Below are 114184 nucleotides of genomic sequence, written 5' to 3'. Positions count from 1 at the left end.
GTAGTAGACGCGCGAACGACCTTCCAGCAGGCCTGGCAGGATGTCGTCCAGATCGTCGATCGGGTACGCATCGTCCATCCCGTACTGCGCCACCGCACCTTCCTGGCCGGCGCGGCTGCCATCCCAGGCCTCGCGTTCGGCATCTCGCTCGCGGCAGAACAGGATGGCCTCGCCGTGGCGGCGGCCCGGAATCAGCACCAGCACCGCCTCCGGTTCCGGGAAGCCGCTCAGGTACTGGAAGTCCGAATCCTGCCGGAACGGGTAATGGGTATCGAGGCTGCGCACCTTCTCGGCGGCGGCGGGAAGCACCAGGATCGCGTCTTCGCCGGCCATGTCCATCAGCTGGCGGCGGCGACGCTTGTATTCGCCGGCCGCGATGCCGGTGCGCTGCTTGATGTCCATCAGTTCAGGCGCTGCCGATGGCGCGAGGCCAGCACCACGTCACCGTGCAGCAGCAGTACCGCCACGCGGATGAATTCCTCGATCTCCGACAGGGCTTCGTCGTCATCGTCACCACCGGCCTCGAAATCCTCGCTGGAGGCACGCGCCAGGCTGGCCATGTCGGTCAGCGCTTCTTCGCCCTCTTCGGACAGGGTCGGGCGGCGGCCGCCGCTGCCCAGGCCGAAGCCGCCCAGGAAGGAACGGGTCCAGCTGAACATGGCATCGGCCTGCGCGGACACGTCGTCGCCGTCGGTCAGCAGCAGTTCGAAGGCGAAATCGCGGTCTTCCAGTTGCTTGATGGTGACCTGCAGCAGCTGCCCCAGCACGCTGTCGGCGGCCACCGGCGGCAGGTTGTCGTCGGCCAGCACACGCGCCGGCCAATCATTGCCGGGGGCACCGCCGGCGGCCAGCCAGCCGCACAGTGCGCCGTGCAGCTCGGCAGCGGTGGCGCCCAGGCCCAGTTCCTGGCTGGCGCGGGTAACGTCGTCGACGGAGGGAAGTTCGGTCATCGTGCGGCTCGTTCGGAAAGGAAACCCGGGGCGCGCGCACGCGCGCCCGTGAGACCCGGTAGTGTAGCAACCCGACGGCATCCTCTCTGCGACCGTCAGGCCTTGCTGCGACAACGCTTGACCGCCCTTACCCGGCTTGCCTATCGTGCCCGCATGGAACCCGCCGATCCCCTTGCCCAGCTGCAGGACTTCGCTGCCCGCGTGGAAGCGTTGCTTGAACGCAACCAGCGCCTGGCCGAGGAGAACCGCAGCCTGCGCCACCAGCAGGAACAGCTGGTGGCCGAGCGTTCCACGCTGCTGGCCAAGAACGAGCAGGCACGCTCGCGGGTGGAAGCAATGATCAGCCGGCTCAAATCCCTGGAGCAGCACACATGAGCGCCGAACCGGTCAGTGTCCGCATCCTTGATCGTGAATACACCGTGGGTGTCGGCGGCGATGAACGCGACAGCCTGATGGCGGCCGCGCGCCTGCTCGATGCGCGCATGCGCGAAATCCGCGGCAGCAACCGCATGGCCGCGGTCGACCGCGTCGCCGTGCTGGCGGCGTTGAACCTGGCCCACGAACTGCAGTTGCTGCGCGATGAGAACGCCCGCCAGGCGGTGGCGCTGCAGCAGACGCTGGCCGACCTGAACCGGCGCCTGGACCGCGCGATCGACGGCACCCCGTAGAAGAGGGGACGGAGGGAATCAAGGCGCATTCGCCCCTTCCGTGCTGGAAACGTCTTAATCCCCTCCGTCCCCTTTTCTCATATCTGAATTGGCACGGACTGTTGCCGACGAACGGCCTATCCAGATCCTGCGTGCTGGCTATAATGGCCACGCGTTCTCTGCGGTACTCGACGGCATGTGCAAACATTCGCCTTGTCCCTTAAGAACGACACCGGGAGCGCGACAGCGCCGGGAGTGCAGGTCCGCCTTGTAGCGGGAAGCCCGATGGTTCTCCAGCGTTCCCACTTGAGCCCCCGGGTTCAAGGTCGTTTCGCATGCATCGACATTGCGGAGAATGCAATATTCCAGCAAGGGCGGCGTCTTCGGGCGTCGCCCTTGTTCTTTCCGGCACAATGACGGCTGATCCTTGCCGCACGCTGCCATGACCGACCCGCGCCAGGCCCTGCGCCACGACCTGCGGCAACGCCGCCGCGACCTTTCCGCCGCTGAGCGCATCGCCGCCGCTGAATCGCTTGCCGATGCCCTGCTGGCCCTCCCATTCGCCCCGCACGAAGGCGCCGTGGCCGGCTACTGGGCGCTGGATGGCGAAATCGCCCTGCACCGCTGGCAGCTGCAACTGCCCGAAGGACTCACCTACTGCCTGCCAGTGCTGGCCGGCGAGGTGCTGCGCTTTGCGCCGTGGCGGCCCGGGCAGCCACTGACCAGCAACCGCTATGGCATTCCCGAGCCGGACGTGGCCGTGGAAGACACCCTGGAACCGGCGCAGATGGCGTTGGTCGTGACCCCGCTGGTGGGCTTCGACGCACAGTGCCGGCGGCTGGGCATGGGGGGCGGCTGGTATGATCGCAGCTTCGCCTTCCGCCACGACCGGCCGGCGCCGCCCTGGCTGGTCGGTGCTGCATTCGCGGTGCAGCAGGTCGAGTCCTTGCCGGTGGCGTCGTGGGACGTACCGGTGGATGCGATCTGCACCGAAGACGGCACCCTGCTCCCCTCCGCTGCCCCCGTGAACGCATGACCGCCCGCAAGCGCTACTGGCTGATGAAGTCCGAACCGGACGCCTTCTCCATCGATGACCTGGCCAAGGTCAAGGTCGAACCCTGGAACGGGGTGCGCAACTACCAGGCGCGCAATTTCATGCGCGATGGCATGCAGGTGGGCGACGGCATCCTGTTCTACCACTCCAATACCAAGGTGCCCGGCATCGTCGGCCTGGCCACGGTGGCCAGCCCGGCCTATCCGGACGACACCCAGTTCGACCCGAAATCCGACTACCACGACCCCAAGAGCACGCGCGAGAACCCGCGCTGGATGCTGGTGGACGTGGCCTTCGACCGCAAGCTCAAGCAGGTGATCGCGCTGGACGAGATCAAGCTGCACGCCGAAGAACTCGGCGAGGGCTTCCCGCTGGTTGCCAAGGGCAACCGCCTGTCGGTGTTCCCGGTGACGGCTGCGCAGTGGAAGCTGCTGCTGTCGCTGGAAAAGAAATCCTGATTCCCTGCCTGAGAGTTCTCCCATGTCCGAAGCCAAGCGCCTGGCCGCCGAGAAAGCCATCGAGTACGTTGAAGACGGCATGATCGTCGGTGTCGGCACCGGTTCCACCGTGGCCTATTTCATCGATGCCCTGGCCCGCATCCAGCACCGCATCAAGGGTGCCGTGTCCAGCTCCGAGCAGAGCACCGCGCGCCTGAAGCAGCACGGCATCGATGTGATCGAGCTGAACCACAGCGGCAACCTGTCGCTGTACGTGGACGGCGCCGATGAGTGCGACGCCAACAAGTGTCTGATCAAGGGCGGCGGCGCCGCGCTGACCCGCGAGAAGATCATCGCCGAGGCCAGCGAGCGCTTCATCTGCATCGTCGACCCGAGCAAGCAGGTGCCGGTGCTGGGCAAGTTCCCGCTGCCGGTGGAGGTGATCCCGATGGCGCGCAGCCTGGTCGCCCGCCAGATCCGCGACATGACCGGCGGCCAGCCGACCTGGCGCGAAGGCGTGGTCACCGACAACGGCAACCAGATCCTGGACATCCACAACCTGCAGATCACCGATCCGGAAAAGCTGGAGCGCGAGCTCAACCAGCTGCCGGGCGTGGTCTGCGTCGGCCTGTTCGCGCGCCGTCGCGCCGATGTGGTGATCGTCGGCGGCGAGCCGCCGGTCGTGCTCTGACCCTTTCGAAGGATGCTGACGATGTCGCTGTTGCGTTCGCTGCTGATGCTTCCGCTGCTGGCCCTGACCGGCTGCGCCACCGACGCGGCCCGCCATTGGGTCGAGCTGGATGGCGCCCGCTACCAGGTCGAGCTGGCCACCAACGATGAAACCCGCGCGCGCGGGCTGATGTTCCGCGACCAGATGTCGGCCGACCACGGCATGCTGTTCATCCACGACCGCGAAGAAATGCAGGCGTACTGGATGAAGAACACCAAGATCGCACTGGACATCCTGTACTTCGACAGCCAGCGCAAGCTGGTCAGCCAGCAGCGCGATGTGCCGCCGTGCTCGGCCGGCGACATGTGCCCGCCCTACCCCAGCGGCGGCCCGGCGCGCTATGTGCTGGAGCTCAACGCCGGCCAGGCCGAGAAGCTCAAGCTGAAGGACGGGACCCAGCTGACCTTCGGCCCGGGCATCGAGAAGTAAACGATGCGACCGGCCAGCGGCCGGCACCCGCGGTAGTGCCGGCCGCTGGCCGGCAACCCTGCAGGGGTCAGATCCCTTTCGCACGCGAAAGGGATCTGACCCCTGAATTTTTCACGCGGCACCGCTTGAAACCGCCTGCGAATGACGCCAGTCTGTGGTCATGCAGGACCAGATCTCACTCCCCGACTGGGATGCACTGGCCGACCTCGAAGACGAGGCGCTGCCACTGTTGCCGACCGCGCTGCTGATCGCGCGCGATGAATACCCCGATCTGCAGCCGTCCACCTACGACGCGCTGATCCAGAGCCATGTCGACCACCTCCGTTCGGAAGTGGACAGCATCGACAACAGCCCCTTGAAGATGGCGGCGATCAACCGCCACCTGTTCGACGAGCTGGGCTACAGCGGCGACCACGACGAGTACTACGACCCGCGCAACAGCTACCTCAACCAGGTATTCGAGCGCCGCCTGGGCAACCCGATCTCGCTGGCACTGGTGCAGATGGAAGTCGCGCGCCGGCTGGGCATTCCGCTCGACGGCGTGTCCTTCCCCGGCCACTTCCTGGTGCGCCTGCCGGTGGACGACGGCGTGCTGGTGATGGACCCGTTCAATGGCGGCCGCCCGCTGGACGTGGACGAACTGCGCGAGCGGGCCAAGTCACACCTGGGCGGGCAGATGCCCGACGACCAGGTGCTGGCGCAGATCCTCGACCCGGCGCCAGCGCGCGCGATCCTGATGCGCATGCTGCGCAACCTGCACGGCGTGTATGCCGAAGCAGGCGAATGGGACCGCGCTGCACGCAGTGCCGACCGCCTGCTGAAACTGGCCCCGGAGCAGGACGACGCGCTGCGCGACCGCGGCCTGGCCTACCTGCAGCTGGAGTACCTGGCCGGCGCCCGCCACGACCTGGGGCAGTACCTGAAGCGCAATCCCGAGGCCAGCGATGCGCAGTGGCTGCGCGAGAAGCTGATCGACCTTGGTGGGCCGGTGCCGCGGCTGCATTGAGGGTGGCTGGTGTGCGGACCAACGGTCCGCACCCTCAGGATGGGCCGGGTGGCCCGCCGGTCAGTCGACCTCGACCATCTCGAAATCGGCCTTGGTCACCCCGCAATCCGGGCAGGTCCAGGTCTCGGGGATCTCCTCCCAGCGCGTCCCCGGCGCGATGCCCTCCTCCGGCAAGCCTTCCGCTTCGCTGTAAAGGAAGCCGCAGACCACGCACATCCAGGTGCGCAAGGTGGTGGGGGTGGCATCGCTCATCGGATAATCAGGGCTGGATTCACGGGCCGCCATTGTCCCATCGCGGTCCACTCACCGGTAGCCATCGATGACTTCTGCTTCCCCGGCGCCCCGCGGCGTCTACCTGATCACCCCGGACGAGCCCGATACCGCACGCCTGCTGGCCCGCACCGCGCCGCTGCTGGCCGCGGGCGCCACCTGGCTGCAGTACCGCAACAAGACCGCCAGCGGCGCGCTGCGGCGGGAGCAGGCCACCGCCCTGCAGGCGCTGTGCGAGGAACACGGCGTGCCGCTGATCGTCAACGACGACCCGGCGCTGGCCAAGGCGGTCGGCGCCGCCGGCGTGCATCTGGGCGGCACCGACGGTGACATCCCCAGCGCGCGCGCGCTGCTTGGTGCCGAGGCCATCATCGGCGCCTCCTGCTACGACCAGCTGGCCAATGCCGAGCAGGCCGTGGCCGCAGGCGCCAGCTACGTGGCCTTCGGCGCGTTCTTCCCGACCACCACCAAGATCACCAACAGCCGCGCCCATACCGACCTGCTGCGGCAAAGCGCCGCACTGGGCGTGCCGCGGGTGGCGATCGGCGGCCTGACGCCGGACAATGTCGGTCCCATCATCGACGCCGGCGCCGATCTGGTCGCCGTGGTCAGCAGCGTGTTCGCCGCCGAAGACCCGGTTGCGGTCCAGCGCGCCTTCCTCGCCCAGTTCGCGTAATGCCCAGGAAATCCGCATGAACCACGACCAGTCCCACGCCCTGTTCTCCCGCGCCCAGCAGCTGCTGCCGGGCGGCGTCAATTCGCCGGTACGCGCGTTCAAGTCGGTCGGTGGCGAACCGTTCTTCGTCGAGCGTGCCGACGGCGTCTACCTGTACGACGTCGACGGCAACCGCTACATCGACTATGTCGGTTCCTGGGGCCCGATGATCGTCGGCCACAACCATCCGGCCGTGCGCCAGGCGGTGAAGAAGGCGATCGACAACGGCCTGTCCTTCGGTGCGCCGTGCGCGGCCGAAGTGACCATGGCCGAGACCATCACCCGACTGGTGCCGTCATGCGAGATGGTGCGCATGGTCAACTCCGGCACCGAAGCCACGCTGTCGGCGATCCGGCTGGCGCGCGGCGCCACCGGCCGCAACCGCATCGTCAAGTTCGAAGGCTGCTACCACGGCCACGGTGACTCGTTCCTGGTCAAGGCCGGCAGCGGCATGCTGACCCTGGGCGTGCCGACCTCGCCGGGCGTCCCGGCCGGCCTGAGCGAACTGACCCTGACCCTGCCCTACAACGACTTCGAAGCGGCCACTGCCCTGTTCGAGCAGCAGGGCGATGACATCGCCGGCCTGATCATCGAGCCGGTGGTCGGCAACGCCAACTGCATTCCGCCACGCGAAGGCTACCTGCAGCACCTGCGCGACCTGTGCACGAAGCATGGCGCGCTGCTGATCTTCGACGAAGTGATGACCGGCTTCCGCGTTGCCCTTGGCGGTGCACAGGCGCACTACGGCATCACCCCGGACCTGACCACCTTCGGCAAGATCATCGGCGGTGGCATGCCGGTGGGCGCCTACGGCGGCCGTCGCGAGCTGATGCAGCAGATCGCACCAGCCGGCCCGATCTACCAGGCCGGTACGCTGAGCGGCAACCCGGTGGCGATGGCCGCTGGCCTGGCGATGCTGGAGCTGATCCAGCAACCGGGTTTCCACGCCGACCTGGCCGAGCGCACCGCGCGCCTGTGTACCGGCCTGGAAGCGGCCGCCGCCGAAGCCGGCGTGGCAGTGACCACCACCCGCGTGGGCGCGATGTTCGGGCTGTTCTTCACCAGTGAGAAGGTGGAGACCTATGCGCAGGCCACCGCCTGTGACATTCCGGCGTTCAATCGCTTCTTCCACGCGATGCTGGAGCAGGGCGTGTTCCTGGCACCGTCGGCGTACGAAGCCGGCTTCCTGTCCAGCGCGCACGACGATGCGGTGATCGAGGCCACACTGGCCGCCGCACGCGTGGCGTTCAAGGCCGCCAAGGGCTGATCCCGCTCTGGTGGGTGCCAACCTTGGTTGGCACTGTTGCATCTGGTAGGTGCCAACCTTGGTTGGCACGGAGCAGTCGAGCATGGCTCGACTCTACAGGCGGCATCAACCGAAGACGAATTTGCCCTTCATCATCGCGAAGTGGCCGGGGAACGAGCAGAAGAAGGTGTAGTCGCCACCCTTCTGCAGGCCCTGGGTGGAGAAGCGCACGCGCGTGGTCTCGCCGCCGCCGATCACCTTGGTGTGCGCCAGCACGCGCTTGTCGGCCTTCGGCAGGTAGCTGTCGGCCAGGGTCATGCGCATGCCGGCCATCGCTACCGGCTGGTAATCAGCGCTGCGGGTCAGTACCCAGTTGTGGCCCATCGCGGTAGTGGCCAGCTTGCCGGTATGGCGCAGGGTCAGATCCACGGCGGTGCAGTCGGCCGCCACCTTGATCTCGCGGCTGCTGAAGCTCATCTGGTCGGTGCTGTCGATGCTGACCGCACATACCCGCGCCATCGCCGACGGCGCAAGCATCAGCGCGCCCAGTCCCACTGCCACCATCCAAGCCTTCATCGTTGCATCTCCTGCGGATCTAGGCGCCATTCTAGGCAGGCCCCTGCGGCGCCGTCTGCGACCGTCTGTCGCATGCCCACTCCAGGGTTTCCCGCGCACTCACTGCAATGGCATGCTCGGCCGATGCGGATCGACCTGTTACTGCTGGATGTGGATGGCGTTCTGGTGCAGTACCAGCGCGCGCAGCGCGTACTGCACCTTGCGGAGGCGCTGGATGTCGCGCCGGAAACCGTGCAGGCCGCGCTGTACGACAGCGGGCTGGAAGCGGCGCATGACAATGGCACGCTGGATGGCCCGGCCTATCTGGCGCAGCTGAGCAAACAGCTGGGCCGCACCGTTGATGTGCACACCTGGATCGCGGCGCGACAGGCCGCCAGCCATCCACAGCCGGCCGTGCTGCAGCGGCTGCAGACACTGCAGCTGCCGATGGCGGTGCTGACCAACAATGGCGCACTGATGCAGCAGGCCTTGCCCACCCTGCTACCGGAACTGCTCCCTGCCCTGCAGGGCCGCGTGTTCTGCAGCGCGGATTTCGGTCTGCGCAAACCGGCGCCTGCGGTATTCCTGCGTACGCTGGAAGCGCTCGGCGTGGCACCTGCGCGCACGCTGTTCGTCGATGACCTGTTCGCCAACGTGCGCGGCGCACGCACCGCCGGCCTGCACGCGGAAACCGTGCGCGATGGCCGGGGATTGGGCAAGGTGTTGAAGCGTTACGCGGTGAGCTGATCGGGGTCAGAGCCCTCTCCGCAGGAGAGGGATCCGACCCCAGCGCCGGGGCTTCAGCGCGCGGCGATGAACGCGGCAATCGCCGCGCGCAGGCGCTTCAGGCCTTCGGCCACTTCTTCGTCGGTGATGTTCAGCGACGGCACGAAGCGCAGTACATCCGGGCCGGCCTGCAGGGTCAGCAGGCCCTGCTCGGCGGCGTGGTCGAGGATCGCCCCGGCCTGGCCGGCGAAGTCCTTGCTCAGCACCGCGCCCAGCATCAGGCCACGGCCGCGCACGTCGCTGAACACGCCGAACTCGTCGTTGATGCGGGCAAAGCCATCGCGCAGTGCCTTTGACTGGCGGCTGACATTGGCGGCGATCTCCGCCGAGGCCAGCTTGCGCAGTGCCACGCGGGCCACCGCAGCAGCCAGCGGGTTGCCGCCAAAGGTGGTGCCATGCGCACCGAACTGCATGGTCTCGGCCACCTTCGGGCCGGCCAGCATCGCGCCGATCGGGAAGCCACCACCCAGTGCCTTGGCCAGGGTGACCATGTCCGGCACCACGTCGTCCTGCCAGTGCGCGAACAGCGTACCGGTACGGCCCATGCCGGCCTGGATCTCGTCCAGCACCAGCAGCGCGTTGTGCTGGTCGCACAGCTCGCGCACGCGCTTGAGGAAACCGGATTTGGCCGGCATCACGCCGCCCTCGCCCTGGATCGGCTCCAGCATCACTGCAGCCACGTCGCCGGCAGCCATCGCGGTTTCCAGCTGCACCTCATCGTTGAAATCGATGTAGCGGAAGCCACCGGGCAGCGGCTCGTAGCCTTCCTGGTACTTCGGCTGAGCGGTGGCGGTCACCGCGCCCATGGTGCGGCCGTGGAAGCTGCCGCGGAAGGTGATGATCACCCGCTTGTCGGCCGGACGCCCCTGGCTGGAGGCCCACTTGCGGACCATCTTGATCGCCACTTCATTGGCTTCGGCGCCGGAATTGCACAGGAACACGCGCTCGGCGAAGCGGCTGGCCTTCACCAGCTCCTCGGCCAGGTGCAGCGGCGGCGCGCTGTAGAACACGTTGCTGGTGTGCCAGAGCTTGCCGGCCTGCTCGACCAGCGCGGCCACCAGGTCCGGATCGTTGTGGCCCAGGCCGCACACGGCGATGCCGGCAGCCAGGTCGATGAACTCACGGCCCTGGCTGTCCCACACGCGGGCGCCCTGGCCTCGCTCCAGTACCACCTGGCGGGGCTTGTAGACCGGCAGGTAATAGTGCGAAAGGGAGATCAGCGGATCGGTAGCGGCGGTCATGGCAGTCGACAGGGTTCAGGAATCCCCATTCTCGCGCCGGAACCCCTGCGGCACAATGCGCCCATGCGACCGTTTTCCGCCCCCCAGCTGAACCCCGCCACCGAGACCGGCTGGCGCCGTCGGTGGTTCGACATCATCTACCGCCATGACTCGCGGCCCTCGCGCAATTTCGACCTGATCCTGGTGGTGGCGATCATCGCCAGCATCCTGGTGGTGATGATCGACAGCGTGCAGCACCTGCATGCCGAATGGTCCACCGGCCTGTACATCCTGGAATGGGGCTTCACGATCATCTTCACCGCCGAGTACCTGCTGCGGCTGGCGGTGGTCAAGCGCCCGCTGCGTTACGCGGTGAGCATCTGGGGCATCATCGACCTGCTGTCGATCCTGCCCGCCTACCTGTCGATGTTCATCCCCGGCGCGCAGAGCCTGCTGGTGGTGCGCGCGCTGCGCATCCTGCGCGTGTTCCGCATCCTCAAGCTGACCCGCTACATCGAGGAAAGCGGCGTGTTGATGACGTCGCTGTGGCGCAGCCGGCGCAAGGTGCTGGTGTTCCTGTTCACGGTGATCACCATCACCATCATCGCCGGCGCACTGATGTACGTGATCGAGGGCCCCGAACACGGCTTCACCAACATCCCGGCCAGCATGTACTGGGCGGTGGTGACCATGGCCACGGTCGGCTTTGGCGACATCGTGCCGCAGACCGTGCTCGGCCGCTTCGTCACCTCGGTACTGATCCTGATCGGCTACAGCATCATCGCCGTGCCCACCGGCATCTACACCGCCGAACTGGCCAGCACCATGCGCGAAGCCGAGCTGGCCGCGCGTCGTGATGCACGTGGCTGCCCGGAGTGTGGACTGGAAGGGCACGAGCCGGATGCGCGCCATTGCCGCAAGTGTGGTGGCCAGCTGCCGGATGCGTTCAGTCATTGATGCGGGCGCCGGCGATGTACACCGGCGCTCGCTGATCACGCCATGAGCGGGAGCGCTACTGGCGGTTGCTCTGGAAAACGAGCGTGTTGTATTCCTGCATCAGCTTGTTGGCAGAGCCACGCGGCGCCATCGACGGCGAATCAAGCATGCGTCGTTCGAAATCGGTGTAAGGCTTCTTCTCGCTGACGCGCTGCAGCCGCTCCTTGCCTTCGCGCCGGAAATTCTCGGCCCCTCGTTCGAAGCCTTCCCAGTCCGACTTGCCCGGTTCCTGGTCGGCAACCTTGGCGTGCGCTTCATCGGAAATGCGGTTGAAGGCATCCAGGCGTTCGCGGGCCTTGGCCTGATCGAAATCATCCTCGCTCATCAGATCCATGATGGCCTTGGCTTCCAGCATCATCGCCAGACGGTAGTACTCGCGCGTGCGCCCCTCGGCCTGCTCCAGAACCTTGAGCTGCTCGCGTTGGGCAGCATCGTTCTGGCGCTCCAGCTCGGCATTGAACGTTTCGCTGGCAGCCACGAAATCCTTGAAAGCGGCCATCAAGGGCGCGTGCAGCTGCTTGCCCTTGGCGAACTGGTCGTCTTCGTAGTCCTGGCGATCGTAGTAGTCATGCGCGTCCTTGCTGAGCGGCACCAGCGCCTTCAGCGCCTGCTGGTAATGGCCTGCAGCGGCATCCAGATCGGCCAGCGCCGGCTTGGCAGCAATCGCCTCGGTCACCGGAGCGTCGCACTGCTTCATGTCGTAGCCGCTGATCTCGAACGGGCCGTACACGTGCGTCTCGCGTCCGGTCGGGCCAGCGTCGACATCCTTGATCCAGCGCGTGTAGGACTGGATGCTGCCGTGGGTTTTCGAATCCAGCGCGTTGAAGCAGCCGATGTAGGCGTTGAGCTTGGCGGTCAACTGCTGCTGTGTATCGGACGGGGCCGCGCTGGCCTCCGGCGTGCCGGAGGCAGCGGCGCCGCCTGCAGCTGCGGGGGCCTTGCCACCGCAGGCGGTCAGGATCAACGACAGCGAAGCGGCCAGCGCCGCGACGGAAAGAGTGCGTGACATGTGCTCACATCCTTGTTGAAAACGATTACAGCCACGCATTCTAGCGCAGCAGGCCGAGGGTCGCAGCACTCGGCCTCTTCCGGCGACGCGCGGTCAATCCAGGAACAGATCCGGCAACAACGCGCGCGACGGATCCACTGCATAGCCGGAAAGATCGGTGACACCGGCCTGCGCCAGCACTTCATCGTCGATCAGGAACTGACCGTGGAAACCGGCAGCTTCGCGCACCAGCACCGCATGGGCGGCATCGGCCATGATCTGTGGCGTGCGGCAGCCGGCCGCATCCACGCCCGGAATCATGTTGATCGCATCAGTGGCGATCACCGTGCGCGGCCACAGCGCATTCACCGCCACGCCCTGCGGACCGAATTCCGCGGCCAGGCCCAGGGTGACGAAGCTCATGCCCATCTTCGCCAGCGTGTAGCCGGTGTGCGGTGCCCACCACTTCGGCGCCAGGCTCGGCGGCGGCGCCAGGGTGAGGATGTGAGGGTTCGGCGCCTGCAGCAGGTACGGCAGGCAGGCCTGCGCGCACAGGAAGCTGCCGCGTGAGTTGACCTGCTGCATCAGGTCGAAACGCTTCATCGGCGTATCCAGCGTGCCGCGCAACCAGATCGCGCTGGCGTTGTTGATCAGGATGTCGATGCCACCAAAGGTATCGACCGTGGCCGCCACCGCCGCCTGCACCTGCTCTTCCTCGCGGATGTCGCACTTCAGGGCCAGGCCCTGGCCGCCGGCTGCCGTTACCGCTTCGGCCGCGCTATGGATGGTGCCCGGCAGCTTCGGATTCGGCACCGACGACTTGGCCGCGATGGCCACGTTGGCGCCGTCGCGCGCGGCGCGCAGTGCGATGGCCAGGCCGATGCCACGCGAGGCACCGGTGATGAAAAGGGTTTTGCCCTGCAGACTGCCCACGTTCCACACTCCAGCGTATGCAATGAGCCGCTAGTATGCCGCGCCGACGCGGAGTTCACCCGGCCTTGACGATACTCAGGTCTCCAGACAACGCACGAGGTCCACGCCATGCGCCGTTCCCGCCTGTTGCTGCCTGCCCTGGGGCTTGCCCTGCTGACTGCCTGCCAGGGCCGTTCGCCGGAACCCGGCAAGGAGCCACCCGCCGGTGACGCGCCCAGCGCGGAGAAGGCTGCCGCTGACGGCAAGATGCGCTGGAGCGAGGCGGTGGTCTGGGATGGCGACCTCAACGCCTGCCGCCAGGGCGAGAATGCCGCGACCCGTGATTGCCTGCGCGATGCGATGCGCGCGGGTGGCGCAAGTGCCGATGCCGTTACCGCGGCCGAGCAGTTGTCCAGCGGCGGTGAGCTGGCCTATGTGACCGCCTGGCACGAGAACGAAGGGCTGGGCATTGCCACGATTGAGTATCCCTTCCGCGCCAATACCAATGAGGGCACGCGACTGGTCGATGCCAGCGGCAAGCGCATCGACGTGGATGCCGTGCAGTTGGACGACACCCTGCGTGCCGACCCGACCGTGCAGGAACTGCTGAAAGCCAACCCGCAGGCCACGCCGTTCGCGCCGGCACAGTCGGCCGGCGCTTCGCCATTGGATAACGGCGGCATCCGCCTGCTGTACCGTACGCCGCTGCGCGACTGCCACGCCTGCCCGGACGTGGGGCAGCTGCAGATCGCCTATGACTTCGATGCCAAGCGCAACTTCATTGGCCAACAGGTGGTGCCGGCGGCACCGTAAGGCCACCGACCTTTGTAGAGCCGAGCCATGCTCGGCTCATTGAATGCAGCCGAGCATGGCTCGGCTCTACAACGCGATTCTGCCCGGCGCTTCCACGCATGGCGTGGATCTACCGGTACAACCGCACCTGCTTCTCCAGCAGATGCGGCACGATCAGCCGATGCACGGGTGCGACCGGCAGCATGTACACACGCCCGAACGTGTTGTGCGTATGCACCACCGTCGTCACTTCCAACAGGTCACCCTGCCATTGCAGCGCCAACTGCACACGCAGGTGGCGGTCGTCGTCTTCCAGCACGATGGCATCGTCGTCCAGCGACTGCAGGGTGAAGATGCCCAGCCGCTGGCCGGGTTGAGGATCCACAACAACCTGCACCGCACGCAACGAGCCCAGATGCTTCATGCCGAGCAGGCGCATGCCGCGATTGCGCAGTGCCATCAGCCCATCGAACCAGCCGGGAATGGTCGCCGCCATATCGCGATAGGCCTGCAAGGCCGAGCGCCCATCGCGACGGGTCGCCGCCTGGCAGGCGTGCACGAAGTCGGCGCCAGCCAACTGTGGGCGCAGGACGCTGCCCGCACTCGGCGGGCCGGTCACCACCTGCGCACGGCTCACGGCTTCGGCCCCTGCCCTTCGTTGTCTTCCCAATGCAGGATGCGGCGGGTGACGAAGCGGTAGACCGGCTTGCCGGTGGCGAACCACAGTTCGCGCACCCACGAGGTGCGCTTGAGCAACCGCTTCTCCACTGGGGTGAGCGACTCGCGGCAATACATGCGCTTGTGCTTGAGCAGGTGGCGCAGGTCCTCGCGGGCCAGCAGCCGCATCCAGCGCGAGCGCGGGTTGCCGATCACCGCCAGCTGGAAGTCGATCAGCGCCGGACGACCGTCTTCGGTGACCAGCCAGTTGGCTTCCTTGGCCAGATCGTTGTGGGCCACGCCATTGCGGTGCAGCTGCTGCAGCAACCGACGCGCCGAGCGGAACCAGGCCAGATCGCCACGCGGCGGGCGCTGGTACATGGCATCGCCGGCCATGAAGCTGCGGTCGAGGTGACGGCCATCCCACGCCAGCAGCTGCGGCACATCGGCCATGCCGTGGATGTGCTGCAACGCACGTGCCTCGCGGCGGGCCAGCCACCAGGCCGGCAGCCGCAGCCACAGCGGCGTGGCGCCCAGATCACGGCGCACGAAGGGGCCATCGGGCCCTTTCACAAGAAGGATCTGGCCGAAGCTGTCGGCCTTCAAAGCATGCGGTGGAGCGTCTGGCGAATGCGGCATGGGCTCATTCTAGGCGATGGCGACGGTTGCAAACGGTCACGAAGCGGCTGGGAACCAGTCACCTTCACGCCCCTATAATCGGGCAATGGACTCTTCATGGATCGACGCCACGCTCGCGTGGATTGCCGCTCACCCCGTGCTGGCGGGTGCCGTTATCTTCCTCATCGCCTTCTGCGATGCGGTGATCATTCTTGGCGCCATCGTGCCGGCGCTGCCGCTGCTGTTCGCGGTGGGCGTGTTCATCGGCCTGGGCCAGATCTCCGGGCCGTACGCGGTGGCGGCTGCAGCCCTGGGCGCCTTTGCCGGCGACGGTATCAGTTACTGGATCGGCCGCCGCTGGGGTGACCGCCTGCGCGGCGTGTGGCCGTTCAGCCGCTACCCGCAGCTGCTCGACCGCGGTGAGAACCTGTTCCGCCGCAATGCCTTCAAGAGCATCCTGATCGCGCGCTACGTCGGCGCGATCCGACCGTTCGTGCCGGCCATCGCCGGCATGATGAAGATGCCCGCCAGCCGTTACGTGCAGGCCAGCGGCATCGCCAGCATCTCCTGGGCGGTGCTGTTCCTGGCGCCGGGCTGGATTCTTGGCGAAGCCTACGACGCAGTCGCGGCGGTGGCCGGGCGTCTGGTGGTGGTGGTCGGCCTGCTGGCGGTCATCCTCGGCCTGGTCTGGGCCATCGTGCTGTACGGCTATCGCTGGTCGGCCGCGCGCATGGACAACTGGCTGGCGCGCCTGCTGGACTGGTCCAACCGTCACCCGACGCTGGGCCGCTACACCGTCGGCGTGCTTGATCCCAAGCGCCGCGAATCGGTGCCGCTGGCGATGCTGGCGTTGATGCTGCTGGTACTGGGCTGGGGCTGGTTCGCGCTGCTGACCGTGGTGGTCGCACACGGCGAGCCGCTGGCGATCGACCTGCTGGTACACCAGGCCATGCTGGCGCTGCGCAATCCGCTGGCCGACTACCCGATGGCCGCACTGGCGTCGCTGGGGGCCTGGCAGGTACTGCTGCCGGCCACCGCAGCCGCCATGGGTTACCTGATCTGGCGCCGACGCTGGATGGCCGCCGCGCACTGGCTGGCCGCGCTTGCCTTCGGCCTGGCGCTGACCATGCTGCTCGGTGCCACCGTGGATGTGGTGCGCCCGGTCGACGCCAGCAGCGGCTTCGGCTTCCCGTCGGTGTCGGTGACCATGGCCACCATCACCTTCGGTTTCTTCGCAGTGCTGATCGCCCGCGAGATGCCCGGCCGCACCCGCGTCTGGCCGTACCTGGTGTCGGGCATCGTGGTCAGCCTGATCGGCTTCTCGCGCCTGTACCTGGGCGCGCATTGGCTGAGCGATGTGATCGGCGGCATGCTGTTCGGCACGTTCTGGCTGCTGGTGCTGGGCATCGCCTACCGCCGCCGCTTCAACCGCTCGTTCTGGGTGAAGCCGGTGGCCTGGCTGTTCTACGGCGTCTTCGCCGTGGCGGCGATGTGGTACGCACCGCGCCATATTCCGGTGAAGCTGGAACGCTTCGAGCCGACCCTGCCGGCACCGCAGGCGATGGACATGCAGGCGTGGTGGCAGCACGACTGGGCCACGCTGCCGGCGCGCCGCAACGAGTTCGACGACGACCAGCGCTGGCCGCTGGACGTGCAGGTGGCGGGCCCGCTGGCGCCGCTGCAGGCGCAGCTGGAAGCCCGTGGCTGGAAGCGGCAGGAGCAGGCCGGCTGGCAGCAGGCGCTGCTGATGCTGGACAAGAACACCGGCGCCGACGAGCTGCCGGTGTTGCCGGCAACGCTGGACACCCGCGTGGAAGCCCTGCTGATGGTGCGCCAGGGCGCGCAGCCGGATGAGCGCTACGTGCTGCGCCTGTGGCCGGCGCCTGCGCAGCTGCAGCCGGGCAACACGCCGTTGTGGCTGGGCAGCGCACAGACCCTGCGTTACGAGCGCCACTTCGAATGGATCGGCATGTGGCACCCGCTGCGTGGCGTCGACCCGGCCATGAATGCCGTGAAGGAAGCCGTACAGGGCCTGCCGCAGCACGAGGATGTGCACAGCGAAACCGGATTGCCGGTGCTGCGGTTGAAGACCACGCCGTGATCGAGCCGGTGCTTCTCTGGTAGTCGCCAACCTTGGTTGGCGCTTCGGGTGAAGGCTGCCAACCAAGGTTGGCATCTACCGGTTCCGGCGCGCTCTGGCCGTCGCCCCCCTGGTTGGCGTTTCCCGGTTCCGCTGCGCTCTGGTAGTGGCCAACCTTGGTTGGCGTTTGCCGGCTATGGCATCCAGCCCAGCAACTGCTGCAGGCGTTGGTGCGGGTCGTCCATCTGCAGCAGCTGCAGGCGCTGCTGCTCGCTCAGTGGCAGCAGTTCGGCCAACCGCCAGCCGACCCAGCTGGCCTGGTCCAGCAGTGCCGGGTTGGCCGGCGCATAGGCCTCGCCAGCCTGTTCGATGATGTGCCCCAGCAGCGTGGCCAGCAGCGCGTGCTGCGGCCGCAGTTCATCGTCCGGGTCTTCCTCGCACCAGCGCACGTCGGCCACCACCAGGCCGTTGTCGCGCACGCGGGTGCGCTCGACGTGGAAGCGGCGGGTGCCGCGCAGGCGCAATTGCAGCACGCCGTCGGCGCCGACATCGAAGTCTTCGATACGCACCTGCACGCCATAGGCGGCCGGCGTCGCTGGTGCACCGACCTCCTGGCCATCGAGGATCAGGCAGACGCCAAACCCCTCACCACTGCGGCCGCTATCGCGGACCAGGTCCAGGTAGCGGCGCTCGAATACGCGCAGGCCCACCGCCGCACCCGGTACCAGCGTGGTGTGCAGCGGAAACAGCGGCAGCGAATCGTCGACGCTCATCGGGCCTGCAGGGCGGCGAGGAAGCGACGCGGCGCGCCGTCGAAGCCACCGTTGGACATGAACACCACGTGGTCGCCGCTGCGCGCGCTGGCCTGCAGTTGCGCCAGCAACGCGTCGGTATCCGGTACCGCGTGTGCTTCGCCGCGCACCGCGGCGATCACCGCAGCGGCATCCCAGACCAGTTCCGGGCGATGCAGGAACACCACTTCATCGGCCAGCGCCAGCGAGGGTGCCAGGGCCTGCGCATGTGCGCCCAGTCGCATCGAGTTGCTGCGCGGTTCCATCGCGACCACGATGCGCGCATCGCCGACCTTGGCACGCAGGCCTTCCAGCGTGGTGGCGATCGCGGTCGGGTGATGGGCGAAGTCGTCGTAGACGGTGATGCCGTCATGGCTGCCGATCACTTCCATGCGGCGCTTGACGCTGCGGAAGCGCGCCAGTGCCGGAATCACGTCGGCCGGTGCCACGCCCACCGCATGCGCGGCGGCCAGCGCGGCCAGGCCGTTGAGCACGTTGTGGCGGCCCAGCAGCGACCACTGCACATCACCCAGTGCCTGGCCGCGATGGTGCACGCGGAAGGCACTGCCATCGGCGGCCAGCAGTTCGGCGTGCCATTCCAGCGACGGATCGAATCCGAAGCGCTCGACCGGGGTCCAGCAGCCCATCGCCAGCACTTCGGCCAGATGCGGGTCCTCGCCGTTGACGATCAGTCGGCCACGCGCCGGCACCGTGCGCACCAGATGGTGGAACTGGCGCTGGATCGCGGCTACGTCCGGGAAGATATCGGCGTGGTCGTATTCAAGGTTGTTGAGGATGGCCACCAGCGGCCGGTAGTGCACGAACTTGCTGCGCTTGTCGAAGAACGCGGTGTCGTACTCGTCGGCCTCGACCACGAACTCGCGGCCCTGGCCCAGGCGGGCGGAGACGCCGAAATCTTCGGCGACGCCGCCGATCAGGAAGCCCGGCGATCGCCCGGCGCTTTCCAGCAGCCAGGTGAGGATGGTGGTGGTAGTGGTCTTGCCGTGGGTGCCGGCCACGGCCAGCGTGTCGCGGCCCGGCAGCACCTGCTCGGACAGCCACTGCGCGCCCGAAATGTAACGCTGGCCAGCATCGAGCACGGCTTCCACGGCTGCGTTGCCGCGCGAGAGCGCGTTGCCGATCACCACTTCGTCCGTCCCGGCCGGCACGCTGTCGGCGCGGTAGCCCTGGTCCAGGGTGATGCCCAGCTGCTCGAGCTGGGTCGACATCGGCGGATAGATGGCCTGGTCGCTGCCGCTGACCGAATGGCCCAGTTCCCGCGCCAGGGCGGCCACGCCGCCCATGAAGGTGCCGGCGATTGCAAGGATATGTACGCTGCTCATGACCGAGGATTGTGACCGATGACGGCTGTATAGGGCCAATGTCCGCTCCCGGGTAAGACAAGTCCTACACGGGATGTGAGAAAACTCCAATCTTCTGTCAGGGAATTCCCGATAGCGATGTTCTGTGAACCCGGACACAATTCGAACTGCCAGCCGCAGTACCCGAACCGGTCCTACTCCCCAAGAGGCCATCCCCAAGGGAGCTCATGCTGCGGGGCCCTGAGCAAGCCCTCTGCTGGCGCCTATCAAACGACACAGGCCTGATCCTCGCGGACCAGGCCTGTGTTTTTTTGTGCCCGAGGGGCCGGCAGTTCGCGCCGGCCCGGCCGGATCAGGCCTTGATCGCCGCCAGGATGCGGGCTTCGATCTCGTCCAGCTCACCGACGCCGTCGACGCGGGCCAGGGTGCCACGGCCGGCGTAGAAGTCGACCACCGGAGCGGTCTGGTCGTTGTAGACCTGCAGGCGCTGACGCACCGCTTCCGGATTGTCATCGGCGCGACCCTGCTCCTTGGCACGACCGGCAATACGGTCGACCAGCAGCTCGGTGGCCACGTCCAGCTGCACCACGGCATCCAGCGGCTGGCCGATCTTGGCCAGCAGGCCGTCCATCGCATTGGCCTGGGCCACATTGCGCGGGTAGCCATCGAGGATGAAGCCCTTGGCGACATCAGCCTGGGTCAGGCGCGACTCCAGCATGCCCAGCAGGATGTCGTCCGACACCAGGTTGCCGGCATCCATCACCGTCTTGGCCTGCTTGCCCAGGTCCGTGCCGGCGGCGATTTCCGCGCGCAGCATGTCACCGGTCGAAATGTGGGCGATCCCCAGCTTTTCCTTCAGGCGCGTCGCCTGTGTCCCCTTGCCCGAACCGGGCGGTCCCAACAGAACCAATCGCATTGACCTGACTCCAACGTGTTGAAAACAAAGAAGGTTCGCGTCCCGGACGGACCGGTATCGCTGCACCGCAATAGCGCCACTTTACCGCATCCGGGTAATGTCCCTGCAATGTCCCCTCCCCCGAGCAGGTAGAAGCATGCGCAACGGTACTCTCCTCTACGCCCAGTCCGGCGGCGTCACCGCCGTCATCAACGCCACGGCGGCAGCGGTGATCGAGCAGGCCCGGGCCAAGGGCATCAAGGTCCTGGCCGCCCGCAACGGCATCCTCGGCGCGCTGCGCGAGGAACTGATCGACACCAGCAAGGAGAGCGCTGCGGCCATCCGCGCGCTGGCCCATACCCCGGGCGGCGCCTTCGGCTCGTGCCGGGTCAAGCTGAAATCGCTGGACGCCGACCGTGCCCGCTACGACCGCCTGCTGGAGGTCCTGCAGGCCCACGACGTGCGCTGGTTCCTCTACAACGGCGGCAACGACTCGGCCGATACCGCGCTGAAAGTCTCGCAGCTGGCCAAGGCGTCCGGCTACGACCTGACCTGCATCGGCGTGCCCAAGACCATCGACAACGACCTGGCGGTGACCGACACCTGCCCCGGCTTCGGCTCGGCCGCCAAGTACACCGCGGTGTCGGTGCGCGAAGCGGCGCTGGACGTGGCGGCGATGGCCGAGACCTCCACCCGCGTCTTCATCTACGAGGCGATGGGCCGCCACGCCGGCTGGCTGGCCGCGGCCGCCGGTCTGGCCGGCAACGGTGATGACGAAGCGCCGCACATCATCCTGCTGCCCGAGCGCGCCTACGACGAGGCCGCGTTCCTGGCCAAGGTGAAGGCCGTGGTCGAGCGCGTCGGCTACTGCGTGGTGGTGGCCTCGGAAGGTATCGCGACCGCCGATGGCCGCTTCGTCGCCGACGCTGGTGGCGGCAAGGACTCGTTCGGTCATTCGCAGCTGGGTGGCGTGGCGGCCCACCTTGCGGGACGGGTCAAGGACCAGCTCGGCCTGAAGGTGCATTGGGCGCTGCCCGATTACCTGCAGCGCTCGGCCCGCCACCTGGCCAGCAGGACCGACTGGGAGCAGGCGCAGGCGGTGGGCAAGGCCGCCGTGCAGCTGGCACTGAAGGGACAGAACGGCGTGATGCCGGTGATCGTGCGCAGCAGCGATGCGCCGTACCGCTGGAAGATCGAAGCCGCGCCGCTGTCGAAGATCGCCAACCACGAGAAGAAGATGCCGGCAGGCTTCATCCGCCGCGATGGCTTCGGCATCACCGCCAAGGCACGCGCCTACCTGTCGCCGCTGATCAAGGGCGAAGCACCACTGCCGTACGGCAGCGACGGCCTGCCGAAGTACGTCACCCTGAAGAACGTGGCGGTGAAGCAGAAGCTGCCGACCTTCGAGGGCTGAGCCGAAAAAGGGGACGGAGGGGATTAAGTCGCATCTGCCCCTCCGTCATCTCCTACAGCGTCAGCAGTGGGTCGGATACGACTTAATCCCCTCCGTCCCCTTTTTAGTGGAGGCACACCTTGGCACTGCGAGTTGTTCGACTGGGTACGCCGCGCGCTCCCGGCGAGGGCCTGCGTATCGGTACCGTGCGACGACCACCGCGCGGCGTGCCACGCAGCGAATTCGCGACACAGGACTGGTACGACGTCTGGTTCCCGACCCTGTCACCCAGCGCGGAACTGGTGAAGCAGGCGCACGAGGCAAAAGCCGCGGCCGACTGGAATGCGTTCTTCCGCCACTACAGGGCCGAGATGAAGGCGCCCGATGCGGCCCACGCGCTGGACCTGCTGGCCGCGATGTCACAACACAGCGACATCAGCGTGGGGTGCTACTGCGAGGATGAAGCGCATTGCCATCGCAGGGCCCTGCGCGAGCTGCTGGTGGCGCGCGGGGCGACGCTGGCGGAGTGAAGATCGCAGGGTTGCCGGCCAGCGGCCGGCACTATGCGTGGATGACCGCGTGGGTACACCGCCCACGCAATTTCAATTGCAGGCCTTGCCTTCCATCTGCAGCTGCGCGGCGAACATCGTCACCTGCGGAATCTGGCCGGCGGCGGCCTGCTTCTTGGCCTCTTCCAGATAGATGCGCGACTGGCCCTGCCCGTCCAGCTCGACCTTGTTGCTCGACGGCAGGCGCCATACCCGCACCACGGCCTGCTGTGCCGGGCAGGCGGCGCTGGGAACGCGGATCACATCATTGAGCTTCCAGCCCTTGTCGGCGCTTGGCTGCGCCTTGGCGTAGTCGACGAAGCGCGCGCGCGGCTGGCACTGCTCGCTGGTACGCACGGCGGAGAAGCGATACGGCTCGGCCGCCTGACCGGTGAAGGCACCTTCCAGGCGCGCGCAGGCCTCGGGAATCTGCCGCAGGGTGTGCACCGCGCCCACGGCCTGGGGGGCACCCACGGCGCGCTGCAGCTCCGGGGTTTCCGCGGCGAGTGCCGGTACGGCCGGGACCAGGGCGGCAAGCATCAACAGGGACAGGCGCATGGGGGATCTCCTTCAGGACTCCGCGCAGGCTTGCAGAGGCTGGCTTAACGGGGTGCAAAGGCCTGCAGCTTTCGAATCATGCCCATGGACTGGCGGCATGCGCCGCGGTTCGCAGGAGCCAGTCGAGCACGGCTCGACTCTACAGTGCGCGGCACGCATACTGCGGGCACCAGGGAATGCTGAACACCGCCATACGTCGGACGACCACCAAGGTCGGTACGGGTTGGTTCCAGGCTGCAGCCCGTCGTCCCCCTCGTGGTGCCGTTCATCGCCACTGGATGCCTACATCCATTCTGCGGAGGGGTCTAATGCTGGAACGTCACGGGCTGTCATTGGCGCTGGGCTGCGCCATTCTCGCGATCCTGTTCGGAATCGTCTCGGCGCGCTGGATCCTGCGCCAACCCACCGGCAATGAACGCATGATCGCGATCGCCACCGCGATCCAGGAAGGTGCGCGTGCCTACCTCAACCGCCAGTACCTGACCATCGGCGTCGCCGGCGTGGTGCTGTTCGTGCTGGTCGGCATCTTCCTCAGCTGGTACACCGCGATTGGTTTCGCGGTCGGCGCGGTGCTGTCCGGCGCCGCCGGCTACATCGGCATGAACGTGTCGGTACGCGCCAACGTGCGCACTGCCGAAGCTGCACGCCACGGCATCAGCGCCGCAATGGACGTCGCCTTCCGCGGCGGTGCGATCACCGGCATGCTGGTGGTCGGACTCGGCCTGCTGGGCGTGGCCGGCTACTACGCACTGCTGCTGCGCATGGGCCTGCCGATGGAACAGGCGCTGCATGCCCTGGTCGGCCTGGCCTTCGGCTCCTCGCTGATCTCGATCTTCGCGCGCCTGGGCGGCGGCATCTTCACCAAGGGCGCGGACGTCGGTGCCGACCTGGTCGGCAAGGTCGAAGCCGGGATTCCCGAGGATGACCCGCGCAACCCGGCGGTGATCGCCGACAACGTCGGTGACAACGTCGGCGACTGCGCCGGCATGGCCGCCGACCTGTTCGAGACCTACGCGGTGACCGTGATCGCCACCATGCTGCTGGGCAGCCTGATGCTGGCCGAGGCAGGCGCCAATGCGGTGCTGTATCCGCTGGTGCTGGGCGGCGTGTCGATCATCGCCTCGATCATCGGCGCGCTGTTCGTCAAGGTGAAGCCGGGCGGTTCGATCATGGGCGCACTGTACAAGGGCGTGATCGTCTCCGGCGTACTGGCCGCCATCGCCTTCTACCCGATCACCACCGGGTTGATGAGTGACAACGTGCATGGGCCGATGGCGCTGTATGGCTGCGCATTGATCGGGCTGGTGCTGACCGGCCTGATCGTGTGGATCACCGAGTACTACACCGGCACCCAGTACAAGCCGGTGCAGCACGTGGCGCAGGCCTCGACCACCGGGCATGGCACCAACATCATCGCCGGCCTTGGCATTTCGATGAAGTCCACCGCGCTGCCGGTGGTGGCGGTGTGTGCGGCGATCTGGGGCGCGTTCGCGCTGGGCGGCCTGTACGGCATCGCCATCGCCGCCACCGCGATGCTGTCGATGGCCGGCATGATCGTCGCCCTCGACGCCTATGGACCGATCACCGACAACGCCGGCGGCATCGCCGAAATGGCCGAGCTGCCCTCGGAGATCCGCGACATCACCGATCCGCTGGATGCGGTTGGCAACACCACCAAGGCGGTGACCAAGGGCTACGCGATCGGATCGGCGGCGCTGGCGGCACTGGTGCTGTTCGCCGACTACACCCACAACCTGCAGGCCGCGCATCCCGGGCAGGAATTCCGCTTCGACCTCAGCGACCACACGGTGATCATCGGCCTGCTGATCGGCGGCCTGATTCCCTACCTGTTCGGTGCGATGGCGATGGAAGCGGTCGGCCGCGCCGCCGGTGCGGTGGTGGAAGAGGTTCGCCGCCAGTTCCGCGAGATCCCGGGCATCATGCAGGGCACCGGCAAGCCGCAGTACGACAAGGCGGTGGACATGCTGACCCGCTCGGCGATCCGCGAAATGATCGTGCCCTCGCTGCTGCCGGTGGCGGTGCCGGTGGTGGTCGGCCTGCTGCTGGGGCCACGCGCCCTGGGCGGCCTGCTGATCGGCACGATCGTGACCGGCCTGTTCGTGGCCATCTCGATGACCACCGGCGGCGGTGCCTGGGACAACGCCAAGAAGTACATCGAGGACGGCCACTTCGGCGGCAAGGGCAGCGAAGCGCACAAGGCCGCGGTGACCGGCGATACCGTCGGTGACCCGTACAAGGACACGGCCGGCCCGGCAATCAATCCGCTGATCAAGATCATCAACATCGTGGCATTGCTGCTGGTGCCGCTGCTGTAGATCCACGCCATGCGTGGATGATCAGCCCGACGGGGTCGGAGCCCTTTCCTGCGGAAAGGGCTCCGACCCCATCGTCAATCACCGCCCGCGCAGGAAGAACGACACCGGCACCATCACTTCCACCGGGTCGCCGGCCACTTCGGCCGGCGGCGCCGGTACCGGGCTGGCGCGCTGCACGGTGTCCAGCGTCTCCTGGTCAAGCAGCGCAAAGCCACTGCTGCGGCCCAGTTTCAACCCCGAGACCGCGCCATCGCGGGCCACGGCAAAGCGCACGTAGACCACGCCCTGCTGGCGCATCCGCTCGGCCTGGCGCGGATAGCGCCGATGCCTCTGCAGATGCCCGAGCAGGCGCCCTTCCCAGCTTGCCTCGGCACGACTGCGTTCGCCGGCCGTGGTCTGCGGCGCGGTGTAGCGTGCGGCCGCGTCGGCCGCCACCTGCGGCGGTGCGCTGCTCTGCGCGACGTTGGCGTCAGCGGTGTCCGGCGACGGCGTCGGCTGCGGTGCACGCGGCGGTGGCAGGTCGCCCTGCGGCTGCACCGGCGCCTTCGGTTGCTCACGCAGGGCCGGCCTTGGCACCTGCCGCTGCTGTTGCTGCTGCAACGGCCCGGTCGCGACCTCGCGCGGCGGCACCGGCGGTGCCTGCGCCATCGGCGCCAGTTCCAGCATCAGCGCCGCAGGCGGAACCGCAGCCGTCAGCGCTGGCGCACGGGCCGCCCACCAGCAGGCCGCGCCGATCAACAGCGCATGCACCAGCAGCACGATCGCCAGGCTGGTCGCCCAGCGCCGCAGTCCACTCATCGTGCGCCCTGCTCCAGGCCGACCAGCGCCACCTTCAGGTAGCCGGCCGCTCGCAGCGCATCCAGCGTGGCCATCAGTTCGCCATAGGGCACGCGGGTATCGGCACGCAGGAAGATGCGCTGCGTGGTGTCACTGTGAGTGGCCGCCTGCAATGCGGCCGCCAGGCCGTCGCGCGCCACAGCCTGTTCGCCAACGCGCAGCGACAGATCGGCCTGCACGGTCACGTACACCGGTGCCTGTTCCGGCGGCGTGGCGCTGGCACTGCTGGCCGGCAGCTGCACCGGCACCGACACGGTGGCCAGCGGTGCGGCCACCATGAAGATGATCAGCAGCACCAGCATCACGTCGATGAAGGGCGTGACATTGATCTCATGCGCTTCTTCAAGGGCATCGTCGCGGTCGGATGCGGTCCTGATCGCCATCGCCGCGCCTCAGTGCACCGCACGCAGCGGCGCCGCTGCGGTACGCGGAACGGCACGATCGAGATCGCGCGAGACCAGTTGCTGCACGGCCGCCGACAGATCGCCGAGCAGACCCCGCAGGCCGGCCAGTACACGGCTGAAGTGGTTGTAGACCAGCACGGCGGGAATCGCTGCGACCAGACCCAGCGCGGTCGCCAGCAGGGCCTCGGCGATGCCGGGCGCAACCACCGCCAGGTTGGTGGTGTTGCTGTGCGCGATGCCGATGAAACTGTTCATGATGCCCCACACCGTGCCGAACAGGCCGACGAACGGCGCCACCGCGCCGATGCTGGCGAGCACGCCGATGCCACGTCGCTGCACGCGCGCGGTTTCCAGTTCAATGCGGTCCAGGCGCGACGCGACGCGTTCCTTGATGCCGTCGCGGCTGTCCAGTTCCTGCGACAGGCGCAGCTCGGTGCGGACAGCGTCCAGCATGGCGAGTGCGGTGCCCTGCTGCAGGCAGGCCTCGGCGCTCTCGCCGGACAGGCTCGGCGCCTGCAGCAACAGCGCGCGCGCTGCGCGCAGCTGCCGGCCCTGGCGAGCCAGCTCCCAGCCCTTGGCCAGCAGCACGGTCCAGGTGGCCAGCGACGCCAGTGCCAGCGCGATCATCACCGTCTTCACCACCACGTCGGCGGCCAGGTACATGCCCCACGGGGTCAATGCGGGGGCGGCCACGGGGGCCAGGTCAGCAGGCAGCATCGTCTCGGTTTCCATCAGCATCAGGTGTCGCTGCGCGGCGGCGGGCCGCGCGCGGATCATTGGCGTCGTCCACTTCCACTACCGGATTGGGCTCCAGCCGCGGTGCGGGCCGACTGAGCACGTAGCCGGCGCTGACCGCGAAGAACAGGCCTACACCCAGCAGCAGGCGCCAGGACGGGTGCGCACCCCAGCAGAACAGTGCGAAGCCCACCGCCATGCCGGCGCTGGCGAACGCCTTGCCCTTGCGTGACACCGCGCCCTGCTCGCGCCACAGCCGCAATGACGGGCCGTAGCGCGGATGCGCCAGCAGGCGCTGCTCGAACTTTGGTGAACTGCGCGCGAAGCAGCCCACGGCCAGGATCAGGAAGATGGTGGTCGGCATCACCGGCAGCAGCGCGCCGATCACTCCGAGGCCGACCATCAGCCAGCCCAGCGCGAACCAGAGCCAGCGCATCAGCGTTGCGCCGATAGGCGGGAGGCGTGCATCAGGCGAATTCCACTTCAACGTGGCCGTGCACGCTGCGGAACGCAGCATCGGCCGCATCGATCACCTGCTGCTCCTGCTCGGCGCTCAGCGGCACCGCGTCCAGCGCAGCAGTGAATTCACGCCAGTGGCGCGCAGCGCCATCCGGATGCGCAGCCAGGTGGCGGGCACCGAAATCGCGGTCCAGGCCCAGCTTGGCGGCCATCTTGTACAGCACGGTGCCGCCCAGGTTGGAGCCCTCGGCCACATACAGCCACCCCAACGCAGCGGGCAATTCCAGATCAGACGGCAACGCGGCGATATCGGCCCCCGGCAGGGTCTGCTCCAGATCCTGCAGGTCGCGCGCGACCTGGGTCAGGCGACGGCGCTCGCCCAGGTCCGGCAGCAGTGCGTCCAGCGCAGGATTGGCATACAACGCATCGATGCTGCGGTGGAAGCGGTACTGCACGCGCAGGAAACGGGCGAAGTTGCTGCGGTCGGCGAAGATGTCGCCGGCCATGATGCGCTTGTCCAGCGCGCCATGGCTGTCGCGGGTGGCGGCCTTGAGCCGCAGGCTGCGGCTGTCTTCAGGGGCGATGTGTGCGTTCATGGGGGATGCCAAGGGGGTCGTCCTGCTGTAGACGTTCGCCACGGGGCTTTCCCCAAGGCCATGTACACCGATAATGGCGTATCCCTTCTTCCCGCAGGAACCGACGATGATCACCACCGAACCGCGCATGACCAACCTGTTCCTGCAGCTGGGCCTGGATGCCAGCGCCGAGGGCATCGCCCGCTTCATCCGCGAACACCAGCTGGCCACCGATGTGGAAGTGGTCGAAGCGCCGTACTGGAACGATGCCCAGCGCCAGTTCCTGTCCGAGTCGCTGCAGGCCGATGCGGCATGGAGCACGGTGGTGGATGAGCTGAACGAGTCGCTGCATGAAGATGCGGTGAAGGCTTCGAGCGGGCTGTAAATAGACGCCGGGCATGGCCCGGCGCTGTCGATTGCTCGGCAGAAGCGGTGCGGACCAAGGTCCGCACCCACCGAGGGCGGTTGGGGCTCGCGGGAGTCGGAGCCCTTTCCGCAGGAAAGGGATCCGACCCCACCGCTCATCCGCGACCGATCAGTACTTCCAGGTCAACGCCAGCCGCGCGGTGCGGCCCGGGGCCGGCATCACGCCCAGGGCAAGCGGGTCCAGGTAGTAGCGGTCGGTCAGGTTGTCCACGCCGGCTTCCACCGACAGCTGGTCGTTGAAGCTCCAGCTGGCGAACAGATCCACCAGGGTGGTCGGCCGGTACAGCTGCTGGATCGCCGACAGGCCCACGTTCCAGTCCTTGTCCAGCTTGCTGATCGGGCCGGCGTTGTGGACCACGCGGGTACCGAAGGTCAGGCGCTCGTCGAACAGGCGCGAGCCCAGGGTCAGGTTGACCATGTAGCGCGGCGGGTTCTGGGTATTGGTGTACGAGCCCTCGAAGCCGCCGTCCACGCAGTTCGGCGTGTTGGCCAGCTCATCGTTCCTGCGCTGTGCACCATAGGCGCGGCGCTCGGCAGCGATATCCGGCGCGCAGGTCTTGGCCTTGAAGTAATAGTGCGCGGACAGATCGGCAAATACCTTGCCGCTGTCATAGCTGGACTGGAACTCCATGCCCGAGACCTTGAACTGGTCGACGTTGCGGATCAGGCCGGCCGAGAGCGTGCGGTAGTCACGGGTGATCAGGTCGTCGATGCGGGTATCGAAGTACGCCAGCTTCAGCGCCAGGCGGTCGCCGGCGGTGAACAGGTCATAGCGGATGGTGCTGGCACCTATCTCCCAGCTACGCGCACGCTCCGGCTTCAGCTCGCCCACCGGCTTGGCGGCGGTGAACAGGCCCAGCGTGGTCTCGAACAGGCTCGGCAGCTTGGTGCCTTCGGCGTACTTCACGTAGACCATGGTGTCTTCGCTGAAGCGGTAGGCCACGCTGGCGGTCGGCGAGAACGCGGTGTCGCGGCGACGGATCGGCTGCGACCAGGTCCAGCTGACCGGCACTTCCAGGTCCTGCGCCTTGCCGGCGTCGTAGAAGTTCCAGCCACCGATGTCGCCCACCGTGCCCTTCTTGTACGGCGAAGCCAGCAGCGATTCCTGGGTGAAATTGCCGTTGGCGTCCGGATACCAGTTCAGCAGCGCGATGCGCTTGGCCCGCCACGACGGCAGCGCCGGGTTGCCATTGAGCAGCTCGGTGTAGCGGTACTGGCCCTGCACCTCGTAGGCATCGGGCGTGGCCAGGCGGTTGCGGTCGTGCACGTCCACGCGGTTCCAGCGGCCGCCGGCCAGCAGTTCCCAGTGCTCATCGGGCTGCCACTTCAGCGAGGCCACGGCGCTGTATTCCTTGCGCTCGGCGTTGCGCAGGAAGCGGTTGTTGATCAGGTCATCGTGCATGACCGGCCCCGAGCTGCCCGGTGCGATGTCCTCATCGCTGTAGGACAGGCCGTAGTCGAGGGTGAATGCACCGGCGCGGGTATCGAACTTCGAGGTATTGCTGGCATCCAGGCCGAAGCGCTTCTGCCGCAGCGGATTGCGGTAGGCATCCTTGTAACCGGGGTCGCCACTGAAGCTGGGCGCGTCGTACCACTCGGTACGACGATCGAAATACCACGGGGTGATGCCGGTCAGGCTGTTGTACATCACGCTGTCGGTGTCGGTGTACGCGGCATTTACGCGCAGGTCGACCAGCTCGCTGTCCGGGTTGAAGCGATAGCGCAGGGTGTAGCTGTCCATGTCGACGTGGCCCGGATCCCATTGCGGAATGCGGTCGCGATCGACGCGGATGATCTGCGAGGCCATGATCTCGCCGGCGGTGCCCTCGTAGCGGCGGTAGCCCGCTTCCAGGGTCTGTGCATCGTCGATGCGCCAGGTGCCCTTGAGCAGCGCCGACTTCGAGCGGGCCGAGGTATTGAAGACCTCGGTACGCGGCGGGTTCAGCGGCGCCAGCGTGCGCCGGGTCTGCGGGAAGTCGTCGTAGCCGTGCTTGCCGGAGAAGTAGTTGCCATTGTCGCGGTAGGCGTAGGCGGCGACCAGATCGAAGCGATCCCAGTGTCCCGCAGCGGCGACGTTGAAGAACTGGCTGCCGGTGGCGCTGCGATCGTTGCGCGGCGCGGCACTGTAGGAAGGCAGGTTGTTGGCGCTGTTGTTGGCCAGGCCGCCACGCACGCGCACGCCGAAGTCCCGGCCTTCGCGCAGCACGTCGCCGATCTTCAGCGTCTCCATCTCGACCACGCCGCCGATGCCACCGGAGGCGTTGGCCTGCAGGCTCGGGCCTTTGGTGATGGTCAGGCTGGAGATCAGGTCCGGGTCGAGGTAGGTGCGCTGCGACTGGCCGGCATAACCACGGTAGGTATCGATGCTGGACTGGCCACCGTCGATGATCACCGGCACGCGGCCCTGGCCCTGGATGCCACGGATGTTGACGTCGAAGCCGTTGCCCACGCGCGGATCACCGGCGGTGACGCCAGCCACGCCCTTGACGATGTCGCCGTTGGACGTACCGCGGAATCGCTCCAGGTGCGTGCGGTTGAGCGTGGTGGTGGAGCCGACGCTGCGATAGCCGTCGAGCAGCCGCGCCTCGTCGCTGGTTGCGCCGCTGTCGATACGGTCGCCGGCCACGCTCAGCGTATCGGTGACGATCACACCGCTGTCGGCCTGCGCCGATGCTGCTGCTTCCAGGGTCACCGCATCGGCACTGACCCGGCGCACCGCCAAGCCACTGCCCTGCAGCAGGTGCTGCAAAGCCTCGCTGGCCGACAGGCTGCCGCTGACCGCACGCGAGGTCACACCCCGGGCCAGAATGGCCGGGTACACGACCTGCACGCCGGACTGGCGCATGTAGCTGCGCAGCGCCTCGTCCAGTGGCTGCGCGGGGATATCGAAGCGCTGCACGGCAGCGTGGTCACCGCTGGCATCCTGCGCGAGTACGGACGGCGCGGCGCTGGCCAGGCCGGCCGCCAGCAGGGCGATGCACAGGCGGGACGGGCGCGGCATGCGGCCCGGACGATGGAAATCGAACATGGGGGAACCTGTCAGGTAATCGGTGCCGCGGGCGCGGCGACATCCGCAACACGGGCGGACACGGCGACGTACTGGCGGCGGCGGGTACGTTCGCGGAGTAAGACGGATGACAGCGTGGCAACCCCAAGAGCGATTTGCGGCCGCAGCAGGTGCCGACCGCTGGGCGGCACAGGGACGGTCATCCACGCATGGCGTGGATCTACTGCACGATGGCGACGCCGAATGGCAGACGAGTAACCCGAAGACCTGCTGTTGCCGCCAACGCATCCAGCGCCTGCTCCGGGCGATCAATACGCAACGCCGCACTGACAGCCGGCAGCTGCGACAGATCGCCACGCACGAAGGTCGGGCCAGCGCGATAGCGCCCGACCCACTGCACGGCGTCGGCGACGCTGGCCTGCTCCAGCAGCAGTTCGCCCTGCCGCCACGCGCCGACACTGTCGGCCACCACATCCTGCAGACGCGTCACGCCACTGCGCTCGCCATAGACCGCACGCTGTCCCACCTGCAGATAGGTCCAGCCACCGTCGACCGGGCTGGCCACACGCACCCTGCCCTGCCCGACCTGGGTTTCCACCCGGCCATCGCTGCGTGCCACGCTGAAGGCAGTGGAGATGTCTTCGACCAGGCCATTGCCAGCGCGCACGCTGAAACGTCGCTGCGCATCCGGGCTGACCTCGAACCAGGCCCGCCCGCGCAGCAGCTCGATCTCGCGCGCATGTGCATCGAAACGCACGGCAATCGCACTGTCCGCATCCAGCACGGCGCGACTGCCATCGGGCAGTTGCACGTTCTGTACGACATGCGTACTGCGATGGTCGGCCTGCAGCCGCAACCAGGCCTCCGGCCATGCCACCAGCATCGCCAACGCAGCTGCAGCGGCCATTGCCCAGCGCATTCGATGCGGGCGCCGGCGTTCGACGGGCTGGGCCTGCGGGCGTGGTCCCACGCTGCGCCACAGCGCGCGCTCGTGCTCGAAGGCGCGGCGGTGCCCCGGTTGTTCCAGCCAGTGCTCGAACTCGTGCATGCGCCCCTCGCCGATGTCACCCGAGGCCAGCCACGCGATCCAGCTCCGGGCCTGTTCGGCCAGGGCATCGTCATTGGCGGCGGGCAGCGTGTTCGGCGGGCTCATCGGCTGGCGGACAGGCGCATTCAAGCGCGGGCGGAGGAACTAGACCGCATCCACGGTCCAGTGATCAAGACGTTTCAGCGAGGGCCAGCCCCAAGCCGGGGCGTTCATCGGCCGCTGCGCGCCCAGGCCAGGCGTTGCAGCGCGGTGCGCACATGGTTCTCGACGGTAGTCACCGACACACCCAGACGGCGTGCGATCTCGGCCTGGGTCAGGCCCTGCAGGCGGTTGAGCCGGAAGATGGTGCGGGTCGGCTCCGGCAGGTGTCCCGCCGCGTCGAGCACCCGCTGCAGCTCGTCCTGTGCCATCGCCTGCTCCTCGGTCGAGATCACCTCGTCCGGCCCCCACAGGTAGTGGTCGGCCAGCAGACGGTTGCGCCGGGTCGATTCGCGGCCATGGTCGGTGGCCAGGTTGGCGGCCAGCCGGTACAGATAGGCGCGCGGGTTGTCGATGGCCTGGCTGTCGTCGACCCCGCGCGCCTTGAACCACACCGCCTGGATCACGTCTTCGGCGCCGTTGTCGCCCCCCAGGATGCGTTGCACCCGGCGCAGCAGCGCGGGCCGCTCGCGGATCAGCAGTTCGGTGAGGGAGGCGGCATTGGAGGACATGCGCGGAACCGGGACGACAGACGGAAGGCGCCGCGCATGCTACTCCGTTAATGAGAATCAGTCACGTTCGCATCAATGGATGCACCCGGTCAGTCCGTCATAGACGCTCTGCGAGGTCCCCGGCAGCGGGTCATGCAGGGGATTGCGCGCGACCAGCGCGGCATGGAAGGCCTCCACCGGGGTTCCCGCCACCAGCGGCAGGCGGCACAGCCAGGTCGGTTGCCGGGCCACGATCGCGCCATCGTTGCGGGACACCTCCAGATCGCTGGCGGCGAATGCCCACAGGCACTCATGGATGGTTCCCCGCACCGCATCCACCGAACAGCGCAGGCGCAGCGCCCGGATGTCGCTGTATTCGCCCTCGCAGAAGGTGTCGCCACAGATCGCGTCGAAGCCATGCTGCAAACGGCCTTCCAGAGCAAAAAAGCGGTCCCAGTTGGCCTCCTGGTGCGGGTAGTCGATCAGGTCGACATAGGGGAATGCCTGTACCGGCGGCGCCATCAGCAGCGCGCAGGTCAGGCCGATCGGCAGGGCAGATGCTTTCATGCGGGAGCTCCTTGGGATGAGGGTTCCAGCCTGCACCCGGCGCCCCGACGTCCCCATCGGGCAACCCCACCAGCACGTGTGGGCGGCCGCCGTGCCGTACTGTCGGCACCCGCCCCTGCACAGCGCCCGGCAAAGGCATAAAATGGGGGGCTATCCGTCTATATCCCCCACCTGGAGCACAACCATGGGTCTGGAACTCGTCTCGCCCGGCAAGAACCCGCCGGAAGAAATCAACGTCATCATCGAGATCCCGAAGGACTCGGAGCCGGTGAAGTACGAAGTGGACAAGGAAACCGGCGCGATCTTCGTCGACCGCATCCTGTCCACCCCGATGCGCTACCCCTGCAACTACGGCTACGTGCCGAGCACCCTGTGCGGCGACGGCGATCCGGCCGACGTGCTGGTGGTGCTGCCGCTGCCGCTGGTGCCGGGCTCGGTCGTGCGCTGCCGTCCGGTCGGCGTGCTGAAGATGAGCGATGAGGCAGGCAGCGACGAGAAGATCCTGGCCGTGCCGGTCTCGAAGATCTTCAGTGGCTATGCCCACGTCGAAGACATCGCCCAGGTGTCCAGCCACTGGCTGGAGCGCATCGGCCACTTCTTCGAGCACTACAAGGACCTGGAGAAGGGCAAGTGGGTCAAGCTGGACGGTTGGGGCGGCGCCGCTGAGGCCAAGCAGATCCTGATCGAGGCGCACCAGCGCCATCTCGACAGCAAGGCCTGAGCCTGAACCGGATTGCTCCGGCAGGCCCTGCCGGAGCGATGCGGGTCACGTTTCACGACGACGGCACATCACACGTGCCGCCGTATTAGGTAAATTGCGTCACTTCACACGTCATCGACATCCATCGTCGAGACAGCCAGGGGAATGTGTCGTGCGTATTCTGCTTGTTGGGGATGCAGCCAGCCTGCCGGCCGAGCTGACCGAATTCATTGCCGATCTTGGGGAAGACTGGCAGCCGCTGACCGCCACTGATGGCCAGACCGCGATGACCGCGGTGGCTACGCAGGGTGTGGATGCGGTGATCGTCTGCCCGCAGCTGCCGGACCTCAATGCCACCACGCTGCTGGGCCAGATCCGGACCTTGCGCCCGGAAACCATCCGCATTGCGCTGGTGGATGCCCAGCATGGCAACCGGCCGCCGCCGGCACGCCTGATCGGTGTCGCTCACCGTTTCCTGCCGTTGCCACTGGCACCGGAAGTGCTGCTGGAGGCACTGACCAGCCTGGAAGAGCTGCGCGAAGTACTGGACAGCCCACGCCTGCGCGATGCCATCGGCCGTATCGAGAAACTGCCTTCGCCGCCGCACCTGTACCTGAGCCTGACCCAGGCGCTGGAGCATGACGACGACGCCGACAGCGCCGACGTGGCCAAGCTGGTGGCGGCCGATCCGGCCATTGCCGCCAAGGTGCTGCAGCTGTCGAACTCGGCGTTCTTCAGCCAGGGACGCACCATCGCTGACCTGCGCACGGCAGTGACCCGCCTGGGCCTGTCGACGCTGCGCGACCTGGTGCTGGCCAGCGAGGTGTTTTCCGCACCCACGCTGTCCACCGCCGAACGCAATTCGCTGCAGCAGCGCGCCCTGCTCGCTTCGCGCCTGGCCGCGCGCCTGCTGCCCGAATCCAGTGCCGAACTGGGCGCAACCGCCGCACTGCTGGCCGACATCGGCCTGCTGCTGCCCGGCGTACGCAACGAACGCAGCGAGCCGACGCTGGCCGGTGACACGCGCCCGGGCCACGCGGAAGCCGGCGCTTATCTTCTCGGCCTGTGGGGCCTGCCGATGCCGATCATCGAAGCGGTGGCGTTCCACCTGCAGCCGCAACGCGCCAATACGCGCAGCTTCTGGGTGACCGGTGCGGTGCATGTGGCGCTGGCGCTGGTCAACGGCGATCCGGTGGATGAGGACTACCTGCAACGCGCGGGTGTACTCAACAGGCTGCCGCAGTGGCGGGAGCATGCCAATGCGTTGATGGGACTGGTACCCAGCGACGCCTGAGCCCCCTGCATGCCAGGAAGACTCAAGGGGCGCGCCTGACGGCGCGCCCTTTTTTGCATCAGCGCGCGCCGCAGGCGTCCTGCACGCAGTGACGATACTGCAGATCGCACAGAACCTTCGACTTGCCTGCGGCCAGGCATTCCTGACGCAGCTCCTCGCAGTACAGCCCGCCCCCACAGACGCCCCCGGTCTGGGCAAACACTGCACCGACCAGCGTCGCATAGATCAGTGCAGCGGCAGACAGCTTGTGCAACAGCGTGCTCTTCATCTCTCTCTCCATGTGCAGGCGTCCGTGAGTGGACCCGTCAACTGTGTCGAATACGACACGACAGGAATGAGACTCCACTCACCTTCCAACATGTTTCGGAATTTCCCTACAAAAAAAGAGGGCGGACCTTGCGGTCCGCCCTCCCGGTACTGCTATCGCACTTCGAACGATCAGAAGCGCTGGGTGTACTTCATGTACAGGAAGCGACCGACGTCGAAGCCGCCGTAGTAGGCGAAGCTCGAGTTCGGGGCCGAGTACATCAGCGGACCCTTGTGCGCGAACACGTTGTTGGCACCCAGGGCGATCGTGGCATCCCACGGCGCCTTCCAGCTGACCTGCAGGTCGTGGAAGGTGTTGGAACCGGTACGACGCACCGGCGCCTTTTCGCCATAAGCGTAACGATCCGGATCGGTGCAGCCGATCGAGATGCACGACTCACGCAGGCCCGAGTAGTAGCGCGCGGTGTAGTTCACACCGAAATCGCCGTACTGCCAGTTGATGCCCAGGTTCGAACGGACACGGAACACGGTGGTGTCGCCGGACTCACCGACGCGACCCATCATGATGTTGTCGCCGGCGCTGTTCTGTGCCTGCTCATCGTACTTGGCGGTGTAGCTGGTCTGCCAGTCGATGTTGAACTGGCCGATGGCCAGTTCCGGCAGGCGGTACTTGACGCCGATGTCGTAACCTTCGGTCTTCATCTTGCCGAGGTTGGCAGTGCCGTAGGTGATGCCGCTGATGTGGCCATCGGCCGCACGGGTCACGCTGCCGCAACGGGCGGAGTTACCCAGCACGTAGCAGTCACGCAGGATGCGGTCGACGCTGTCAGCGATGATCATGTCGCTGATTTCGTACTTGTACCAATCCAGCGACAGGTCCAGGCCCTGCACCCAGCGCGGGCTCCACACCACACCGAAGGTGGTGCTCTTGGAGGTTTCCGGCTTCAGGTTCGGGTTGGCACCGGAGACGAACTGGTCGCCCGACTGGCACGGCAGGGTGGCGCACGGCACGTTGCCCTGGCCCAGCTGCACGTAGTTGGCCGGAGCGCCGCCGGCCAGGCAGGCCGCGTTGCCAGCAACACTGCCCGGGGCACCCACGGCGCACGGATCGATGTAACGCTCGAAGCTCGAGCTCAGGCCACCGTACAGATCGTTGATGGTCGGAGCGCGGAAGCCCTGGGCGTAGGTGCCGCGGACCAGCAGTTCATCCAGCGGACGCCAGGTCAGGCCGAACTTGCTGTTGGTGGTGCCACCGAAGTTGCTGTAGTCCGAATAACGGCTGGCAACGTTCAGGGTCAGTTCCTTGGCGAACGGCTTGTCCGCCAGGATCGGCACGTTCAGTTCCAGGAAGACTTCGTTCAGGTCGTACTGACCCTTGGTCGGCTTCTGGCCCAGGCCGGTGGACATGCCCGACTGCGCGAAGGCGTCCGGCACGTAGTTGCCTTCTTCCTTGCGGTGCTCGACACCCAGGGCAAAGCCCAGGTCGCCGGCCGGCAGGGTCACGATCGAACCGGCCAGGTTGGCGTTGAAGCTGGTGGTCTTGGTCTCACCACGGGTGGTGTAGGTCGGGAACAGGAAGTCCTGCAGCTCCTGGTTCGCCAGCGAGCCCGGGCCATTGACACCGTACGGCAGCAGCGGATTCCACGGGCGGCAATCGCCCAGGATCGGCTTGGCCGCAGTGCCGCAACGGGCAACACCACCGGCATCGATGAACGAGGTGCCCATCGCCTGTTCGGCGCTGATCAGGCTCATGTCACCACGGTTGCGCTTGATGGTCTCGTTGCGGTTCCACAGTGCGCCGACATCCCAGTCGAAGGTCTTGCCGCCCAGCTCGAAGAAGCCGCTGATGGTCGGCGCGAAGCGCAGGGTCTTCATCTGGCTGTCGGTGGTGCGCGGCACTTCCCACAGACGACGGCGGACATTCACGTCCTGGCCGACCGGGTTGAACGCGCTGTCACCGGACAACGGCTGTTCCCAGGCGCTGGACTGGAACGGATAGCCTGCGATCTGCTGGAACGTCTGGCGCTCGTTGTAGAGCACGTCGGTGTTCAGGCTGATCGAATCGGTGAAGTCGTAGGTACCGTTGATGTACAGCGACTTGCGCTTGACACCGGTCAGCAGGGTCATCTGCTCGTTGGAGTTTGCATACTCCGCCGGGGTCATGACGTGGTAGTCATTCGGGTTCTTCGGATCGCCACCCGGGTTCAGGGTCTTCCACACGGCGGTCTTGGAGTCGGAGCAATCGACCTGGGTCGGGTTGCACCAGCTGCCGAACTGGCTGATCGGGCTGCCGTCGGCGGCGACCGAGTTCGGGCCCTTGGCGCCATCACGGCTGTACCAACGGTCCTTGGCCCACACCGGGTCCATCTTCGAGTACTCGGCCGACAGGGTCAGGCTGCCGCGCTCGCCGCGCGCGCCCAGGGTCATCGAGTACTGCTGGTTGTCACCGTCGCCATCGCTGTACTGGCCGACGTACACGTTGGCTTCGCCACCGTCGAAGTTCTTGCGGGTGATCACGTTGACCACGGCAGCAATCGCGTCCGAACCGTAGATCGAAGACGCACCGTCCTTCAGGACTTCAATGCGCTCCACAGCCGACATCGGGATCTGGCTCAGGTCCTGCAGGCCCGACGTGGTCGCGCCCAGGCGCTTGCCGTTCATCAGCACCAGGGTGCGCGAAGCGCCCAGGTTGCGGATGTCGACGTAGTAGCCGCCCACGTTCTCGCCGGAGGCCAGCGATTCGGAACGGGAGATGGCCGGGGAGCCAGCCGAGGTCAGGTTGCCCAGCACGTCGGCGACGCTCGAGAAGCCCTGCTTTTCCAGGGATTCACGGGTCATCGTCAGGATCGGCTGCTGCGTTTCCATGTTGGCGCCACGGATACGCGAGCCGGTGACCGAAATGCGGTCCAGGTCGGTGGTGCCCTTTGCTTCCTGAGCCGAAGCAAAGGCCGGCGCCAGCGCCAGCGCGATGCCGGCCGGCAGCAAGCCGAACCGCACTGCGGGATTACGAACGTTCATCAATCTCTCCAAGGTACGTGTTAGCAGCGTGTTAAAACACCCCAGCACGTTACGATTGCGTTGCAGCGCTGTATTTGCGCGAACCAACCGGAGACTTTGCAGATTGTGGCGGCAGCAAGCCGCCGTTCTCCCTGAAGCGCGAGGCCGACTGGCCGTAGCGGGCACGGAACGCACGCGCGAAGCTGCAGCAGTTGTCGAAACCACTGGCCGCAGCGACCTCGCCGACCATCATGTCGGTGTCACGCAGCAGGTCGGCGGCGCGCTCAAGGCGCAGGCGTGCGGAGAGCGACTGCGGGCTTTCTTCGTAGAGGCTCTGGAAGGTCTTGGAGAGATACCAGCTGGAGAAATTGGTCAGCTCGGCCAGTTCACCGATGCGCACCACGCGGTGGCTGTTGCCTTCCAGGTACAGGCGGGCACGCTGCATGCGGCCGAACACCTGGCGCTTGCGGCTGCGCGAACGGCCCGGGCAACGCTGTACGTTGTCGGCCAGCCCACGCTGCAGGCCTGCCAGGTGCAACAGCAACGGCCGCAGGGCCTGTGCCGGCTGCCCGCTGGCCAGCGCGTCGCGCCACAGGCGCAACGCAACGCGGGCATCGCCACGGTTCATGCGGCCACGACCTGCATACAGGCCACAGTCGGCCATCTCGGCCAGCACGCGCAGCGCTTCGGCGTTCAGGTTCAGGCCGACGCACAGCCCGTTTCGGCCGGCCTGCACCAGCGGCCGCGATTCCTTCTCGAAGGCGATCCACTCGCCCTGGCGCAAGCGGAAGCGTCCTTCCTTGGCTTCCACCCAGGAGCTTCCACGCACCTGCATCCAGACAGTGAAGCTGCTGCCGGCGGTCTGCAGGCTGCCCAGCCGGGCCACGCCCAGGCAAGTCGGCGCAGCATCATCGAGCGACCGGTCCAGAGAGACGGATTGGCCGCGATCGGCCAGCGAGAGTTGACGCATGGGGGCACCACGGATTTGCCTAGTACAGGACTCCGTTTTGCCAAATCAGGCGGCACCGCGTCAGGAAAGTCAGACGAGATCGCCACGAATTCGCGACGAGGTCCAGACGAAAAACTTACGAAGGCCCATTTCCTTTGAACAACAACAACTTGGAGAATGCCGGCAGCAGCGCTGGCGAGCGTTCGGGCAAGCGCATCACACCAATGTCGGCACCGTCGCTGACCGCCATCGCGACAAACAGCGAGCGCCCATCGGCGCTGGCGCTCAGCCCATTGCCAGCGCTGAGCCGTTCCGCGTCCAGGCAGCGTTCCGGCTCCTCGCGCCCGGCCTGGATCCGCACCAGCGTGGTGCCACAGGTGGTGGACGTGCCGAGGTAACCAATCGCGCTGTTGCCGGCCACGGTCCAGGCCCGGTACCGCCAACGGCTGGGTCGATCATCACTGATCTGCTGCACGCTGTCCGCGGCCAACCCTGCGTCCACCGACCACAGTCCTCCGGCCGCCAACCGCGTGAACAGGACCCGTCCGCTGCTGCGGTCGAACCGGGCCTGCGACACGCCATCGATGCTGGCCAGCCGACGCCACGGCTGAACGCTGCGATCGAACAGGCTCAGCCGGGTCTGTTGCTGGTCATCGCGTTCGACCACCAGCAACTGGTCGGGCGTTGCTCCGTACAGCGCCTGCAGGGGCTGCTCCGAAGGCACGGGCAGTGGCTGCAGGCGTTCATCACGCGGCGCGATCTCGTAGACCACCGTGCGCCCATGCTCGTCGCGCCCCACCACCAGCAATCGCCGGCTGTCGGCTGACCAGTCCGGGGCCTGGCGCGCCTCCGGCCGCAATCCCTCGATCGGTCGCAGCGAGTCGGGACGATCCATGTCCGCCCACCACAGCGCGAAGCTGCCTGAACGATCAGACGTGAACACCAGTTGCCGCCCATCCGGCGCCGCCATGGGTTGACCATCGCGGCCACTGGAAGCGAACAGGCGGACGGGCGGCGAGTGGCCCTCCACCGGTACCTTGAAGATGCCGAACTGCGCGCGCCGGTGGACGAACGCCAACATGCCACCGCGACGCGATGTCGCCGGCCATTGCGCGTCGTCCAGCCCTGCGTCGCGCAGCGTGCGGCTTTCAACATCCAGGTAGTAGAGACGCACTTCACTGTCGACACGCCGCCCGAACACGATCGTGCGGCCATCATGCAGCCAGGCCCAACCGCGCAACTCCGCCGCCTCGTTGGTCAACTGCTCGGGCGTTCCCCCCGTGGCCGGCATGCGCCACAGGTCGCCCAGCTGTGGGTTGCGTACGAACACCAGCCAGTTGCCATCGGGCGAGTAGCGGGGCGCATAGTCGAAGTCATCCGCATCGACAGCGTAGTCCAGTGCCTGCCATTGGCCGCTGGCCAGATCAAGCGTCCGGATCCCGCGATGGGCATAGCGGCCCACCATGCTGCCGAACACCAGGCCGCGACCATCCGGCGTCCAGTCGAAACTGAGCAGTTCGGTGCCATCGCAACGCGTGGCCTGGCGCAGTGCGCCGCCGGTCGCGCTGGCAATCAGCACCTGGCAGCTGCCATTGTCACCGAAGCGTGCAAAAGCAATCTCGCGTCCATCCGGCGACCAGCTCGGGAAGCGATCAACCGAACCCGCTGGCGGAGCCAGCAATTGCCGCGCCGGCGCATTGCCGGAAGTCTGCACCTTGATGGCACCGCCCCCCAACCCATCCTCGTTGGCACCTTCATAGGCCACCAGCGAACCATCGGGCGAGAGCGTGGGATAGGTTTCGAAACCGCTGGTCGCAGTGATCAGTCGATAGGGACGCTGCGGACTGCCGATCACACGCGTGCCGTTCTCAACGGCCGCATCCACGGGCGAGCTGCCAGCCGGTGCCCGGCGCAGCAACAGCGCGGCCAGCACCACCACGGTAGCGAGGAGCAGCACGCCCACTGCCAGCAGCGCACGCCGGCGAACATGGCGCCAACGGTGGCGTGAGGGCTGCCCAGGCACTGCGGGTGCCACTCCGACGGCCAGCGCGGGTTGCACATCCACAGCGTGGTCGTCGGACGATCCTGTCGGTGTCGACTCGACATCGTCCAGCACCTGTACCGGTACCAGCAGGCGATAGCCGGTCTTGGCGATGGTCTCGATGTAGGCCTGGCCGTTGTCATCGTCGTTGCTGAACGCCTTGCGCAGCTGGGTGACGGCCTGGGTCAACACATCATTGGTCGGCAGCGTGTCCGGCCAGACTTCCGCGAACAGTTCGTCGCGGGTGACAACACGCCCCGGCTGGCGCAGCAGTACACGCAGCACGCCCAGCGCCTTCGGCGTCAGCCGACGCGGGCGACGCGCACCGACGACCTCGACTTCGCGCGAGGACAGAGTGACAGTGCACTCTCCTATCCGGATCCGATCGAATCCGGGGGGCTGGTTTTCACTGCTGTTCATTTTCCGCTACACAGTAGAGACAGGTCCGGGGCAGCGTTTGCCTTCGATACCCTCCCGTCCTGGGAACAGCAAAAAGCCAGACTCCGCACAAAGCATCGGCGCATACCGCAAAAACAATGAAGCGGGCGAATACTAGCCTATGCGGGTTACCTCGCCTATCGCGTGGTCGACATCCAGGCTCTCTCTCGCCGACGAATTCACATAATCTGCAGCACCATTCGCGCCCTTCGGGGCGCGAAATTTTTATCTGGCGTTCATTTTCACATGCGCCTCAACATGGTCAGTCCGACCAGTCGCGAAACCACCAAAGCTACGTACATCACGCCGGAAAATTGCTCCAGCATGACCAGTGCACGCGCCTGCGGATGCAGTGGTACAACGTCGCTCAATCCCACCCCGGACAGCAAGCTGAAGCTCAGATAAAGCAGCTCCATCCAGCTGCGCTGATCGCCACCGCCGGTGCCGTGGAAACTGCCCGGATACCACTGCTGGCACACGGCGAACGCAAATGCGAACGCCCAGGCCAGCAATGTGAAGGTCGCGCCCGCAGCGAACAATTCGTCGCGGGTGACCTTATGGTCCTGCAGCATGTAGGCGATCAACGCCCCCGCCGTATAGAAATACAGCAGGCTCTCCAGCAGCTGCGCCGTGGTGAGCAGGCCGGTGCGGTCCAACAGCGCGCCGGCCAGCGAGAACACCACCGAGGGGATGGCCAGCAGCAGCGCCAGCCACGTACCCAGCGGACTGCGCTGGACCACCCACAGCGCCAGGCCGAGCACCGCCATGCCGAACATGCCCAGCGCCGCACGGCCGCCAGCGGTGTCATCGAGTGCGGGATACAGCAGCACCGCGATCAACTGGGCCGCGAGCAGCCAGGCCGAAGGATGGCGGCGGGCGATGGCCAGCCAACGGGTGGTCATGGCAACGGGCATGGCGTCCTTTCCCCTGGGCAATGGGCGGAGCATAGCCGGGCGCGGCGTGATGAGCGGTAGTGCCGGCCGCTGGCCGGCACCCCCGTTTCCGCATCATCCCTGGTGGTAGACCTCGGCCCCCGCAGCGCGGAACTCCTCCGACTTCTCCTTCATGCCGGCCTCGGCGTAGTCGCGCACGTCCTGGGTGATCTTCATCGAACAGAAATGCGGGCCGCACATCGAACAGAAGTGCGCCAGCTTGTGCGCATCCTTCGGCAAGGTCTCGTCATGGAACTCCTTGGCCTTCTCCGGATCCAGGCCAAGGTGGAACTGGTCTTCCCAGCGGAACTCGAAGCGCGCCTTGCTCAGCGCGTTGTCGCGGACCTGCGCACCCGGGTGGCCCTTGGCCAGGTCGGCCGCATGCGCAGCGATGCGGTAGGCCATGATGCCGTCGCGCACGTCCTGGCGGTTGGGCAGGCCGAGGTGCTCCTTCGGCGTCACATAGCAGAGCATGGCCGTACCGAACCAACCGATCATCGCCGCACCGATTGCACTGGTGATGTGGTCGTAGCCCGGTGCGATGTCGGTGGTCAGCGGCCCCAGCGTATAGAACGGCGCTTCGCCGCACTCGCGCAACTGCTTGGCCATGTTTTCCTTGATCAGCTGCATCGGCACGTGGCCAGGGCCTTCGATCATGGTCTGCACATCGTGTTTCCAGGCGATCTTCGTCAGTTCACCCAGCGTTTCCAGCTCACCGAACTGCGCCGCGTCGTTGGCATCGGCGATGCAGCCCGGGCGCAGGCCGTCACCCAGCGAGAAGGTCACGTCGTAGGCCTTCATGATCTCGCAGATCTCTTCGAAGTGCGTGTAGAGGAAATTCTCCTTGTGGTGCGCCAGGCACCACTTGGCCATGATCGAGCCACCGCGGCTGACGATGCCGGTGACCCGCTTGGCGGTGAGCGGCACATAGCGCAGCAGCACGCCGGCGTGGATGGTGAAGTAGTCCACGCCCTGTTCGGCCTGCTCGATCAGCGTGTCGCGGAAGATCTCCCAGGTGAGTGCTTCGGCACGGCCATCGACCTTCTCCAGCGCCTGGTAGATCGGCACGGTACCGATCGCCACCGGCGAATTGCGGATGATCCACTCGCGGGTTTCGTGGATGTGCTTGCCGGTGGACAGGTCCATCACCGTGTCACCGCCCCAGCGGATCGCCCACACCAGCTTCTCCACTTCCTCGGCAATACCCGAAGACACGGCGCTGTTGCCGATGTTGGCGTTGATCTTGGTCAGGAAGTTGCGGCCGATGATCATCGGCTCGCTTTCCGGATGGTTGATGTTGTTGGGCAGCACCGCGCGGCCGCGCGCGATCTCCTCACGCACGAACTCCGGTGTGATGATCTTCTGGATCGAAGCCCCGAACGCCTCGCCCGGGTGCTGCTGCAGCAGGCCGGCATCGCGGATCGCTTCCAGCCGCTGGTTCTCACGGATGGCGACGAATTCCATTTCCGGCGTGATGATGCCGCGGCGCGCGTAGTGCATCTGGGTGACGTTGGCGCCTGTACGTGCACGGCGCGGCAGGCTGCGCGCAGGGAAACGCACGGCATCGAGCTTCGGATCATGCTCGCGGTCGCGGCCGAACGACGAACTCAGGCCGTCGAGTTGTTCGGTATCGCCGCGCTCCTCCACCCAGCCGCGACGCAGCGCCGGCAGGCCCGCCGACAGATCGATACGCACGTCCGGATCGGTGTAGGGGCCCGACGTGTCGTAGACCGTGACCGGCGCATTCTCTTCGCCGCCGAACAGCGTCGGCGTGCGGGTCAGCGCGATCTCGCGCATCGGCACCTGAAGATCCGGGCGTGAACCGGGCACATGGATCTTGCGCGAACCGGGTATCGGCCGGGTCACGGATTCGGAGAGTTGCTGGGCCTGTTGCTGCAGGGCGGAGAGCTGTGCGTTCATCGGGCATCGTCCAGGAAGGTCAGGGACGAAGCGGCGGCGCACTGCGACCGCGCACGAACGGTCCTTGGGCGGAGTCCGGGCACGGCTGCATTGCAAAGCTTCCCTACGCCGGTATGAGCCGGATCAGGTTCCAAGGGACTGTCTCAACCGTGGCCACATGGCCGCGGTACCCCCGCTTCTTGGCGTGCATTAGAGCATAGAAAGCACTGCAGCTCATGGCCGTTCATCCATGCATGGCGTGGCGCTGCTCCATCGGCATTAACAGAACCGTGACATCGCGTTCAGTAACGTGCACGCGCATCGTGCCGCTGCGGCCGGTGTTTTCCTCGCCGCCTTCGCGGCCCCTGCCCGGTCTGTGCTGCATGTCGCCGGCCCCTCGCAGCAAGCTCTGCTCGCTCCCCTCAATCCCTTGATCGGAGAAGCTCCTTCATGGTGTTTCGCGTTTCCATCGCACTGGTTCTGCTTCTGGTGCTGCTTGCCGGTGTTGCACCGGGCCCCTTCAATGCCGTGGTGCAGAGCATCCTCGGTGAACTCATCCGCGGCATCGGCTGGCTGTACCTGCTGGTCGTGTTCCTCGCGCTGGTGTTCCTGATGTATCTGGCCTTCGGTCGTTTCGGCAACCTGCGCATCGGTGGCGAAGACGCTGAACCGGAATTCTCGCGCGCCAGCTGGATGTCGATGCTGTTCGCCGCCGGCATGGGCATCGGCCTGGTGTTCTGGGGTGCCGCCGAACCCATCTCGCACTTCAGCAAGCCACCGGAAGGGCTGGCACCTGAAAGCATGGATGCCGCGCGCGCCTCAATGCGCTATGCGTTCTTCCACTGGGGCCTGCACCCGTGGGCCATCTATGCGCTGATCGGCCTGGCAATGGCCTGGTTCCAGTTCAACCGCAACGGCCGCGGCCTGGTCAGCGACATGCTGCAGCCGATCATCGGCCGCCATCACCGCGGCTGGATCGGGCGCGTGGTCAACATCGCCGCCGTCGTCGCCACCGCGATTGGCGTTGCCACCACGCTGGGCTTCGGCACCATCCAGATCGCGGCCGGCATGGAGCGTGTGTTCGGCCTGCACGCAGGCGTTCCGCTGCAACTGACCGTCATCGCAGTCGCGTTCGTGCTGTACATGGCCTCCACGCTCAGTGGTGTCGAGCGTGGCGTGAAGTGGCTGTCGAATTTCAACCTGGCGCTGGCCGCTCTGCTGCTGGCGCTGGTGCTGGTGCTGGGCCCCACCGGCGCGATCTTCAACACCTTTACCACCACGCTGGGCTCGTATCTGAACCAGCTGGTGACGATGAGCCTGCGCATGTCACCGTTCTCGTCCAGCACCTGGGTGGCCGACTGGACGATCTTCTACTGGGCCTGGTGGATTTCCTGGGCACCGTTCGTCGGTTCGTTCATCGCCCGCATCTCGCGCGGGCGCAGCGTGCGCGAGTTCGTCATCGGCGTGGTGCTGGCACCAACGCTGCTCGGCTTCTTCTGGTTCTCGGTGTTCGGCGGCACGGCGATCTGGATGCAGATCTTCGGCCAGGCCGATCTACTGCCGGCACTGGGTAATGGCTATGAAACGGTGCTGTTCACCATGTTCGACAGCATGCCGCTGCCGTTGCTGCTGTCGTGCATCGCGCTGGTGCTTCTGATGATTTTCTTCGTGACCTCGGCTGATTCCGCAGTGTTGGTACTGGCGAGCATGTCCACCGATGAAGCCGGCGATCCGCCGCCCAAGCGCAAGCTGGCCTGGGGCGTGGGGGTTGCGTTGATCGCCGGTGCGCTGCTGCTGGCCGGTGGCCTGGACGCGCTGCAGGGGGTCATCACCATCGCGGCGTTGCCATTCGCGCTGCTGATGGTGCTGGTGATGGTGTCGCTGTACCGGGTGCTGGACCAGGAGTACACGCGCGAGCGGCGGCAAGCGCAGCGCCAGCGGCACATGATCGATGCGTGGATCGCACGCGAGATGGCGGCACAGGAGGAGACCCAGGCGGAGGCGGCGCGCGCGCACGATCAGGATTGAGGGAGTTTTGCAGCCTGCGGCTGCACTGCTTTTCTTTCAAGCAAGAGCACGTTCAAAAGCCAGAGCGGCTCTGGGTTGCTGCTTGCTTGGCGGGGAGGGGGCCGATGGCGGGACACGCCGCAAGTACGTCCCTGTAGGCTCGTCCACGGCATCCATGCCGTGGACGGTCCCGCCATCGGCCCCCTCCCCGCCTCCGAGAATTTCCCGGTGACGGCAGTAGATCCACGCCATGCGTGGATGAGGTGTATCGGAAAACAAGAAGGGGTCGGATCCGCTTTCCTGTGGAAAACGGATCCGACCCCAACCCACAGCACGCGGCTGTTGCTGTTGCTGTTGCCTTTGCTCTTGCTCTTCTTTTTTCTTTTCCTGCGGCGATGGGCACGGAAACTGTCAGGGGCCGGGCGGGTGGGCTGGGCGGGGGTGTCCGCGGCATGGATGCCGCGGCCAAGCCTCCAGGGACGGATTCACGGCGTCCCCCGACCAGCCCACCCGCCCGGCCCAATCACATGATCCCGCTTCCACGAACCATCACCGCAGAGGGGGCTGCGCCCGGTGGCCGGGAAACCTCAATACCCCGCCGCCTGCCCATCCTTGCGGCTCTCCGACGCACCGTAATACACCCCGGTCTCGGGATCACGCATGATCGCCTGGTACCCACCATACGGACCATCGGCGAACACGATGCGATGCCCCTTGCGCATCAACGCACGCACCGTTTCATACGGGAAGCCGGTTTCCAGATTCACTTCGCCGCCATCGGTCATCGCCGTGGCCTGACCCGTCGGTTCAGTCGACCCTTCGTGCTGGATGCGCGGCGCATCACCGGCCTCCTGCAGGTTCATCCCGAAATCCACCAGGTTCATCACGATCTGCGCGTGGCCCTGCGGCTGCATCGCGCCACCCATCACGCCGAAGCTGGCATACGGCTTGCCGCCCTTGGTGATGAACGCCGGGATGATCGTCTGGAACGGACGCTTGCCCGGTGCATAGCCGTTGGGATGGTTCTTCTGCAGCACGAACATCTCGCCACGATCCTGCAGGATGAAGCCCAGCCCCGGCGGTGCCATGCCGCTGCCCATGCCGCGGTAGTTGGACTGGATCAGCGACACCATCATGCCGTCGGCGTCGGCCACGGTCATGTAGATCGTGTCGCCCTCCTCCAGCTGCTTCGGCGTGCCCGGCTGCACTTCCTTCAACGCCTTGTCCATCGAGATCAGTGCACGGCGCTGCGCGGCGTACTCCTTGGAAATCAGCTTCTGCACCGGCGCCGGCTGGAACGCCATGTCGGCATAGAAGCGCGCGCGATCGGCGAAAGCCAGCTTCTTTGCTTCAACGAACAGATGCACATGCTCCGGTGAACCGAACGGAATCTTCGAGAAGTCGTAGCCTTCCAGCACATTGAGGATCTGCAATGCAGCGATACCCTGGCTGTTCGGCGGCAGCTCCCACACGTCGTAGCCGCGATAGTTGCTGCTGACCGGTTCAACCCACTCACCGTGGTGGTCGGCCATGTCCTGGTAGCTCAGGTAGCCACCGTTGGCCTTGAAGTAGTCGCCGATGGTATGGGCGATGGCGCCCTTGTAGAAGGCATCGCGCCCGCCATCGGCAATCTGCTGCAGGGTGTTGGCCAGGTTCGGGTTCTTCCACATCTCGCCCTTGCGCGGGGCGTGGCCGTTGATCGTGAACTGTTCCTTGAAGCCCGGGTACTGCGACAGCTTGGGCACCGAACGGTCCCAGTAATAGGCGATCACCTCGGCCACCGGATGGCCCTCGCGGGCGTAACGGATCGCCGGCGCCAGGTTGTCGGCCATCGGCTTGCGGCCGAAGCGGTCGTGCAGCGCGAACCAGCCATCGACCGCGCCGGGTACCGAGACCGGCAGCGGGCCGGTGGCCGGGATGTCCTTCAGGCCACGACGCTGGAATTCGGCCAGGGTCAGCGACTTCGGCGAACGGCCCGAACCGTTGTAGCCATAGAGCTTCTGCGTCTTCGGGTCCCAGACGATGGCGAACAGGTCGCCGCCGATGCCGTTGCCGGTCGGCTCCATCAAGCCAAGCGCGGCGTTGGCGGCGATCGCCGCGTCCACCGCCGAGCCACCGCCCTTCATCACGTCCAGCGCGATCTGGGTGGCCAGTGGCTGCGAGGTGGCGGCCATCGCATGCGGGGCGATCACCTCCGAACGGGTAGCGAAGGCGTGGCCGGTGATGCGGTCGGCGGCAAAGGACAGCGCGGGCACGGCAGCCAGCACGGCGGCAGCGAGCAGGGAACGGGCAAGGCGTCGGGACACGGTCGGGTTCCGATGGAAGGGTGGTCCCCGATCTTCGCCGCTGCGGCCTTCACGCGGTATCGGGCAGAGGTCATGGACGTTGATCCTGGGGTGGGTGCGGAGGTCCGCACCCAACAAGGCGAAAATCCGCTGAATTCCGCGCAGAAGCCGACCTGAAAGGAGTGAATTCGGGTTCACCGAAACACTTTCAGCGGCAACCATCCTTGTGCCACAAGCGATTGCGCTGGATGCAGCGGAAACCGATAAAAATTCCGTCGCGAGGGTTGACATCGCCGAAACGGTTGTGTTCCTCTCGATCACATGTTGCATCACAACACGCCACCGCGAACCCACATCGAAGCCGCCGACACCGGCGCCGCCTCGCTGCGTTCGATTCTTGTGCTCGTACTTATTACCCAACCAACAGGTGCGGGACGAGCCAGCGTGTAAGCAACAAACACACCGGAACTCTTCAAGAACCCGCACCCGCCCCGGTGCGGGTTTTTTCATTTCAGGACCTGGTTTCAGACGCAACCACCATGACCAACGCCGATCGCACAACCCGGACCTGCACCACCGCGACGCCTCGTGGTGGCTGTGCCTGTGCGATGCGCGGCGCCTCCTCCACCGCTTTCCCCTGACCGGCCGGCACGTCACCTCGACGACCGGCCGTTCTTTTTTCTTCCCACCGCAAGGAACCTCCCCCATGAGCACCAACGACCTGCCCCAGACCAAGATCGCCGTCATCGGCTACGGCAGCCAGGGCCGCGCCCACGCACTGAACCTGCGCGAATCCGGCTTCGACGTGGTGGTAGGCCTGCGTCCGGGCGGCCCGACCGAAGCCAAGGCCCAGGCCGATGGCTTCACCGTGATCGCGCCCGCCGATGCGGTGAAGGATGCCGACCTGGTCGCCGTGCTGACCCCGGACATGGTGCAGAAGAAGCTCTACAACGACGTGCTGGCGCCGAACATGAAGCAGGGCGCCTGCCTGCTGTTCGCGCATGGCCTGAACGTGCACTACGGCATGATCGAGCCGCGCGCCGACCTGGACGTGGTGCTGGTTGCGCCGAAGGGCCCGGGTGCGCTGGTGCGTCGTGAGTACGAGATCGGGCGCGGCGTACCGTGCATCTGGGCGGTCTACCAGGATGTCAGCGGCAAGGGCGCGCAGCACGCGCAGGCCTACGCGGCCGGCCTCGGCGGCGCCCGCGCCAACCTGATCCAGACCACCTTCAAGGAAGAGACCGAGACCGACCTGTTCGGCGAACAGGCGGTGCTGTGCGGTGGCGCCTCGGCGCTGGTGCAGGCCGGTTTCGAGACCCTGGTCGAAGCCGGTTACCAGCCGGAGATCGCCTATTACGAAGTGCTGCACGAACTGAAGCTGATCGTGGACCTGTTCTACGAAGGCGGCATCTCGCGCATGCTGGAGTTCATCTCCGAGACCGCGCAGTACGGCGACTACGTCAGCGGCCCGCGGGTGATCGACGCCGGCACCAAGGCACGCATGAAGGAAGTGCTGAAGGACATCCAGGACGGCACCTTCACCAAGAACTGGGTGGCCGAGTACGAAGCGGGCCTGCCGAACTACAACAGGTTCAAGCAGGCCGACCTGGAGCACCCGATCGAAAAGGTGGGCAAGGAACTGCGCGCCAAGATGGTCTGGTTGCAAGGACAGGCCGCGTAACCGCGCGGCCTCCCCCACCCGCTTTGCAAGGTTCCCCCATGAACTCTTCCACACATCGCAGCGCGCCGCCCAACGGCGCGCGCTGGCTGACCCAGGCGCTGGAGGCCGAGGGCGTCCACACGCTGTTCGGCTATCCCGGCGGCACCATCATGCCGTTCTACGACGCGCTGGTGGATTCGTCGCTGAAGCACGTCCTGGTGCGCCATGAGCAGGGCGCGGCACTGGCCGCCAACGGCTTCGCCCGCGCCAGCAACCAGGTGGGCGTCTGCGTGGCCACCTCCGGCCCGGGCGCCTCCAACCTGGTCACCGGCATCGCCGACGCGATGCTGGATTCGGTGCCGATGGTCTGCATCACCGGCCAGGTCGCCACGCCGCTGCTGGGCACCGACGCCTTCCAGGAACTGGATGTGTTCGGCCTGACCCTGCCGATCGTCAAGCACAGCTGGCTGGTGCGCAGCGTCGATGACCTGCCGCGCGTGGTCGCCGATGCGTTCCGCATCGCCCGCGAAGGCCGGCCCGGCCCGGTGCTGATCGACCTGCCCAAGGACGTGCAGCTGGCCGATGCCAGTCATCTGCCGGCGCACGTGCCAAGCAGCGTCGAGCCGCCGCCTGCGCCGGCCGAAGCCGCCATCGCCGAGGCCATCGCCGCACTGGCAGCCGCCGAAAAGCCGGTGGTCTACGCCGGTGGCGGCATCGCGCTGGGCGATGCGGTGCAGGACCTGCGCGACTTCGTCGAGGCCAGTGCCATCCCCACCGTGATGACCCTGCGTGGGCTGGGCGCGCTGCCGGCCAACCATCCGCAGTCGCTGGGCATGCTGGGCATGCACGGCACCCGCGCGGCCAACATGGCGGTGCAGGAAAGCGACCTGCTGCTGGTGCTGGGTGCACGCTTCGACGACCGTGCCACCGGCAAGCTGGCCGAGTTCGCACCGTTCGCCCGTGTCGTCCACATCGATGCCGACGCCTACGAGATCTCCAAGCTGCGCAGCGCCGATGTCGCCGTGCCCGGCAATGTCGGCCATGCCATCCGCTCCCTGCATGCGGCCTTCCCCTCCCCCAAGGCCCACCAGGACGCATGGCGCAGGCGCTGTGCACAGCATCGCGATCGTTTCGCAGCACGCTACGACGCACCGGGCCAGCACATCTACGCCCCGGCGCTGCTGAAGCGCCTGAGCGAACTGGCACCGGCCGATGCGGTGATCGCCTGCGATGTCGGCCAGCACCAGATGTGGGTGGCACAGCACTGCCGCTTCAACCACCCGCGCAACCACCTGACCAGTGGCGCGCTGGGCACCATGGGCTTCGGCCTGCCGGCCGCGATGGGTGCGCAGTTCGCCTGCCCCGATCGCACCGTGGTGCTGGTGTCCGGCGACGGCAGCTTCATGATGAACGTGCAGGAGCTGGCGACCATCGCGCGTTGCCGCCTGCCGGTGAAAATCGTGCTGCTGGACAACAGTTCGCTGGGCATGGTTCGGCAGTGGCAGGAGCTGTTCTTCGCCGAGCGTTACAGCGAGATCGACCTGTCCGACAACCCGGACTTCGTGGCGCTGGCGCAGGTGTTCGGCATCGCCGCGACCCGCATCGACGCACGTGATGACGTCGAAGGCGGGCTGGCCGCGCTGCTGGCCGAACCGGGACCGGCACTGCTGCACGTGGCCATCGATGCGCGCGCCAACGTGTGGCCGCTGGTGCCGCCGAACACCGCCAACAGCACGATGCTGGAAAGCAATCCCGCCCACGCCCGCCAGGAGACCCCCAATGCAATACCGGCTTGACCTGGTGCTGCACCCGGCCGAAGGCGCGCTGCTGCGCGTGATCGGCATGGCCGAACGCCGTGGCTTCGCACCGCGTGCGATCAGCGGTGCGCCGGTGGCCGCCGACGATGGCCGCTGGCACCTGCAGCTGGTGGTGGATGGCCAGCGCCCGGCGGAAACGCTGTGCCGGCAGATCGAGAAGATCTACGACTGCGTGTCCGTGCAGGTCATCGCCGTGGAAGGAGCATCCGTATGAACACCCGTACCGTAGTGACCACGGTGCCGGTACGGAGGCGTCTTCTTCGCCGCCCGTGCCCGCATGCGGCGGTCGCCTGCACCCCGCTGGTGGCCCATGCCGGCCGCTGACACCAGCCAGGAAAGCGATGTCGGCGACGTAAGCGTCGCCGACGTACTGGCGGCGCAGGCCCGACTGCGCCGCTTCCTGCCGCCCACCCCGCTGCACCATGCCGAGCGCTTCGGCACCTGGCTGAAGCTGGAGAACCTGCAGCGCACCGGCTCCTACAAGGTGCGCGGCGCGTTGAACGCGCTGCTGGCCGGCCGCGAGCGCGGCGATACCCGGCCGGTGATCTGCGCCTCGGCCGGCAACCATGCCCAGGGCGTGGCGTGGGCGGCTTACCGCCTGGACGTGCCGGCCATCACCGTGATGCCGCACGGCGCACCGGCCACCAAGATCGCTGGCGTCGCCCACTGGGGCGCGACCGTGCGCCAGCACGGCACCAGCTATGACGAGGCCTACGCCTTCGCGGTCGAACTGGCACAACGCCACGGCTACCGCTTCCTGTCCGCGTTCGACGATGCCGACGTGATCGCCGGCCAGGGCACGGTCGGCATCGAGCTGGCCGCGCACGCGCCGGACGTGGTGATCGTGCCGATCGGTGGCGGCGGCCTGGCCTCCGGCGTTGCGTTGGCGCTGAAATCGCAGGGCGTCCGCGTCGTTGGCGCGCAGGTGGAAGGTGTCGATTCGATGGCGCGTGCGATCCGTGGCGACGTGCGCGGGATTGCCCCCGTTGCCTCGCTGGCCGACGGCGTGCGGGTGAAGATTCCCGGCTTCCTGACCCGCCGCCTGTGCGCCTCGCTGCTGGACGATGTAGTGATCGTGCGCGAGGCCGAACTGCGCGAAACCCTGGTGCGGCTGGCACTGGAAGAACACATCATCGCCGAGGGCGCTGGTGTGCTAGCGCTGGCGGCCGGCCGCCGCGTCGCCGGCCGCCGCAAGTGCGCGGTGGTCTCCGGCGGCAACATCGATGCCGGTGTCCTGGCCGGCCTGCTCACCGACATCCGCCCGCGCCCGCCACGCAAACCGCGGCGACGGCGCAGTGAAACCCCGCGCTCGCCCGCCAGGGCCAGCGCCACCGCTTCCCCCACCTCTTCCCCTTCCCCCCTGCAAGCCGTCGCACCCGCTGTCGAGGAGATTTCCCTGTGACCACCATCGAACGAATTACCACCCCGCGCATCCGCATCTTCGACACCACTCTGCGTGACGGCGAGCAGTCCCCCGGCTGCAGCATGAGCCCGCCGCAGAAACTGGTGATGGCGCGTGCGCTGGACGAACTGGGCGTGGACATCATCGAGACCGGCTTCCCGGCCAGCTCGCAGTCCGACCGCGAGGCGATGGCACTGATCGGCCGCGAACTGCGCCGTCCGAGCCTGACCCTGGCGGTGCTGTCGCGCTGCCTGCAGGCCGACATCGAAACCTCGGCACGTGCGCTGGAGGCCGCTGCCAACCCGCGCCTGCACGTGTTCCTGTCGACCAGCCCGCTGCACCGCGAGCACAAGCTGCGGATGACCCGCGAGCAGGTACTGGAGTCGGTACGCAAGCACGTCTCGCTGGCCCGCTCCTACATCGACGATGTCGAATTCTCGGCCGAAGATGCCACCCGCACCGAGCTGGACTACCTGATCGAAGTCGCGCGCGTGGCCATTGCTGCCGGCGCCACTACCATCAACCTGCCCGACACCGTCGGCTTCACCACGCCGGAAGAGATCCGCGCGATGTTCCAGCAGGTCATCGCCGGCGTCGCCGACGTGCCGAATTCCGCCAACGTGATCTTCAGCGCGCATTGCCACAACGACCTGGGCCTGGCCGTGGCCAACTCGCTGGCCGCCATCGAAGGCGGCGCGCGCCAGGTCGAATGCACCGTCAATGGCATCGGCGAGCGCGCCGGCAACTGCTCGCTGGAGGAGATCGCGATGGTGCTGAAGGTGCGCCAGGCCTTCTACGAGCAGGACAGCGCGATCAACACCCCGCGCATCGTCGGCACCTCGCAGCTGCTGCAGCGCCTGGTCGGCATGCCGGTACAGCGCAACAAGGCCATCGTCGGCGCCAATGCCTTCGCCCACGAATCGGGCATCCACCAGCACGGCATGCTGCGCCACCGCGGCACCTACGAAATCATGCGTCCGGAAGACGTGGGCTGGGAAGATTCGCAGATGGTGCTGGGCCGCCACAGTGGCCGCGCCGCCGTCGAAGCCCGCTTGCGTGCGCTGGGCTTCTGGCTGGACGAAGACGAACTGAAGCTGGTGTTCGAGCAGTTCAAGGGTCTGTGCGAACAGCAGCGCGTGGTCACCGATGCCGACCTGCAAACCTTGATGCAGGGCGGCTCCAACGCGCAGGGCTACCGCCTGGCGTCGATGACCATCAGCGATGTCGGCAGCCGCGCCAATGCGCTGGTGGAACTGTCCGACCCGGACGGCAACCGCGTGGCCGAGACCGCGCAGGGCGATGGCCCGGTCGATGCGCTGTTCGGCGCGCTGTCGGCCGCTACCGGCGTGCAGCTGATGCTGGACAGCTACCACGTGCACAGCGTCGGCATCGGCGCCGACGCGCGCGGCGAAGCCAATCTGAGCGTGCGCCACGAGGGCGTGGAGTACGACGGCACCGGCACCAGCAAGGACATCATCGAAGCCTCCGCACTGGCCTGGCTGGATGTTGCCAACCGCCTGCTGCGCCAGCGCCAGGCTGCCGCCCACAGCAACACCGACGTTGCCACCCCCGCCACCGCCTGAGGACCCCGCCATGAGCGCCTTCGACACCCCCACCCCGACCAGCGCCGCTGGCCAGCAGTGGAACGCCCAGGATTATGCGATCGACGCCGGCTTCGTGCCGCTGCTCGGCGGCGCTGTATCGCGCCTGCTCGACCCGCGCGCCGGTGAACGCATCCTCGACCTGGGCTGTGGCGATGGCGTGCTCAGCACCGAGCTGGCGCTGAGCGGCGCGCACATCCACGGCGTGGATGCGTCGCCGGAACTGGTGATCGCCGCGCGTGCGCGCGGTGCCGATGCGCAGGTGATGGATGGCCACGCACTGACCTTCAACGCCGAGTTCGATGCGGTGTTCAGCAATGCGGCACTGCATTGGATGGGCAACCCCGACAAAGTGCTGGAAGGTGTGCGCCGCGCCCTGCGCCCCGGTGGCCGCTTCGTCGCCGAATTCGGCGGCCATGGCAACGTGGCCACCATCATCGCGGCGGTGCAGGCCGCGCGCGTGGCCCACGGCCACGGCGCCAGTGCCTTCCAGTGGTACTTCCCCACTGCCGATGCCTATGCCGACCGCCTGCGCCAGCATGGTTTCCAGGTTCAACTGATCGAGTGCACGCCGCGCCCGACCGCACTGCCGACCGGCGTTGCCGGCTGGCTGCGGGTATTCGCCGCGCCGCTGCTGGACGACCTGCCGGCCGAGGCACGCGCCACCGTGCGCGAGGCCGCCACCGCATTGCTGGCCGAGCTGCCGCGCAATGCCGCCGGCCAGCCGCTGGCCGACTACGTGCGGCTGCGGGTGCTCGCCCGCCGTCGCTGACATGACCTTTTCGCTATCTTTCCTGATGTCCGCTATTTCGTACTTCTGCCAGGCATACGCATGACTTCCGCACCCCGCACCCTGTACGACAAACTGTGGGACGCCCACGTGGTGGTTCCCGAATCCGACAGCGCGCCCGCCGTGCTGTACATCGACCTGCACCTGATCCACGAGGTCACTTCGCCGCAGGCGTTCACCGAACTGCGCGAGCGCGGCCTGTCGCCGCGCCGCCCGGATCGCACCAAGGCGACGATGGACCACTCCACGCCGACCCTGCCGGCCGCCGCCGATGGCACGCTGCCCTATGCCAGCGCCGCCTCCGAAGCCCAGGTCGCCACGCTGGCACGCAACTGCGCCGAGCACGGCATCGAGCTGTTCGACATGGCCTCGGACAATCGCGGCATCGTCCACGTGATCGCGCCGGAACAAGGCTTCACCCAGCCGGGCATGACCATCGTCTGTGGCGACAGCCACACCTCCACCCACGGGGCCTTCGGCTCGCTGGCGTTCGGCATCGGTACCAGTGAAGTCGGCCACGTGCTGGCCACGCAGTGCCTGCTGCAGCGCAAGGCGAAGACGTTCGCGATCACCGTTGACGGCGCGCTGGCGCCGGGCGTCGGTGCCAAGGACGTGGTCCTGCACATCATCGGCGTGATCGGCGTCAATGGTGGCACTGGCCACGTGATCGAGTTCCGTGGCAGCACCATCGAAGCAATGGACATGGAACAGCGCATGACCCTGTGCAACATGTCGATCGAAGCGGGTGCGCGTGCCGGCATGGTGGCGCCGGACCAGGTCACCTTCGACTTCGTCGCCGCGACCCCACGTGGTCCCAAGGGCGCCGACTTCGACGCTGCCGTGGCGCGCTGGCAGCAGCTGCGCAGCGATGAGGGCGCACGTTTCGACAGTGAAGTGCACATCGACGCTGCCGATATCCGCCCGACCCTGACCTGGGGCACCCATCCGGGCACCGCCATCGCAGTGGATGCGCCGATTCCGGCGGCCAACGATGCTGCCGCACAGAAAGGCCTGGACTACATGCATTTCCAGGCCGGCAAGGCGCTGGCAGGTACGCCGGTGGACGTGGTGTTCGTCGGCTCGTGCACCAACGGCCGCCTGAGCGACATGCGCGAGGTCGCACAGGTCCTGCGCGGTCGTCGCGTCGCCGAGCGGGTACGCATGCTGGTGGTGCCGGGCTCGGAGATCGTCAAGCGCGAGGCCGAGGCCGAAGGCATCGACGAGATCGTGCGCGCGGCCGGTGCCGAGTGGCGCGAGCCGGGCTGCTCGATGTGCATCGCCATGAACGGCGATCTGGTCGCGCCCGGCCAGTTGGCCGTGAGCACCAGCAACCGCAATTTCGAGGGGCGCCAGGGCCCCGGTTCGCGCACGCTGCTGGCCTCGCCGATGAGCGCGGCGTGGGCCGCGGTGAACGGGCACGTTGCCGACACCCGCGAACTGTTCGCACAGGAGGTGGCGTGATGGCCGGCTTCCGTACCCTGACCTCGTCCAGCGTGGTGCTGGCGCAGACCAACATCGACACCGACCAGATCATCCCGGCCCGGTTCCTGTCCACCACCGAACGTGCCGGCCTCGGCCGCAACGCGTTCAATGACTGGCGCTGGCAGGCCGATGGTTCGCCGGTCGCCGACTTCGCCTTCAACCAGCCACACAACGCTGGCCGCAGCATCCTGCTGGCGGGCCGCAACTTCGGCTGCGGTTCCTCGCGCGAGCATGCACCGTGGGCGCTGACCGACCTCGGCCTGCGCGCCATCGTCAGCAGCGAGATCGCCGACATCTTCCGCGGCAACTCGCTGAAGAACGGCCTGTTGCCGATCGTGCTGGACGAGGCCGATGTGCAGGCGCTGATGCAGCGCCCGGACGACGAGCTGACCATCGACGTGGCCGCGCGCGAACTGCGCACGCCCGATGGTCGCGTCTATTCCTTCCCGCTGGATGGCTTCTCGCAGACCTGCCTGCTGGAAGGTGTCGACCAGTTGGGGTATCTGTTGGGCCGTGTCCCTGAAATTGAACGTTACGAGAGTGAGCATGCACGCTGAAATTGTTGTCCTGCCCGGTGATGGCATCGGCCCGGAAGTCGCCGCCGCCGCGGTTGCGGTCCTGAAGGCCGTCGCCGAACGCTTCAGCCACACCTTCACCTTCAGCGAGCACGACATCGGTGGCATCGCCATCGACCGCCACGGTGAACCGCTGCCGGCGTCGACCCTGGCGGCCTGCCAGGCCGCGAACGCGGTGCTGCTGGGCGCGGTCGGTGGCCCGAAGTGGTCCGACCCGAACGCCAAGGTGCGCCCGGAGCAGGGCCTGCTGGCGATCCGCAAGGCGCTGGGGCTGTATGCCAACCTGCGCCCGGTGCGTACCCATGAAGCCGCCCTGCACGCCTCGCCGATCAAGGCCGAGCTGCTGCAGGGGGTGGACTTCGTGGTGGTGCGCGAACTGACCGGCGGCATCTACTTCGGCGACAAGACCCGCGATGCCGACAGCGCCAGCGACCTGTGCCGCTATACCGTGGCCGAGATCGAACGCGTGCTGCGCAGTGCGTTCCGCCTGGCGCAACAGCGTCGCGGCAAGGTCACCTCGGTGGACAAGGCCAACGTGCTGGAAACCTCGCGCCTGTGGCGTGACGTGGCGGCACGCATCGGCCGCGATGAGTTCCCGGACGTGGCGCTGGAGCACCAGCTGGTCGATTCGATGGCGATGCACCTGCTGGCCAAGCCGCGCGAGTACGACGTGATCGTCACCGAGAACATGTTCGGCGACATCCTCACCGACGAAGCCTCGATGCTGGCCGGCTCGCTCGGCCTGCTGCCGTCGGCCTCGCTGGGCGAGCCCGGTGCGGTCGGCATCTACGAACCGATCCACGGTTCGGCCCCGGACATCGCCGGCAAGGGCATCGCCAATCCCTACGCAACGATCTTCAGTGCGGCGATGCTGCTGCGCCATTCGCTGGGGCTGGAAGCCGAAGCCGCCGCGGTGGAAGCCGCCGTGCACGCCGTGCTGGACGACGGCGTGTTCACTGCCGACCTCGCGGCCAAGGGCCAGGCCGTCAGCACCGCTGCCGCCACCGACGCGGTGCTGGCCAAACTCAACTGATCCGATAGCGCCACGCCATGCGTGGCGTCTCTCCCTTTGGATATTGTGCGCAGCCACCCATGGGGTGGCTCTACTGTAGATCCACGCCATGCGTGGATGTGCCATCCGTGCCAACCAAGGTTGGCACCCACCACCGCAGTAGAGCCACGCCCTGCGTGGCTGCGTTATTTGGTGGTGTAACCGCCGTTGACCAGGATGGTCTGCCCGGTCATCCACCAGCCGTCGGTGACCAGGAAGCGGATCCACGGCACGATGTCGGCGATGTCGGTCAGTCCGGTACGGGTGAACGCCGACAGTGCGGCCGCGGTCTTGTGATACGCCTGCGCATCGGCACTCTCGGCGGGATAGAAGAACGGCGTGTCCATCGGACCCGGGCCGATCGCGGTCACCGAGATGCCACGCTCACCGAACTCCTTGGACGCCGCGCGGGTGAAATGCTCGACCGGTGCCTTGGTGCCTGCATAGCTGGAATAGAACGGGGTGAACGCCCCCAGCAGCGAGGTGACCAGCGTGCAGATGCGGCCACCGTCGTTGACGTGGCGGCCGGCCTCCTTCAGGAAGAAGAACGCAGCCTTGGCATTGACCGCACTCATCTCGTCGTACTCGGCTTCACTGATCTCAAGCAGCGGCTTCTTCAACACCTTGCCGACCGTATTGATGGCGATATCGGGGCGGCCAACTGCGGCCACGGCTCCAGCGAACAAGCGCTCCATCGCTGCCGCCGACGTCAGGTCGCCCTGCAGCGCCACCGCCGTGCTGCCAGCGGCCTGCACGGCGGCGACGGTGGCCTCTGCATCGGCCTGGGTGGCGGCGCTGTTGTAGTGGATGACGATGGCTTTGGCGCCCTGGCTGGCGAAGTCGCGGGCCAGCAGGCCGCCCAGGTTCTTGGCGCCACCGGCGATCAGCACGGTCTTGCCCTTGAGGGAATGGTCGGTCATGGCGTCTGTCTCGGGAGGGGGCTGCCCGGGGTGGCAACCCTGCCCTGACGACGATATCGTGCAGAAAATGCGGATAAAGCCCGCCACATTGACTTAACTTTCCAGAGCCAACGAACAATGGACCGGATCGATCGCTTCCGCATCTTCACTCGGGTGGTGGAGTGCGCCAGCTTCACCCGCGCCGCCGACCAGCTCGGCCTGCCCCGCTCCACTGTCTCGGCGGCCATTGCGGAGCTGGAGCAGCGGCTTGGCACCCGCCTGCTGCAGCGCTCGACCCGGCGGGTCTCCACCACCCACGACGGCGACGTGTTCCATGCCCGCTGCCTGCGCCTGATCGCAGAGGTTGAAGACGCCGAATCGTTGTTCCGACAGGATGACGCACAGCCGGTGGGCCTGCTGAAGATCGACGTGCCCAGCCGCATCGGCCGCCGCATCCTCGCCCCTGCGCTGCCGGATTTCTTCGCTCGCCATCCACAGGTGGAAGTGGACCTGGGCATGACCGACCGCGCGGTGAACCTGATCGAAGACGGCTGTGATGCGGTACTGCGGGTCGGGCAGCTGGGTGACTCCAGCCTGGTCGCGCGCACGCTGGGACAGCTCGACTTCGTCAACGTCGCCGCGCCGGCCTACCTGCGCGAGCACGGCATGCCACAGCATCCTGCCGACCTGCAGCAGCACCGCGCGGTGAACTATGCATCGCCGACGACAGCGCGGGTGGAAGCGTGGGAGTGGCAGGACGGCAGCCAGCTGCGCACGTTGCCGATGCCCGGCTGGGTGCGGGTCAACAGTGCCGAGGCCTCGATCGCCTGCTGCGTGGCCGGACTGGGGCTGCTGCAGATTCCGCGCTACGACGTACAGGCTGAACTGCAGTCAGGCGCATTGGTGGAGGTAATGCCGCAGTACGTGGCGCAGCCCTTGCCGGTGACGCTGTTGCAACCGCACCGGCAACACCGTGCGCTGCGCGTGCAGGTGTTCATCGAATGGCTGCTGCCGGTGCTGCGGAACGGCCTGCAGCTGCAGTAGATCGGCGCCATGCGTGGATGCACGCATCAGTGCCAACCAAGGTTGGCACCTACCAGGGCCAAGACCCGCGGCGGTAAATCCACGCCATGCGTGGATGCGTGCATCAGTGCCAACCAAGGTTGGCACCCATCAGGCACACCGCGGTAGATCCACGCCATGCGTGGATGCATGCATCAGTGCCAACCAAGGTTGGCACCCACCAGGCGCACCGCGGTTGATCCACGCCATGCGTGGATGTGCACAACGTGGATGGGGTCAGAGCCCATTCCCAGCGGGAAAGGGATCCGACCCCGGCCGCAGAAGCCGGGGCATCACGCCCCGGATTCGTCCGGCTTCACCCGGAACCATGCCGCGTACAACGCCGGCAGGAACACCAGGGTCAGCACCGTGCCCACGATCAGGCCACCCATGATCGAGATCGCCATCGAGCCATAGAACGCGCTGCGCGACAGCGGAATCATCGCCAGCACCGCCGCCAGCGCGGTCAGCACGATCGGGCGGAAACGGCGCACCGTGGCATCGATGATCGAATGCCAGCGGTCATGCCCGGCATCGATGTCCTGCTGGATCTGGTCGATCAGGATCACCGAGTTGCGCATGATCATGCCGGCCAGCGCGATCGTGCCCAGCAGCGCCACGAAGCCGAACGGCGCGCGGAACAGCAGCAGAAACAGGGTCGCACCGATGATGCCCAGCGGCGCGGTCACCAGCACCATCGCCGCACGCGAGAAGCTGCGCAGCTGCAGCATCAGCAGCGTGGCCACCACCACCAGGAACAGCGGCATGCCGGCCTTGATCGAGTTCTGGCCACGTGCCGAATCTTCCACGGTACCGCCGGTTTCCAGCAGGTAGCCGCTGGGCAGCTCGGCGCGGATGCCGTCGAGCGTCGGCAGGATCTGGTGCACCACGTCCAGCGGCTGCATGCCATCACTGATGTCGGCGCGCACGGTCACCGTCGGCAGGCGGTTGCGGTGCCAGATGATGCCGTCCTCGAAGCCGTACTCCATCGTCGCCACCTGCGACAGCGTGATGCTGCCGCCGTTGGCGGTCGGCATCGACAGGCTCGACAGCAGCTCCAGCTGGTTGCGTTCATCGGCCGGTCCACGCAGCAGCATCTCGATCTGGCGGTTGCCTTCGCGATACACACTCACCGACTGCCCGGCCAGCGAGCTGGACAGGAACTGGCTGACCTGGGCACTGCTCACGCCCAGCGCGCGGGCACGCTCCTGGTCGATCACCAGCCGCACCACCTTGCTCGGCTCGCTCCAGTCCAGGTTGACGTTCATCACGTGCGGGTTTTCACGCACCTTGGCCTCGACCTGGCGTGCGATCGCCTGCACCTTCTCGATGTGCTCGCCGGAGATGCGCATCTGCACCGGGTAACCGACCGGCGGACCATTCTCCAGGCGGGTCACGCGCATCTGCACGTCCGGGAACTTCGGGATCACCTCATGCAGCAGCCAGTCACGGGTGCTTTCGCGCGACTTGATGTCCTTGGCCAGCACCACGAACTGGGCGAAGTTGGTGGCCGGCAGCTGCTGGTCCAGCGGCAGGTAGAAGCGCGGCGAACCGGTGCCCACGTAGGACACATAGTTGGCGATGCCCTCGCGGTTGGACAGCAGCTTCTCCAGCTTCTCGGCCTGGGCCTGGGTCGAGCGCAGCGACGCGCCCTCGGCCAGCTCGATGTCCACCATCAGTTCCGGCCGGGTCGAATCCGGGAAGAACTGCTGCGGCACGAAGCGGAACATCATCAGCGAGAACACGAACAGGCCGATGGTCGCGGCGATCACCCACCAGCGATGACGCAGGCAGGCATCCAGGAAGCGGCGGAAGCTGCGGTAGAACGGGCGCTGGTACGGATCATGGTCGTGCCCGTGCTGTGGCGGTGCGATCAGGTTGGCCAGCGCCGGATAGCGGTCGGCCCACTGCTGGCGCTTGGCCAGCCAGCGCGCGGACAGGCTGCCCGGCTTCGGCGGCTGCGGATTGAAGAGGTCCGGCAGCATCTTGTCGCCCAGGTACGGGATGAACAGCACTGCGGCAATCCACGACACCACCAGTGCGATGGTCACCACCTGGAACAGCGAGCGGGTGTATTCACCGGTGCTCGATGCGGCCGTGGCGATCGGCAGGAAGCCGGCCGCCGTGATCAGGGTGCCGGTCAGCATCGGGAACGCGGTCGATTCCCAGGCGAAACTGGCCGCACGCAGGCGGTCGTAGCCCTGTTCCATCTTGGTGGCCATCATCTCCACCGCGATGATCGCATCGTCCACCAGCAGGCCCAGCGCCAGCACCAGCGCGCCCAGCGAGATCTTGTGCAGGCCGATGTCGAAGTAGTGCATGACGAAGAAGGTCATCGCCAGCACCAGCGGAATGGTCACGCCCACCACCAGGCCGGTGCGCAGGCCCAGCGAGAAGAAGCTGACCAGCAGCACGATCACCACCGCTTCGGTCAGCACCCGCACGAACTCGCCGACCGACTCCTCCACCGATTGCGGCTGGTCGGACACCTTGCGCAGCTGCATGCCGGCCGGCAGGGTCTTCTGCAGGCGTTCGAACTCGGCATCAAGGTTGGCGCCAAGCTTGAGAATGTCACCGCCGTCCTTCATTGCCACGGCCAGGCCGATCGCCTCCTCGCCCATGAAGCGCATCTTCGGCGACGCCGGGTCGGCGAAGCCGCGCTTGACCTCGGCGATGTCGCCCAGGTGCACGGTGCGGTCGCCAGCGCGGATCGGGAACTGGCGGATGGCGTCGATGTCATTGAACTGGCCGGTCACGCGCAGCTGCACGCGATCGGTGGCGGTCTCGAAGAAGCTGGTACCGGTGACCGCGTTCTGGTCGGCCAGTGCCTGCTGCACCTGCTGCATCGACACGCCCAGCGTGGCCAGGCGGGTGTTGGACAGCTCGATCCACACCTTCTCGTCCTGCAGGCCGACCAGGTCGATCTTGCCGACGTCGGGCACGCGCTGCAGCTCCAGCTGGATGCGGTCGGCGTAATCACGCATCACCGCGTAGTCGAAGCCCTTGCCGGTCAGCGCATAGATGTTGCCGTAGGTGTCGCCGAACTCATCGTTGAAGAACGGGCCGACGATCTCGCGCGGCAGCGTCGGCCGGATGTCGCCCACGCGCTTGCGCACCTGGTACCACAGATCCGGAATCTGCTTGGAGCGCAGGCTGTCGCGCGCCATGAAGATGACCTGCGATTCACCCGGGCGCGAATACGAGCGGATGAACTCGTACTCGCCGGTGTTCATCAGCGCCTTCTCGATCGGCTCGGTCACCTGCCGCGAGACCTGCTCGGCGGTAGCACCCGGCCACAGCGTACGCACCACCATCGCCTTGAAGGTGAACGGTGGATCCTCGGACTGGCCCAGATGCTTGTACGACCACGCGCCGATCAAGGCGAAGGCGAGCATCGCGAACAGCACCAGTGGACGATTGGCCAGCGCCCACTCGGAAAGATTGAAGCGGCGCACCGGCTTACTCCTTGGCCTTGGCGGCAGCGGCCGGCGCGGCCGGCTTCAGCACCGGGCGGTTCTGCCGATCCACGGCAATCACCGGCTGGCCGGCACGCAGCAGATGGCCACCCGCGGCGACCACCCAGTCGCCCGCGCCCACGCCGGACAGCACCGGCACCGTTTCGCTGCCGTAAGCCCCGGTGGTGATCGCTGCGGACTTCAGCGTGCTGTTGGCCGGATCGACCACCCATACGCTGGCGGCCCCATTGGCGCCACGCTGCAGCGCGCCCAACGGCAGCTGCAGGGTGCCGTGGCGACCGGCACTGCTGTAGACGCGCGCGCTCTGGCCCAGTTCGACATCGGCCAGTGCATCGGCGGCCAGACTGACCCGGGTCGCATAGGTACGCGCCTGCGGATCGGCGGCGGCAGCGATCTCGCGGATCGTGCCCGGCAGCCGCTGGCCCGGGCGGTTCCACAGCTCCACCTCGACCGGCTGGCCGACTGCGTAGTCGCGGATGGTGGCCTCGGGCAGGTCGATCAACACTTCGCGCCCGCCATCGGCAGCCAGGTTGAAGATGGTCTGGCCGGCGGACACCACCTGCCCGGCTTCGGCCTCGCGGCTGGCGATCACGCCGTCGGCCGGTGCGCGCAGCTGTGCGTAGTCGGCCTGGTTGCGCAGCACATCGAGGTTGGCGCGGGCGGCGTTGGCCTGGCCCTGCGCGGCCTTGAACGCCGCGGACTGCTGGTCCAGCTGCGAGCGGCTGACCAGTTGCTGGTCGGCCAGCACCTGGTAACGCTTGAGGTCATCGCGCGCACGCACCAGATCAGCTTCCGCCGCAGCCAGCTGCGCCTGCGAGGCGCGGGCCTGCAGCGCGAAGTCGGCCACGTCCAGCTCGGCCAGCACGTCGCCCTTCTTCACCCGTTGGCCGGCATCGACGTGGCGCTTGACCAGGTTGCCGCCAACGCGGAACGACAACGGGCTTTCCTGGCGTGCACGCACCGTGCCCGGGAACGCCGCAGGCGTCTGCCCGGCCTGCTCGCCCGGGTGAACCACCAGCACCGGCACGGCGGCCTGAGGCGCCTGTTCCTGTCCCGAACAGGCTGCCAGCGCAGCCACCCACACCATACCGCCCATCCAGCGCACGATCTTCATCGGTCAACGTCCTGAAAACGCAGGGTTGCAACTAAGGGGGGAGCCGCGACTGCCGGCCCAATTTAATAAACCGGCCGGTATAGTATAAATATCGAACCGCTTGGTCTAGTATTGTTGCGATGAGTTCTCCCACTTCCCGAAAGCCGTCGGCCAAGCCCGCTGCCAAGGCCGCCGGACCCGGGCGCCCCAAGGACCTCGGCAAGCGCGCGGCGATCCTTGAAGCAGCCAAGGCACTGTTCATCGAACAGGGCTATACCGGCGTGAGCATGGACGCCATCGCCGCTCAGGCCGGCGTCTCGAAGCTGACCGTGTACAGCCACTTCGGCGACAAGGAGACCCTGTTCTCCGAGGCCGTGCAGTCCAAATGCATTGAAATGCTGCCCGATGCCCTGTTCGTGGCCGACGCGGACGGTCCGCTGCGCGACCAGCTGATCGGCATCGGCCTGGCCTTCTTCGAGCTGATCACCTCCGATGCGGCGATCTCGATCCAGCGCATGATGATGGCGCCGGAGACCGATGAGCGCCTGCGCGAGCTGTTCTGGCAGGCCGGCCCGGAGCGTACCTGCGAGGCCCTGGCCGACTTCCTGCGCGCCCGCGGCGAACGCGGCGAGCTGGAGATCCCCGACTATTACCTGGCCGGCCAGCAGTTCCTGACCCTGGTCAAGGGTGAAGTGCACATGCATATGATGTGCGGCATGCCACTGTCACCGGTGGAGTGCGACCCTCTCACCCACGTGACCGCCAGCATCGACTTCTTCCTGCGCGCCTATGCGCCGCGAGGGGCCGGAACCGGCTGAAACGGCAAACCTGAATGAACCGGAGGTCGCGATGACTTCCGGCACTGCGACCCCGGCCACCCTGCAGCTGATGCTCTGGGCGCGCCGCCGGCCTCCGGCACCGGTAAAATGGCCGGCCCACTGCGCTGGATTTGAACCTCATGACGATTGATTACGCCCACGCCCGCGAACTGATGGTGGAACAGCAGATCCGTCCCTGGGACGTGCTGGACATCAAGGTGCTCGACGTCCTGGCCCGCCTGCCGCGCGAGGCCTTTGTCGCCGACGCGCACCGGGCACTGGCCTACGCCGATGTCGAACTGCCGATCGGCCATGGCCAGAAGATGATGAAGCCGGTCATCGAGGGCCGTACCCTGCAGGCACTGGATCTGCAGCCGGGTGACGAAGTGCTGGAAATCGGCACCGGCAGCGGCTTCCTGTCGGCCTGCATCGGCGCGCTGGCGCGCGACGTGCTGAGCCTGGAGATCGACCCGGAACTGGCCGCCGCCGCGCGTGCCCGCCTGGACGCCTCCGGCCTGGGCACCAACGTCCGCGTGGAAGTGGCCGATGCCCTGTCCTGGCAGACCGAACGCCGCTTTGACGTGATCTGTGTCACTGGTGCGGTCGACGTGGTGCCGTCACAGTTCGCCTCGTGGCTGCGTCCGGGTGGTCGCCTGTTCGTGATCCACGGCCGCTCGCCGGCGATGGAGGCCCTGCTGGTCAAGGCCGACGGCAGCACCGAGTCCCTGTTCGAGACCGATATCGATTACCTGCGTGGTGCCGCCCCGGCCCCCCAGTTCCACCTCTGAGTCCAAGGAAGCCGCAATGATCCGCCGATCCCTCGCTGTTGCGCTGGCCACTGCCCTGCTGCCGTTGTCCGCCCATGCCGCCGACCTGCTGCAGGTCTACGAAATGGCGCGCAACGGCGATCCGCAGCTGTCCGCCGCCGAATCGACCCGGCTGGTCGACAAGGAAGGCGCCGTGCAGGCGCGCGCCGCCCTGCTGCCGCAGATCGACGGCACGGCCACGCTGAACCGCACGCGCAGCGAAGCCGACCATGATGCCAACTCCGGCACGATCACCAGCAAGCGCCGCAACTACACGATCAATGGCAGCCAGACGCTGTTCAACTGGACCCAGATCAACAACCTGCGCTCGCAGCGCGAACTGAGCAAGGCCGCGGACTTCACCCTCGATTCGGCCAACGACAGCCTGATCGTGCGTACCTCGGCGGCCTACTTCAACGTGCTGGTGGCAATCGAATCGCTGAACGCCGCGCAGACCAATGAAGCAGCCGCGAAGAAGCAGTTCGACTTCGCCGACAAGCGCCTGGAAGTGGGCCTGGCGCCGATCACCGACGTGCACGAAGCGCGCGCCCAGTACGACCAGGCGCGTGCCAACACCATCGTTGCGCAGAACACCCTGGCCGATAACTACCAGGCCCTGACCGAACTGACCGGCCAGCCGGTGGTCAACCTGCGTGGCCTGCCGGCCGACTTCCGCCCGGAAGTGCCGGCCAACCGCGGCAACATCGACGAACTGGTGCATCAGGCCACCAACCAGAATCCGGCGCTGAAGGCGCAGGAACTGAAGGTCAGTGCCGCCGAAGCCAGCGTGCAGGCTGCCCGTGGCGGCCATTACCCGACCCTGTCGCTGGGCGGCAGCTGGGGCAAGAGCGCGACCTGGGGTGACAGCACCGGCGCCGGTTCGCTGTCGCCGGATGCACGCACCAACAGCATCGGCCTGACCCTGAGCGTGCCGATCTTCTCCGGCGGTGCCACCCAGTCCGGCGTGCGCCAGGCGCTGGCCCAGCGTGACATCGCCCAGGACGGCTACGAGCAGCAGAAGCGTGCCCTCGACCGCAACACCCGCAATGCCTACCAGACCCTGGTGCAGGGCATCAGCGAAGTGGAAGCCCGCCGCCTGGCGGTGGTCTCGGCGCAGAGCGCGTACGACGCCTCGCAGGTCGGCCTGGAAGTCGGTACCCGCACCGTGCTGGACGTGATCCAGAACCAGCGCATCCTGTTCTCGGCGCAGCTGGACTACGCCCAGGCCCGCTACACCTTCCTGCAGAACCGCCTGCTGCTGAGCCAGTCGCTGGGTGCGCTGGACGTGGCCGAGCTGCAGGACGTCAACCGCCTGCTGACCCAGGACGCGGGCAACCCGGCAACGACCACGCACTGAGTCGTCGCCCTGCCGGCAATGAAGAAGCCACCCGCGAGGGTGGCTTTTTTGTTGCCTTTGCACGGCCGTCAGCCAGGCCAGGCGCGCATCCGCTCCACTGCGGCCAACAGGCACAGTATGGCGGCCATGGGCGCAAGCACCGGCAGGACGCGCGAGGGTGGCACCTGCACGTGAAGCACGGCCAGGCACAAGGCCGCCATCACCAGCAGGGTGGCCGGACCCGGCAGCACCGGCAGCGCACCGATGGGTGCCAGCAGCGCCAGCAGTGCCGCCGACAGGACCACCGCGACCCACGTCAGTCGCGCCTGGAAGCCGGGCGCTGCAGGGCCGGCCGCAGACCGCAGCTGCGTCGCCAGGCGCGCGGCCAACATCATCAGTACCAGCAGCAGCGCCGCCAACCCGGCCGCGCCGGCCAGTGGCAGCAACGGCATCATCCAGTGCAGCTGCGGGTGCAGCTGCAGCGCCACCGACAACGGTCGCGTGCTGGCCAATGCCGGGAACTCCACCAGGCCCGCCTGCAACGCAGCAAGTACGATCAACAGCAGCATGGCCAACAGCAGCATCCCCGCCAGCAGCAGCGGCTGTCGTGCCCTCGCCTGCCGGCCCATGCCGGGAAATCCCAGCGCAAGGCCGACGCTGGCGAACACGCCAAGCAGCGGCACGCTCGCCGCCAGTACCCCACCCAGCCCGTAGCGATACGGCGCCGTGGCTTCCGGCAACCATGGAATCCAAAGTGCGTAGTGCACGTAACGGGCTGCCAGTGCCAGCAGCAGCAGGCCAATGCCGATCTTCACCGTCAGCAGCGCACAGACAATCAATGCGACGTGACGTGGCGGCAGCAGCCCGACCATGCCAAGCAGCCATAGACCGGTGGCGGCCAGCAGCTGAACCGGCATCCCGTTTCCGGCCTCGATACCGCAGTGGGCCAGCAGCACCTGCAGGTGGCCGGCGATGGACTGCGCCACGCCCGCACTGGTCACCACCAGTTCCAGCAGCAGCACGCCGCTGAGTACGCCCGCTCCCACCCTGCCCCAGCTGGCCTGCAGCACGCCATGCAGGCCCCCGTCGGCGGGTCGCTGCTGGTTCAGGACATGCAGGCAATACAGCACCGGCGCAGTACCCAGCGCGGCCAATACCAGGCTCAGTACGATGGCCGGTCCCGCCCGCGCGGCGGTGTGCTGGCCGACCAGGGCGATCACGCTGCCCCCCAGCAGCAGCGCCAGTGCCAGCGCCGCGACATGATCCATGCCAAGGCAGGCATCCCGGTCGCGGCCGTTGTCGCTGTCCATCGCAAGTCCCCTTGATATCCGCCCAAGTTCGGTCGACAGCAGGCTGGCAGCCTGCGCCGAGGGGCGGTATCAGAAACCGTACCGGGGGCGCTGCGATGTGATCGAAGACACGATGAAAGGCCCGTACCCGGTCCTGCTGCGACAGGATTCCGATCGCTAAGCAGAATTGATGCAGTCGATCACGTCAGTCGACGCGCCGGCTGCCGGCGCCCGTCTCAGCTGCGCGGTGGCGGCAGATGCGGCGCGACCAGCGCCAGCGTGCGCTGCAGGGCGCCGCGGCCATTGCTCACCAGCGTGCAGCCAGCGCGCGCCATGTCTTCGCGTGCCTGTGCATCGTCGAGCAGGTGCTGCAACAGGTCACCGACCGCCTGCACGTCCTCACCGATCAGCAGTGCACCCGCCTCACGCATGCGGCGCGAGATCTCGGCGAAGTTGTGCAGGTGCGGGCCGGTCACGGCAGCGGTGCCCATCGCTGCCGGTTCCAGCAGGTTGTGGCCACCGATCGGCTGCAGGCTGCCGCCGACAAAGGCGACCTGGGCACAGGCGTAGAACGGCATCAGTTCACCGAGGGTGTCGATGACGAACACGTCGGTGCCCGCTTCCGGCCACTGCTTCGCGCGCCGGGTGGCCACGTTCCAGCCCTGCTCGCGCGCCAGCGCCTCCACCTTCGGGAAGCGCTCGGGATGCCGCGGCGCCCACAGCAGCAGCAGGTCGGGATGCTGCTGGCGCAGGCGGCGGTGCAGGTCGACCACTGCCTGTTCTTCGCCATCGTGGGTACTGGCGGCGATCCACACCGGACGCCCGGCTGGCACCCGGGCATGAAACTGCTCGACGAAGCCCTGCACCTCCGGCGTGGTGATGTCGAACTTCAGGTTGCCCAGCGCCTGCACCTGCTCCGGGGCAGCGCCGAGCTGCACGAAGCGGTCCGCATCGTCCTGCGACTGCGCGGCCACGCAGGTGACGGTGCGCAGAGCGCGCCGGATCAGCGCCGCCAGCAGCCGGTAGCCGCGCAGCGAACGTGCCGACAGGCGCGCATTGAGGATGTAGACCGGAATCCCACGGTCACGGCAGCCGAACAGCATGTTCGGCCACAGCTCGGTTTCCAGGATCAGTGCCAGGCTGGGCCGGAAATGGCCGAGGAAGCGGTTGACGCTGCCCGGCACGTCGTACGGCAGGTAGACGTGGTCCAGCGCATCGCCCCACAGCGCGCGCACGCGCTCCGAACCGGTCGGGGTGATGGTGGTGATCACCCAGCGGATGTCCGGGCGCTGCTCGCGCAGGGCGTTCACCAGTGGTGCGGCGGCATTGACCTCGCCCACCGACACCGCGTGCAGCCAGACCCGTGGCTGGCCGGTCGGCTGTGGATAGGAGGCGTAGCGCTCGTCCCAGCGCCGGAAATACTCGCGAACCCGGAAGCCGCGCCAGACCAGGTGGTACACGGTGATCGGCAGCAGGATGTAGAGCACAGCCGAGTACAGGCCGCGCAGGATCCATTCGACAGGGTCTTTACGCATGCGGCAAGGATACGGGAGCCCCCCGGGAAAGACACGCGGCCGCCTTGGTAGAATGGCCCCATGTCAGATGCCTCCACCGCCGTCCGCCCGTCGCTGCGCGATCCGCGCAACTGGCCGATGTTCGCCGCCATGTTCGGCGCCTTCGCCATCGCCCGCCTGCCGTGGATGCTGCAGCGCGCGCTGGGCCGGGGCGTCGGCTGGATCACCTGGCGCCTGCTCGGCAGCCGCCGCCGCGCCGCCGAGGTCAACCTGCAACTGTGCTTCCCCGAGAAGGACGAAGCCTGGCGCCAGCGCCTGGTGCGCGACAGCTTCGATGCTCTGGGCGTGGGCGTGTTCGAGTGCATCCGCGCCTGGTGGGGCAGCATCGACAGCATCCGCCCGCAGGTGCGGATCGAAGGCCTGGAACACCTGCGGCAGATGCAGGCCGAAGGACGTGGCGTGCTGCTGGTCTCCGGCCACTTCATGACCCTGGAGATGTGCGGCCGCCTGCTGTGCGACTACGTCGACCTGTCCGGCATGTACCGCAAGCACAAGAACCCGGTGTACGAGTGGGCGGTGAAGTTCGGCCGCCTGCGCTATGCCAAGGCGATGTTCGCCAACGAGGACATCCGCGCCACCGTGCGCCACCTGAAGAAGGGCGGCTTCCTCTGGTATGCGCCGGACCAGGACATGCGTGGCAAGGACACCGTGTTCGTGCCGTTCTTCGGCCACACTGCTTCCACCATCACCGCCACCCACCAGCTGGCGCGGATGACCGGTTGCGCGGTGATCCCCTATTTCCACCGCCGCGAAGGTGGGAAGTACATCCTGAAGATTGGTGCACCGCTGGAGAATTTCCCCAGCGAGGATGTGGAAGCCGATACCACGCGGGTCAACCAGGCCATCGAAGAGATGGTGCGCGAGGCGCCCGACCAGTACCTGTGGATCCACCGCCGTTTCAAGCGCCAGCCCGGCGGCCGGAGCGATTTCTACAAATAACCGGATGCGGTGGAAGGGCCGGCATGCTCGTGGTAGTCGCCAACCTTGGTTGGCGCCGATGAACCGAGGCCGGTCCCGGGGAGCCAACCAAGGTTGGCAGCTACTGCATCGGCGGGGAATCGTCTGCGTCGCGGGCCAGCAGGCTGCCGGCGAACAGGGCCGCCAGCAGCACGGTCAGACCACCCCAGAACGCGGAATAGAACGCCAGGTGCGTGTTGAGCGGGAACACCGTGACTGCCAGCGCCAGCATCGCCGGGCGGGCGCGGTCACGCGCGGCCGGCGGTGCATAGCGCCATGCCCGCCAGGCCTGGGCGACCGCCGCCAGCCACAGCAGCAGGCCGAGCACACCGGTCTCCGCCAGGATTTCCAGCACGATCTGATGGGCGTGCAATGCCGGCGCACTGCCCCACACCGCCGGGTCTTCATCGGCCACGCAGGCCGGATAGGCATCGCGGAAGCCACGCGCGCCGACACCGTTGATCGGGTGCTCCTCGATCATGCAGACAGCCGCTTCCCAGATCCTCGCACGGCCGGACAGCGCCTCGTCGACACCACGGTCGCCGCCCTCCCAGGCCATCGCCGTACGTGCGAAGCGCTCACGCAGCTGCGGCACGCTGGCGGTCAGCACGCCAGCTCCGAGAACGGCCACCAGTGCCAGCACCGCCAACCGCTTCCAGCCGAACTGGCGCACGCCGCTGTAGGCCAGCACCAGTGCGAAGGTGATCCACGAGGCGCGCGAGCCGGCCAGCAGCAGCACACTTCCCAGCGTGGCGGCCGCCAGCAGCCAGCCCGGATTACCGAAGCGGCGCGCCACCGGCAGCAACAGGAACGGCGACAGGCTGGCCAGAACCTGGCCGAATTTCAGGTTGCACGGCCCCAGGGCGCCACTGAGCCGGTCGGCCAATGCGGCCTCATCTGCCGGGCACAGTGCACGACCGCTCACCGCAAGCTTCAGGTGTTCCAGCGACCAGAACCAAGGGCTGGTACCCGCTGCCGCCTGCACCAGCGCATCCAGCGTCCACGCAGCGGTGATCAACGCAAGGCCACCGAAGGTCAGGCGTCGCCGTTCCGGCGTGGCCACCGCGATCGCCACCAGCCACATGAAGGGCAGGTAGCGCAGACCCGCAGCAGCCTTGGTCCAGGACGCCGCCGGATCAATGGCATCGATGGCCGAGAACGCCTGCGGCAGCCAGTAGCCGAGGAACAGGATCGAGGTCAGTGCCCAGGCTGCCGTGCTCAGCAGATGCGGGCGGCGCTGCAGCCGGCGCATGACCATGCGCGCGGCGGCGTACAGCGCGCCAAGCCCGAGCACGGTTTCAGCGATGCCCGGCAGCGGCCACAGCGCCACGTACGCCAGCACCCACCAGGGCGCCCAGCGCCCGGCGCGGTCGTCGCGCAGGATGACGGCGGGATCAGCCGGCGAGATCGGCATAGAGGCGGAGGGTATCGCGCTGCATGGCCTGCAGGGTAAACGGGATGCGGGTCGGCAACGACGGTGGCTGCGCCAGCAGGGCCAGCGCACGTTCACCCAGCGCGCGTGCATCACCGAGCGGCACCGCGCCGCTGGGTTGCAGCTGCCGAAGCAGTTCGCCGACGCCACCATGGTCCCAGCCCAGCACCGGGCGGCCGACCGACAGCGCCTCGACCACGGTGCGGCCGAACGCTTCGGGCTTGTCCGACAACTGCAGCACCAGGTCGCTGGCCGCATAGGCCTGGGCGATGCGCGCGGTCGGCGTGCTGATCTGCACGGCATCGGTCACGCCCAAAGCAACGGCCTGCCGGCGCAGGTCGGCCACGTAGGCTTCACGGCCCGGCTCATCGGTGCCCAGCATCCACAGCTGTGCCGGCACGCCGGCGGCACGCACATCCGCCAGCAGCTGCAATGCGTGTGCGTGGCCCTTCAGCCGGGTGCCACGCCCCGGCAGCAGCAGCAGCGGGCCTTCAACGTGCGCCAGCCATGGGTAATCGGCCGCAAGCGCCAGCCGCGGACGGCGATCGGCACGCGCCACGCGTGGGAACTGGCCGACATCGACGCCACGCGGAATCACCTGCAGGGTCGCCTCGGGAACGGTCGGGTAATGCCGCTGCACGTAGTCGCGTACGGTATTGGACACGCAGATCACGCGTTCACCGCTGGTCATCACCGCGCTGTAGCGGCTGGGCGAGTTCAACCCGTGCACGGTAGTCACCCAATGCGGGCGCTGCGCGGCGGGCATCGCGCGGATCGCGTACAGGCCCAGCCAGGCTGGCAGCCGCGAACGGGCATGCACGATGTCGGCGCCAACCTCGGCGAACAGGCGGCGCAGGGTCGGCAGGTGGCGCAGGGTCAGCAGCGACTTGCGGCCGATGTCGAGCGTGAGATGCTCGGCACCGCTGTCGAGCAGTGGCTGCACCAGGCGGCCACCGGCAGAGACCACCAGCGCACGATGGCCGGCGGCGACCAGGGCCGCAGCAATTTCCAGGGTCGAGCGCTCGACACCGCCGGAGTGCAGCGCCGGCAGCAACTGCACCACGGTCAATCGGCGCATCGAAGGGGCGGCCGCTTAGTCGGCCAGCACGAACACGGAACCGCAGTACGGGCACTGCGCTTCGCCGTTGGGCTCGTCTTCGATCGGCAGGTACACGCGCGGATGCGAGTTCCACAGCGCCATTTCCGGGGTCGGGCAGCTCAGCGGCAGATCGCTGCGGTGCACGGTGTAGCGCTTCTCGGCGTTGGCGGGCGCGGTGGCGGTATGGCTCATGGCGGATGTCGATGAACGGGTTGCGAGGCCTGTGATTCTAGCATCCGGGCCGCCTCGACATTGCGCCGCAACAGGCCTTTGCGTGCCGCCGGGCGCTTCCTCGCAGCGATGCACGGCAGATCCAAGGCCGGGCACGGGCGGAAATTCTCCCATCGATCCTGCAGGTTCACCCCGAAAACCTCTCGACCACGATATTTCCCGCATTTGGATCGAACTAAATGGCACTTGTCAGGCCGCTGTGGCTGTTGCAGGATCGGGCCAGGTCGCAGCCCGACCTGCCCAATCCGACCCGATCGCATGGCCCGCCCCCACCGGACCAGCATCGCCTCTTCCACTGCCATCCAGGCGGGCGGAGCGATGCTGCCCGTGGTGTCTGCCGATGCGGGTTCTGCCCGCCGCCTGCCCTCCCGGGAGACCCTTGCATGACCCTGTCCGATCCACGCCGCGCCCTGCTTCCGCTCGCCCTGGCCCTTGCCTGTGCGACCACTGCGATGCCGGTACTGGCACAGGGTCTGCAGACCTCGTTCGAACCGGGCCAGCCGGCTCCGGCACCGGCCACAGGCGCATTGCAGGTCACGATCGGCAACGGCCCCGCGGCGCCCTACGCCGCCAAGCGCAATGCCGGCTACAGCGGCCTGCACGCACTGCGCTACAGCAGCGAAGGCGGCAGCGCGCGGCGCGAGCTGTTCAAGGCGGACATGACCATCGAGGCCGATACCACCCTGTCGTGGCTGGTGCTGCCGGAGATCGTCGGCAAGGACACCGTGGCCTCGACCTATGTGTCACTGGACCTGCTGCTGGACGATGGCAGTCGGGTTTCGGCCGGCACTGCACGCGACCAGCACGGCGTAGCCATCGGCGCACGCGCGCAGGGCGACTCGAAGACGCTGTACCCACAGCAATGGGCACGCAAGGCGGTGCGGCTGGGCGATGTGCCCGCGCTGAAGGGCCGCCGTGTGGTGGCGATCGAACTGGAGGTGGCCAGTGCCGACGGCGCACCGGTCTCCGGCTGGATTGATGACGTGCGCCTGGACACAGTGCCACGTCAGCAGCCAGCGCGCGTCTCCGACTGGGTGCTGACCACCCGCGGCACCCAGGCCAACGGCACCTTCTCGCGCGGCAACAATTTCCCGGCCACGGCGGTGCCGCACGGGTTCAACTTCTGGACCCCGGTCACCGATGCCGGTGCGCTGAACTGGCTGTACCGCTGGAACGAGCAGAACGACGCGCAGAACCGCCCGCAGCTGCAGGCGCTTGCGCTGAGCCATCAGCCCAGCCCGTGGATGGGCGACCGCCAGACCTTCCAGGTGATGCCCTCGGCCAGTCGTGGTGTGCCGGAGGCCGACCGCCGCAAGCGCGCGCTGTCGTTCGACCGCAGCCATGAAAGCGCGCGCCCGTATCGCTACGACGTTCGCTTCGACAACGGCATCGCGGCCGCCATCGCGCCGACCGATCATGCCGCGCTGTTCCGCTTTGATTTCCCCGAGGGCGGCGACGCCAACCTGCTGTTCGACAATGTCGATGCACGCGGTGGCCTGACCCTGGACGCTGCCACGCAGACACTGTCCGGCTACACCGATACGCGCAGCGGGCTGTCCAATGGCGCCAGCCGCATGTACGTGGCAGCCAGCTTCGACAGGCCGTGGCACAGCAGCGGGCGCATCGGCACCGGCCGACCGACCGGCTACATCAAGTTCGATGCCGGCAGCGACCGGCGGGTGACCATGCGCATCGCCACCTCGCTGATCTCGGTGGAACAGGCACGGCACAACCTCGCCCTGGAAATCGCCGCAGCCGATACGCTGGAAAGCGTGGCCGGCCGTGCGCAGGATGCATGGGACGCGCGCCTGGGCCGCTTCGACATCGGCGATGCCAGCGACGACCAGAAGACCACGCTGTATTCCAGCCTGTACCGGCTGTTCCTGTACCCCAATTCCGGCCACGAGAACGTGGGCAGCGCCGCCGCACCGGAGTGGCGCTACGCCAACCAGGCCAGCGCCAGCGATGACAACACCGAGGGCAGCGCGACCCGCAGCTACGCCGCCGTGCGCGACGGCAAGGTATTCGTCAACAACGGCTTCTGGGACACCTTCCGCACCACCTGGCCGGCCTATGCGCTGTTCACTCCGGAGGATGCCGGGCAGCTGGTACAGGGCTTCATCGAGCAGTACCGTGCCGGCGGCTGGATCGCGCGCTGGTCGTCGCCGGGCTACGCCGACCTGATGGTCGGCACCAGCTCTGACGTGGCGTTCGCCGATGCCTGGCTGAAGGGCATCGGCGGTTTCGATCCGGCCGAGGCCTATGCCGCCGCGCTGAAGAACGCGACCGTGGTACCACCCGACCGCCATGTCGGCCGCAAGGGCATGGACCGTTCGACCTTCCGGGGCTACGCCAGCGCCGACGTGCATGAGGGCATGTCGTGGACGATGGAAGGCGCACTCAATGACTTCGGCATCGCCAACATGGCCGATGCCCTGGCCAAGCGCGCGACCGCACCTGCCGCACGCGAGCGCTACAGCACCGAGGCCGACTACTTCCGCCACCGCGCCGCCAGCTACGCGACGATGTTCGACCCTGCCGCCGGCTTCTTCCAGGGCCGCAAGGCCGATGGCCGCTGGCGCGTGGACGCCAAGGACTACGATCCGCGCGTGTGGGGCCACGATTACACCGAATCCAACGGCTGGACCTTCGCCTTCACCGCCGCCCATGACGGCGAAGGCCTGGCCGCGCTGTACGGTGGCCGCGAAAAGCTGGCGGCGAAGCTGGATACCTTCTTCGCCACGCCGGAAACCGCGGATCCGGCACTTGCGGGCTCCTACGGCGGCACCATCCACGAGATGACCGAAGCACGCGACGTGCGCATGGGCATGTACGCGCACAGCAACCAGCCTGCGCACCACATCCCGTGGATGTACCTGTATGCCGGGCAGCCGTGGAAAACCCAGCAGCACGTGCGCGAGATCCTGTCGCGGCTGTACGTCGGCAGCGAGATCGGCCAGGGCTATCCGGGCGATGAGGACAACGGCGAAACCTCGGCATGGTACGTGCTGGCGTCGCTGGGCCTGTACCCGCTGCGCATGGGCGCCCCGGAGTACGTGATCGGCTCGCCGGCATTCGAGCATGCACGGGTGGAGCTGCAGGGTGGCGCGGTGCTGACCGTGAACGCGGCCAACAACTCGCGCGAGAACGTCTACGTGCAGTCGCTGAAGATCAACGGTACGCCGTGGACAAAGACCTGGGTGCCGCACGACCTGATCGCCAAGGGCGCGACCCTCGACTTCGTGATGGGACCCCGTCCCTCGCGCTGGGGCAGCGGCGTGGACGATGTGCCGCGCTCGTTGACCGCGCGCGGCCAGCGCCCGCAACTGCTGCACGACCTGCTCGGCAGCGGCGCGAAGGCAATGCTGGCCGATGGCCGTGCCCTGCCCGCACTGGTCGATGACGATGCGAGCACCACCGTGGGTCTGGGCGGCGGCGCAACCATCGCGCTGACCGGACTGAGCGACGGCACGCCGACGATGTACACGCTCACCAGCGGTGACGGCCGCATCCAGGGCGGTGAGTGGACGTTGGAGGCACGCAACGGCGGCGGCAGCTGGACCGTGCTCGACCAGCGCAGCGGCGAAGACTTCGCGTCTGCCCGCCAGACCCGTCCGTTCCGCATCGCCAAACCCGGCCGCTACAGCGAATACCGACTGCGCCTGGTCGCACCGGGCCGGATGCCGCTGGCGGAGATCGAGCTGCTGGCGCCGAGCACGGCGCAGTAAGCCGCGTGCACGATGGGCACGGATGCCCGACGTGCCGTGGCAGCTGGCGGCCTCAGCGCGACCGCACGAAACCGGCGTAGAGCGCGAACAGCTGCTGGAAGTACCGCCGGGTCACTCGATTGCGCATGACACTTTCGCCGATGGGGAGGTGGTCGGGCCCAGGGTGGGAAGGCCGGTCCGGTCCCTTCCCACGGCCGGGCCGCGTGGGCGTATTGGGCCGCAATGGCGTTGCAGGGAAATGACCGGGTTGCGTAGCGCGTGTGGCACAGACCGGGGTAGAGCCGGCCGCTGGCCGGCTGTCGCGGCGTGTCCGAGCCCGGTTGCAGTTGCCCTACGGTAGAGCCGGCCGCTGGCCGGCTGTCGTCGTACCTCGACATCATTGTGGTTGCCGGCCAGCGGCCGGCTCTACCCGTTTCCGCTTCGCGGAAACAGAAACGCGCCCCATGGGGCGCGTTTCTGCAGCTGTCGCTGGAAAGAAGGCTTACGCCTTCTTTTCCGCTTCCAGCTGTTTCCTGATCTGCGCATCGACCGCAGCGATCGCGGTCATGTTCAGGATCCGGCGCGAGGTCGCGCTGGTGGTCAGGATGTGCACCGGCTTGTTCACGCCCATCAGGATCGGGCCGATCGCCACGCCGTCGGTGAACACACGCACCAGGTTGTAGGCGATGTTGGCCGCTTCCAGGTTCGGCAGCACGAACAGGTTGGCACGGCCCTGCAGGGTCGAGCCCGGCAGCAGCTTCTGGCGCAGCGCTTCGTCCCATGCGGTGTCGCCCTGCATTTCGCCGTCCACGTTCAGACGCGGGTTGCGCTTGAGCAGCAGCTCGCGCACCTGGCGCATTTTCAGCGCGTCCTTGGAATCGTGGCTGCCGAAGTTGGAGTGCGACAGCAGCGCCACCTTCGGCTCGATGCCGAACAGCTTCATGCGGTAGGCCGCCTGCAGGGTCGCTTCGCACAGCTGCTCGGCCGTCGGGTCTTCCTGCACATGGGTGTCGACGAAGAAGAACACGCCCTGCTGGTTGATCACGCCGGTCATCGCCGAAGTCGAGGTGACCTTCGGCTCCAGCGGCAGCACGCTGCGCACGTAACCCAGCTTCTTGTGGAAGCGGCCGACAATGCCGGTCAGCATCGCATCGGCTTCGCCACGCGCCACCATCACCGCCGCGATCAGGGTCGGGCGCGAACGCATCAGGTTCTTCGCTGCGGCCACGGTCACGCCACGACGGCCAGTCAGGCCGTGGTAGTACTGCCAGTACTCGTTGAAGCGCGGGTCGTCGTTGATGTTGGTGACTTCAACGTTCTCGCCGATCTTCAGGCGCAGGCCGAGGCGCTCGATGCGCGATTCGATCACTTCCGGGCGGCCGATCAGGATCGGGTGCGCCAGGCCGTCATCGACCACGTTCTGCACCGCCTGCAGCACCACTTCCTCTTCGCCCTCGGCATACACCACGCGCTGCTTGTCGCTGCGCGCGCGGTCGTAGACCGGCTTCATCATCAGGCTGGTGCGGTAGACGAACTGGGCCAGCTTGTCGCGGTAGGCGCCCATGTCGTCGATCGGGCGCGAGGCCACGCCCGAATCCATCGCGGCCTGGGCCACGGCGGCCGACAGCTCCACCAGCAGGCGGCGGTCGAACGGACGCGGGATCAGGTACTCACGGCCGAAGCTCGGGGTCTCGCCGCCGTAGGCGGAGCCCATGTCGGTGGCGGCACGGCGGGCCAGCGCGGCAATGGCGCGCACGCAGGCGATCTTCATTTCCTCGTTGATCGCGGTGGCACCCACGTCCAGCGCACCGCGGAACAGGTACGGGAAGCACAGCACGTTGTTGACCTGGTTCGGGTAGTCCGAACGGCCGGTGCCGATGATCGCGTCCGGGCGCGCCGCACGCGCTACTTCCGGCATGATTTCCGGGGTCGGGTTGGCCAGCGCGAAGATCACCGGATCCGGCGCCATGGTCTTGACCATCTCGGCGGTCAGGATGCCCGGTGCCGACAGGCCCAGGAAAATATCCGCGCCGTCGACGATCTCGGCCAGGGTGCGCTTGTCGGTGTCGCGCGCATAGCGCTGCTTTTCCGGGTCCAGGTCGGTACGACCGGTGTGGATCACGCCCTCGCGGTCGAAGGCCAGGATGTTCTCCGGCTTCAGGCCCAGCTGCACCAGCATGTTCACGCAGGAAATGCCGGCTGCGCCCATGCCCGTGGTCGCCAGCTTCACGTCCTCGATCTTCTTGCCGGTGATCGCCATCGCGTTGAGCACGGCCGCGCCGACGATGATCGCCGTGCCGTGCTGGTCGTCATGGAACACCGGGATCTTCATGCGCTCGCGCAGCTTGCGCTCGACCACGAAGCATTCCGGCGCCTTGATGTCTTCCAGGTTGATGCCGCCGAAGGTCGGCTCCAGCGAGGCGATGATGTCGACCAGCTTGTCCGGGTCGGTTTCGTCCACTTCGATGTCGAACACATCGATGCCGGCGAACTTCTGGAACAGCACGCCCTTGCCTTCCATCACCGGCTTGCCGGCCAGCGCGCCGATGTTGCCCAGGCCCAGCACCGCGGTGCCGTTGGAGATCACCGCCACCAGGTTGCCGCGGGCGGTCAGCTCGCTGGCCTGCTGCGGGTCGGCCTTGATCGCTTCACAGGCGTACGCCACGCCCGGCGAATACGCCAGCGACAGGTCGCGCTGGGTCAGCATGGGCTTGGTAGCGGAAACCTTGATCTTTCCCGGCGGGGACATCCGGTGGTAATCGAGGGCGGCCTGTTTGAAATCTTCGTTGGACATCGATGTGGGTTACATGAATGGGCAGAAGGGACAGGGGATGATACCCCCGTTGGAGCGTCTGGACCTGTCGCTATCCTGTCGCAAGCATGCTGCGACCGCACAATTCCGTGCCGTATGCGACGGTACCGCGAGACCAGCTTCGGCGCTCCCCATGACAGCCATGGGTCGCCTTGAAACGCCGCGGGGCCGTACCACTGTCGTGATCGGCCCCGCGGTACCACACACCTGGATCAGCCCTTGGCCGGCAGCGCCTCGGGCAGCGCATCGACCGGCGGCGGCAGTTCGCTCTCGCGGCCATCCAGCGCCAGCTGCAGGCGGTTGCGGTCCAGTGCGCCTTCCCAGCGCGAGACCACCACGGTAGCGACCGCATTGCCGATGAAGTTGGTCAACGAGCGGCATTCGCTCATGAAGCGGTCCACGCCCAGGATCAGCGCCATGCCGGCCACCGGCACTTCCGGCACCACGGCCAGGGTGGCGGCCAGGGTGATGAAGCCGGCACCGGTGACGCCGGCCGCGCCCTTGGAGCTGAGCATGGCAACCAGCAGCAGGGCGATCTGGTGGCCCAGGGTCAGTTCGGTGTTGGTGGCCTGGGCGATGAACAGCGCGGCCAGGGTCATGTAGATGTTGGTGCCGTCCAGGTTGAACGAGTAGCCGGTCGGAACCACCAGGCCCACCACCGACTTGCTGCAGCCGGCACGTTCCATCTTCTCCATCAGCGACGGCAGCGCCGACTCCGACGACGACGTGCCCAGCACCAGCAGCAGTTCGGCCTTCAGGTAGCGTGCCAGCTTGAACACCGAGAACCCGCACAGGCGGCAGACCACACCCAGGATCACCGCCACGAACAGGAACGCGGTGAGGTAGAACGAGCCCACCAGCCAGGCCAGGTTGACCAGCGAACCGACGCCATACTTGCCGATGGTGAAGGCGATCGCGCCGAAGGCACCAATCGGGGCAGCCTTCATCAGGATGTGCACCAGCTTGAACACCGGGGCGACCAGCGCCTCCAGGAAGTTCAGGATCGGCTTGCCCTTCTCGCCCACCGATGCCAGCGCGATGCCGAACAGCACCGCGATGAACAGCACCTGCAGGATGTTGCCGTCGACGAAGGCGCTCACCAGCGTCTTCGGAATGATGTCCATCAGGAAGCCGACCAGGGTCAGGTCGTGCGACTTCTCGACGTAGCTGTGCACCGCGGTCTGGTCCAGCTCTGCCGGGTTGATGTTCATGCCGGCGCCGGGCTGCACCACGTGCGCCACGACCATGCCGACGATCAGCGCCAGCGTGGAGAAGAACAGGAAGTACGCCATCGCCTTGGCGAACACGCGGCCCACCGTGCGCAGGTGGGTCATGCTGGCGATGCCGGTGACGATGGTCAGGAAGATCACCGGCGCGATGATCATCTTCACCAGGTTGATGAAGGCATCGCCGAGCGGTTTCATCTTCTCGCCAACCAGCGGCTCGTAGTGGCCGAGGATGGCGCCCAGGACGATCGCCACGATCACCTGGAAGTACAGCTGACGATAAATCGGCAACGGCTTTGCAGGCGCCGGGGCTGCGGTCGGGATGTGCATGGCGTACTCCGGAAGGGGCGTTTTCAGGCACGTACGGCCCCAGGACAGCGCGGGAACCGTTACCGTGGAAACTGCTCGCAGGCCCTGTGCAGCACGCGCAGGGGGTGCGACCAATGGACGCCTTTGTACGCGCCGGGCACGCCGGCGCAGATAACCTATTGGTACTAGCCCCCCGGTTCAGGTGGCCACGGTGCCTACACTGGCGCCGCACCGCCCGATCCTGGGGAGGCCGGTGGCCCGAGCTGAACGGCCGGGCGCGTCTTTGCGAAAGTTCCGGCCCTTGCGGCCGTTGTTGTCCTGTCCACACGCAATCTGAGAGAGCCGCACCCAACATGCGCCCGATTCCCACCTTGCTGGCCCTGTCGCTGGCCGCCCTTCCCGCCTTCGCCTCGGCTGCCGATTTCGACAACTGGCCGACCAAGTACACCTTCGGCGATGGCACCGAACTGGCGGCCACCGCCAACATCGCCTACGACTACAACGACTTCTCTTCAGCCAGTGGCCTCGAGGACGACGATGCCGTGCGCCGCAAGGAATTCGGCGCGACGCTGAAGAAGAAGGGCGTCTACGATGCAATGGTCTACTACGACTTCCAGGCTGACACCTGGCTGGACGTGTTCGTGCGCTTCGAGAGCAAGGCGTTCTTCGGCCGCGACGTCGGCCGTTTCCGCTTCGGCTACATGAAGACCCCGGTCGGCCTGGATGCGAATACCTCTTCGCGTGCCGGCAGCTTCCTTGAAACCTCCTTGCCGGTGCAGGCCTTCTACGAAGGCCGCCGTACCGGTGTGGAATGGGTGCTGGAGCGTCCGCAGTACCTGCTGCAGGCCGGCGCCTATGGCGGCAAGGACCTGCAGGGCGACAACCCCGGCACCACCCAGGCCGTGCGTGCGGTATGGACGCCGGTGAAGGCACCGGGTGATGTGATCCACCTGGGCCTGGCCTACTCGCAGGAAAACCCGCGTGGCTACAGCGATGGCCGCGACGTGCACCACGAGGCCAGCGCCCGCCTGCGCGCGCGCCCGGAAGCCGGCCTGACCGACATCCGCTACGTCGATTCCGGCGCGCTGGTCACTGCCGACCAGATCCGTCGCACCGGTCTGGAAGGCATCTGGATCCGCGGCCCGTTCTCGCTGCAGGCCGAAGCGCTGCGCGCCACGGTCACCCGCCATGACGGCAAGCCCGACTACACCGGCAGCGGCCAGTACGCGATGGCCAGCTGGGTGCTGACCGGCGAATCGCGCCCGTACAACGCCGGCGCGGTGGCCAACATCAAGCCGGCGCACAACTACGGTGCGGTGGAACTGGTGGCCCGCTACAGCCGCCTGGATCTCGATGACGGCGACATCCTCGGTGGCCGCCAGCACGACCTCACCCTGGGTGCGAACTGGTACCTGACCAGCCACTTCAAGTTCCAGGCCAACTACGTGAAGGTCGACGCCAGCCGTCGTGGCGTGCACAGCACGCCGGAGATCTTCGAGCTGCGCGCGCAGATGCACTTCTGACCCCTTCCACGTCAGACCCCGGCGGGCGTGCACGCCACGCCCGCCGGCCCTGCGTAGACTGCCGCCATGTACTGGCTCAGCCGACATCGGATGCTGTTGCTGACCCTGCTGGTGATGGTCGGCGGTACCGCGCTGTGCGCGGTCGCCGCAGGCCACTACGCCTGGCGCCGCGCGCTCGGCGAGGAAAGCAGCCAGGTGCAGCGCCAGCTGCAGCTGTACGGCCAGGGCCTGCAGCAGCGCATCGACCGCTTCGGTACGTTGCCGCAGGTGCTGGCGCTTGACCCGGACCTTCTGCACGCACTGCGCGTGCCGCCCTCCCCTGTTGAACGGCAGCGGCTGAACCTCAAGCTGCAACGCGCCAACGAAGTCACCCGCACTTCCACCCTGACCCTGGTCGGTCACGATGGCGTGGCGGTGGCGGCGAGCAACTGGGACCAGCCGACCACCAATGTCGGCGAGAACTACAGCTACCGCCCCTACTACCGCCAGGCGCTGGCGCAGGGCCGCGGCCGCTTCTACGGCATCGGCATGACCACCGGCGTTCCCGGCTATTACCTGTCGCAGGCCATCGAGGAAGACGGCAAGCGGCTCGGCGTGGTGGTGATCAAGGTCGAGCTGTCGGCACTGGAGCAGGAGTGGCTGAGCAGCCCGGATGTGGTGCTCGCCAGTGACGACCACGATGTGGTGTTCCTGGCCAACCGTGACAGCTGGCGCTACCGCCTGCTGCGCCCACTGGGCGCCGATGAGCGCCGCGAAATGCTGGACGCCCGCCAGTACGCCGACCGCACCCTGCAGCCACTGCGCGCACGCACCGAGGATGTACTGGCCGACGGCGGCCGCATGGTACGCCTGCTGGATCCGGCGTTGCCGCAGCCGATGCTGTGGCAAAGCCTGCCGCTGCCCGCTGAGGGCTGGAACCTGCACCTGCTGCACGACGCCAGTGCGGCCACCACTGCCGGCCGTGCGGCCGCACTTACCGGCGGTGCCGCGTGGCTGGCGCTGGGCTTCCTGGTGCTGTTCGTACAGCAGCGCCGGCGCCTGGCCAAGCATCGCCTGCGCAGCCGCCGCGAGCTGGAAACCCTGCTCAAGCAGCATGCACAGGAACTGCGCACCGCGCAGGATGGCCTGCTGCAGGCCGCTACCGATGCCGACAGCGGCCTCAGCCGCAGCCTCGAACACCTGCCGCAGGGCGTGGTGGTGATCGACCGCGAACTGCGTCTGGTCGCGTGGAATTCGCGCTACCTGGAGCTGTTCCGCTTCCCGGTGGACCTGGTACGCGTGGGCCGGCCGATCGAAGAACTGTTCCGCTTCAACGCACGCCGTGGCCTGCTCGGTCCCGGCCCGGTGGACGAGGCCATCGAGCGCCGCCTGAACCACCTGCGCAGCGGTCGCCCGCACATGCGCGAGAGTGAGAAGGACGACGGTACGGTGCTGGAAATCCGCGGCAATCCCCTGCCCGATGGTGGCTTCGTCACCAGCTACGCCGACATCACCAGCTACAAGAACGCCGCGCGCGAACTGCGCTCGCTGGCCGATGCACTGGAACACCGCATCGCCGAGCGCACCCACGATCTGGACGAAGCACGCCGCGAAGCCGAACAGGCCAACCGCTACAAGACCCGTTTCGTCGCCTCTGCGGTGCACGACCTGCTGCAACCGCTCAATGCCGCGCGCATGTTCGTCTCGGTGCTGCGCGGCAAGCTGAGCGACCCGGCGCAGCAGCTGACCAGCGATCACATCGACGCTGCACTTGCCGCGCAGGATGCGATCCTCAACAGCCTGCTGGACATTGCGCGGCTGGAATCGGGCAGCCTTCCCACCCGCGTGCAGGCGTTCCGGCTGGGGCCGCTGCTGCAGACGCTGGCGCGCGAGTTCGGCATCGCCGCGCACTCACGCGGCCTGATGGTCGACTGGGTTGATACCAATGCCGTAGTGGTCAGCGATGAAGCGCTGCTGCGCCGCATCCTGCAGAATTTCCTGTCCAATGCACTGCGCTACAGCGAGCGCGGCCGCGTGCTGCTCGGCTGCCGTCGCCGCGAAGGCATGCTGTGGATCGAAGTGCACGACCAGGGTCCCGGCATTCCCGATGCGCTGCAGGGCGAAATCTTCGAGGAATTCCGCCGCCTGCACGACGGCCAGCAGCGCGGTGCCGGCCTCGGCCTGGCGATCGTCGACCGTATCGGTCGCCTGCTCGGCCACCCGATCCGGCTGCGCTCGCAGCTTGGCCAGGGCAGCGTGTTCGCAGTGGGTGTGCCGATCGGCGACGCCAGCGCGATTCCCGCCACGGCACCCGCGCCCGTGCTGGTGCAGGAACCGGCGGCGGACAATCCGCTGCGTGGGCGCCGGGTGTGGGTGATCGACGACGATCCGCACGTCTGCGCAGCCAGCCGCGCGTTGCTGGAGCGCTGGGGCTGCGAGGTGGTGCTGGCTGACGGCCCGCAGGCAGCGCTGCAGTTGGCCACGACGGCAACCGTGCCGGAGCTGGTGCTGCTGGATGTGCGCATGGGTGACCACCATGGCCCGGTGCTGTACGAGACATTGGCAGAGCTGTGGCAGGCCCGTCCGCCGGTGGTGCTGGTCACTGCCGAGCGCGATGCGGGGTTGCGTGAGATGGCCGCCGAGCGTGGCTGGGGAATGATGGCCAAGCCGGTGAAGCCGCCGGCGCTGCGGGCGCTGATGAGTCAGTTGCTGGTGCGGCATCGCGGGTGATTCCAGCCAACGGCGCAGCCCCTCGTGGGTGGGGTTGTTTGGTGCGCTGAAAGCAAAAGCTGCGAGTGGGTCGGTCGGGTTGGGTGCGCGGGGGACGCCGTGAATCCGTCCCTGGAGGCTTGGCAGCCGCATCCATGCGGCTGACACCCCCGCGAACCCAACCCGACCGGCCTCTGACAGATTTCGGTGGCCTGCCACCCACGGAGAAGAAAAAGAAGATCAAAAGCGGATCGCGCGCTGCGCTTGCTCGTGTAAAGGCGAGCCCATGCTCGGCTTCGCGGACCGGCCGCAAAGCAGCCGAGCGTGGGCTCGGCTCTACAAAAGGTAGCCTGCCAGGCTGCCTTTGCTTTTGATCTTCTTTTCTCTTCCGTGGATGGATGCGCACGGAACCTGTCCGTGGCCGGGCAGGTGGGCTGCGCAGGGGCGTGAGCCGCATGGGCCCGAGGCATGCCTCGGGCGGGTTGGGCAGGACGCCCAACCCCGGTCTTGCCGTGTGCGCAGGACTGCGCACACGAGCAAGCGGCGACCGAGCTTACATGGACGTACTTGCAGCGGCCCCTGCGCAGTCCACCTGCCCGGCCTCACTCATGAACTACTCTACGTGTCCACCCACGAGGGGCTTCGCCGTTGGCTGGAAACTACAACCCGATGCCGGCGTCGCCCTCGGGCTCCAGCGCCTTCACCAGCACTGCCGCCTGCGTTCGGCTATGGCACTCGAGTTTCTTAAGGATCGCGGTGACGTGCACCTTCACCGTGTTCTCCGCCAGCCCCAGCGTATAGGCGATCTGCTTGTTGAGCAGGCCATCGGCCAGACACAGCAGCACGCGGAACTGCTGCGGGGTCAGCTGGGCCAGGCGGCTGGCCAGCAGTGCGTCGGCCTCCGAACGCTCGGCGGCCATCGCCGGGAACCACAGGCCACCATCCAGCACCGCCTGCACGGCCTCGCCGATGGTCTCGGCCGGGGCCGACTTCGGGATGAAACCGGCGGCGCCGAACTGCTGCGCGCGGCGGATCACCCGCGGATGGTCATTGGACGAGAGGATCACCACCGGGATGTCCGGATGCGAGCCACGCACGTGCAGCAGCGCGGAGAAACCGTGCGCGCCAGGCATGGTCAGGTCGAGCAGCACCAGGTCCACATCCGGGTGCGCGTCGAGGGCCTCGGCCAGCGCATCAGCGCTGGCGACCTCGCGCACCTGCGCCAGCGGCAGGCTCTGCCGCAATGACTGCACCACCGCCGAACGCAGCAGCGGATGGTCATCGGCGATCAGGATGGTGTATTCGCTCATGCCGCCATTGTACGGGCAGGCCGCCGCGTCAGCGCCCTGCCGGCTCCACGCTGCTGCGCCAGGCATCGAGGAACTGGCGGCGCTTGAGCGCGTCCAGGTACACCAGCAGGCCCGGGCCAAGCTGGATCGGACGGCGGCTGCGGCCGGGCGCATCGTCGCCACGTGCGTTGCCGGTCACGATCGGCATCAGACGCGCTTCGCGCGACAGCACCTGCTGGCCTCGCGGCGACAGCAGGTAGTCGAGGAAACGCCGTGCCTCCTCCGGATGCGGGCCGGTACGCGGAATCACCGCGGTACGCAGCACCACCAGCGTGTAATCCTCGGGTTCGACGATGGCCAGCGGCGCGCCGGCATCGACACGTGCCTGCGCATAGGAGCCAAGTACGTTGTAGACCAGCGACAGCTGGCCACTGGCCAGCTGGTCCAGCAGCACGCCAGTGCGCTCCTCACGCACCACGTCGTTGTCGCCGAGCGCGCCCAGCAATGCGCCGGCGATGCTGCCACGCTGCGCATCCTGGGTCGCCAGCAGGTAACCGACACTGCTGCGCTCGATGTCATAGGTGCCGACCTTTCCGCGTAGCGGTGCGCCCTCGGCACGCAGCCGGTCCAGCAGCTGGCGGCGCGTGTGCGGCACCTTCACCGACGGCAGTGCGCGGGTGTTGTAGACCATCACCACCGGCTCATAGCTGATGCCGAATGCCTCGTTGCGCCACTGCGCCCAGGCCGGCAGCGCGGCGGTCTGCGCCGAACGGTGTGGCAGCGCATGGCCATCGTTGACCAGCTTGGTCTGCAGGTCCATGCCGCTGGAGATCAGCAGGTCCGGCGATGCCGGCCCGCCGCGGTCGTGCAGGTACCGCGCGTACAGGTCCTGGGTGATGATGTCCTCGTACACCACTTCGGTGCCCGGGTGCAGGCGCTGGTAGTCGGCGATGACCACCGCGAACACTTCGATGTCGGTGGTGCCGTGGATGCGCAGCTGTGCCATGGCGGCTCCCTGCGCAGGGAAACGGCGCACATCGCCCGGTGCGGCCAGCACCGGCAGGGCCAACAGCAGGGCAACGGCGGTGGCGAACAGGCGGATCATGAACTGCTCCGGGGCAGGCGGATGGTAGCGATCAAACCACCCTGCGGACGGTTGCTGAGATCGATGCGGCCGCCATGGCTGTCGACCACGCGCTTGACGATGGCAAGGCCAAGCCCGGCGCCGCCGGACGGCGCGCCCTCGCCACGGGCGAAGCGCTCGAACACGCGTTCGGCATCGCCAGGCGCGATGCCCGCACCGTGATCGGCGATGGTCAGCACCGCCTGCCCACCTTCCACGGTCAAGGCAATCTGCAACGGGCCATCACCACCGTACTTCAATGCGTTGTCGACCAGGTTCTTGATCGCCTCGCGCAGCAGCAGCGCATCGCCATGCACCTGTACCGGCTCGGCGGTCATCGCCAGCTGCACGCGCGGCGCAGGGCCGGCCTGCGGCAGCGCTTCATGCAGGGCCTGGTGCACGGTCTCGGCCAGATCCACTGCAGCAAAGCGCTGCAGGTGCGAACGATGGATCACGCTGGCATCGCTGAGCAGCTGGTTGAGCAGGCGGCTCATGTGGGTGGCGTTGCGTTCGATCGCCTGCAGGCTGCGCCGCATGTCCTCCGGGTCATCATCGTCCAGCGCCAGCTGTGCCTGCGCACGCAATGCCGCCAGCGGCGTGCGCATCTGGTGCGCGGCCTCGGCCATGAACGCGCGCAGCGTCTCGTTGCTGCTGGACAACCGCTCCATGAAGCGGTTCAGCGCGGCCACCATCTGGTCCATCTCGCGCGGCACGCGGGCGTCGAGCGGCTTCAGGTCGGACGGTTCCCGTCGCGACAGCTCGCGCTCCACCCGCACCAGCGGACGGAATGCGCGATGCACACCGAAGGCCACCAGCGCCAGCAGCAGGCCGGACAACACGCCGATCGCCAACAGCGCGCGATTGACCATGTCCTGCGCGACGGCTTCCCGCGCACGCCGGGTCTGGCCCACCTGGACCTGCACCTCGCCCTGCGCCGACGCGGCGGCAAAACTGCGGCCGACCACCACGAAGCGCACGGTCTCGTCGCTGTAGGGGGCATCGAACAGCTGCGGTTGCGTACCGGGCCGTCGCGGCGGCGCGGGCAGATCGCCGTAGCCGGTAATCAGGTTGCCGCGGCTGTCGGCCACCCGATAGAACACGCGATCTTCCGGCGCCATCGCCAGCAGGTCCAGCGCTGCATAAGGCAGATCCACCTGCCACTGGCCATCAACCAGCGCCACCGAATCGGCGATGGACAGCGCCGAAGAGACCAACAGGTGATCGTAGGAACGATTGGCGGCGCGCTGGCCGTAGTCACGTGCAGCAAACAGCAGGGCCACTGCGAACACCGCCAGCAGTGCCCCGAGATAGAGCAACAGCGTGCGCCGCAGCGAGCCCGGTGCGGCGTTCGCAGCGCGGGCGTCAGCCATCGGCATCGGTGTTGCCGTCACTGGCTTCCAGCAGGTAGCCGACGCCGCGCACCGTGGTGATGCGCAGCGGCGCGGCGGCCAGCTTCTTTCTCAGACGCCCCACATACAGTTCGATGGCATTCGGACCGGCCTCATCATCGAAGCCGAACAGCCCGTTGCCGATCTCATCCTTGCCGACCACCTGGCCGAGACGACCGACCAGGATCTCCAGCAGCCGGTACTCGCGGTTCGGCAGTTCGATCGGTTCGCCGTCGAGGCTGACCCGGTGCGCGGCATTGTCGAACTGGAAGCCGCCGATCTGCACCACTTCGCTGGCCTGGCCGCGCGCGCGTCGCAGCAGCACGCGGCAGCGCGCTTCGAACTCGCGGAAATCGAACGGCTTGCCCAGGTAGTCGTCGGCACCCACGTCCAGCGCCTGCACGCGATCTTCGATGCCATCACGCGCGGTCAGCATCAGCACCGGTGTGCTGTCACCGCGCTCGCGCATGCCGGCCAGCACGCGCAGGCCATCAAGCTTGGGCAACCCGATATCCAGCACCACCAGGTCGAAGCTCTGGTAGCGCAGCACGCTGGCGGCGGCCAGGCCATCGGCCTGCCAGTCCACGGCGTGGCCGCTGCGACGCATGCGACGGATGATCGCATCGGCCAGATCCGGGTTGTCTTCGACCAGCAGCAGGCGCATGGGCACACGGGTGGGAGGGGAAACGAATGCTACCGCATGCCGCCGCCGCGCTTGCCGGGCGTGGCCCAGTGAGCGCAGCGGCCGGTTTTACGCTGCACCGCACAAACCGTTGACAGGACGATGACAGCTTGCCCGACCCAGACTGCGGCCGCGCACCGTCCGGTGCCCACGATTGCCGCGCGCCTGGCGCGCACCTGGGAGGGTTTGTGGAATTCACGTTTGCCTGGCGGCGTCCTGCCGCCATGATGGCTCTGGCTGCCCTGTCGGCGCCGGCCTTCGCCGCCGAAGACGACCGCCCGGTCACCGCCACCCTCGGTGGCCGCCTGCACCTGGACTTCGCCACCTTCGACAACGACAACCGCGGTACGCCGAACAAGGACGACACCGAGATCCGTCGCGCCTGGCTGGACCTGTCCGGCAAGTTCTTCGTGGTCGACTACAAGCTGGAAGCCGACTTCTCCGGCGACCGCGTCGAGGCCAAGGACGTGTACCTGGCACGCAGCTTCGGCAAGGCCGGCAAGCTGACCGTGGGCCAGTTCAAGCAGTACTTCTCGCTGGATGACCGCACCAGCTCCAACTACGGCAGCTTCCTGGAGCGCGGCAACGCCGGCACCACGCTGGCGCCGCTGTACCGCCTGGGTGCGTCGTGGCAGGCCAACCCCGGTGACTTCACCTGGGCGGCCAGCATCTACAGCCTGGAAAGCATCGACGCCTGGCAGGTGAAGGGCCGCGCCGCGGGTGGCCGCGTCACCTGGGCACCTTCGCCCAGCGAGGGCGACGTGCTGCACCTGGGCCTGTCGCTGGCCCGCGAGGCCTACGACAACCCCGGCGCCAACGGCACCCCGGGCCTGAGCATCCGCCCTCGCCCGGCCGGCCATCTGTCCGATGAAAGCCGCCTGACCCTGGTCAACTTCTCCGCCGGCCGCGATACCGACGTCAACAAGTGGTCGCTGGAATACGCGCAGGTGCGCGGCCCGCTGTCGTGGCAGGGCGAATTCAGTGGCGCCACCTTCGACGACGGCGCGCAGCGCGGTGACGTGATGGCCGCCTACGGCATGCTCAGCTGGTTCGTCACCGGCGAAAGCCGCGCCTACGACCGCAAGACCGGCCGCTTCGCGCGGGTGAAGGATATCCGCCACAAGGCCGGTGCCTTCGAAGTGGCGCTGCGCTACGACCAGATGTGGGGCGCACAGCACCTCGACGGTGCACCCGACCTGCGCCGCGGCAGCACCGAAGCGTGGACGCTGGGTGGCAACTGGTACCTGCGCGACAACCTGCGCTTCATGCTCAACGTGATCGAAAGCCGCAACCGCGACCGCCTGGCCGGGGTCACGGTGGACCGCACGCGCGCGGTCACCGGCCGCCTGCAGTACGACTTCTAAGCCCGGCATCCCGGGCACGCCGCCCGGGCCTTTTCCACTCCCCCACGTCCTGTTTTCGCAAGGAGTCCGCAGATGATGCTGAGCATCCTCGGCTTTGGCATGGTCATTACGTTCATGTACTTGATCATGAGCAAACGCCTGTCGCCGCTCGTCGCCCTGATCACCATCCCCATCCTGTTCGCGCTGATCGGCGGCTTCGGCGCCGGCATCGACGAGATGATGCTGGAGGGCATCAAGAAGATCGCGCCGACCGGCGTGATGCTGATGTTCGCCATCCTCTACTTCGGCGTGATGATCGACGCCGGCCTGTTCGATCCGCTGGTGCGGGTGATCCTGCGCTTCGTCAAGGGCGATCCGATGAAGATCGTGCTCGGCACCGCGGTGCTGGCGATGCTGATCTCGCTCGACGGTGATGGCTCGACCACCTACATGATCACCGTCTCGGCGATGCTGCCGCTGTACCAGCGGCTGGGCATGAACGCGCTGAACATGACCTGCGTGACCATCCTCGCCGGCGGCGTGATGAACCTGACCCCGTGGGGCGGCCCGACCGCACGCGCGGCCACCGCGCTGCACGTGGACCCCGCCGATGTGTTCGTGCCGCTGATCCCGTCGATGGTGATCGCCTGTGCCGGCGTGCTGCTGCTGGCCTGGTACCTGGGCCTGAAGGAACGCCGTCGCCTGGGCGTGGTGACCCTGCCCAAGGGCGGCAGCTGGATGGACAACAGCGTGTCCGACGACAGCAACCCGCTGCCGACCGTGGAAGACGCCGAGGACATCAAGCGTCCGAAGCTGCTGTGGGTCAACCTGGCCCTGACCGTGGCGCTGATGACCGCGCTGATCATCGGCGTGCTGCCGATGCCGGTGCTGTTCATGGTCGGCTTCGCCATCGCCCTGGTGATCAACTATCCGAACCTGGCCGAGCAGCGCCGCCGCGTGGTCAACCACGCCGGTAACGTGCTGTCGGTGGTGTCGCTGATCTTCGCCGCTGGCATCTTCACCGGCATCCTCAACAACACCGGCATGGTCGAAGCGATGTCGCACAGCTTCCTGGCGGTGATTCCGGAATCGTGGGGCCCGTACCTGGCGGTGATCACGGCGGTGGCGTCGATGCCGTTCACCTTCTTCATGTCCAACGACGCGTTCTACTTCGGCGTGCTGCCGATCCTGTCCGAGGCCGCCGGCAACTACGGCATCACCCCGGTGGAAATGGCGCGTGCCTCGCTGGCCGGCCAACCGGTGCACCTGCTCAGCCCGCTGGTGCCGTCCACCTACCTGCTGGTGGGCCTGGCCAAGGTCGAGTTCGCCGACCACCAGAAGTTCACCCTGAAGTGGGCCATCGCCATCTCGATGCTGCTGATGGTCGGCAGCCTGCTGTTCGGCCTGTACCCGCTCGCGGCCTGATCCCTTACCAAAGGAGCCTTCTGCAATGACGCTTCGAATCGCTTACGTCACCAGCGGCATGGGCAGTGTCGGTACTGCCATCTGCCAGAGCCTGGCCCGCAGCGGCCACACCGTGGTCGCCGGTTGCGCGCCGAACTCGCCGCGCAAGGCCAACTGGCTGCGCGAGCAGCGCGAACAGGGCTTCGACTTCATCGCCTCCGAAGGCAACGCGACCGACTGGGCCTCGACCAGCGCGGCGTTCGCCAAGGTCCGCGCCGAAGTCGGCGAGGTGGATGTACTGGTCAACAATTCCGGCGGCAGCCGCGACCTGCTGTTCCGGCAGATGACGGTGGAAGACTGGAACGCGGTGATCGCCTCCAACCTCAATGCGCTGTTCAACCTGACCAAGCAGGTGGTCGATGGGATGGCCACGCGTGGCTGGGGCCGCATCATCAACATCGGCTCGGTCAGCGCCCACAAGGGCCAGATCGGGCAGGTGAACTACGCCACTGCCAAGGCCGCGATGCATGGTTTCAGCCGTGCGCTGGCCGCGGAAGTGGCCTCGCGCGGGGTGACCGTCAACACGCTGTCGCCGGGCTACATCGCCAGCCAGGCAATCAGCAGCTTCCCGCCGGATGTACTGGACCGGCTGGCCGCCTCGGTACCGGTGCGCCGCCTGGGTCGCCCCGAGGAAGTAGCCGGCCTGTGCGCCTGGCTGGCCTCGGACGAAGCTTCGTACGTGACCGGCGCCGACTATCCGGTCAACGGCGGCCTGTACATGGGTTGAGCCCTCCTCCACGCAGTGCGTGGGCCGCCTCCCCCACGGAGTGCGCGGGGCCGGTGAACCTTCGTTCGCGAGGGGGATCCGGCCCCTTTTTGTTTCTGCATTTCTGAGACGCACTTCCCGATACATCGGCAGAACCGGTGCTATACCTGCCAGCGCTCGCTGAGCCCGATGGATGAACGGCTGGAATCGCGGATCAAGGAGGTTGGCATGCGTGCATTGCTGATTGCGCTTCTCGTGGTCGCCACTACGCTGCTGGCGACACCGGCCCGCGCGGAGCCCCCGCCCATGCGGGTGATCACGGGTCTGGGCTGCCCCGACTGGCTGATCCCAGGCGCGCCCACGCTCGACGCGCAGATCACCGGCCATCCGGAGTGGACCTTCGCCTGGGCTCCCGCGTCCTATACCAATCGCAATCCCATCCGGATCTACATCCAGTCCTTCGACTGCGATTCCTCCGACATTGCAGGCTATTACTTCCGGATCGCAGCCATTGCCCATGAAGTGGGACACGCACTGTACTTCGAAGGTATCGCCTTGAGCACCCGAGGTGCATTCATCCAGCACTTCTGCACCATGGAGGGGAAAGCGGTACTCAACAACCTCACCGCGCGCAGTGAGCTTCTGGTGACCAGCCTGGGGTACTACGACATCGGCGTAGCTGCATCCAACGGACCTGGCCTCATCGCACAGGCCGATGCCGGCGGTGAAGACCTGGACCGGCGGGTAGGTAAGCTGTTCTGCGACAACAACGTAACTTCAACCACCGGCGAGAACTACAACGACTTCTACGGAAGAATCTACGATGAAGCGATCGCAGCCCGTCCCTGAACTTCTTCTGCTCCTGAGCCTGTTGGTTGCCGGTTCTGCAGCTGCAGCCACGTCCGCTGCCACTGCGGAAGAGGCGGACGCAACCTGGCGGCTCGTGGAGCGCTGGTCCTTGCAACTGGCACGCTCTGACCTAGTCGCGCAGCTGTCTCCCCTGGCTCCGGCCGGCTCGCGTTCGGAAGCAAGAAGGGGCCGGGGCGACAGCGCCACCATCGATCTGGCGCCATTCGTGGTCGCTGGGAGGATCAAGGGGCCTTCTGGCCAGATCTACACCGATGCGTCGGGGCGAATCATCAAAGGCATTACGCTGTCGCTGGGCGGCGCCTGCATCTCGCGAAAGCAGATGGGTCGTCGCTACCCCGACTTCAACGTCCTTTCCGTCCCGTCAGGGCATAGCCTCGACGAGTCCACGGTGTTCGGTACGGTAGTGAACGGCATCCAGATCGGGTTCTCATTCTCCGAACATGACCGTGACTGCATGGACCAGCTCAAATTGAGCTGGCCAGGGGAGCGCTTCTGATTCCCACCGACATACCACCATGACGAACAGGTTGCAGGACGCACACCACTGCCCTGCATCGTTCGTTGGTTTTTCGTAAAGAAGGTTTCATGTTCCGTTCGCATAGTGGCCATGCACCGCGCACGCGTGCCGGTGACCACCCCCAATGCAACGGACCACCATGCAGACCCGACACCTGACGATCGCCGTGGCGATCGCGCTCTCCGCCGCCGCCAGCGCCCATGCCGCCACCGCCGCCGATACCGGCGCCAGCACCGAGGCCGCGCTGAGCGCGCAGACGCTGGATACCGTCTCCGTGATCGGCCAGGGCGAGACCCGCCAGGTGCAGCGCATCACCACCGTCGACAAGCAGGTGCTGCCGCCGGGCACCAGCGGCCAGAAGATCCTCGACCGCCTGCCGGGCGTGTCGGTGCAGTCCAACGACGCCTTCGGTGCCAACGAGGAATCGCAGACCATCAGCCTGCGTGGCTTCGACAAGAGCCGCCTGGGCTACACGCTGGACGGCATCCCGCTGGGCGACAACAGCTACGGCAACTACAACGGCCTGAGCATCGCCCGCGCGATCATCGCCGAGAACCTGGCCGGTGCCGAGCTGTCGCAGGGCATCGGTTCGCTGGGCGTGGCCTCGACCAGCAACCTGGGCGGCACCATCCAGTATTTCTCGATGGACCCGTCCACCGAATTCGGTGGCCGCGCCAGCGTCACCGTCGGCGACAACAGCCAGCGCCGTGGCTACCTGCGCGTGGATACCGGCGACATCAACGGCTTCTCGGCCTATGTGTCCGGCGTGCACCAGGACCAGGACATGTGGGCCGCGCCGTACCAGAACCAGACCACCCGCCAGTTCAATGCCAAGGCGGTGTGGAATGTCGGCGACCACCGCTTCGGTGCGTTCGTGGCCACCTCGCGCGCCAGCCAGGCCAACTACGCCTACCTGTCCAAGGACATGCTGGCCCGCGGCCTGGGCTATGACTGGAACATCTATGCACCGGACTGGGATCGCGCCGTCGCCGCCGCGTACTGCGCGCCGGGCACCTACAACAAGGCGCGCTGCGCATTCAGCGGCGGCGTCAACAGCATCGACGATGCGTACTACCAGAGCCGTGCGCTGCGCGACGACAACCTGTATTCGGTGGATGCCGACCTGCGCCTGGGCGAGCAGGGCCGCCTGAAGCTGCTGGCCTATCACCACGACAACCGTGGCCAGGGCCACTGGTGGGCACCGGGCCAGCCGTCCTACCCGGGTACCGACAGGATGCTGCCGATCTCGATCCGCAGCACCAACTACACGATCAACCGCGATGGCCTGACCGCCGCGCTGTCGTGGACGGTGGGCATCCACGAACTGGAAGCCGGCCTGTGGTACGAGCAGAACGACCATAACGTGTCGCGCAACTTCTACTACATCAGCGGTCCGTTCCTGGACGACCTGTACCTGAAGAACCCGGACCGCCTGTTGTTCAACCAGGACTTCGACATCCGCACCCGCCAGTTCTACGTACAGGACCGCATGCGCTTCCTGGACCAGCGCCTGACCGTGGATGTCGGCATCAAGAGCCCCAACACCCGCATGCGCGCCACCGCCCAGCCGGGCGTGGAAACCAGCATTGCCTCGGGCACGCTGACCGCCAAGAAGTCGGTACTGCCGCAGGTGGGCCTGGGCTTCAAGCTCAATGCCAACAACGAGCTGTTCGCCTCCTACGCCGAGAACATCGCCGCCTTCGTCGGTGGTGGCAGCGGCGGCCCGCTGCAGGTGTCGCCGGAATCGTTCGCGGCCAGTGCCGGGCTGGAGCCGGAGAAGTCCAAGAGCCTGGAAGCCGGCTTCCGTACCTTCGGCGAGAAGTACCAGGCGTCGATCGCGGCCTACAACGTGAAGTTCGACAACCGCCTGCTGTCGCTGAACCCGTGCTCGAGCATCGAAGTCGGCACGCGTCCGGAGTGCGTGACGCGCTTCATCAACGTCGGTTCGGTGAAGAGCCACGGTGCGGAGCTGACCTTCATCCTCAAGCCGATCGACGGCCTGCAGTGGTACAACGCGCTGTCCTGGAACAAGACCACCTACGAGGACGACTACCTGTCCGGCGGTGCGGTGGTGCCGGTGGCCGGCAAGATCACCGTGGATACGCCGCAGCGCATGGCCTCCAGTGAAATCAGCTGGAACCGCGATGGCTTCTTCGCCAGCCTGCGTGCCAAGTACACCGGCAAGCGCTACTACACCTACACCAACGACCAGTCGGTGCCGGGCGTGACCACCTTCGACGCTGGTGCGGGCTACGATTTCGGCCCGGGCCTGGGCCTGCGCAACGTTCGGGTGTCGTTGAACGCGACCAACCTGACCAACAAGCGCTACGCCGGCCAGCTGAGCTCGTTCGCACCGACCGATCCGAAGGGCACGCGTTATGCGATCCATGCGAGCGCACCGCGGCAGTTGTTCATGACGGTGGCGGCGGAGTTCTAAATCGAAAGCGGGCGCTGCGGCGCGTTGATTGTTCCTGCATGGCGTGGGTAGGCAGGCCCATGCAGGACACGCCGTAAACCCATCCATGGGGGCTCGATCGGCGCATCCATGCGCCTCACGGTCCTGCATGGGCCTGCCTACCCACGCTGGACAGTTCCCCGCGCCGGCGCGGAGGCAATTGAAAGCAAGAGCAAAAAGCAAAAGCAAAAGCAAAAGCAAAGAGCCGGGCGTTGCCCGGCTCTTTGCTTTTCAAGCTCTTCAAGCGCAATCCCTCTGGTGGATTGCTGGCCGTCTCGCGGGAAATTGTCTGGAGCGGGGGGCTTGCGCTGGCCAGGACCGTCCACGGCATGGATGCCGTGGCCGAGCCTACAGGGACGTACTTGCGGCGTGTCCTGGCCAGCGCAAGCCCCCCGCTCTCCCCGATATCAATCGAGACGCCACAAGCCGCCAACGCATTTCATTCCGGCGCCAGCTGGTCCATCCGTATCCGGTTGGCGAACAGCGAGAACGCCAGCATGCCGGCCAGGCCGTTCGCCCGGCTCACCCAATGCGGCAGCCAGCGCGGCGGCTTCAGCACCCCCGCCTCGAACAACGGCGCGAACGCGATCGCATCGGTCAGGCTCATCTTGCCGGCGAACAACCAGCGGCAGACCTGCAGGCGGTCCTCGGCCAGCATGTGGCGGAAGAAGGTATGCACCGACACCAGGCCGCGCAGGTACACCGTATCCTTCGTGAAGGCCAGACCGCCACTTGGCGGCACGCCGCGGAACACGCGCTGTGCCGAAGCGAAACTCTCTTCCGCGTTCTGCCCGGCGTCGCAGAAATAGCGGAACACTGCGATGAAATCGGCGCCTTCGCGCGCCATCGCAATCGCTTCGGTACGCAGGCTGATGCGCTTGAGGCGCTCGATGTCGATGCTGCCGGTGATCTGCTCGGCGAAGGTGGCCAGCCCTTCCTGGGTCGCGGTCACCCGCGGCGAGGACAGTGCCAGGCTCGGCAGCACCGGCTGCTCGCGGCCGTTCAGGGCGGTCAGCGAATGCACCAGCGCTTCATGGTGGAACAGCTGCGCGCGGTCGTAGGCACTGAAGCGCGCACTGGTGCGCAGGCGGATGCGGGTCGGGCCTGCAGCCGCCTTGGACACCAGTTCCGGATCCAGCTGCACCTGGATGATGCGCGATTCGAAGAAGGCGTCCAGATCGTTCTGCAGCTGCAGTTGCAGCGCGATGGCCGAGACCGGCACCTGCTCTTCCGGTGCCAGCAGTTCGTGGTCCAGCTCGGCGGCGATCTGGATGAAGTGGCGCGCCGCTTCGCGCGTGCTCGGGCCATTGCCCGGCAGCGGCTGCTCGGGTGCGCCGAACAGCTGCACCGAACAGGAGTCGACGGCGGCGGTGCCCAGCCCTTCCAACAGCTGTGCAGCCAGGTCCCAGCTCTGCGCCGACTGCCGCACGTAGTGACCCAACGGATGGCTGTCGTCGCAGTCGGCGGCGATCGCGGCCAGTGCGCGGCGTTCTTCGCTGAAGTCCAGCTTCGGGTAATCCACCTTCGGCAGTACCGGCTGGCCACGCGCCACGCTGGCCAGGAACGGTGCCTGCACCGTTGCTGGCCAGCTGGTCAGGCCCAGCAGGCGGATGCCTCCCACGGCCTCGACCAGACGCGCATCGAGCGCTGCATGGTGGGCCACGTCACGGTCCAGCGTCGCGATCGGTTCCATGCGCGGACTATAGCGCTCTGCCCGCACGTTGGTAGGTGCCAACCTGGGTTGGCATCCGCCGAGGGCGGGCTTTGGAACCATTCGTGCCAACCAAGGTTGGTACCTACCAGGAGCGGGCAGTTAGCACCCACCCGAAGCAGGCAGACGCGAGTTCATTGCAGGGGTCAGAGCCCATTGCGGTGCAATGGGATCCGACCCCGCGATACCGATCAGCGCCGACGCGGCTTGCCTGCCGGACGGAACTGCTGGCCCTTGCCCTTCTTGCCACCGCGTTCCTGCGCGGTCTCGGCCTGGCGCACCGCCAGCTTGGCGGCGGCGGCGGCGACTTCTTCCTTCAGCTTGAAGTAGTTCAGCAGCCGGCTCTCTTCGATCTCGCCGGCCTCGATCGCTGCACGCACGGCACAGCCCGGTTCCTGCTGGTGCTTGCAGTCGTTGAAGCGGCACTGTGCGGCCAGCGCTTCGATGTCGGCGAAGCCACCTTCGGACAGCGTCTCTTCACCGGTCGGCTTCAACTCGCGCATGCCCGGGGTGTCGATCAGACAGGCGCCCATCGGCAACGGCATCAGCGCGCGGTGCGTGGTGGTATGGCGGCCACGTGAATCGTTGGCGCGCACTGCGTTGGTCTTCATCCGCTGCTCGCCGAGCAGGGTGTTGGTCAGCGTGGACTTGCCGGCACCGGAGGAACCGACCAGCACCACCGTGCGGCCCGGGCCCAGCCACGGCTGCAGCACCGCCACGCTGTCGGCATCCAGGCCGTTGATCGCATGCAGCGCGATGCCCTGCATCTCCAGCTCTTCCAGAACCGCCAGCGCATCCTCGCTGTACTCGGTCTGGTCGGCCTTGGTCAGCACCACTACCGGTTCGGCACCACCACCACCGACCAGCAGCAGGTAGCGCTCGATGCGGCGCGGATTGAAGTCGGCATCCAGGCCACAGACGATGAACACCGTATCGATGTTGGCGGCGATCACCTGCTGATGATAGTGCTCGCCGGCCGCACCGCGCTTGATCGCGGTACGCCGCGGCAGCAGCGCGACGATGCGGATGCCGTCGAGCAATACCCAGTCACCTACCGCCGGCCGTTCATGGCTGGGGAAGCGCGGGCGCTGCCATTCCGGCAGCGACTCGGCCTTGATCGACGCATCCGGGCCATCGGCCACCACATAGTGGGTGCGGTGCTGTTCGATCACCCGCGCCGGGCGGGCCTGCGGGTGAGCGGCCATGGCGGCCTGCCAGTCGGCCTGCTGCGCCGGGCCCGGCCAGGGCCAGCCGATGGTCTGCAGGGCGATGAAATCGGGGGTCTGGGTCATCACCGCCATTCTACCTGTGCCGGCGCCCTGCCAGCCCAGCATTGACGGGGCCCGAGCCCTTGCCATGCATTGCAGCAATTCCGGTAGGATGGAAGCCCCATGCCTTTTGACGGCCCAGCTCCCATGTCCACCAACTCGCCCAAGCCCCTGGCCATCCGCGAGCGCCTTTCCGAAGTGCGCTACGAAATCCGCGGAGAACTGGCGCGGCGAGCCCGGGAGCTGGAGGCGCAGGGCCGCAAGCTGATCAAGCTCAACATCGGCAACCCCGGCGCCTTCGGCTTCCGTGCGCCTGAGCACCTGCAGCGCGCGATCGCCGATGACATGGGCCGCACCGACCCGTACACCCACCAGCAGGGCCTGCCGGTGGCACGTGAAGCCATCGCGGCGTACTACGCCCGCCGTGGCGCGCCCGATGCCCATCCGGACCGCGTCTTCCTCGGCAATGGCGTCAGCGAACTGATCGACCTGTCGCTGCGTGCGCTGCTCAATCCCGGCGACGAAGTGCTGGTGCCCTCGCCGGACTATCCGCTGTGGTCGGCCTCGACCATCCTCAACGATGGCCGCCCGGTGTACTACCGCTGCGCACCGGAGAACGGCTTCCAGCCGGACCCGAGCGAGATCGAGACGCTGGTGTCCTCGCGCACCCGCGCCATCGTGCTGATCAACCCGAACAACCCCAGCGGCGCCAGCTACCCGCGCGAACTGCTGGAGCGCGTGGTGGAAATCGCGCGCCGCCACAACCTGTTGCTGCTGGTCGACGAGATCTACGACCAGATCCTGTACGACGACGCGGTGTTCCAGCCGGTCGCACCGCTGGCCGGTGATCATCCGTGCCTGACCTTCAGCGGCCTGAGCAAGGTGCACCGCGCCTGCGGCTGGCGCGTGGGCTGGGCCCACCTCAGCGGCGATGATGCCCGCCTGGGTGACTTCCGCGCGGCGCTGGACCTGCTCGGTGCGCTGCGCCTGTGCGCCAACGTGCCGGGCCAGTACGCCATCGAGGCCGCGGTGAACGGCCCGGACACCATTTCCGAGCTGTGCACGCCGGGCGGTCGCCTGTATGAGACCCGCCGCGCGGTGATCGAGGCCTGCGAAGCCAGCGAGCACCTGTCGCTGGTCGCTCCCGCCGGTGCGCTGTACGCATTCCCGGCCGTGGTCGGCGCTGCGGCGAAGGGCTTCGACGACCACAACTTCGCGCTGGACCTGATGAACAACGAGGGCGTGCTGGTGGTGCCGGGCTCGAGCTTCAACGTGCCCTACCGCCACCATTTCCGCGTGACCCTGATGCCGGAAGCCTCGGTGATGCGCGATGTATTCGCGCGCATTGACCGTGCCCTGGCCCGCCGTGCCGAGGACGCGACCAAGGTCGTGCCGCTGAAGCCGCGCCGTTCGGTGGCCTGACCTGTGACCCTGTCCTACCTGGCGCTGGGCGATTCGTACACCATCGGTGAAGCGGTTGCAGTCGAAGGCCGCTGGCCGCACCAGCTGGCTGCCGCGCTGCGTGCACAGGGCACTGAGCTGTCCGATCCGCAGACCATTGCGACCACCGGCTGGACCACCGACGAACTTGATGCGGGCATCGATGCGACCGCGCCGCAGGGGCCGTTCGATTTCGTCAGCCTGCTGATCGGCGTCAACAACCAGTACCGCGGGCGTCCGCTGGACGAATACCGCAGCCAGTTCCAGGCCCTGCTGCAGCGGGCGATCGGCTTCGCTGGCGGTGACGCCGGCCGCGTGCTGGTGCTGTCCTTCCCCGATTGGGGTGCGACCCCGTTCGGCGCCGGCAGTGGCCGCGACCTGGCCGCCATCGAGATCGAGACCGACGAGTTCAACGCGGCTGCCGAGGTGATCAGCACCCAGCAGGGCGTGGCCTTCGTCGACATCACCGATATCAGCCGTGACCACGGTGACGACCCGGCGATGATTGCCGAGGACGGCCTGCATCCTTCGGCGCGGATGTACGCGCTGTGGAGCGCGCGCGCCCTGCCGGTGGCCGCGCACCTGCTTGGCGGCACGGACTGAGGCGATGGACGGCACGCCACGGACTGGCACGCCCCTGCCCTGCACTCCCCTGGCGGCCCCGCAAGCCCGCTTGATCGCCGACGCATTCCGGCCGGCGCAGGTCTGGGGGAGCCGCCGCGACTACTACTACACACGCGGCAAACTTGGCAGCGATCCGCTGTACGACGGCGTGCTGCAGCATCTGCCTGACGATGGGCAGCCGGTGCTGGACCTGGGTTGCGGCCTCGGCCTGTTCGCCCATGTGCTGCGCCAGCGCGGCGGTAGCCAGCGCTACCTGGGCCTGGACGTGGATGCCGGCAAGATCGCGCGTGCCAGGCGTGCAGCCGCCGACCTGCCCGATGTGCACTTCGACTGCCTGGATGTGCAGGCGCCGCTGCCGGCCCAATCCGGGCACGTCCTGCTGCTGGACGTACTGCAGTATCTGGACGCGGGGCCGCAACAGGCGCTGCTGCACGCGGCAAGCACACGGGTGGCCCCGGGTGGTCGCCTGCTGCTGCGCACGCCGCTGGCCACCGGCGACAGCCGCGACCGCACCACGCGGGTGGCTGACCGGCTGGCCTGGCTGGTCGGCTGGATGAGCACACGGCCGCGTCACTACCCCGATCCACAGGTACTGCAGGCGACGCTGACCGAAGCTGGATTGCAGGTGACTGCACCCCGGCCGCTGCACGGGCGTACCCCGTTCAACAGCTGGCTGCTGGTGGCCGAACGCCCTTCGTTGTAGCGCCGAGCTCACGCCCGGCTGCCCTCCGACGTCTTCCGGTGCTGCGCACCGCCGCCCGAGCATCGGCTCGGGCGCTACAGGATGATCGCCAGCCCTTGTAGAGCCGAGCCCATGCTCGGCTGCCTCAAGCGACCAGAACCCTGGGTTACAGGGCCGGCAGTTGCGCCTTCAGGCCACGCTCGTCCAGCGCCTGCAGCACGCGCTCGATGATCGACAGGTTGTGACCGTGGGCAGCCCCCTCATGCAGCAGCACGATGGCGCCCGGGCGCAGGTCGGGCAGCAGCCGATCGAGCACGCCCTGCGCCGTGCAGTCGATGCCGTCGAAGCCGCGCGCACTCCAGCCCACCCGGACCAGCCCCAACCGCTGCAGCACCGGCGCCACGAACGGATTGGTCATGCCCACCACCGAGCGGTACCAGCGCACCGGCTGGCCACCCAGGGTCTGCAATGCATGCTGGCAACCCTCGATCTCGGCGCGCATCGCGGACGGGCCCAGCCGCCAGAAGCGTGCCTGCGGATGGCTGTGGCTGTGATTGCCGAGGTCGTGGCCACGGCGCAGGATCTCGGCTACCAGTTCCGGCTGCGCCAGCGCACGTTCGCCCACCAGGAAGAAGGTGGCGCGCGCCTGGTGGCGGTCCAGCAGGTCGAGCACGGCGCGGGTTTCCGGGCCAGGACCGTCATCGATCGTCAGCCATACCGTGTTGCCGGCCTCCGGCAGCCGGCTCAGCACCGGCGCATAGAAGCGGCTGTTGGGCAGGAACACCGGCACCATGAACAGCGCATGGCTGGCCACCATCAGTGGCAGCCCCCAGTGCCAGCCGGCCAGGGCCCAGACCAGGATCACGGCCAGCTGCGACGCCACCAGCCAGGGCAGCCAGCGCCAGGGGCGGGCCGGGATGCGATGCAATGTTCCTGCGTTGCTCATCCCCCATGATGCCATGGGGGTTAGAATTGATGATTCGAATTCCCGGAACCCCGACGTCCATGTCCCTCGATCCCGCCCTGCGTTCGCGCATCGAATCCATCCTCAACGCCAACCGCGTCGTGCTGTTCATGAAGGGCCAGCCGTCGATGCCGCAGTGCGGCTTCTCGGCCAAGGCCGTGGGCGCCCTGCAGGACCTCGGCGTCGAGTTCGCCCACGTCAACGTGCTGGCCGACCAGGAAATCCGTGAAGGCATCAAGGCCTATGGCGACTGGCCGACCATCCCGCAGCTGTACATCGACGGCGAACTGGTCGGCGGCAGCGACATCGTGCTGCAGATGGCCGCCAGCGGCGAGCTGAGCAGCGTGCTGGGCCTGGCTGCGCCGGACCGTACCCCGCCGAGCATCACCGTCACCCCGGCCGCCGTGGAAATGCTCAAGGGCGCGCTGGCCGATGCTCCGGGCGCTGCCCTGCAGCTGTCCATCGACGCCGGTTTCCAGCCGAACTTCCAGCTGGCCCCGCACGACGAAGGCGCGATTGCCGCCGAGTCCAACGGCCTGCGCGTGCAGTTCGACCTGGCCAGCGCGCGTCGCGCCAACGGCATCACCATCGACTGGGTGGACGACATCCGCGGCAAGGGCCTGGCCATCGACAACCCGAACGCGCCCAAGCCGGTGCAGGAAATCAGCGTGCGCGACGCCGACGACCTGGTGCGTGCCGGCAACATCACCCTGGTGGACGTGCGCCCGGCCGACGAGCGCGCCATCGCAGCCGTCGGCGTGCCGTTCAAGAGCTTCGACGGCAACGGCCGCGCCGCGCTGGAAGCCCTGCCGAAGGACACCGCACTGGCCTTCATGTGCCACCACGGTGGCCGCAGCGCGCAGGCCGCCGAGCAGTTCCGCGCCCTGGGCTTCACCAAGGTCTTCAACGTCACCGGCGGCATCAACGCCTGGTCGGAAGAGGTGGACAACGGCGTGCCGAAGTACTGATCGGCACCGAAAAAGGGGACGGAGGGGATTAAGTCGTTTGTGCCTCAAACGACTTAATCCCCTCCGTCCCCTTTTTCTTAGCCGGCGAACCCGCCTTCGGCCAGGTAATCCAGTTCTTCCGGCGAGGGAATGCGACCCAGCACGGCGTTGCGATGCGGGAAACGACCGAAGCGGCGGATGATGTCGCGATGCAGTTCGGCGTACTGCAGGTATTCCTTGTCACCCAGCACGTCGAACATCGCCACCGAGCGGTCCTGGTCCAACGGGTCCTCGGAGTGCTCGAACGGCAGGTAGATGAAGGCACGCAGCTTCGGCACCAGCTGCAGGTCCAGGCCTTCCTCGATCGCGCGCATGGCGTAGTGCCGCGCCAGGCCATCGGTGGCGTAGGAATGGGCGGTACCGCGGAAGCAGTTGCGCGGAAACTGGTCCAGCAGCAGCATCAAGGCGAGTGCGCCCTCGGCGCTGCCCAGCCAATGCTCGCGTGCGCGCGACGCCGCAGCGAAATGCTCGTCCAGAAACAACTGGCGGAACTGCGCGTCGAACGCGTCGTCGCGGGCGAACCACTTCGCCGGGCCCGCCTCCTTCCAGAAATCCACCACTTGCGCGGCAACGTCCATCACCTACTCCCCAGGGCCGGCGCGCTGCGCGCGGCCATCATCATCATTCGTCGAAGCGCAGGTGGCGGACCGACTTGCCGTTGCGCCGGATAAGCTTAAGCGCCTCGATACCGATCTGGATATGATTTTCCACGAACTGGGAGCTGACCTTGGCATCGGAGGCCTCGGTCTTGACCCCGTCGGGGATCATCGGCTGGTCCGAGACCAGCAGCAGCGCGCCACTGGGGATGTGGTTGGCGAAGCCGGCGGCGAACACCGTGGCCGTTTCCATGTCGATGGCCATGCAGCGCATCGCCCGCAGGCGCTCCTTGAAGGCCTCGTCATGCTCCCAGACCCGGCGGTTGGTGGTGTAGACGGTGCCGGTCCAGTAATCGTGGCCGAGGTCGCGGATCATGGTCGAGACCGCACGCTGCAGCGCGAAGGCCGGCAGCGCTGGCACTTCCGGCGGCAGGTAGTCACCCGAGGTGCCCTCGCCGCGGATCGCCGCGATCGGCAGCACCAGGTCGCCCAGCTGGTTCTTGCGCTTGAGGCCACCGCACTTGCCCAGGAACAACACGGCCTTGGGCATCACCGCCGACAGCAGGTCCATGATGATCGCGGCATTGGGGCTGCCCATGCCGAAGTTGATCATGGTGATGCCGTCGATGGTGGCACTGGCCATCGGCCGGTCCAGGCCGATGATGGGCGCGCCGGTCAGCTCGGAAAAGGTATGCAGGTAGCCGCCGAAGTTGGTCAGCAGGATGTGCTGGCCGAACTGGTCCAGGGGCACGCCGGTATAGCGTGGCAGCCAGTTGTCGACAATTTCCTGCTTGCTCTTCATGGCGGGGAACCGGTACGGCGGGGGGACCGGCTATTTTCGGTCAGCTGGGCGGTGCCGTCGAGCCGCCGTCGGCCAGCCTGTGAAGAAGGTCACTTGGCAAGGCCCCGCCGCCCGGCTAGCGTCGGCGGCTGGATCACGCTGCAAGGGGAACTGCATGGCATCGACGTTGTTGCGCGCCGGGGTGGCACTGGCGCTGCTTTCATTGAGCACGGCACCGGCGGTGGGCGCCTCGCGCTTCGTCGCCGATCCCTACCCAAGCACCTACCAGGCGCATCCCGATGCGCCGGTGCTGATCCAGAACGCCACCGTGCTGACCGGCACCGGCCAGCGCCTGGAAAATGCCGACGTGCTGCTGCGCGACGGTCGCATCGTCGCCGTCGGCCGCCAGCTGCAGACCGACGCCGGTGTCACCCGCATCGATGCGCAGGGCAAGTGGGTCACGCCGGGCCTGATCGACGTGCACTCGCACCTGGGCGTGTACCCCAGCCCCGGCGTTGGCGCGCACAGCGACGGCAACGAGATGACCGCACCGGTCACCGCCAACGTCTGGGCCGAGCACTCGGTGTGGCCGCAGGACCCGGGCTTCGCCACCGCGCTGGCCGGCGGCGTGACCAGCATGCAGGTGCTGCCGGGCTCGGCCAACCTGGTGGGTGGCCGCGGCGTGACCCTCAAGAACGTACCCGCGGTGACCTACCAGGCGATGAAGTTCCCCGGTGCACCGTGGGGCCTGAAGATGGCCTGCGGCGAGAACCCCAAGCGCGTCTATGGCGAAGGCAAGGGCGTTGCACCCGCCACGCGCATGGGCAACGTGGCCGGCTACCGCGCCGCCTTCATCGATGCCGCCGACTACATCGCCAAGAACAAGCCGAAGCCAGCCAAGCGCAAGGGCTGGTTCGGCAGTGACAAGGGCGACAGCGCCGGTGATGCCGGCGGCAAGCGCGATCTCAAGCTGGACACGCTGGCCGGCGCGATCGAAGGCGACATCCGCGTGCACATCCACTGCTACCGTGCCGACGAGATGGCCACCATGCTCGACCTGGCCAAGGAGTTCGGTTTCAAGGTCGCTGCGTTCCACCACGGCGTGGAGGCCTACAAGCTGGCCGACCGGCTGGCCGCCGACGGCGTCTGCGGTGCGCTGTGGGCCGACTGGTGGGGCTTCAAGATGGAAGCCTTCGACGGCATCCCGGAGAACATCGCGCTGGTCGACCGGCCGAAGAACAGCTGCGCCATCGTCCACTCCGATTCACCCGAGGGCATCCAGCGCCTGAACCAGGAAGCGGCCAAGGTGATGGCGTCCGCGCGCCGCGCGCGCATGCCGGAGATCACGCCCGAACACGCCATCACCTGGATGACCGCCAACGCCGCCAAGGCGCTGGGCATTGAAGGCCAGACCGGCACCCTGGAAGCCGGCAAGATGGCCGATGTGGTGGTCTGGAACGGCAACCCCTTCAGTTCGTATGCGCTGGCCGAGCAGGTCTTCATTGATGGCCGCAGGTTGTACGACCGCAGTGCACCGGCAGCGACGCCGCGTTCCGATTTCCAGCTTGGCCAGGAGGTGCGCTGATGGTGGTGCTCAAGCGATTGGCGCAGTCTGCCGCGAAGGGCAGCCGAGCATGGCTCGGCGCTACTGTCATGGTGTTGGCCTGCATCTCCACATCCGCGCAGGCACAGGACCTGCTGGTGCGCAACGCAACGGTGCACACCGCCAGCGCACGTGGCAGCCTGCAGAACGCGGACGTGCTGGTGCAGGGCGGCATCATCCGTGCGGTGGGCAATGGCCTGTCGGCGCCGGCCGGCGCCAGCGTGGTCGAGGCCAATGGCCGTCCCCTGACACCGGCGCTGTTTGGTGGCATCACCGAAACCGGTATCGAAGAGGTCTCGGGTGAATCAAGCACGGTGGACAGTTCGTTGAAGCTCGGTGAGCAGCCGCTGCGCCCGGAATTCGACGTCACGCTCGCCTACAACCCGGCCTCGGTGCTGATTCCGGTCACGCGCCTGGAAGGCATCGGCTTCACTGCGCTGGGCGCTGCCACCGGCGGTGGTTTCGTCGCCGGCCAGGGCGGCGTGATGCGGCTCGATGGCAGCACCGATCCGATCGGCCCGCGTGCCCTGTTCCTGCGCATCGGCGCGGCAGCCTCCGAACTGACCGGGCATTCGCGCGCCGCGCAATGGATGCTTCTACAGCAGATGATCGACGAAGCCCGCGGCCAGGTGGCTGCGGACTCGCCGCACGCGCTGCTGACGCCGGCTGGACGCCGCACGCTCAGTCGCTACCTGGCCGGCCAGGGCCGCATCGTGGTGGAGGTGGATCGCGCCGCCGACATCCGCCAGCTGCTGCGCTGGGCCACCCGCGAAAAGGTGAAGATCGCCATCGCCGGTGCCAGCGAAGCCTGGCAGGTGGCCCCGGAGCTGGCCGCCGCGCACGTGCCGGTGTTCGTCGACGTGCTGGCCAACCTGCCGGCCAGCTTCGACCAGCTCGGCGCCACCCTGGAAAACGCCGCGCGCCTGCAGCGTGCCGGCGTGGCGGTTTCCTTCGTGCAGCGCGGTGACGCCACCCACAACGCGCGCAAGATGCGCCAGCTGGCCGGCAACGCGGTGGCCAACGGTCTGCCGTGGGCCGATGGCCTGGCTGGGCTGACCCGGGTGCCTGCACAGGCATTCGGGGTGGCCGACCAGATCGGCAGCATCGAGCCGGGCAAGCGCGCCGACCTGGTGCTGTGGGAGGGCGATCCGCTGGACGTGGCGCACTATGCCGAGCAGGTCTGGCTGGGCGGCCGTGCGATGCCGATGCGCTCGCGCCAGACCGAACTGCGTGACCGCTACCTGCAGCGCAACGCGCAGCCCTGACCGCACACGAGGACACACCGATGGCGACGCTGCGCTGGTACTTCGACTTCATCTCTCCGTACTCCTACCTGCACTGGCAGAAGCTGAAGCGGCTGCCGCAGTTCGCGCAGATCCAGACCGTACCGATCGCCTTCGGTGCGGTGCTGCACCACCTGGGCAACCTGGGGCCAGCCGAGATTCCGGCCAAGCGCCGCTTCATCTACCGCCAGCTGCTGTGGACCGCACAGGCCGAGGGCACACCGCTGCGGTTCCCACCGGGCCATCCGTTCAACCCGTTGTCCGCCCTGCGCCTGTGTCTGGCCGCCGGCGCCAGCGTGCAGGCGGTGGACGTCCTGTTCGACTGGATCTGGCGCGACGGCAACGCGGCCGACAGCCCTGACGCCCTGCGCGAACCTGCTGCGCAGCTGGGTATCGAGGATGTCGCCAGCGCCATCGCCGACCCGGCGGTGAAGGAGCAGCTGCGCCGCAACACCGAGGCCGCGATCAGCGCCGACGTGTTCGGTGTGCCCACCCTGGCGATCGACGATGAGCTGTTCTGGGGCAACGATGCGCACCCGCTGATGGCTGCCGTTCTGGCCGATCCTGACCTGCTGCAGCAGCCCGAATGGCGACGCCTGGCCACCCTGCCAGTGGCGGTGCAGCGCAATCGCTGAACAGGGCGTGGCGCGTTTCCCTCGCGCGCCACGCCGGGTTTTGAGATAGATTTCACGTTTCCGAACCTACAACCGCCCTGGAGGGGGAGCCGCGGATGCGCATCGGAATCGTCGTCGACTCGGCCTGCGACCTGCCACAGGACTTCATCGCCGAGCACAACATCGTGCTGCTGCCGATCACCGTACGCATCGGCGAAGCCGTGCTGGCCGATCACCGCGATGAGCAGGCTACCCTCAGCTTCCTGCACGCGCACGTGGCCGAGCACGGCGCTGAAGCGGAGACCATCCCCTTCAGCGTCAACCAGATCCGCGACCTGTTCCTGCAGCAGCTGGTGATCGATTACGACCACGTGTTCTGCATGACCATCACCAAGACCCGCAGCCCGATCCATGACAACGCGCTGCAGGCCAGCTTCGCCATCCTCAACGACTACAAGCCGGTTCGGCAGGCGGCGGGCTACAACTCGCCATTCGCGCTGCGCGTGCTCGACACCCAGAACCTGTTCGCCGCGCAGGCGGTAACTGCGGTGGAAGCGGTGCGCCTGCGCGACAGCAATGCCAGCGTGCAGCAGATCCGCGAACGGCTGGAAGAACTGGCCAGCAACGTGCACGGCTACATGGTCACCCGCGACCTGTACTACATGCGCGCGCGTGCACGGCACAAGGGCGACCGCAGCGTCGGCCTGCTCAGCGCCGCGCTGGGCAGTGCCCTGGACATCAAGCCGGTGCTGCATGGGTACCGCGGCGAGACCGGACCGGTGGCCAAGATCAAGGGTTTCGACAACGCCGTGCAGAAACTGTTTTCGGTGGTCGGCCAGCGCGTGCGTGCCGGGCTGATGACGCCGACGGTCTGCGTCAGCTACGGCGGTGAGCTGGACGAATTGCGCAGCCTTCCCGGCTACGCCCAGTTGAAGGAGGTCTGCGCCAGCCATGGCGTGACCGTGTACGAATCGGTGATGAGCCTGACCGGCATGGTCAACGTCGGCAAGGGCGCGGTCACCGTGGGCTTCGCCGATGGGCCGCATCGGTTCGAGTGAGGCCCCAGCGCGGCGCGGATCTGCACATCGATTCCACCGCGGTTGTGCCAGTCTTCCCGCACCTCAAGGAGAACTCCATGCCTGCGCAGTACCACATCAGCCTGCCCGACCCGTCCAAGGCCCGCGGCAACGATCCTGACCTGTCCTTCCATTCGCAGGGCGCCGCCGGTTTCGCCGAAGAGCTGCAGGACGCCCTGCGCAGCGGCACGCTGTTCGAGCGCTGGAAGGCCAAGCAGCCTGACCCGGACGCGGTGGAACCGCAGTGGGGCGTGACCGACCCGGATGCCACCGTGACCGGCGAGCAGAAGGACCTGCGCATCAACCTTGTGGCCACCACGCGCATCGACAGCGATGTGTTCAAGCAGCGCCTGCGCCTGCTGGCCGGCAGCCACTGGGAGCTGCGCGACGTGCGCTGAGGCCATGCCCTGGTAGTGCCGGCCGCTGGCCGGCACCTCCATGGATGTTATCGCTGCCGGCCAGCGGCCGGCACTACCCCGACGATTTCCTACCAGCC

General features: G+C 67.1%; 100 protein-coding genes, 1 other RNA gene and 1 riboswitch (1 of these 102 only partly in view). Of the genes, 53 read left to right on the top strand and 48 right to left on the bottom strand.

The genetic code is table 11. The annotated features are described in order from the left end of the window. Nucleotides 1–396 carry the start of an aminopeptidase P N-terminal domain-containing protein gene (locus VPH47_RS03795; RefSeq protein ID WP_368851566.1) on the bottom strand. 927 nt of this gene lie to the left of the window's left edge, so 396 of the gene's 1323 nt are visible here — the first part of the coding sequence; its start codon is at nucleotides 394–396; its stop codon lies beyond the left edge, outside the window. Between the two features lie 5 nt (nucleotides 397–401). Then, nucleotides 402–950, bottom strand: a complete 549-nt coding sequence (locus tag VPH47_RS03790; RefSeq protein WP_032128368.1) for a YecA family protein — start codon at nucleotides 948–950, stop codon at nucleotides 402–404. Between the two features lie 153 nt (nucleotides 951–1103). On the opposite strand from VPH47_RS03790, the gene VPH47_RS03785 reads away from it, so the two are divergent. The 8 genes from VPH47_RS03785 (at nucleotide 1104) to VPH47_RS03750 (ending at nucleotide 5253) form a co-directional block, all read left to right on the top strand. Beyond that, on the top strand, nucleotides 1104–1325 hold the full coding sequence (locus VPH47_RS03785) for a TIGR02449 family protein (RefSeq protein WP_005410898.1): 222 nt from the start codon (nucleotides 1104–1106) through the stop codon (nucleotides 1323–1325). Next, nucleotides 1322–1618, top strand: coding sequence for a cell division protein ZapA (locus VPH47_RS03780; protein ID WP_005410899.1), 297 nt, complete (start codon nucleotides 1322–1324; stop codon nucleotides 1616–1618). The genes VPH47_RS03785 and VPH47_RS03780 overlap by 4 nt, the downstream gene beginning before the upstream one ends. Nucleotides 1619–1770: 152 nt before the next feature. Then, nucleotides 1771–1956: non-coding RNA, 6S RNA (ssrS, locus tag VPH47_RS03775), on the top strand. An 83-nt stretch (nucleotides 1957–2039) separates the two neighbouring features. Beyond that, entirely contained in the window at nucleotides 2040–2633 is a 594-nt protein-coding gene (locus tag VPH47_RS03770; protein ID WP_368850154.1) for a 5-formyltetrahydrofolate cyclo-ligase, read from the top strand. Continuing rightward, nucleotides 2630–3109, top strand: a complete 480-nt coding sequence (locus VPH47_RS03765; RefSeq protein ID WP_032128370.1) for an EVE domain-containing protein — start codon at nucleotides 2630–2632, stop codon at nucleotides 3107–3109. Before VPH47_RS03770 ends, VPH47_RS03765 begins: the two co-directional genes overlap by 4 nt. 22 nt (nucleotides 3110–3131) lie before the next feature. Continuing rightward, complete coding sequence (gene rpiA / locus VPH47_RS03760; RefSeq protein ID WP_110713502.1) at nucleotides 3132–3779, top strand: ribose-5-phosphate isomerase RpiA; 648 nt, start codon at nucleotides 3132–3134, stop codon at nucleotides 3777–3779. Nucleotides 3780–3800: 21 nt separating this feature from the next. Continuing rightward, nucleotides 3801–4247 carry a DUF192 domain-containing protein gene (locus VPH47_RS03755; RefSeq protein ID WP_110713503.1) on the top strand — a complete coding sequence of 149 codons (447 nt, stop codon included), beginning with the start codon at nucleotides 3801–3803 and terminating at the stop codon, nucleotides 4245–4247. A gap of 160 nt (nucleotides 4248–4407) precedes the next feature. After that, the gene (locus VPH47_RS03750) at nucleotides 4408–5253 is read left to right on the top strand and encodes a SirB1 family protein (RefSeq protein WP_049400716.1); all 846 of its coding nucleotides are present in this window, start codon (nucleotides 4408–4410) and stop codon (nucleotides 5251–5253) included. A 60-nt stretch (nucleotides 5254–5313) separates the two neighbouring features. On the opposite strand, the gene VPH47_RS03745 is transcribed toward VPH47_RS03750, so the two are convergent. Beyond that, nucleotides 5314–5538, bottom strand: coding sequence for a rubredoxin (locus tag VPH47_RS03745; RefSeq protein ID WP_110713507.1), 225 nt, complete (start codon nucleotides 5536–5538; stop codon nucleotides 5314–5316). Between the two features lie 34 nt (nucleotides 5539–5572). Here VPH47_RS03745 and thiE point away from each other — a divergent pair, with 34 nt between their 5' ends. Continuing rightward, the gene (thiE, locus tag VPH47_RS03740; protein WP_368850153.1) at nucleotides 5573–6199 is read left to right on the top strand and encodes a thiamine phosphate synthase; all 627 of its coding nucleotides are present in this window, start codon (nucleotides 5573–5575) and stop codon (nucleotides 6197–6199) included. A gap of 16 nt (nucleotides 6200–6215) precedes the next feature. Continuing rightward, nucleotides 6216–7505, top strand: coding sequence for a glutamate-1-semialdehyde 2,1-aminomutase (hemL, locus tag VPH47_RS03735; RefSeq protein WP_368850152.1), 1290 nt, complete (start codon nucleotides 6216–6218; stop codon nucleotides 7503–7505). A gap of 105 nt (nucleotides 7506–7610) precedes the next feature. Here hemL and azu read toward each other — a convergent pair whose 3' ends face one another. Next, nucleotides 7611–8060, bottom strand: a complete 450-nt coding sequence (gene azu / locus VPH47_RS03730) for an azurin (RefSeq protein WP_164161125.1) — start codon at nucleotides 8058–8060, stop codon at nucleotides 7611–7613. Between the two features lie 123 nt (nucleotides 8061–8183). Here azu and VPH47_RS03725 point away from each other — a divergent pair, with 123 nt between their 5' ends. After that, nucleotides 8184–8786, top strand: a complete 603-nt coding sequence (locus tag VPH47_RS03725) for an HAD-IA family hydrolase (RefSeq protein ID WP_368850151.1) — start codon at nucleotides 8184–8186, stop codon at nucleotides 8784–8786. Between the two features lie 53 nt (nucleotides 8787–8839). Here VPH47_RS03725 and VPH47_RS03720 read toward each other — a convergent pair whose 3' ends face one another. Beyond that, nucleotides 8840–10066, bottom strand: coding sequence for an acetylornithine transaminase (locus VPH47_RS03720; protein ID WP_006467246.1), 1227 nt, complete (start codon nucleotides 10064–10066; stop codon nucleotides 8840–8842). Between the two features lie 63 nt (nucleotides 10067–10129). On the opposite strand from VPH47_RS03720, the gene VPH47_RS03715 reads away from it, so the two are divergent. Next, nucleotides 10130–11002, top strand: coding sequence for an ion transporter (locus VPH47_RS03715; protein ID WP_110713514.1), 873 nt, complete (start codon nucleotides 10130–10132; stop codon nucleotides 11000–11002). Between the two features lie 55 nt (nucleotides 11003–11057). Here the strand turns inward: VPH47_RS03715 and VPH47_RS03710 are convergent, their stop codons facing one another. Together VPH47_RS03710 and VPH47_RS03705 are read right to left on the bottom strand one after the other, a co-directional pair. Then, nucleotides 11058–12050, bottom strand: a complete 993-nt coding sequence (locus tag VPH47_RS03710; protein WP_153854454.1) for a YiiG family protein — start codon at nucleotides 12048–12050, stop codon at nucleotides 11058–11060. A gap of 93 nt (nucleotides 12051–12143) precedes the next feature. After that, entirely contained in the window at nucleotides 12144–12962 is an 819-nt protein-coding gene (locus tag VPH47_RS03705) for an SDR family oxidoreductase (protein WP_368850150.1), read from the bottom strand. Between the two features lie 108 nt (nucleotides 12963–13070). On the opposite strand from VPH47_RS03705, the gene VPH47_RS03700 reads away from it, so the two are divergent. Then, on the top strand, nucleotides 13071–13754 hold the full coding sequence (locus tag VPH47_RS03700) for a hypothetical protein (RefSeq protein ID WP_368850149.1): 684 nt from the start codon (nucleotides 13071–13073) through the stop codon (nucleotides 13752–13754). 109 nt (nucleotides 13755–13863) lie between these two features. Here the strand turns inward: VPH47_RS03700 and VPH47_RS03695 are convergent, their stop codons facing one another. Further along, on the bottom strand, nucleotides 13864–14370 hold the full coding sequence (locus VPH47_RS03695) for a DUF2867 domain-containing protein (RefSeq protein ID WP_368850148.1): 507 nt from the start codon (nucleotides 14368–14370) through the stop codon (nucleotides 13864–13866). Next, complete coding sequence (locus VPH47_RS03690) at nucleotides 14367–15029, bottom strand: serine/threonine-protein kinase (RefSeq protein ID WP_248858250.1); 663 nt, start codon at nucleotides 15027–15029, stop codon at nucleotides 14367–14369. Before VPH47_RS03690 ends, VPH47_RS03695 begins: the two co-directional genes overlap by 4 nt. A gap of 85 nt (nucleotides 15030–15114) precedes the next feature. On the opposite strand from VPH47_RS03690, the gene VPH47_RS03685 reads away from it, so the two are divergent. Further along, entirely contained in the window at nucleotides 15115–17109 is a 1995-nt protein-coding gene (locus tag VPH47_RS03685; RefSeq protein WP_368850147.1) for a VTT domain-containing protein, read from the top strand. 173 nt (nucleotides 17110–17282) lie between these two features. Here the strand turns inward: VPH47_RS03685 and VPH47_RS03680 are convergent, their stop codons facing one another. From VPH47_RS03680 to VPH47_RS03670, 3 genes are all read right to left on the bottom strand, one after another. Next, nucleotides 17283–17861: an LON peptidase substrate-binding domain-containing protein gene (locus VPH47_RS03680; RefSeq protein WP_110713526.1), complete on the bottom strand. Its 579-nt coding sequence runs from the start codon at nucleotides 17859–17861 to the stop codon at nucleotides 17283–17285. Further along, entirely contained in the window at nucleotides 17858–19222 is a 1365-nt protein-coding gene (gene mpl / locus VPH47_RS03675) for a UDP-N-acetylmuramate:L-alanyl-gamma-D-glutamyl-meso-diaminopimelate ligase (protein ID WP_110713528.1), read from the bottom strand. The genes VPH47_RS03680 and mpl overlap by 4 nt, the downstream gene beginning before the upstream one ends. Nucleotides 19223–19553: 331 nt before the next feature. Then, nucleotides 19554–20117, bottom strand: coding sequence for an adenylate kinase (locus VPH47_RS03670; protein ID WP_110713530.1), 564 nt, complete (start codon nucleotides 20115–20117; stop codon nucleotides 19554–19556). Nucleotides 20118–20253: 136 nt separating this feature from the next. Between VPH47_RS03670 and VPH47_RS03665 the strand changes: the two genes are divergently transcribed. Together VPH47_RS03665 and VPH47_RS03660 are read left to right on the top strand one after the other, a co-directional pair. Beyond that, nucleotides 20254–21510: a 6-phosphofructokinase gene (locus VPH47_RS03665; protein WP_368850146.1), complete on the top strand. Its 1257-nt coding sequence runs from the start codon at nucleotides 20254–20256 to the stop codon at nucleotides 21508–21510. 119 nt (nucleotides 21511–21629) lie between these two features. Continuing rightward, nucleotides 21630–22019 carry a DUF488 domain-containing protein gene (locus tag VPH47_RS03660; RefSeq protein WP_368850145.1) on the top strand — a complete coding sequence of 130 codons (390 nt, stop codon included), beginning with the start codon at nucleotides 21630–21632 and terminating at the stop codon, nucleotides 22017–22019. Nucleotides 22020–22091: 72 nt separating this feature from the next. Here VPH47_RS03660 and VPH47_RS03655 read toward each other — a convergent pair whose 3' ends face one another. Further along, nucleotides 22092–22595: a hypothetical protein gene (locus VPH47_RS03655; protein ID WP_153854462.1), complete on the bottom strand. Its 504-nt coding sequence runs from the start codon at nucleotides 22593–22595 to the stop codon at nucleotides 22092–22094. A gap of 308 nt (nucleotides 22596–22903) precedes the next feature. On the opposite strand from VPH47_RS03655, the gene VPH47_RS03650 reads away from it, so the two are divergent. Next, entirely contained in the window at nucleotides 22904–24931 is a 2028-nt protein-coding gene (locus VPH47_RS03650) for a sodium-translocating pyrophosphatase (protein WP_071228169.1), read from the top strand. Nucleotides 24932–25009: 78 nt separating this feature from the next. Here the strand turns inward: VPH47_RS03650 and VPH47_RS03645 are convergent, their stop codons facing one another. The 5 genes from VPH47_RS03645 to VPH47_RS03625 are packed head-to-tail and all read right to left on the bottom strand — an operon-like array spanning nucleotide 25010 to nucleotide 27962. Next, nucleotides 25010–25729: an energy transducer TonB gene (locus VPH47_RS03645; protein WP_368850144.1), complete on the bottom strand. Its 720-nt coding sequence runs from the start codon at nucleotides 25727–25729 to the stop codon at nucleotides 25010–25012. Continuing rightward, nucleotides 25726–26151, bottom strand: coding sequence for a TonB system transport protein ExbD (exbD, locus tag VPH47_RS03640; RefSeq protein ID WP_180854337.1), 426 nt, complete (start codon nucleotides 26149–26151; stop codon nucleotides 25726–25728). The genes VPH47_RS03645 and exbD overlap by 4 nt, the downstream gene beginning before the upstream one ends. 9 nt (nucleotides 26152–26160) lie before the next feature. Beyond that, a complete protein-coding gene (gene exbB / locus VPH47_RS03635) occupies nucleotides 26161–26889 on the bottom strand; it encodes a tonB-system energizer ExbB (protein ID WP_368850143.1) in 729 nt (242 codons plus the stop codon). Further along, the gene (locus tag VPH47_RS03630; protein ID WP_110713541.1) at nucleotides 26876–27343 is read right to left on the bottom strand and encodes a YbaN family protein; all 468 of its coding nucleotides are present in this window, start codon (nucleotides 27341–27343) and stop codon (nucleotides 26876–26878) included. Before VPH47_RS03630 ends, exbB begins: the two co-directional genes overlap by 14 nt. A gap of 31 nt (nucleotides 27344–27374) precedes the next feature. Further along, nucleotides 27375–27962: a biliverdin-producing heme oxygenase gene (locus VPH47_RS03625; protein WP_012512028.1), complete on the bottom strand. Its 588-nt coding sequence runs from the start codon at nucleotides 27960–27962 to the stop codon at nucleotides 27375–27377. A 106-nt stretch (nucleotides 27963–28068) separates the two neighbouring features. Here VPH47_RS03625 and VPH47_RS03620 point away from each other — a divergent pair, with 106 nt between their 5' ends. After that, on the top strand, nucleotides 28069–28326 hold the full coding sequence (locus tag VPH47_RS03620) for a DUF2789 domain-containing protein (RefSeq protein WP_024957127.1): 258 nt from the start codon (nucleotides 28069–28071) through the stop codon (nucleotides 28324–28326). 150 nt (nucleotides 28327–28476) lie between these two features. On the opposite strand, the gene VPH47_RS03615 is transcribed toward VPH47_RS03620, so the two are convergent. The 4 genes from VPH47_RS03615 to VPH47_RS03600 form a co-directional block, all read right to left on the bottom strand. Then, on the bottom strand, nucleotides 28477–31395 hold the full coding sequence (locus VPH47_RS03615) for a TonB-dependent receptor (RefSeq protein WP_368850142.1): 2919 nt from the start codon (nucleotides 31393–31395) through the stop codon (nucleotides 28477–28479). A gap of 199 nt (nucleotides 31396–31594) precedes the next feature. Beyond that, nucleotides 31595–32527, bottom strand: coding sequence for a FecR domain-containing protein (locus tag VPH47_RS03610; protein ID WP_368850141.1), 933 nt, complete (start codon nucleotides 32525–32527; stop codon nucleotides 31595–31597). Nucleotides 32528–32631: 104 nt separating this feature from the next. Beyond that, nucleotides 32632–33132 (bottom strand): RNA polymerase sigma factor, encoded by a 501-nt coding sequence (locus VPH47_RS03605; protein WP_014038389.1) that lies wholly within the window; start codon nucleotides 33130–33132, stop codon nucleotides 32632–32634. A gap of 72 nt (nucleotides 33133–33204) precedes the next feature. Beyond that, on the bottom strand, nucleotides 33205–33678 hold the full coding sequence (locus VPH47_RS03600) for a hypothetical protein (protein ID WP_368850140.1): 474 nt from the start codon (nucleotides 33676–33678) through the stop codon (nucleotides 33205–33207). Nucleotides 33679–33862: 184 nt separating this feature from the next. Between VPH47_RS03600 and ppa the strand changes: the two genes are divergently transcribed. Both ppa and VPH47_RS03590 read left to right on the top strand, forming a co-directional pair. Further along, nucleotides 33863–34399 (top strand): inorganic diphosphatase, encoded by a 537-nt coding sequence (ppa, locus tag VPH47_RS03595; RefSeq protein WP_005410935.1) that lies wholly within the window; start codon nucleotides 33863–33865, stop codon nucleotides 34397–34399. Nucleotides 34400–34550: 151 nt separating this feature from the next. Beyond that, nucleotides 34551–35672, top strand: coding sequence for an HDOD domain-containing protein (locus tag VPH47_RS03590; RefSeq protein ID WP_110713547.1), 1122 nt, complete (start codon nucleotides 34551–34553; stop codon nucleotides 35670–35672). Between the two features lie 58 nt (nucleotides 35673–35730). Here the strand turns inward: VPH47_RS03590 and VPH47_RS03585 are convergent, their stop codons facing one another. The 6 genes from VPH47_RS03585 to thiC all read right to left on the bottom strand — a co-directional run bounded on the left by VPH47_RS03585 (nucleotide 35731) and on the right by thiC (nucleotide 45216). Next, nucleotides 35731–35940: a hypothetical protein gene (locus VPH47_RS03585; protein WP_010483987.1), complete on the bottom strand. Its 210-nt coding sequence runs from the start codon at nucleotides 35938–35940 to the stop codon at nucleotides 35731–35733. Between the two features lie 170 nt (nucleotides 35941–36110). After that, nucleotides 36111–38957 carry a TonB-dependent receptor plug domain-containing protein gene (locus VPH47_RS03580; RefSeq protein WP_368850139.1) on the bottom strand — a complete coding sequence of 949 codons (2847 nt, stop codon included), beginning with the start codon at nucleotides 38955–38957 and terminating at the stop codon, nucleotides 36111–36113. Between the two features lie 49 nt (nucleotides 38958–39006). Beyond that, nucleotides 39007–39906, bottom strand: coding sequence for a helix-turn-helix transcriptional regulator (locus VPH47_RS03575; RefSeq protein ID WP_110713550.1), 900 nt, complete (start codon nucleotides 39904–39906; stop codon nucleotides 39007–39009). Nucleotides 39907–40021: 115 nt separating this feature from the next. Further along, a complete protein-coding gene (locus VPH47_RS03570; protein WP_368850138.1) occupies nucleotides 40022–42346 on the bottom strand; it encodes a winged helix-turn-helix domain-containing protein in 2325 nt (774 codons plus the stop codon). A 260-nt stretch (nucleotides 42347–42606) separates the two neighbouring features. Further along, on the bottom strand, nucleotides 42607–43278 hold the full coding sequence (locus VPH47_RS03565) for an ion channel (RefSeq protein ID WP_110713554.1): 672 nt from the start codon (nucleotides 43276–43278) through the stop codon (nucleotides 42607–42609). A gap of 93 nt (nucleotides 43279–43371) precedes the next feature. Then, the gene (thiC, locus tag VPH47_RS03560) at nucleotides 43372–45216 is read right to left on the bottom strand and encodes a phosphomethylpyrimidine synthase ThiC (protein ID WP_368850137.1); all 1845 of its coding nucleotides are present in this window, start codon (nucleotides 45214–45216) and stop codon (nucleotides 43372–43374) included. 82 nt (nucleotides 45217–45298) lie between these two features. Beyond that, nucleotides 45299–45400: riboswitch (TPP riboswitch) on the bottom strand. Nucleotides 45401–45645: 245 nt separating this feature from the next. Here thiC and VPH47_RS03555 point away from each other — a divergent pair. Continuing rightward, a complete protein-coding gene (locus tag VPH47_RS03555) occupies nucleotides 45646–47223 on the top strand; it encodes a BCCT family transporter (protein WP_368850136.1) in 1578 nt (525 codons plus the stop codon). A gap of 566 nt (nucleotides 47224–47789) precedes the next feature. Here VPH47_RS03555 and ggt read toward each other — a convergent pair. Next, entirely contained in the window at nucleotides 47790–49508 is a 1719-nt protein-coding gene (ggt, locus tag VPH47_RS03550; protein WP_350259570.1) for a gamma-glutamyltransferase, read from the bottom strand. Between the two features lie 685 nt (nucleotides 49509–50193). Here ggt and ilvC point away from each other — a divergent pair. The 9 genes from ilvC to leuB all read left to right on the top strand — a co-directional run bounded on the left by ilvC (nucleotide 50194) and on the right by leuB (nucleotide 59847). Beyond that, the gene (ilvC, locus tag VPH47_RS03545; protein ID WP_368850135.1) at nucleotides 50194–51168 is read left to right on the top strand and encodes a ketol-acid reductoisomerase; all 975 of its coding nucleotides are present in this window, start codon (nucleotides 50194–50196) and stop codon (nucleotides 51166–51168) included. Nucleotides 51169–51206: 38 nt separating this feature from the next. Further along, nucleotides 51207–52943 carry an acetolactate synthase 2 catalytic subunit gene (ilvG, locus tag VPH47_RS03540; RefSeq protein ID WP_368850134.1) on the top strand — a complete coding sequence of 579 codons (1737 nt, stop codon included), beginning with the start codon at nucleotides 51207–51209 and terminating at the stop codon, nucleotides 52941–52943. Further along, complete coding sequence (locus VPH47_RS03535; protein WP_368850133.1) at nucleotides 52927–53178, top strand: ACT domain-containing protein; 252 nt, start codon at nucleotides 52927–52929, stop codon at nucleotides 53176–53178. Before ilvG ends, VPH47_RS03535 begins: the two co-directional genes overlap by 17 nt. A 96-nt stretch (nucleotides 53179–53274) precedes the next feature. Beyond that, nucleotides 53275–54366 (top strand): threonine dehydratase, encoded by a 1092-nt coding sequence (locus VPH47_RS03530; RefSeq protein WP_368850132.1) that lies wholly within the window; start codon nucleotides 53275–53277, stop codon nucleotides 54364–54366. Then, nucleotides 54363–55949: a 2-isopropylmalate synthase gene (locus VPH47_RS03525; protein ID WP_368850131.1), complete on the top strand. Its 1587-nt coding sequence runs from the start codon at nucleotides 54363–54365 to the stop codon at nucleotides 55947–55949. Before VPH47_RS03530 ends, VPH47_RS03525 begins: the two co-directional genes overlap by 4 nt. A 10-nt stretch (nucleotides 55950–55959) precedes the next feature. Then, nucleotides 55960–56739 (top strand): trans-aconitate 2-methyltransferase, encoded by a 780-nt coding sequence (locus VPH47_RS03520; RefSeq protein WP_368850130.1) that lies wholly within the window; start codon nucleotides 55960–55962, stop codon nucleotides 56737–56739. A 60-nt stretch (nucleotides 56740–56799) separates the two neighbouring features. Further along, a complete protein-coding gene (gene leuC, locus VPH47_RS03515; RefSeq protein WP_197612216.1) occupies nucleotides 56800–58218 on the top strand; it encodes a 3-isopropylmalate dehydratase large subunit in 1419 nt (472 codons plus the stop codon). Further along, on the top strand, nucleotides 58218–58796 hold the full coding sequence (gene leuD / locus VPH47_RS03510) for a 3-isopropylmalate dehydratase small subunit (protein WP_006390726.1): 579 nt from the start codon (nucleotides 58218–58220) through the stop codon (nucleotides 58794–58796). Before leuC ends, leuD begins: the two co-directional genes overlap by 1 nt. After that, nucleotides 58786–59847: a 3-isopropylmalate dehydrogenase gene (gene leuB / locus VPH47_RS03505; protein ID WP_368850129.1), complete on the top strand. Its 1062-nt coding sequence runs from the start codon at nucleotides 58786–58788 to the stop codon at nucleotides 59845–59847. Before leuD ends, leuB begins: the two co-directional genes overlap by 11 nt. Nucleotides 59848–60011: 164 nt before the next feature. Here leuB and VPH47_RS03500 read toward each other — a convergent pair whose 3' ends face one another. After that, entirely contained in the window at nucleotides 60012–60785 is a 774-nt protein-coding gene (locus tag VPH47_RS03500) for an SDR family oxidoreductase (protein ID WP_110713573.1), read from the bottom strand. A gap of 117 nt (nucleotides 60786–60902) precedes the next feature. On the opposite strand from VPH47_RS03500, the gene VPH47_RS03495 reads away from it, so the two are divergent. Further along, nucleotides 60903–61808 (top strand): LysR family transcriptional regulator, encoded by a 906-nt coding sequence (locus VPH47_RS03495; protein ID WP_368850128.1) that lies wholly within the window; start codon nucleotides 60903–60905, stop codon nucleotides 61806–61808. A gap of 311 nt (nucleotides 61809–62119) precedes the next feature. Here VPH47_RS03495 and VPH47_RS03490 read toward each other — a convergent pair whose 3' ends face one another. After that, a complete protein-coding gene (locus tag VPH47_RS03490; protein ID WP_368850127.1) occupies nucleotides 62120–65281 on the bottom strand; it encodes an efflux RND transporter permease subunit in 3162 nt (1053 codons plus the stop codon). A gap of 4 nt (nucleotides 65282–65285) precedes the next feature. Further along, nucleotides 65286–66416, bottom strand: a complete 1131-nt coding sequence (locus VPH47_RS03485) for an efflux RND transporter periplasmic adaptor subunit (protein WP_153854476.1) — start codon at nucleotides 66414–66416, stop codon at nucleotides 65286–65288. Between the two features lie 119 nt (nucleotides 66417–66535). On the opposite strand from VPH47_RS03485, the gene VPH47_RS03480 reads away from it, so the two are divergent. The 3 genes from VPH47_RS03480 (at nucleotide 66536) to VPH47_RS03470 (ending at nucleotide 69376) form a co-directional block, all read left to right on the top strand. Further along, nucleotides 66536–67213, top strand: coding sequence for a TetR/AcrR family transcriptional regulator (locus VPH47_RS03480; protein WP_110713580.1), 678 nt, complete (start codon nucleotides 66536–66538; stop codon nucleotides 67211–67213). A 140-nt stretch (nucleotides 67214–67353) separates the two neighbouring features. Then, entirely contained in the window at nucleotides 67354–68001 is a 648-nt protein-coding gene (locus VPH47_RS03475) for a protein-L-isoaspartate O-methyltransferase (RefSeq protein WP_005414414.1), read from the top strand. A gap of 16 nt (nucleotides 68002–68017) precedes the next feature. Continuing rightward, on the top strand, nucleotides 68018–69376 hold the full coding sequence (locus VPH47_RS03470) for a TolC family outer membrane protein (RefSeq protein ID WP_263469149.1): 1359 nt from the start codon (nucleotides 68018–68020) through the stop codon (nucleotides 69374–69376). A 68-nt stretch (nucleotides 69377–69444) separates the two neighbouring features. Here VPH47_RS03470 and VPH47_RS03465 read toward each other — a convergent pair whose 3' ends face one another. Continuing rightward, the gene (locus tag VPH47_RS03465; protein ID WP_368850126.1) at nucleotides 69445–70665 is read right to left on the bottom strand and encodes an amino acid transporter; all 1221 of its coding nucleotides are present in this window, start codon (nucleotides 70663–70665) and stop codon (nucleotides 69445–69447) included. 215 nt (nucleotides 70666–70880) lie between these two features. Then, nucleotides 70881–72179, bottom strand: coding sequence for a lipid IV(A) 3-deoxy-D-manno-octulosonic acid transferase (gene waaA / locus VPH47_RS03460; RefSeq protein ID WP_110713584.1), 1299 nt, complete (start codon nucleotides 72177–72179; stop codon nucleotides 70881–70883). Between the two features lie 60 nt (nucleotides 72180–72239). Between waaA and VPH47_RS03455 the strand changes: the two genes are divergently transcribed. Beyond that, nucleotides 72240–73157, top strand: coding sequence for an LpxL/LpxP family Kdo(2)-lipid IV(A) lauroyl/palmitoleoyl acyltransferase (locus VPH47_RS03455; protein WP_110713586.1), 918 nt, complete (start codon nucleotides 72240–72242; stop codon nucleotides 73155–73157). Nucleotides 73158–73257: 100 nt separating this feature from the next. On the opposite strand, the gene VPH47_RS03450 is transcribed toward VPH47_RS03455, so the two are convergent. From VPH47_RS03450 to VPH47_RS03440, 3 genes are read right to left on the bottom strand one after another with little or no spacing between them, the layout of a single operon-like run. Beyond that, nucleotides 73258–74589: an O-antigen ligase family protein gene (locus tag VPH47_RS03450; RefSeq protein WP_368850125.1), complete on the bottom strand. Its 1332-nt coding sequence runs from the start codon at nucleotides 74587–74589 to the stop codon at nucleotides 73258–73260. Beyond that, the gene (locus tag VPH47_RS03445) at nucleotides 74570–75685 is read right to left on the bottom strand and encodes a glycosyltransferase (RefSeq protein ID WP_368850124.1); all 1116 of its coding nucleotides are present in this window, start codon (nucleotides 75683–75685) and stop codon (nucleotides 74570–74572) included. The genes VPH47_RS03450 and VPH47_RS03445 overlap by 20 nt, the downstream gene beginning before the upstream one ends. 15 nt (nucleotides 75686–75700) lie before the next feature. Then, the gene (locus VPH47_RS03440) at nucleotides 75701–75898 is read right to left on the bottom strand and encodes a zinc-finger domain-containing protein (RefSeq protein ID WP_005410967.1); all 198 of its coding nucleotides are present in this window, start codon (nucleotides 75896–75898) and stop codon (nucleotides 75701–75703) included. A 422-nt stretch (nucleotides 75899–76320) separates the two neighbouring features. Between VPH47_RS03440 and VPH47_RS03435 the strand changes: the two genes are divergently transcribed. Next, on the top strand, nucleotides 76321–79665 hold the full coding sequence (locus VPH47_RS03435; RefSeq protein ID WP_368850123.1) for a GH92 family glycosyl hydrolase: 3345 nt from the start codon (nucleotides 76321–76323) through the stop codon (nucleotides 79663–79665). Between the two features lie 481 nt (nucleotides 79666–80146). On the opposite strand, the gene VPH47_RS03430 is transcribed toward VPH47_RS03435, so the two are convergent. Both VPH47_RS03430 and VPH47_RS03425 read right to left on the bottom strand, forming a co-directional pair. Beyond that, nucleotides 80147–82438, bottom strand: a complete 2292-nt coding sequence (locus VPH47_RS03430; protein WP_368850122.1) for an NADP-dependent malic enzyme — start codon at nucleotides 82436–82438, stop codon at nucleotides 80147–80149. Between the two features lie 230 nt (nucleotides 82439–82668). Next, the gene (locus VPH47_RS03425; RefSeq protein ID WP_110713592.1) at nucleotides 82669–84012 is read right to left on the bottom strand and encodes a dicarboxylate/amino acid:cation symporter; all 1344 of its coding nucleotides are present in this window, start codon (nucleotides 84010–84012) and stop codon (nucleotides 82669–82671) included. A gap of 332 nt (nucleotides 84013–84344) precedes the next feature. On the opposite strand from VPH47_RS03425, the gene VPH47_RS03420 reads away from it, so the two are divergent. Together VPH47_RS03420 and VPH47_RS03415 are read left to right on the top strand one after the other, a co-directional pair. Further along, the gene (locus tag VPH47_RS03420; RefSeq protein ID WP_180847767.1) at nucleotides 84345–85514 is read left to right on the top strand and encodes an OprO/OprP family phosphate-selective porin; all 1170 of its coding nucleotides are present in this window, start codon (nucleotides 84345–84347) and stop codon (nucleotides 85512–85514) included. 66 nt (nucleotides 85515–85580) lie between these two features. Next, nucleotides 85581–88223, top strand: coding sequence for a PAS-domain containing protein (locus VPH47_RS03415; protein WP_368850121.1), 2643 nt, complete (start codon nucleotides 85581–85583; stop codon nucleotides 88221–88223). A gap of 638 nt (nucleotides 88224–88861) precedes the next feature. Here VPH47_RS03415 and VPH47_RS03410 read toward each other — a convergent pair. The 4 genes from VPH47_RS03410 to VPH47_RS03395 are packed head-to-tail and all read right to left on the bottom strand — an operon-like array spanning nucleotide 88862 to nucleotide 92666. Beyond that, nucleotides 88862–89512 (bottom strand): response regulator transcription factor, encoded by a 651-nt coding sequence (locus VPH47_RS03410; RefSeq protein WP_005410976.1) that lies wholly within the window; start codon nucleotides 89510–89512, stop codon nucleotides 88862–88864. A gap of 28 nt (nucleotides 89513–89540) precedes the next feature. Next, nucleotides 89541–90596, bottom strand: coding sequence for an ABC transporter substrate-binding protein (locus VPH47_RS03405; protein ID WP_368850120.1), 1056 nt, complete (start codon nucleotides 90594–90596; stop codon nucleotides 89541–89543). Beyond that, complete coding sequence (locus VPH47_RS03400) at nucleotides 90593–91984, bottom strand: sensor histidine kinase (protein ID WP_164162877.1); 1392 nt, start codon at nucleotides 91982–91984, stop codon at nucleotides 90593–90595. The genes VPH47_RS03405 and VPH47_RS03400 overlap by 4 nt, the downstream gene beginning before the upstream one ends. After that, on the bottom strand, nucleotides 91977–92666 hold the full coding sequence (locus tag VPH47_RS03395) for a response regulator transcription factor (protein ID WP_110713600.1): 690 nt from the start codon (nucleotides 92664–92666) through the stop codon (nucleotides 91977–91979). Before VPH47_RS03395 ends, VPH47_RS03400 begins: the two co-directional genes overlap by 8 nt. Nucleotides 92667–92908: 242 nt before the next feature. Between VPH47_RS03395 and VPH47_RS03390 the strand changes: the two genes are divergently transcribed. The 6 genes from VPH47_RS03390 to VPH47_RS03365 all read left to right on the top strand — a co-directional run bounded on the left by VPH47_RS03390 (nucleotide 92909) and on the right by VPH47_RS03365 (nucleotide 100021). Then, nucleotides 92909–94048, top strand: coding sequence for an OprO/OprP family phosphate-selective porin (locus tag VPH47_RS03390; RefSeq protein WP_164080770.1), 1140 nt, complete (start codon nucleotides 92909–92911; stop codon nucleotides 94046–94048). A 75-nt stretch (nucleotides 94049–94123) separates the two neighbouring features. Next, on the top strand, nucleotides 94124–95452 hold the full coding sequence (locus VPH47_RS03385) for a CitMHS family transporter (RefSeq protein WP_012481220.1): 1329 nt from the start codon (nucleotides 94124–94126) through the stop codon (nucleotides 95450–95452). A gap of 25 nt (nucleotides 95453–95477) precedes the next feature. Then, nucleotides 95478–96218, top strand: a complete 741-nt coding sequence (gene phbB, locus VPH47_RS03380; protein ID WP_005419193.1) for an acetoacetyl-CoA reductase — start codon at nucleotides 95478–95480, stop codon at nucleotides 96216–96218. A 207-nt stretch (nucleotides 96219–96425) separates the two neighbouring features. Continuing rightward, nucleotides 96426–97046 carry a hypothetical protein gene (locus VPH47_RS03375; protein WP_228756285.1) on the top strand — a complete coding sequence of 207 codons (621 nt, stop codon included), beginning with the start codon at nucleotides 96426–96428 and terminating at the stop codon, nucleotides 97044–97046. Beyond that, nucleotides 97021–97563, top strand: coding sequence for a hypothetical protein (locus VPH47_RS03370; protein ID WP_110713604.1), 543 nt, complete (start codon nucleotides 97021–97023; stop codon nucleotides 97561–97563). The genes VPH47_RS03375 and VPH47_RS03370 overlap by 26 nt, the downstream gene beginning before the upstream one ends. A 160-nt stretch (nucleotides 97564–97723) precedes the next feature. Next, complete coding sequence (locus tag VPH47_RS03365) at nucleotides 97724–100021, top strand: TonB-dependent receptor (RefSeq protein WP_164162879.1); 2298 nt, start codon at nucleotides 97724–97726, stop codon at nucleotides 100019–100021. Nucleotides 100022–100478: 457 nt separating this feature from the next. On the opposite strand, the gene VPH47_RS03360 is transcribed toward VPH47_RS03365, so the two are convergent. Both VPH47_RS03360 and rsgA read right to left on the bottom strand, forming a co-directional pair. Beyond that, on the bottom strand, nucleotides 100479–101732 hold the full coding sequence (locus VPH47_RS03360) for a flavohemoglobin expression-modulating QEGLA motif protein (protein ID WP_368850119.1): 1254 nt from the start codon (nucleotides 101730–101732) through the stop codon (nucleotides 100479–100481). Between the two features lie 209 nt (nucleotides 101733–101941). Continuing rightward, nucleotides 101942–103051: a ribosome small subunit-dependent GTPase A gene (gene rsgA, locus VPH47_RS03355; protein WP_110713610.1), complete on the bottom strand. Its 1110-nt coding sequence runs from the start codon at nucleotides 103049–103051 to the stop codon at nucleotides 101942–101944. Between the two features lie 114 nt (nucleotides 103052–103165). Between rsgA and VPH47_RS03350 the strand changes: the two genes are divergently transcribed. The 3 genes from VPH47_RS03350 to VPH47_RS03340 are packed head-to-tail and all read left to right on the top strand — an operon-like array spanning nucleotide 103166 to nucleotide 105785. Continuing rightward, on the top strand, nucleotides 103166–104440 hold the full coding sequence (locus VPH47_RS03350; RefSeq protein ID WP_110713611.1) for a pyridoxal phosphate-dependent aminotransferase: 1275 nt from the start codon (nucleotides 103166–103168) through the stop codon (nucleotides 104438–104440). A 3-nt stretch (nucleotides 104441–104443) separates the two neighbouring features. Further along, nucleotides 104444–105061 carry an SGNH/GDSL hydrolase family protein gene (locus tag VPH47_RS03345; protein WP_368850118.1) on the top strand — a complete coding sequence of 206 codons (618 nt, stop codon included), beginning with the start codon at nucleotides 104444–104446 and terminating at the stop codon, nucleotides 105059–105061. A 4-nt stretch (nucleotides 105062–105065) separates the two neighbouring features. Further along, nucleotides 105066–105785 (top strand): methyltransferase domain-containing protein, encoded by a 720-nt coding sequence (locus VPH47_RS03340; RefSeq protein WP_368850117.1) that lies wholly within the window; start codon nucleotides 105066–105068, stop codon nucleotides 105783–105785. A 145-nt stretch (nucleotides 105786–105930) separates the two neighbouring features. Here the strand turns inward: VPH47_RS03340 and VPH47_RS03335 are convergent, their stop codons facing one another. Beyond that, nucleotides 105931–106710 carry a polysaccharide deacetylase family protein gene (locus VPH47_RS03335; RefSeq protein ID WP_368850116.1) on the bottom strand — a complete coding sequence of 260 codons (780 nt, stop codon included), beginning with the start codon at nucleotides 106708–106710 and terminating at the stop codon, nucleotides 105931–105933. Nucleotides 106711–106769: 59 nt separating this feature from the next. On the opposite strand from VPH47_RS03335, the gene grxD reads away from it, so the two are divergent. After that, complete coding sequence (gene grxD, locus VPH47_RS03330; protein ID WP_153854491.1) at nucleotides 106770–107696, top strand: Grx4 family monothiol glutaredoxin; 927 nt, start codon at nucleotides 106770–106772, stop codon at nucleotides 107694–107696. Nucleotides 107697–107773: 77 nt separating this feature from the next. Here the strand turns inward: grxD and VPH47_RS03325 are convergent, their stop codons facing one another. After that, the gene (locus VPH47_RS03325; protein ID WP_110713615.1) at nucleotides 107774–108313 is read right to left on the bottom strand and encodes a DUF924 family protein; all 540 of its coding nucleotides are present in this window, start codon (nucleotides 108311–108313) and stop codon (nucleotides 107774–107776) included. 43 nt (nucleotides 108314–108356) lie between these two features. Further along, nucleotides 108357–109133 carry an AMP nucleosidase gene (locus VPH47_RS03320; protein WP_049415280.1) on the bottom strand — a complete coding sequence of 259 codons (777 nt, stop codon included), beginning with the start codon at nucleotides 109131–109133 and terminating at the stop codon, nucleotides 108357–108359. A 154-nt stretch (nucleotides 109134–109287) separates the two neighbouring features. Here VPH47_RS03320 and VPH47_RS03315 point away from each other — a divergent pair, with 154 nt between their 5' ends. The 5 genes from VPH47_RS03315 to VPH47_RS03295 all read left to right on the top strand — a co-directional run bounded on the left by VPH47_RS03315 (nucleotide 109288) and on the right by VPH47_RS03295 (nucleotide 114086). After that, nucleotides 109288–110697, top strand: a complete 1410-nt coding sequence (locus VPH47_RS03315; protein ID WP_368850115.1) for an amidohydrolase — start codon at nucleotides 109288–109290, stop codon at nucleotides 110695–110697. Beyond that, entirely contained in the window at nucleotides 110697–111980 is a 1284-nt protein-coding gene (locus VPH47_RS03310) for an amidohydrolase family protein (protein ID WP_368850114.1), read from the top strand. Before VPH47_RS03315 ends, VPH47_RS03310 begins: the two co-directional genes overlap by 1 nt. A 20-nt stretch (nucleotides 111981–112000) precedes the next feature. Beyond that, nucleotides 112001–112633: a 2-hydroxychromene-2-carboxylate isomerase gene (locus VPH47_RS03305; RefSeq protein ID WP_153854494.1), complete on the top strand. Its 633-nt coding sequence runs from the start codon at nucleotides 112001–112003 to the stop codon at nucleotides 112631–112633. A 95-nt stretch (nucleotides 112634–112728) separates the two neighbouring features. After that, nucleotides 112729–113670 (top strand): DegV family protein, encoded by a 942-nt coding sequence (locus VPH47_RS03300; RefSeq protein ID WP_164162269.1) that lies wholly within the window; start codon nucleotides 112729–112731, stop codon nucleotides 113668–113670. Nucleotides 113671–113747: 77 nt separating this feature from the next. Beyond that, entirely contained in the window at nucleotides 113748–114086 is a 339-nt protein-coding gene (locus VPH47_RS03295) for a hypothetical protein (protein WP_005414449.1), read from the top strand. Nucleotides 114087–114184: the final 98 nt, after the last annotated feature.

This window comes from Stenotrophomonas sp. WED208, assembly GCF_040984485.1.
In the GTDB taxonomy this organism is placed as follows: domain Bacteria; phylum Pseudomonadota; class Gammaproteobacteria; order Xanthomonadales; family Xanthomonadaceae; genus Stenotrophomonas; species Stenotrophomonas riyadhensis.
This window is presented reverse-complemented; position numbering and strand designations above follow the sequence as displayed.

Coding starts and splice junctions, on each gene's coding strand:
- VPH47_RS03315 (WP_368850115.1), top strand. CDS start 109,288: ATGGCATCGACGTTGTTGCGCGCCGGGGTGGCACTGGCGCTGCTTTCA.
- VPH47_RS03445 (WP_368850124.1), bottom strand. CDS start 75,685: ATGCGCCGATTGACCGTGGTGCAGTTGCTGCCGGCGCTGCACTCCGGC.
- VPH47_RS03340 (WP_368850117.1), top strand. CDS start 105,066: ATGGACGGCACGCCACGGACTGGCACGCCCCTGCCCTGCACTCCCCTG.
- VPH47_RS03415 (WP_368850121.1), top strand. CDS start 85,581: ATGTACTGGCTCAGCCGACATCGGATGCTGTTGCTGACCCTGCTGGTG.
- VPH47_RS03600 (WP_368850140.1), bottom strand. CDS start 33,678: ATGAAAGCATCTGCCCTGCCGATCGGCCTGACCTGCGCGCTGCTGATG.
- ilvC (WP_368850135.1), top strand. CDS start 50,194: ATGAGCACCAACGACCTGCCCCAGACCAAGATCGCCGTCATCGGCTAC.
- VPH47_RS03425 (WP_110713592.1), bottom strand. CDS start 84,012: ATGCACATCCCGACCGCAGCCCCGGCGCCTGCAAAGCCGTTGCCGATT.
- exbD (WP_180854337.1), bottom strand. CDS start 26,151: ATGGCGATCAGGACCGCATCCGACCGCGACGATGCCCTTGAAGAAGCG.
- VPH47_RS03670 (WP_110713530.1), bottom strand. CDS start 20,117: ATGCGATTGGTTCTGTTGGGACCGCCCGGTTCGGGCAAGGGGACACAG.
- VPH47_RS03650 (WP_071228169.1), top strand. CDS start 22,904: ATGCTGGAACGTCACGGGCTGTCATTGGCGCTGGGCTGCGCCATTCTC.
- thiE (WP_368850153.1), top strand. CDS start 5,573: ATGACTTCTGCTTCCCCGGCGCCCCGCGGCGTCTACCTGATCACCCCG.
- VPH47_RS03700 (WP_368850149.1), top strand. CDS start 13,071: ATGCGCCGTTCCCGCCTGTTGCTGCCTGCCCTGGGGCTTGCCCTGCTG.
- phbB (WP_005419193.1), top strand. CDS start 95,478: ATGACGCTTCGAATCGCTTACGTCACCAGCGGCATGGGCAGTGTCGGT.
- waaA (WP_110713584.1), bottom strand. CDS start 72,179: ATGCGTAAAGACCCTGTCGAATGGATCCTGCGCGGCCTGTACTCGGCT.
- VPH47_RS03395 (WP_110713600.1), bottom strand. CDS start 92,666: ATGCGCCTGCTGCTGGTCGAAGACAACCCGGATCTGGCCGATGCGATC.
- VPH47_RS03370 (WP_110713604.1), top strand. CDS start 97,021: ATGAAGCGATCGCAGCCCGTCCCTGAACTTCTTCTGCTCCTGAGCCTG.
- VPH47_RS03420 (WP_180847767.1), top strand. CDS start 84,345: ATGCGCCCGATTCCCACCTTGCTGGCCCTGTCGCTGGCCGCCCTTCCC.
- VPH47_RS03685 (WP_368850147.1), top strand. CDS start 15,115: ATGGACTCTTCATGGATCGACGCCACGCTCGCGTGGATTGCCGCTCAC.
- VPH47_RS03435 (WP_368850123.1), top strand. CDS start 76,321: ATGACCCTGTCCGATCCACGCCGCGCCCTGCTTCCGCTCGCCCTGGCC.
- VPH47_RS03325 (WP_110713615.1), bottom strand. CDS start 108,313: ATGGACGTTGCCGCGCAAGTGGTGGATTTCTGGAAGGAGGCGGGCCCG.
- VPH47_RS03335 (WP_368850116.1), bottom strand. CDS start 106,710: ATGAGCAACGCAGGAACATTGCATCGCATCCCGGCCCGCCCCTGGCGC.
- VPH47_RS03535 (WP_368850133.1), top strand. CDS start 52,927: ATGCAATACCGGCTTGACCTGGTGCTGCACCCGGCCGAAGGCGCGCTG.
- VPH47_RS03320 (WP_049415280.1), bottom strand. CDS start 109,133: ATGAAGAGCAAGCAGGAAATTGTCGACAACTGGCTGCCACGCTATACC.
- VPH47_RS03755 (WP_110713503.1), top strand. CDS start 3,801: ATGTCGCTGTTGCGTTCGCTGCTGATGCTTCCGCTGCTGGCCCTGACC.
- VPH47_RS03605 (WP_014038389.1), bottom strand. CDS start 33,132: ATGTCCTCCAATGCCGCCTCCCTCACCGAACTGCTGATCCGCGAGCGG.
- VPH47_RS03790 (WP_032128368.1), bottom strand. CDS start 950: ATGACCGAACTTCCCTCCGTCGACGACGTTACCCGCGCCAGCCAGGAA.
- thiC (WP_368850137.1), bottom strand. CDS start 45,216: ATGAACGCACAGCTCTCCGCCCTGCAGCAACAGGCCCAGCAACTCTCC.
- mpl (WP_110713528.1), bottom strand. CDS start 19,222: ATGAGCAGCGTACATATCCTTGCAATCGCCGGCACCTTCATGGGCGGC.
- VPH47_RS03300 (WP_164162269.1), top strand. CDS start 112,729: ATGCGCATCGGAATCGTCGTCGACTCGGCCTGCGACCTGCCACAGGAC.
- VPH47_RS03625 (WP_012512028.1), bottom strand. CDS start 27,962: ATGAACGCACACATCGCCCCTGAAGACAGCCGCAGCCTGCGGCTCAAG.
- VPH47_RS03770 (WP_368850154.1), top strand. CDS start 2,040: ATGACCGACCCGCGCCAGGCCCTGCGCCACGACCTGCGGCAACGCCGC.
- ppa (WP_005410935.1), top strand. CDS start 33,863: ATGGGTCTGGAACTCGTCTCGCCCGGCAAGAACCCGCCGGAAGAAATC.
- VPH47_RS03785 (WP_005410898.1), top strand. CDS start 1,104: ATGGAACCCGCCGATCCCCTTGCCCAGCTGCAGGACTTCGCTGCCCGC.
- VPH47_RS03575 (WP_110713550.1), bottom strand. CDS start 39,906: ATGCGTCAACTCTCGCTGGCCGATCGCGGCCAATCCGTCTCTCTGGAC.
- leuC (WP_197612216.1), top strand. CDS start 56,800: ATGACTTCCGCACCCCGCACCCTGTACGACAAACTGTGGGACGCCCAC.
- VPH47_RS03715 (WP_110713514.1), top strand. CDS start 10,130: ATGCGACCGTTTTCCGCCCCCCAGCTGAACCCCGCCACCGAGACCGGC.
- VPH47_RS03410 (WP_005410976.1), bottom strand. CDS start 89,512: ATGAGCGAATACACCATCCTGATCGCCGATGACCATCCGCTGCTGCGT.
- VPH47_RS03725 (WP_368850151.1), top strand. CDS start 8,184: ATGCGGATCGACCTGTTACTGCTGGATGTGGATGGCGTTCTGGTGCAG.
- VPH47_RS03690 (WP_248858250.1), bottom strand. CDS start 15,029: ATGCCGCATTCGCCAGACGCTCCACCGCATGCTTTGAAGGCCGACAGC.
- VPH47_RS03475 (WP_005414414.1), top strand. CDS start 67,354: ATGACGATTGATTACGCCCACGCCCGCGAACTGATGGTGGAACAGCAG.
- ilvG (WP_368850134.1), top strand. CDS start 51,207: ATGAACTCTTCCACACATCGCAGCGCGCCGCCCAACGGCGCGCGCTGG.
- VPH47_RS03375 (WP_228756285.1), top strand. CDS start 96,426: ATGCGTGCATTGCTGATTGCGCTTCTCGTGGTCGCCACTACGCTGCTG.
- VPH47_RS03665 (WP_368850146.1), top strand. CDS start 20,254: ATGCGCAACGGTACTCTCCTCTACGCCCAGTCCGGCGGCGTCACCGCC.
- VPH47_RS03610 (WP_368850141.1), bottom strand. CDS start 32,527: ATGAGCCCGCCGAACACGCTGCCCGCCGCCAATGACGATGCCCTGGCC.
- VPH47_RS03565 (WP_110713554.1), bottom strand. CDS start 43,278: ATGCCCGTTGCCATGACCACCCGTTGGCTGGCCATCGCCCGCCGCCAT.
- azu (WP_164161125.1), bottom strand. CDS start 8,060: ATGAAGGCTTGGATGGTGGCAGTGGGACTGGGCGCGCTGATGCTTGCG.
- VPH47_RS03465 (WP_368850126.1), bottom strand. CDS start 70,665: ATGGACAGCGACAACGGCCGCGACCGGGATGCCTGCCTTGGCATGGAT.
- VPH47_RS03480 (WP_110713580.1), top strand. CDS start 66,536: ATGAGTTCTCCCACTTCCCGAAAGCCGTCGGCCAAGCCCGCTGCCAAG.
- leuD (WP_006390726.1), top strand. CDS start 58,218: ATGGCCGGCTTCCGTACCCTGACCTCGTCCAGCGTGGTGCTGGCGCAG.
- VPH47_RS03710 (WP_153854454.1), bottom strand. CDS start 12,050: ATGTCACGCACTCTTTCCGTCGCGGCGCTGGCCGCTTCGCTGTCGTTG.
- VPH47_RS03350 (WP_110713611.1), top strand. CDS start 103,166: ATGTCCACCAACTCGCCCAAGCCCCTGGCCATCCGCGAGCGCCTTTCC.
- VPH47_RS03470 (WP_263469149.1), top strand. CDS start 68,018: ATGATCCGCCGATCCCTCGCTGTTGCGCTGGCCACTGCCCTGCTGCCG.
- VPH47_RS03450 (WP_368850125.1), bottom strand. CDS start 74,589: ATGCCGATCTCGCCGGCTGATCCCGCCGTCATCCTGCGCGACGACCGC.
- VPH47_RS03485 (WP_153854476.1), bottom strand. CDS start 66,416: ATGAAGATCGTGCGCTGGATGGGCGGTATGGTGTGGGTGGCTGCGCTG.
- VPH47_RS03745 (WP_110713507.1), bottom strand. CDS start 5,538: ATGGCGGCCCGTGAATCCAGCCCTGATTATCCGATGAGCGATGCCACC.
- VPH47_RS03750 (WP_049400716.1), top strand. CDS start 4,408: ATGCAGGACCAGATCTCACTCCCCGACTGGGATGCACTGGCCGACCTC.
- VPH47_RS03620 (WP_024957127.1), top strand. CDS start 28,069: ATGATCACCACCGAACCGCGCATGACCAACCTGTTCCTGCAGCTGGGC.
- VPH47_RS03400 (WP_164162877.1), bottom strand. CDS start 91,984: ATGGCTGACGCCCGCGCTGCGAACGCCGCACCGGGCTCGCTGCGGCGC.
- VPH47_RS03680 (WP_110713526.1), bottom strand. CDS start 17,861: ATGAGCGTCGACGATTCGCTGCCGCTGTTTCCGCTGCACACCACGCTG.
- VPH47_RS03430 (WP_368850122.1), bottom strand. CDS start 82,438: ATGTCCAACGAAGATTTCAAACAGGCCGCCCTCGATTACCACCGGATG.
- rpiA (WP_110713502.1), top strand. CDS start 3,132: ATGTCCGAAGCCAAGCGCCTGGCCGCCGAGAAAGCCATCGAGTACGTT.
- VPH47_RS03455 (WP_110713586.1), top strand. CDS start 72,240: ATGTCAGATGCCTCCACCGCCGTCCGCCCGTCGCTGCGCGATCCGCGC.
- VPH47_RS03555 (WP_368850136.1), top strand. CDS start 45,646: ATGGTGTTTCGCGTTTCCATCGCACTGGTTCTGCTTCTGGTGCTGCTT.
- VPH47_RS03580 (WP_368850139.1), bottom strand. CDS start 38,957: ATGAACGTTCGTAATCCCGCAGTGCGGTTCGGCTTGCTGCCGGCCGGC.
- VPH47_RS03570 (WP_368850138.1), bottom strand. CDS start 42,346: ATGAACAGCAGTGAAAACCAGCCCCCCGGATTCGATCGGATCCGGATA.
- rsgA (WP_110713610.1), bottom strand. CDS start 103,051: ATGGCGGTGATGACCCAGACCCCCGATTTCATCGCCCTGCAGACCATC.
- VPH47_RS03500 (WP_110713573.1), bottom strand. CDS start 60,785: ATGACCGACCATTCCCTCAAGGGCAAGACCGTGCTGATCGCCGGTGGC.
- VPH47_RS03360 (WP_368850119.1), bottom strand. CDS start 101,732: ATGGAACCGATCGCGACGCTGGACCGTGACGTGGCCCACCATGCAGCG.
- VPH47_RS03295 (WP_005414449.1), top strand. CDS start 113,748: ATGCCTGCGCAGTACCACATCAGCCTGCCCGACCCGTCCAAGGCCCGC.
- VPH47_RS03645 (WP_368850144.1), bottom strand. CDS start 25,729: ATGAGTGGACTGCGGCGCTGGGCGACCAGCCTGGCGATCGTGCTGCTG.
- leuB (WP_368850129.1), top strand. CDS start 58,786: ATGCACGCTGAAATTGTTGTCCTGCCCGGTGATGGCATCGGCCCGGAA.
- VPH47_RS03530 (WP_368850132.1), top strand. CDS start 53,275: ATGCCGGCCGCTGACACCAGCCAGGAAAGCGATGTCGGCGACGTAAGC.
- VPH47_RS03365 (WP_164162879.1), top strand. CDS start 97,724: ATGCAGACCCGACACCTGACGATCGCCGTGGCGATCGCGCTCTCCGCC.
- VPH47_RS03405 (WP_368850120.1), bottom strand. CDS start 90,596: ATGATCCGCCTGTTCGCCACCGCCGTTGCCCTGCTGTTGGCCCTGCCG.
- grxD (WP_153854491.1), top strand. CDS start 106,770: ATGTCCCTCGATCCCGCCCTGCGTTCGCGCATCGAATCCATCCTCAAC.
- VPH47_RS03495 (WP_368850128.1), top strand. CDS start 60,903: ATGGACCGGATCGATCGCTTCCGCATCTTCACTCGGGTGGTGGAGTGC.
- VPH47_RS03630 (WP_110713541.1), bottom strand. CDS start 27,343: ATGCGCTGGCTCTGGTTCGCGCTGGGCTGGCTGATGGTCGGCCTCGGA.
- exbB (WP_368850143.1), bottom strand. CDS start 26,889: ATGCTGCCTGCTGACCTGGCCCCCGTGGCCGCCCCCGCATTGACCCCG.
- VPH47_RS03585 (WP_010483987.1), bottom strand. CDS start 35,940: ATGAAGAGCACGCTGTTGCACAAGCTGTCTGCCGCTGCACTGATCTAT.
- VPH47_RS03765 (WP_032128370.1), top strand. CDS start 2,630: ATGACCGCCCGCAAGCGCTACTGGCTGATGAAGTCCGAACCGGACGCC.
- VPH47_RS03310 (WP_368850114.1), top strand. CDS start 110,697: ATGGTGGTGCTCAAGCGATTGGCGCAGTCTGCCGCGAAGGGCAGCCGA.
- VPH47_RS03615 (WP_368850142.1), bottom strand. CDS start 31,395: ATGTTCGATTTCCATCGTCCGGGCCGCATGCCGCGCCCGTCCCGCCTG.
- VPH47_RS03390 (WP_164080770.1), top strand. CDS start 92,909: ATGATGGCTCTGGCTGCCCTGTCGGCGCCGGCCTTCGCCGCCGAAGAC.
- VPH47_RS03385 (WP_012481220.1), top strand. CDS start 94,124: ATGCTGAGCATCCTCGGCTTTGGCATGGTCATTACGTTCATGTACTTG.
- hemL (WP_368850152.1), top strand. CDS start 6,216: ATGAACCACGACCAGTCCCACGCCCTGTTCTCCCGCGCCCAGCAGCTG.
- VPH47_RS03655 (WP_153854462.1), bottom strand. CDS start 22,595: ATGCGCCTGTCCCTGTTGATGCTTGCCGCCCTGGTCCCGGCCGTACCG.
- VPH47_RS03720 (WP_006467246.1), bottom strand. CDS start 10,066: ATGACCGCCGCTACCGATCCGCTGATCTCCCTTTCGCACTATTACCTG.
- VPH47_RS03520 (WP_368850130.1), top strand. CDS start 55,960: ATGAGCGCCTTCGACACCCCCACCCCGACCAGCGCCGCTGGCCAGCAG.
- VPH47_RS03305 (WP_153854494.1), top strand. CDS start 112,001: ATGGCGACGCTGCGCTGGTACTTCGACTTCATCTCTCCGTACTCCTAC.
- VPH47_RS03780 (WP_005410899.1), top strand. CDS start 1,322: ATGAGCGCCGAACCGGTCAGTGTCCGCATCCTTGATCGTGAATACACC.
- VPH47_RS03440 (WP_005410967.1), bottom strand. CDS start 75,898: ATGAGCCATACCGCCACCGCGCCCGCCAACGCCGAGAAGCGCTACACC.